This window comes from Steroidobacter cummioxidans (assembly GCF_003104955.1).
Genome location: NZ_LSRW01000019.1, coordinates 1 through 88,762, shown reverse-complemented (window position 1 = coordinate 88,762; position 88,762 = coordinate 1). Strand labels below are relative to the sequence as shown.

General features: G+C 62.3%; 75 protein-coding genes and 1 pseudogene. 33 read left to right on the top strand and 43 right to left on the bottom strand.

The genetic code is table 11. The annotated features are described in order from the left end of the window. Positions 1-24 precede the first annotated feature (24 nt). Positions 25-1,356, top strand: coding sequence for an MFS transporter (locus D0550_RS12430; protein WP_116809510.1), 1,332 nt, complete (start codon positions 25-27; stop codon positions 1,354-1,356). Continuing rightward, on the top strand, positions 1,349-2,590 hold the full coding sequence (locus D0550_RS12425; protein WP_116809509.1) for an MFS transporter: 1,242 nt from the start codon (positions 1,349-1,351) through the stop codon (positions 2,588-2,590). Before D0550_RS12430 ends, D0550_RS12425 begins: the two co-directional genes overlap by 8 nt. A 24-nt stretch (positions 2,591-2,614) precedes the next feature. Here D0550_RS12425 and D0550_RS12420 read toward each other — a convergent pair whose 3' ends face one another. The 4 genes from D0550_RS12420 to D0550_RS12405 all read right to left on the bottom strand — a co-directional run bounded on the left by D0550_RS12420 (position 2,615) and on the right by D0550_RS12405 (position 6,102). Then, positions 2,615-2,842 (bottom strand): DUF6496 domain-containing protein, encoded by a 228-nt coding sequence (locus tag D0550_RS12420; RefSeq protein ID WP_116809508.1) that lies wholly within the window; start codon positions 2,840-2,842, stop codon positions 2,615-2,617. Between the two features lie 75 nt (positions 2,843-2,917). Then, on the bottom strand, positions 2,918-4,120 hold the full coding sequence (locus D0550_RS12415; protein ID WP_116809507.1) for an exo-beta-N-acetylmuramidase NamZ family protein: 1,203 nt from the start codon (positions 4,118-4,120) through the stop codon (positions 2,918-2,920). Then, positions 4,117-4,683 (bottom strand): DOMON-like domain-containing protein, encoded by a 567-nt coding sequence (locus D0550_RS12410; protein WP_116809506.1) that lies wholly within the window; start codon positions 4,681-4,683, stop codon positions 4,117-4,119. Before D0550_RS12410 ends, D0550_RS12415 begins: the two co-directional genes overlap by 4 nt. Positions 4,684-4,719: 36 nt before the next feature. Continuing rightward, the gene (locus D0550_RS12405) at positions 4,720-6,102 is read right to left on the bottom strand and encodes a spinster family MFS transporter (RefSeq protein ID WP_116809505.1); all 1,383 of its coding nucleotides are present in this window, start codon (positions 6,100-6,102) and stop codon (positions 4,720-4,722) included. A gap of 178 nt (positions 6,103-6,280) precedes the next feature. On the opposite strand from D0550_RS12405, the gene D0550_RS12400 reads away from it, so the two are divergent. Beyond that, a complete protein-coding gene (locus D0550_RS12400; RefSeq protein ID WP_206606232.1) occupies positions 6,281-7,576 on the top strand; it encodes an MFS transporter in 1,296 nt (431 codons plus the stop codon). A gap of 7 nt (positions 7,577-7,583) precedes the next feature. On the opposite strand, the gene D0550_RS12395 is transcribed toward D0550_RS12400, so the two are convergent. The 3 genes from D0550_RS12395 to D0550_RS12385 all read right to left on the bottom strand — a co-directional run bounded on the left by D0550_RS12395 (position 7,584) and on the right by D0550_RS12385 (position 12,787). Then, entirely contained in the window at positions 7,584-10,298 is a 2,715-nt protein-coding gene (locus D0550_RS12395; RefSeq protein WP_116809504.1) for a serine/threonine-protein kinase, read from the bottom strand. Between the two features lie 3 nt (positions 10,299-10,301). After that, entirely contained in the window at positions 10,302-10,856 is a 555-nt protein-coding gene (locus D0550_RS12390) for an ECF-type sigma factor (protein ID WP_116809503.1), read from the bottom strand. A gap of 122 nt (positions 10,857-10,978) precedes the next feature. After that, positions 10,979-12,787, bottom strand: coding sequence for an ATP-binding cassette domain-containing protein (locus D0550_RS12385; protein ID WP_116809502.1), 1,809 nt, complete (start codon positions 12,785-12,787; stop codon positions 10,979-10,981). 90 nt (positions 12,788-12,877) lie between these two features. On the opposite strand from D0550_RS12385, the gene D0550_RS12380 reads away from it, so the two are divergent. Next, entirely contained in the window at positions 12,878-13,114 is a 237-nt protein-coding gene (locus D0550_RS12380; RefSeq protein ID WP_116809501.1) for a hypothetical protein, read from the top strand. A 4-nt stretch (positions 13,115-13,118) separates the two neighbouring features. Here the strand turns inward: D0550_RS12380 and D0550_RS12375 are convergent, their stop codons facing one another. Next, the gene (locus tag D0550_RS12375) at positions 13,119-13,901 is read right to left on the bottom strand and encodes a thioesterase family protein (RefSeq protein WP_116809500.1); all 783 of its coding nucleotides are present in this window, start codon (positions 13,899-13,901) and stop codon (positions 13,119-13,121) included. Next, entirely contained in the window at positions 13,898-14,695 is a 798-nt protein-coding gene (locus D0550_RS12370; RefSeq protein ID WP_116809518.1) for a helix-turn-helix domain-containing protein, read from the bottom strand. The genes D0550_RS12375 and D0550_RS12370 overlap by 4 nt, the downstream gene beginning before the upstream one ends. 123 nt (positions 14,696-14,818) lie before the next feature. On the opposite strand from D0550_RS12370, the gene D0550_RS12365 reads away from it, so the two are divergent. Both D0550_RS12365 and D0550_RS12360 read left to right on the top strand, forming a co-directional pair. After that, on the top strand, positions 14,819-15,229 hold the full coding sequence (locus D0550_RS12365) for a hypothetical protein (RefSeq protein ID WP_116809499.1): 411 nt from the start codon (positions 14,819-14,821) through the stop codon (positions 15,227-15,229). 215 nt (positions 15,230-15,444) lie between these two features. Beyond that, positions 15,445-16,146, top strand: coding sequence for an outer membrane beta-barrel protein (locus tag D0550_RS12360; protein WP_116809498.1), 702 nt, complete (start codon positions 15,445-15,447; stop codon positions 16,144-16,146). Between the two features lie 3 nt (positions 16,147-16,149). Here the strand turns inward: D0550_RS12360 and hutI are convergent, their stop codons facing one another. After that, entirely contained in the window at positions 16,150-17,415 is a 1,266-nt protein-coding gene (gene hutI, locus D0550_RS12355) for an imidazolonepropionase (RefSeq protein WP_116809497.1), read from the bottom strand. Positions 17,416-17,442: 27 nt separating this feature from the next. Between hutI and D0550_RS12350 the strand changes: the two genes are divergently transcribed. The 3 genes from D0550_RS12350 to hutG are packed head-to-tail and all read left to right on the top strand — an operon-like array spanning position 17,443 to position 21,310. Beyond that, positions 17,443-18,834: a formimidoylglutamate deiminase gene (locus D0550_RS12350; protein WP_206606230.1), complete on the top strand. Its 1,392-nt coding sequence runs from the start codon at positions 17,443-17,445 to the stop codon at positions 18,832-18,834. Then, the gene (gene hutU, locus D0550_RS12345) at positions 18,831-20,525 is read left to right on the top strand and encodes a urocanate hydratase (protein WP_116809496.1); all 1,695 of its coding nucleotides are present in this window, start codon (positions 18,831-18,833) and stop codon (positions 20,523-20,525) included. Before D0550_RS12350 ends, hutU begins: the two co-directional genes overlap by 4 nt. After that, positions 20,522-21,310: an N-formylglutamate deformylase gene (hutG, locus tag D0550_RS12340; protein ID WP_116809495.1), complete on the top strand. Its 789-nt coding sequence runs from the start codon at positions 20,522-20,524 to the stop codon at positions 21,308-21,310. The genes hutU and hutG overlap by 4 nt, the downstream gene beginning before the upstream one ends. On the opposite strand, the gene D0550_RS12335 is transcribed toward hutG, so the two are convergent. The 16 genes from D0550_RS12335 to D0550_RS12260 all read right to left on the bottom strand — a co-directional run bounded on the left by D0550_RS12335 (position 21,307) and on the right by D0550_RS12260 (position 39,922). Beyond that, positions 21,307-21,690, bottom strand: coding sequence for a response regulator (locus D0550_RS12335; protein ID WP_116809494.1), 384 nt, complete (start codon positions 21,688-21,690; stop codon positions 21,307-21,309). The two genes, hutG and D0550_RS12335, sit on opposite strands and share 4 nt — an antisense overlap. Further along, complete coding sequence (locus tag D0550_RS12330; protein WP_116809493.1) at positions 21,672-22,727, bottom strand: histidine kinase dimerization/phosphoacceptor domain -containing protein; 1,056 nt, start codon at positions 22,725-22,727, stop codon at positions 21,672-21,674. Before D0550_RS12330 ends, D0550_RS12335 begins: the two co-directional genes overlap by 19 nt. Beyond that, entirely contained in the window at positions 22,711-24,504 is a 1,794-nt protein-coding gene (locus D0550_RS12325) for an ATP-binding protein (RefSeq protein WP_116809492.1), read from the bottom strand. The genes D0550_RS12330 and D0550_RS12325 overlap by 17 nt, the downstream gene beginning before the upstream one ends. Further along, the gene (locus D0550_RS12320) at positions 24,501-25,496 is read right to left on the bottom strand and encodes an ATP-binding SpoIIE family protein phosphatase (RefSeq protein ID WP_116809491.1); all 996 of its coding nucleotides are present in this window, start codon (positions 25,494-25,496) and stop codon (positions 24,501-24,503) included. Before D0550_RS12320 ends, D0550_RS12325 begins: the two co-directional genes overlap by 4 nt. Next, positions 25,497-25,901 carry an anti-sigma regulatory factor gene (locus tag D0550_RS12315; protein WP_116809490.1) on the bottom strand — a complete coding sequence of 135 codons (405 nt, stop codon included), beginning with the start codon at positions 25,899-25,901 and terminating at the stop codon, positions 25,497-25,499. Further along, positions 25,891-26,274, bottom strand: a complete 384-nt coding sequence (locus tag D0550_RS12310; protein WP_116809489.1) for an STAS domain-containing protein — start codon at positions 26,272-26,274, stop codon at positions 25,891-25,893. Before D0550_RS12310 ends, D0550_RS12315 begins: the two co-directional genes overlap by 11 nt. Positions 26,275-26,278: 4 nt before the next feature. Next, positions 26,279-27,145: an STAS domain-containing protein gene (locus D0550_RS12305; RefSeq protein ID WP_116809488.1), complete on the bottom strand. Its 867-nt coding sequence runs from the start codon at positions 27,143-27,145 to the stop codon at positions 26,279-26,281. 189 nt (positions 27,146-27,334) lie between these two features. Then, positions 27,335-28,912: a putative bifunctional diguanylate cyclase/phosphodiesterase gene (locus tag D0550_RS36360; protein ID WP_116809487.1), complete on the bottom strand. Its 1,578-nt coding sequence runs from the start codon at positions 28,910-28,912 to the stop codon at positions 27,335-27,337. 228 nt (positions 28,913-29,140) lie between these two features. Next, entirely contained in the window at positions 29,141-29,776 is a 636-nt protein-coding gene (locus tag D0550_RS12295; protein WP_161965795.1) for a biliverdin-producing heme oxygenase, read from the bottom strand. Then, on the bottom strand, positions 29,766-32,168 hold the full coding sequence (locus D0550_RS12290) for a response regulator (RefSeq protein WP_116809485.1): 2,403 nt from the start codon (positions 32,166-32,168) through the stop codon (positions 29,766-29,768). Before D0550_RS12290 ends, D0550_RS12295 begins: the two co-directional genes overlap by 11 nt. Before the next feature lie 2 nt (positions 32,169-32,170). Further along, the gene (locus D0550_RS12285) at positions 32,171-32,638 is read right to left on the bottom strand and encodes a response regulator (protein WP_116809484.1); all 468 of its coding nucleotides are present in this window, start codon (positions 32,636-32,638) and stop codon (positions 32,171-32,173) included. Beyond that, on the bottom strand, positions 32,631-34,859 hold the full coding sequence (locus D0550_RS12280; RefSeq protein ID WP_116809483.1) for an ATP-binding protein: 2,229 nt from the start codon (positions 34,857-34,859) through the stop codon (positions 32,631-32,633). Before D0550_RS12280 ends, D0550_RS12285 begins: the two co-directional genes overlap by 8 nt. Before the next feature lie 121 nt (positions 34,860-34,980). Then, complete coding sequence (locus tag D0550_RS12275; RefSeq protein ID WP_116809482.1) at positions 34,981-35,331, bottom strand: DUF2934 domain-containing protein; 351 nt, start codon at positions 35,329-35,331, stop codon at positions 34,981-34,983. 190 nt (positions 35,332-35,521) lie between these two features. Continuing rightward, a complete protein-coding gene (locus D0550_RS12270) occupies positions 35,522-36,142 on the bottom strand; it encodes a hemerythrin domain-containing protein (RefSeq protein ID WP_116809481.1) in 621 nt (206 codons plus the stop codon). Positions 36,143-36,284: 142 nt separating this feature from the next. Beyond that, positions 36,285-38,417, bottom strand: coding sequence for a glucans biosynthesis glucosyltransferase MdoH (gene mdoH, locus D0550_RS12265; protein ID WP_116809480.1), 2,133 nt, complete (start codon positions 38,415-38,417; stop codon positions 36,285-36,287). Next, positions 38,402-39,922: an OpgD/OpgG family glucan biosynthesis protein gene (locus D0550_RS12260; RefSeq protein WP_161965794.1), complete on the bottom strand. Its 1,521-nt coding sequence runs from the start codon at positions 39,920-39,922 to the stop codon at positions 38,402-38,404. The genes mdoH and D0550_RS12260 overlap by 16 nt, the downstream gene beginning before the upstream one ends. A 311-nt stretch (positions 39,923-40,233) precedes the next feature. Between D0550_RS12260 and D0550_RS12255 the strand changes: the two genes are divergently transcribed. The 5 genes from D0550_RS12255 to D0550_RS12235 all read left to right on the top strand — a co-directional run bounded on the left by D0550_RS12255 (position 40,234) and on the right by D0550_RS12235 (position 46,995). Further along, positions 40,234-41,256 (top strand): sugar phosphate nucleotidyltransferase, encoded by a 1,023-nt coding sequence (locus D0550_RS12255; protein ID WP_161965793.1) that lies wholly within the window; start codon positions 40,234-40,236, stop codon positions 41,254-41,256. 53 nt (positions 41,257-41,309) lie between these two features. Then, positions 41,310-43,106, top strand: coding sequence for a malto-oligosyltrehalose trehalohydrolase (treZ, locus tag D0550_RS12250; RefSeq protein WP_206606229.1), 1,797 nt, complete (start codon positions 41,310-41,312; stop codon positions 43,104-43,106). Beyond that, positions 43,103-45,976, top strand: coding sequence for a malto-oligosyltrehalose synthase (gene treY, locus D0550_RS12245; protein WP_116809476.1), 2,874 nt, complete (start codon positions 43,103-43,105; stop codon positions 45,974-45,976). Before treZ ends, treY begins: the two co-directional genes overlap by 4 nt. A 144-nt stretch (positions 45,977-46,120) precedes the next feature. Continuing rightward, the gene (locus D0550_RS12240; protein ID WP_116809475.1) at positions 46,121-46,549 is read left to right on the top strand and encodes a hypothetical protein; all 429 of its coding nucleotides are present in this window, start codon (positions 46,121-46,123) and stop codon (positions 46,547-46,549) included. After that, entirely contained in the window at positions 46,516-46,995 is a 480-nt protein-coding gene (locus D0550_RS12235) for a pyridoxamine 5'-phosphate oxidase family protein (RefSeq protein ID WP_116809474.1), read from the top strand. Before D0550_RS12240 ends, D0550_RS12235 begins: the two co-directional genes overlap by 34 nt. A 12-nt stretch (positions 46,996-47,007) precedes the next feature. On the opposite strand, the gene D0550_RS12230 is transcribed toward D0550_RS12235, so the two are convergent. Further along, positions 47,008-47,337, bottom strand: coding sequence for a hypothetical protein (locus tag D0550_RS12230; protein WP_174842491.1), 330 nt, complete (start codon positions 47,335-47,337; stop codon positions 47,008-47,010). 38 nt (positions 47,338-47,375) lie between these two features. Beyond that, positions 47,376-48,260 carry a DUF4382 domain-containing protein gene (locus tag D0550_RS34895; RefSeq protein ID WP_161965792.1) on the bottom strand — a complete coding sequence of 295 codons (885 nt, stop codon included), beginning with the start codon at positions 48,258-48,260 and terminating at the stop codon, positions 47,376-47,378. A gap of 252 nt (positions 48,261-48,512) precedes the next feature. Between D0550_RS34895 and D0550_RS34890 the strand changes: the two genes are divergently transcribed. From D0550_RS34890 to D0550_RS12215, 3 genes are all read left to right on the top strand, one after another. Continuing rightward, positions 48,513-48,797 (top strand): hypothetical protein, encoded by a 285-nt coding sequence (locus tag D0550_RS34890; RefSeq protein WP_161965791.1) that lies wholly within the window; start codon positions 48,513-48,515, stop codon positions 48,795-48,797. 151 nt (positions 48,798-48,948) lie between these two features. Then, positions 48,949-49,995, top strand: a complete 1,047-nt coding sequence (locus tag D0550_RS12220) for an FAD:protein FMN transferase (RefSeq protein ID WP_153067137.1) — start codon at positions 48,949-48,951, stop codon at positions 49,993-49,995. A gap of 2 nt (positions 49,996-49,997) precedes the next feature. Next, positions 49,998-51,305: an amidohydrolase gene (locus D0550_RS12215; RefSeq protein WP_170134670.1), complete on the top strand. Its 1,308-nt coding sequence runs from the start codon at positions 49,998-50,000 to the stop codon at positions 51,303-51,305. Here the strand turns inward: D0550_RS12215 and D0550_RS12210 are convergent, their stop codons facing one another. From D0550_RS12210 to D0550_RS12195, 4 genes are all read right to left on the bottom strand, one after another. After that, entirely contained in the window at positions 51,306-52,046 is a 741-nt protein-coding gene (locus tag D0550_RS12210) for an SIR2 family NAD-dependent protein deacylase (RefSeq protein ID WP_116809471.1), read from the bottom strand. Positions 52,047-52,212: 166 nt separating this feature from the next. After that, a complete protein-coding gene (locus D0550_RS12205; protein WP_116809514.1) occupies positions 52,213-52,746 on the bottom strand; it encodes a glycine zipper 2TM domain-containing protein in 534 nt (177 codons plus the stop codon). 180 nt (positions 52,747-52,926) lie between these two features. Further along, positions 52,927-53,880 (bottom strand): S1 family serine peptidase, encoded by a 954-nt coding sequence (locus D0550_RS12200; RefSeq protein ID WP_116809470.1) that lies wholly within the window; start codon positions 53,878-53,880, stop codon positions 52,927-52,929. Positions 53,881-54,131: 251 nt separating this feature from the next. Continuing rightward, on the bottom strand, positions 54,132-54,749 hold the full coding sequence (locus tag D0550_RS12195) for an energy transducer TonB (RefSeq protein ID WP_161965790.1): 618 nt from the start codon (positions 54,747-54,749) through the stop codon (positions 54,132-54,134). A gap of 138 nt (positions 54,750-54,887) precedes the next feature. On the opposite strand from D0550_RS12195, the gene glnE reads away from it, so the two are divergent. The 4 genes from glnE to pap all read left to right on the top strand — a co-directional run bounded on the left by glnE (position 54,888) and on the right by pap (position 60,695). Beyond that, positions 54,888-57,779 (top strand): bifunctional [glutamate--ammonia ligase]-adenylyl-L-tyrosine phosphorylase/[glutamate--ammonia-ligase] adenylyltransferase, encoded by a 2,892-nt coding sequence (gene glnE / locus D0550_RS12190; protein ID WP_116809468.1) that lies wholly within the window; start codon positions 54,888-54,890, stop codon positions 57,777-57,779. A gap of 33 nt (positions 57,780-57,812) precedes the next feature. Then, positions 57,813-58,013: a zinc-finger domain-containing protein gene (locus D0550_RS12185; RefSeq protein WP_116809467.1), complete on the top strand. Its 201-nt coding sequence runs from the start codon at positions 57,813-57,815 to the stop codon at positions 58,011-58,013. 99 nt (positions 58,014-58,112) lie between these two features. Further along, on the top strand, positions 58,113-59,243 hold the full coding sequence (gene aguA, locus D0550_RS12180) for an agmatine deiminase (RefSeq protein ID WP_116809466.1): 1,131 nt from the start codon (positions 58,113-58,115) through the stop codon (positions 59,241-59,243). A gap of 3 nt (positions 59,244-59,246) precedes the next feature. Next, positions 59,247-60,695 (top strand): polyphosphate:AMP phosphotransferase, encoded by a 1,449-nt coding sequence (gene pap, locus D0550_RS12175; RefSeq protein ID WP_116809465.1) that lies wholly within the window; start codon positions 59,247-59,249, stop codon positions 60,693-60,695. 4 nt (positions 60,696-60,699) lie between these two features. On the opposite strand, the gene D0550_RS12170 is transcribed toward pap, so the two are convergent. From D0550_RS12170 to D0550_RS12140, 7 genes are read right to left on the bottom strand one after another with little or no spacing between them, the layout of a single operon-like run. Next, on the bottom strand, positions 60,700-61,701 hold the full coding sequence (locus D0550_RS12170; protein ID WP_116809464.1) for a DUF3187 family protein: 1,002 nt from the start codon (positions 61,699-61,701) through the stop codon (positions 60,700-60,702). Between the two features lie 7 nt (positions 61,702-61,708). Next, positions 61,709-62,896 (bottom strand): DUF3570 domain-containing protein, encoded by a 1,188-nt coding sequence (locus D0550_RS12165; protein ID WP_206606228.1) that lies wholly within the window; start codon positions 62,894-62,896, stop codon positions 61,709-61,711. An 8-nt stretch (positions 62,897-62,904) separates the two neighbouring features. Next, the gene (locus tag D0550_RS12160; RefSeq protein WP_116809513.1) at positions 62,905-63,138 is read right to left on the bottom strand and encodes a DUF4266 domain-containing protein; all 234 of its coding nucleotides are present in this window, start codon (positions 63,136-63,138) and stop codon (positions 62,905-62,907) included. A gap of 13 nt (positions 63,139-63,151) precedes the next feature. Beyond that, on the bottom strand, positions 63,152-63,646 hold the full coding sequence (locus D0550_RS12155) for a TlpA family protein disulfide reductase (RefSeq protein WP_116809462.1): 495 nt from the start codon (positions 63,644-63,646) through the stop codon (positions 63,152-63,154). Positions 63,647-63,690: 44 nt separating this feature from the next. Further along, on the bottom strand, positions 63,691-64,398 hold the full coding sequence (locus D0550_RS12150; RefSeq protein WP_116809461.1) for an outer membrane beta-barrel domain-containing protein: 708 nt from the start codon (positions 64,396-64,398) through the stop codon (positions 63,691-63,693). Next, entirely contained in the window at positions 64,365-65,114 is a 750-nt protein-coding gene (locus D0550_RS12145) for an outer membrane beta-barrel protein (RefSeq protein ID WP_161965789.1), read from the bottom strand. Before D0550_RS12145 ends, D0550_RS12150 begins: the two co-directional genes overlap by 34 nt. Further along, positions 65,114-67,834 (bottom strand): HzsA-related protein, encoded by a 2,721-nt coding sequence (locus tag D0550_RS12140; protein ID WP_153067136.1) that lies wholly within the window; start codon positions 67,832-67,834, stop codon positions 65,114-65,116. The genes D0550_RS12145 and D0550_RS12140 overlap by 1 nt, the downstream gene beginning before the upstream one ends. A 552-nt stretch (positions 67,835-68,386) precedes the next feature. Between D0550_RS12140 and D0550_RS12135 the strand changes: the two genes are divergently transcribed. From D0550_RS12135 to D0550_RS12115, 5 genes and pseudogenes are all read left to right on the top strand, one after another. Next, on the top strand, positions 68,387-69,604 hold the full coding sequence (locus D0550_RS12135) for a hypothetical protein (protein WP_206606226.1): 1,218 nt from the start codon (positions 68,387-68,389) through the stop codon (positions 69,602-69,604). A gap of 14 nt (positions 69,605-69,618) precedes the next feature. After that, a complete protein-coding gene (locus tag D0550_RS12130) occupies positions 69,619-72,228 on the top strand; it encodes a LamG domain-containing protein (protein WP_161965788.1) in 2,610 nt (869 codons plus the stop codon). A 12-nt stretch (positions 72,229-72,240) separates the two neighbouring features. Beyond that, positions 72,241-73,834, top strand: a pseudogene (locus D0550_RS12125) (hypothetical protein). 172 nt (positions 73,835-74,006) lie between these two features. Beyond that, on the top strand, positions 74,007-74,579 hold the full coding sequence (locus D0550_RS12120) for a Uma2 family endonuclease (protein ID WP_116809457.1): 573 nt from the start codon (positions 74,007-74,009) through the stop codon (positions 74,577-74,579). 214 nt (positions 74,580-74,793) lie between these two features. Further along, positions 74,794-75,390: a Uma2 family endonuclease gene (locus D0550_RS12115; RefSeq protein WP_116809456.1), complete on the top strand. Its 597-nt coding sequence runs from the start codon at positions 74,794-74,796 to the stop codon at positions 75,388-75,390. On the opposite strand, the gene D0550_RS12110 is transcribed toward D0550_RS12115, so the two are convergent. Both D0550_RS12110 and D0550_RS12105 read right to left on the bottom strand, forming a co-directional pair. Then, positions 75,375-77,465: a TonB-dependent receptor gene (locus D0550_RS12110; protein ID WP_116809455.1), complete on the bottom strand. Its 2,091-nt coding sequence runs from the start codon at positions 77,463-77,465 to the stop codon at positions 75,375-75,377. The genes D0550_RS12115 and D0550_RS12110 overlap by 16 nt on opposite strands. Then, on the bottom strand, positions 77,389-79,506 hold the full coding sequence (locus D0550_RS12105; protein ID WP_116809454.1) for a pyrroloquinoline quinone-dependent dehydrogenase: 2,118 nt from the start codon (positions 79,504-79,506) through the stop codon (positions 77,389-77,391). The genes D0550_RS12110 and D0550_RS12105 overlap by 77 nt, the downstream gene beginning before the upstream one ends. A 102-nt stretch (positions 79,507-79,608) precedes the next feature. Here D0550_RS12105 and D0550_RS12100 point away from each other — a divergent pair, with 102 nt between their 5' ends. Next, positions 79,609-81,822 (top strand): patatin-like phospholipase family protein, encoded by a 2,214-nt coding sequence (locus D0550_RS12100; protein WP_161965786.1) that lies wholly within the window; start codon positions 79,609-79,611, stop codon positions 81,820-81,822. On the opposite strand, the gene D0550_RS12095 is transcribed toward D0550_RS12100, so the two are convergent. Then, positions 81,819-82,061: a hypothetical protein gene (locus tag D0550_RS12095; protein WP_116809452.1), complete on the bottom strand. Its 243-nt coding sequence runs from the start codon at positions 82,059-82,061 to the stop codon at positions 81,819-81,821. The genes D0550_RS12100 and D0550_RS12095 overlap by 4 nt on opposite strands. A 518-nt stretch (positions 82,062-82,579) precedes the next feature. Between D0550_RS12095 and D0550_RS12090 the strand changes: the two genes are divergently transcribed. The 6 genes from D0550_RS12090 (at position 82,580) to D0550_RS12065 (ending at position 88,017) form a co-directional block, all read left to right on the top strand. Next, positions 82,580-83,527: a helix-turn-helix domain-containing protein gene (locus D0550_RS12090; protein WP_116809451.1), complete on the top strand. Its 948-nt coding sequence runs from the start codon at positions 82,580-82,582 to the stop codon at positions 83,525-83,527. Between the two features lie 200 nt (positions 83,528-83,727). Continuing rightward, a complete protein-coding gene (locus D0550_RS12085; RefSeq protein WP_206606224.1) occupies positions 83,728-84,240 on the top strand; it encodes a Rid family hydrolase in 513 nt (170 codons plus the stop codon). 235 nt (positions 84,241-84,475) lie between these two features. Next, a complete protein-coding gene (locus D0550_RS12080; RefSeq protein WP_116809450.1) occupies positions 84,476-85,543 on the top strand; it encodes an HlyD family efflux transporter periplasmic adaptor subunit in 1,068 nt (355 codons plus the stop codon). Continuing rightward, positions 85,540-86,697 carry an ABC transporter permease DevC gene (gene devC / locus D0550_RS12075; protein WP_116809449.1) on the top strand — a complete coding sequence of 386 codons (1,158 nt, stop codon included), beginning with the start codon at positions 85,540-85,542 and terminating at the stop codon, positions 86,695-86,697. Before D0550_RS12080 ends, devC begins: the two co-directional genes overlap by 4 nt. After that, positions 86,694-87,440 (top strand): ATP-binding cassette domain-containing protein, encoded by a 747-nt coding sequence (locus tag D0550_RS12070; protein WP_116809448.1) that lies wholly within the window; start codon positions 86,694-86,696, stop codon positions 87,438-87,440. Before devC ends, D0550_RS12070 begins: the two co-directional genes overlap by 4 nt. After that, positions 87,433-88,017, top strand: coding sequence for a sterol desaturase family protein (locus D0550_RS12065; protein WP_153067135.1), 585 nt, complete (start codon positions 87,433-87,435; stop codon positions 88,015-88,017). The genes D0550_RS12070 and D0550_RS12065 overlap by 8 nt, the downstream gene beginning before the upstream one ends. 2 nt (positions 88,018-88,019) lie before the next feature. On the opposite strand, the gene D0550_RS12060 is transcribed toward D0550_RS12065, so the two are convergent. After that, positions 88,020-88,715 carry a serine hydrolase domain-containing protein gene (locus D0550_RS12060; protein ID WP_275129237.1) on the bottom strand — a complete coding sequence of 232 codons (696 nt, stop codon included), beginning with the start codon at positions 88,713-88,715 and terminating at the stop codon, positions 88,020-88,022. Positions 88,716-88,762 lie beyond the last annotated feature (47 nt).

Genomic DNA, 88,762 nt, shown 5'->3' with positions numbered 1-88,762 from the left:
AGCGTCAGATGTGTATAAGAGACCTTGCTGCTCGGCCTGACTTTAGGCGGCACGCACTACGCATGGGACTCGCCGCACATCCTTGGCTTGTTTGCAGTGTCAGCGGTGTCGTTGGGCATTTTCATCTGGGTCGAAGGGCGCGCTCGCGAGCCCATCCTGCCGCTGCATCTGTTCAGCATTCCTACGTTCCGCATCGCGACGCTCGGCTCGTTCGTCATGAGCATGGCGTTCCTCGGCGTCGTGATGTTCATGCCGCTGTACATGCAGGTAGTGCAGGGCGTTTCAGCGGTACAGAGCGGTGTGGCGTTGCTGCCCTTGATGCTTACATTGATCGTCAGCAGCATCGGCTCGGGTCGTATCGTGTCGCGCACCGGCAAGTACAAGGCATTGATGGTTACCGGCGGTGTGCTGCTGGTCGCAGGTGTCATGTCGTTGACTGGCATTACCGCCGACACGACCCAAGCCGATTTGACCTGGCGACTGGCGTTGACTGGCCTCGGGTTGGGTCCGGCGCAAACGCTGTTCAGCCTGGTGATCCAGAACGCCGCGCCGGCCAATCAGATCGGCGTGGCCACCAGCATGAGTCAGTTCAGCCGCCAGATCGGCTCGACGGTCGGCGTGGCCATTTTCGGAACCTTCCTTACGCATGCGCTCACGGACGAGTTGCCCAAGCATGTTCCCCAGTTGCCCGGCGCCAACGTCGCGCAACTCGATCTGGCGCATGCGCAGAGTCAGGCCATGAACGTGGACCAGATTCGCGAGCGGGTGCAGGCGGCGCTCGATGAGCGATATCGAGTGATCGAGCGCGCTTTCAATGAAGATCCGCGGGCGGTGGAAGAGGTGCTTGCCGATCCGCGACTGCCAGAAGCCGTCAAGGAGCCGCTACGCGACGGCGGCCTGCGCTCCGGCACGCATGACGAGTTGGTCGAACGCACCGATGAGCTGGTCGCTGAGCTGAAGGCGGGAGCGGCCGGTCGCGATCGATTGTTGAAAGATCCGGACCTGTCGACGGCCTTGAAACAGCAGTTGGCGAACATTCCCTCGCGCGCCTGGGACGAGCCGGGAGTGATCGCGGGTGTCGCCGCTTTGTTTCGTGACAGCATGCTCGCCACCGAGAATGCCATCGTCGCCCTGCGCACTCAGCAGGCGCTCGCGACTGTGCAAGCCGGCATGGCGATGTATGCGACCAAGCTGGTCGAGAACATCCAGCGCGGCGTGAAAGAGGCGTTCGCGGGGGCCATCGCTCACATGCTGGGGCGGGCGCTGTGGATCGTCGGTCTGGCGCTGTTCGTCGTGCTGTTCATCCCTGAGTTGCCGCTGCGCGCGAAGCCGCATTCGGACACGGCGAGTGAGTAACGCGCCTGCGTCGGCGCCAGCGCGCCGCTCGTTCGCGGCCCTGCGTCATCCCAGTTATCGCGGCTTCTTCTTCAGTTTCGCCGGCGCGATGATGGCGGACAGCGTCGAGCACGTCATCAGTTACTGGATGATGTTCCAGAAGTTCCAGTCGAACGCGCTCGGTGCGTTCGCGGTGGTGTCGCATTGGCTGCCCTTTCTGCTGCTGTCCTTGCCGGTCGGCGCGCTCGCCGATCATTTCGATCCGCGACGGCTGATTCAGATCGGCATGGTGCTGTTCATGGCCGTGTCCCTGACGTGGGGTGTGCTGTTCACCACGGACACGCTGGAGATCTGGCACGCGATGGTGCTGCTGACCCTGCATGGCATTGCCGGCGTGTTGTGGACCCCGGGTGCGCAGGTGCTGCTTCATCACGTCGTGCCATCAGAAGACTTGCAGAGTGCCGTGCGACTGAATGCAACGTCGCGCCAGCTCGGTCTGCTCGGTGGGCCGGCGATTGGCGGCGCGCTATTGATGCTGCTCGGTCCTTCGCACGGCATTTTGCTCAACGCGTTCTTCTACTTGCCGACGATTATCTGGTTGTGGAAGGCGCCATATTCGCGTGCCGCCGCCGGGCAGGGCGCGCCGCGACGAGCGTTGCTCTCTGTGAGCGATGTGATGTCGACGCTTCGTCGTATCGGCTCGCAGCGGACATTGTTGTCGATGATCCTGCTCGCGGGCGGAGCGTCGTTCTTCATCGGCAATGCTTATCTGCCACAGATGCCGGACTTCGCGCGCTCGCTCGGCCACGGCAATGCGGATCTTTCCTACAGTGTGTTGTTGGGTGCGGATGCCGTCGGTGCGTTGACAGCCGGATTCATATTGGAGAGTCGCGGCTGGCTGCAGCCGAATCCGCGCACGGCCATGATCCTGGCGATGTTCTGGTGTGTCGCGCTGGCCGGTTTCGCAATGTCGTCGGTCTACTCGCTCGCGGTGCTGTTACTGTTCATCGCCGGCTTCATGGACCTGTCGTTCAACTCGATGGCTCAGACGCTGGTGCAGTTGAATGCGCCGGCCGACATTCGCGGCCGCGTGCTGGGTGTGTTCTCGATGATGGCGCTGGGTCTGCGAACGTTCAGCGGGGTGACGGTGGGGTTGATGGGCGCCGCGATCGGCATTCACACCTCGCTGACTCTCAGCGCACTGGCGCTGATTGCACTCAGTGCGCTGTTGCTGGTGCGCAGCCCCAAGACTTGATTGGAGCTGCGCACCAGCGCGTGCTCATTTCTTCTTCGCGCTCTTCTTCGTGCTCTTTTTCTTGCTGCTCTTCTTCTTGGGAACCTTCGCTCCCGAGCGCCGCGCCTCGGACAAGCCGATCGCAACCGCCTGCTTGCGGCTCTTCACCTTCTTGCCCGAGCGGCCGCTGCGCAGCGTGCCGCTCTTGCGTTCGTGCATGGCCTTCTTCACTTTCTTCGAGGCCTTCTTGCTGTACTTACGTTTGGTCGCCATGACGGCTCCTCGTGTGTCGAACTGGATTAGTCCCGACCCACCAACGCCTCGCTACAGCACGCTGTTCCGAAACCCTTACCGATAGATCAGGAACGCCTCACGCTCTGCGGCCCATGACTTCTCATCGGGCTGCGTGATCGCATCCAGATCGGCGGGTGTCGAGCGCGCATCGTCGACCCATTCACGCAGTTGCGGGCCGCCGTTGATGATGTCGATGGCGAGGCGATCTTTCTCATATTCATAGTGAAAGTCGCGCCACAAAGCGTAGTCGGGATGCAGACGGCGGATCGCCTTGAACGCCAATGTTTGCAGGCGCCACGGCTGGAACGCGTGATGCTCGTAGCTCGGATCTTCGACGTGAATCTGCAACCCTGCGCAAAGTTTCCCGACATGTTTGTGAAACGTCGGCTCGAACCAGCAAGCGCGCAGCCGGCAACCTTGCAGCCACTGCGGCGCCAGCGAGTGCATCTGCGCCAGCACCTGATTCGCATCGATGTCGGGTGCGCCGAACAGCTCGAGCGGTCGCGTCGTGCCGCGTCCTTCGGACAGCGTCGTGCCTTCCAGCATCACGGTGCCGGCATAAGCGCGAGCCATCCAGAGATTCGGCGCGTTGGGGCTGGGATTGACCCAGGTCCGTTCGCCGAGCGGCCAGCCGTACCCCGGTGCGCTCTCAGGTTGCCAGCCTTGCATCTCGATCACTCGATACTCGACGTTGAGTCTGAGCGTGCGCACGAACCAATGCGCGAGCTCGCCGAGCGTGAGGCCGTGTCGCATCGGCAGCGGTCCCGCGCCGACGAAACTTTCCCAGCCGGCGCGCAGGCGCAGCCCTTCGATAGGTCGACCGGCCGGGTTCGGACGATCCAGCACCCACACCGTCTTGCCATGCTTCGCCGCTGCTTCGAGCACGTAGCGCAGCGTGGTGATGAACGTGTAGATGCGGCAGCCTAGATCCTGCAGATCGACCAGCAGCACATCGAACGGCTGCATCATCTCGTCGGTGGGGCGTCGCACTTCGCCATACAAACTGAAGACTGGAATGCCGTGGATGGGATCGTTGAAGGTCGGCGACTCGACCATGTTGTCCTGCTTGTCGCCGCGCAGGCCGTGTTGCGGGCCGAATGCAGCCGTGAGCTTCACGCCGGCCGCGGCGAGCGCATCGAGGGAATGTGTCAGATCCGTCGTGACGGAAGCGGGATGAGCGAGCAGCGCGACGCGCTTGCCCTGTAACTCACGGCGCAGCGACGGCTCTTCGAGCAGTCGATCGATACCGAACTTCATGCAGGATCTCCGGCCAGCCGCAGGGCAAAGCCATCGCGATGATGAAAATCGGGCTTGCCCGGCGGATGTGCCAGCGCCCAATAGGAAATGACGCCCTGGTCGCTCTGCGAGACGGCCGACACGGCGAGGCGCAGCTCGCGACCTTTGATTTCGGCCGCCGTCAGCCCAGGAATGGCGCCGAGATGGATGTCCACGTCGACGTCCAATTCGCCGTTACGGCGCCGAACGAGGACGCGCGGCGACGGCAGCGGGTTCAGCGATGTAACGTTCTGACGATAGTTCTCGAATCGATACACCGCCCATTGGCTGGACGGCGAGAAATTGAATTCGAAATACGCGTCGCTGTCGGTGAAGCCGATGAAGGCTTCCAGGCAGGTCTGTTGCCACAACAGATCCTGGAATTTGCTGGCCGCCTGCGCCGGCAGTTGCAGGCGATCGATATCACCGGTGATGCGGTAATAGAGCACCAGCAGATCGGCCGTGAGTGAATTCACTTCGACCGTGATGCTGGCGACGATGTCGTCCGGCGTCGACGGGTGGCAGAGGAGGGGCGTGGCATGCATACAGCCATTCTAGTCCACTCACGCCCGTCACGGACGTCAGTGCCAATTCGCGGTTGCCGCAATCTTCTCCCGGAACAGCGGCCTGGCCAGCCACAGCAGGATTGCGGCGATGCTGGTGGCGCCCACCACCACAATGGCCAGTGCCCAGCGAATCTGCATGGGGTCCTTCAGGATGTAGTCGCTGATGAACGGCACCAGAGCCGGGCCGACGCCCATGCCGATCAAGTTGATGGTGAACAGGTACAGCGACGAGATCTGCGCGCGCATCTGGTTCGGCGTCACCTGATTCACCGCCATCGGACCCATCGCCACGTAACCATGGAAGGGCAGGCCAGCAATGCAGATTGCGACGCACGCAATCACGAAACTCGGCATGAATGGGGTGATCGAGCTGGTCACCAGCGTTGCCACCGCCACGACCAGACAGACTTTGATGGGCGCGTCGGTTTGGCCGCGCGAGGCCCACAGATCGCACAGTCGCCCGGCGAGGAAAATGCCGGTCGTATTGATCAGTATGGTCGACAGGCCGATGACCACGCCGACCTGCGCTGGCTGCACTCCATACGTACGCGCGATCACGGTAGGCAGCCATGCGCCGACCGAGTAGCCGACCATGGCCAGCATGGCGAGCGCGATGAAGTGCAGGCTGTAGAAGTTGCCATGCTTCACCAGAAACTTCAGCACTTCGCGGAATGGGACCTTCTGCCCGAAGTCTTCGCCGCTCGCCGATTGCATTTTCATCAGTCCGCGCCGCGCCGGTTCCCGCACTCCCAACAGCAGAAGCGGTAGTAACAGTCCCGGTGCGCCGGTGACGATGAAGACGAATTGCCACGCGCGGACTTCACCAAGTAGCGGCAACGTAAACGTCTTGCCTTCTGTCGAGATCGCAGCGACGACCAGGCCGCCCACCAACATGGCGATGCCCGCGCCGATCGCGATGCCCATGTTGTAGACGCTGAAGGCACGACCTTGTTTCTCTCGCGGAAACGCGTCGCTGATCATCGAGTACGCCGCGGGTGACAGAGCGGCTTCGCCCACACCGACGCCGGCGCGCGCCAGGCACAGTTGCGTCCAGTTCTTGGCCAGACCACATAACGTCGCCATCAGCGACCACGCAACGATGCCGGCCGCGACGATGCTCTTGCGATTCATACGATCGGCGAGCCGGCCGATGGGAATGCCGAACAGCGTATAGAAGAGTGCGAACGCAAAGCCCTGCAACAGGCCGATCTGAGTATCGGTGACCTGCAGATCGCGTTTGATGGGCTCGACCAGCAGCGAGATGATCTGCCGGTCGATGAACGAGAAGATATAGAAGAGCAGCAGGACGAACACCAGGTACCAGGCTTGTGCCGATGCCGGATAGGGCAGGGCTCCAGGCAGTGCGGGCGGATTGGCCGCCGAGTGCTGCGTGTTCAATCAGGGTCCCCCGTGCTGGCGCTCGAAATGGAACTGGAGCATTCGCAAGCGAATCCCGGCCGCCGCCTGTGTTTCCTTCGCGGGGCGTGCCGGGAATTGAAACCAGTGTAGTCGCAGCCGCGGCCGGCGGCGAGTCCAGACGCTTGATTTCATTGCGCAGAACAAAGCCGCTTGTGAGATGTACGAGCTTCCGGGCATCCTGCGCGCCATGCAGTCACAAGAGCAGCCGGCCTCGGCCGCAGCTGTCGACGACAAGCCGCGCGTTGGCTGGGGATTCATCACGCTCCACGCGCTGGCCTACACAGGCACCTGGCTGGCGTTACTCACGCCGGTGCTCGTGACTATTGCCTTGAGGGTGCGGCATCTCGCGCCCGAGGCTGCCGCGTCGAGTCTGTCGCTGGTGCTGGGACTGGGCGCGTTCTTCGCTCTCGTTGGCAATCCTTTGTTCGGACGACTGAGCGATCGGACCACGTCCCGTTTCGGCATGCGCCGGCCATGGCTGATCGGCGGAGTGCTCTGCGGCGCGCTGGCGTTGTTGATGATCGCGACTGCCGACAGCATCGCGGTGCTGCTCATCGGCTGGTGTCTGGCGCAGCTCGCGTTCAACGCGGTGTTGGCGGCGATCATTGCCGTCTTGCCCGATCAGGTTCCCACTGAGCAGCGCGGCACGGTGGCTGGCGTGATGGGCGTGTGCCTGCCGCTCGGGCAGGTGAGCGGCACGTATCTCGTGCAGTCCGTGGCCACCTCGACGTTGCTCACATTCATGCTGCCCGCATCGATCTGCGTCGTGCTCGTGCTGGTGTTCGCACTCACGTTACGCGATCGGCAGCTCGCGCCAGAGGAAGTGGCGTCGCTGGGCTGGCGTGATGTGCTCGCGATCTATTGGGTCAATCCGCGGCAGCATCCGGATTTCGGCTGGACCTGGCTGAGCCGTCTGCTGCTGGTGTTGGGTACGGCGTTCCTGAACACGTATCAACCGTTTTATCTGATCGACAAGCTCGGCCACGACGCCGTGCAGATTCCCAAGCTCATCTTCCAGGGCATCCTCGCGCAGACCGTCGCGATCATTGCCGTGAGCATTCTGGGCGGGCGACTGTCGGACGCGATCGGTCGTCGCAAGATCTTCGTCGTCATCGGTGGTGTGGTGTATGCGATCGGATTGTGGGTGATCGCCGCCGCGCCGGACTTTCCGACCTTTCTGCTCGGCATGACCATCACCGGCATCGGTCACGGTATTTATTTTGCGGTCGACCTGGCGCTGGTGACCGACGTATTGCCGAATCGATGGCGCGATGCCGCCAAGGATCTGGGAATTTTCAATGTCGCAAATGCCTTGCCTCAAGCCATCGCTCCGGCCGTTGCGCCGCTGATCCTCGCGCTCACGGGGGGCGATTACACCTGGCTGTTCGCGATTGCCGGCTCGATCGCGCTGCTTGCGTCCGTCACCATCCTGCCCGTCAAGAGCGTGCGGTAAGGCTCGTTTACATCGCGATTGCGCGTTGTGCGCGTGAGGTTTGCGGATGAGCCGGTCCCAACTGAGATTGCAGCGTCGCGAGCGCTTGCTCGATCAGCTGTTTTCCGGTCGCATTGCCGGACGCGACTTGCGCTTCGCCTAGTCGTGCGCGGGCTTCGGCGAGCTCCCAACTTTCTTCCCACATCGCTTGCTCGCGCAGCTTTACTGCTTCATCGAGCGCGGGCACGGCTTGAGCGGCGCGGCCGTTCTGTAACAGCAGTTCGCCCTGCGCGATTAGCGCCTGACCTAGCGCGAGCTGCGCGGCCGGTCCGCCGGAGCGAAGTTTGGTGATGACATCAGCGAGCTCGGCGTTCGCCTGCTCGAATGGCTGTTGATTGGCGGTGAGCCTGGCTTTGGCGAGTCGTGCTCGTTGGGCAAAGAAGTGCTCGTCGCCAAACTGCTTGCGCGCCAGTGTCAGTGCTTCATCCGCGATCTGCACCGCTTTCTGGTTTCGTCCGGCCGCAGCGTGCGCTTCCGCGAGAAACGTTTGGTTCTGCACATGCAACGCGCTGCCTCGTGCCGTGAATTTTTCGGCCATCTCTGAGGCGTCTTCCAGAATGGCAATCGCTTGATCGGGACGGCCGAGCGCCGTCTGCAGCGAGCCGTACTGACCCATCGACGCGGCGACGGCCGCCGAATCTCCCGAGATCGCGCGCTGGCCCTCGAAGGCATGTTTCAACTCGCGCTCCGCATCGGCGATACGGCCAACGCGATACGAGAGCGTGCCGACGTTCGCGCGCATCACCAACGCGGGCACATCCTCGCCCGAGTCCAACGTATCGTGAATGGCCAGCGCCCTGCGATAAGCTGCGGTCGCCTCCTGCAGGCGATTGGCATTCATCAAGGCGATGCCAAGCGAGTTGTAGAGAATCGCCGTCTCGCTGTGATTCTCGCCTGAAAGCGCGACGCGCTCGGCGATGGCCTGCTCGTTGGTCGCGATGGAGCCCGCCAGATCTCCTTGCGCGCGCAGCAGCCGCGCCTTGACGGTCACCCATTCCAGATGTTGCTCGGCGTAACGCTTTCGATCGGTGTTCCAGAATTGCTCGGCGGGTTGAAGCAGTTCATCGGCGCGTTGCAGATTGCCGCGCCCCAGCTCGGCGTGGGCGAGTTTCTGCCTCACCAGCGCCACCGTCTCTGGATTCCCTTCCGGTCCCGCTTGCTTCAAATAGCCTTCGAGCAACGGTACCTGTCCAGCGACGTCTTCGAGTGCGCCATACAAATCGGCGAGCGTCTCGACCACCTTGCCCGCGAGATAAGGATCGTCGCGATACTCCTGCAGCACGCGCTCGGCGCTGCGATCGAGCATCGATTTGGCGGTCGTCGGGCTGGCGCCGTCAGCTGTCACTGAGTTGCGGAACATGCGCGTCAGATACATCCGCACCGCCTCTTCGCGAGCGGCAGCTCGGCGAGCGATGTCTCGCTCAACAGCGGTGCGCGCCGCTTGCTCGCGCGCCTCGCGAGCTTGCCAGAGGGCGACGCTGGCGCCTCCGAGAATGGCGATCAAGACAGCGGCAGCCGCGGCGGTTCCAACGCGGTTGCGACTGACGAACTTGCTGAAGCGATACCACGCGCTGTCGGGCCGGGCTTGAATGGGCCGGCCTTGCAGATGATTTTCGATATCCAATGCGAAGGCGTCGGCGCTGGCGTAGCGCTGTGCCGGGTCCTTCTTGAGCGCACGGTTCAAGATGGCGTCGATGTCACCCCGCAAGCGACGACCGCGCTGCTGATCTTGAGTCGTCGTGCTCGCCAGCGACGCGTCGATTTCCGTGATGGCGCGTTCGAGCTGCCCGCCACCAGTATGCTTCGGCGAGTAGGGCAGTGCGCCCGTCAACAATTGATAGCTCACGACACCCAGCGAATACACATCGGTCGCTGTGCTGATCGGCTCGCCTTTGATTTGTTCCGGCGCCGCGTACTCCGGCGTGAACGCGCGTGCGGCGAATTGGGTATGTTCGCCCGGCTGATTTTCCAGCAGTTTGGCGACCCCGAAATCCAGTAGACGCACCGAGCCATCGGTGGTGACCAGAATGTTGGTGGGCTTGAGGTCACGATGCACGACCAGCCGCGCGTGTGCATGAGCGACAGCGCGTGCCACTTGCAGGATCAGCTGCAATATCTGTTCGATCGAAGGTGAGTGCTGTGCACAGTAACGATCGATCGTTACGCCTTCCACATATTCCATGGCCATGAACGGCCGCCCGAGATCGTCGACGCCGGCGTCGTACAACCGCGCAATGTTGGGATGTTCGAGCGTCGCGAGAATGTCCCGCTCGCGAGCCATGCGTTCGGCCAGTCCGCCGATCCAGGTGACGTGTGGCAGCTTGAGCGCGACGTTTCTTTTGAACGTGCCGTCAGCGCGCTCGGCGAGCCATACGCTGCCCATACCGCCGCGGCCGAGTTCCCGCACCAGCCGATAGGGGCCGACGTGATTTCCTGGCGACGCTGAGCTCAGGTGAGAGGTGTTGATGCCAGTCAGACTCGTGAACTGCGGCATGTCGCGCAGGAACTCGTCGCTGTCGCGGGTTGCATGCTTCTGTAGCAACTCGCGAAGCGCGGGCTTGAGGCGTTCGTGGTCCCCGGCAAGTGAATCGAGCCAGGCATCGCGTTCGGCCGGCGGCAGGTCGAGCGCGGTATCGAGCAGCTCGAACATCTGTTTCCAGTCTTCGGGCCCGATTCTTTGCATGGCTTACTGTGCCAGAGAGGTGGCCAGGAACAATCGCGCTTTTTCCCAGTCGCGCGCCACGGATCGCACGCTGCGGTCGAGCGCGTCGGCGACTTCATCCTCGGTCATCCCGGCGAAGTAACGCATCTCGACGACCTTCACCAGGCGCGGGTCGATCTTCTCCAGCTCCTGGAGCGCTTCGTGAATCTGTATCACTTCCCGCTCGCGCGGGTCGGTGATGTGCGCAGCTGCGACGTCGATGTCGACATGGATGGCATCACCGCCACGGCGGTCTGCCGAACGACGACGCACGAAGTCAACGACGATGGATCGCATGACTTGCGCGGCATAACCCATGAAGTGGCCGCGATCGTTTGCTTCGATGGAGCCAGCCTTGAACAGCCGCAGATAGGATTCGTGGACCAGCGCCGTGGTGTCGAGCAAGGTGAACTGGCCACTGCGGCGCAGCCTGGCGTGGGCCAGCTGTCGCAAGTCGTTGTAGAGCAGATCGAATAGCTGCTCGACGGCGCGGGCATCGCCCCGCCGTGATGCATCGAGCAGTAAAGTGACTTGCGACATGAAGGTGCGTCATCCGACGATGGGCGGAATCTAGCATATGAGGCGGTCGCGGCCGTGACCGAAAGCACGCTCCTGAGCGCCCATGTGCCCGCTGCATTGGGGCGTCCTGCCCGGCACACCGTTCAGCTTTTTGCCGCCGCTTCCGCCTTGGCTTCGAGCGTCGACCAGCGCTCGAACTTTTCCGCCATGTCGCGCTCCAGGTCTTCGGCCAGCTTGCGGTCGGCCTTGAGCTGCTCGGGGCCTTGCTTGTGATAGTCGGCCGAGCTCATGCGCGCGGTCAGCTCTTGTTGGCGTTGTTCCAGCGCCTCGATTTCTGCGGGCAGCTGCGCCAGCTCGCGCGTTTCCTTGTAGCTGAGCTTCACCGGCGCGGGGGCGCGAGCAGCGGGTTTGTTTTCTTGCTTCGGCTTGGTCGGCGCGGCCGCGACCGGTGCCGGACGCTGCGCGAGCCAGTCGCTGTAACCGCCGACATATTCCTGCCAGCGGCCATTGCCTTGCGCGACCAATGTCTGCGTGACCACGTTGTCGAGGAAGGTTCGGTCGTGGCTCACGAGCAGCAGCGTACCGGGATAAGTTTGTAACGTGTCTTCCAGCAGCTCGAGCGAATCGATGTCCAGATCGTTGGTGGGCTCGTCCATCACCAGCACGTTTGCGGGGCGCGCGAACAGCCGGGCCAGCAGCAATCGATTGCGCTCGCCGCCGGACAGCGCCTTCACCGGCGAGTTGGCGCGCTGTGACGAGAACAGGAAATCGCCAAGATAGGTCATGACGTGTTTGCGCTCGGTGCCGATCTCGACCCAGTCCGAGCCCGGGCTGATGGTCTCGACCACGGATTTCTCCGGGTCGAGCTGCTCGCGCAGTTGATCGAAGTAGGCGACGGCAATGTTGGTGCCCAGACGCACGTTGCCGCTGTCCGGCTCGAGCCGGCCGAGGATGAGCTTGATTAGGGTCGACTTGCCAGCGCCGTTCGGCCCGATCAGGCCGAGGCGGTCGCCCCGCATGATGCGCATGGACAGATCGCGCACGATCGGTCGCTCAGCAAATGACTTGGCAACGTCGGTCAATTCCGCGACCAGCTTGCCCGAGCGTTCACCCGAATCGAGAGTGAGCTTGACGCTGCCCATTTGCTCGCGGCGCGCGGCACGTTGATCGCGCAGCGCTTCGAGCCTGCGCACGCGCCCTTCATTGCGAGTACGGCGGGCTTCGACACCTTTGCGAATCCAGACTTCTTCCTGCGCCCAGAACTTGTCGAACTTGCGATTCATCACCTCTTCGGCGGCGAGTTGCTCGCTCTTGCGGGTCTCGTACGCAGCGAAGTTGCCGGGATACGAGCGCAGCAGGCCACGGTCGAGCTCGATGATGCGCGTGACGACTCGATCGAGAAAGGCGCGGTCGTGGGTGACGACGATGGACGCCGGGCCTTTGATCAACAGTTCTTCGAGCGCGGTGATGCCGTCGATGTCCAGATGGTTGGTCGGCTCGTCGAGCAGCAGCAGATCGGGTTCCAGTGCCAGTGCCAGAGCGAGCGCGGCGCGTTTGCGCTCGCCGCCTGACGTCGTTTCAGGAGCGCGCTCGGCGGCCACTCCGAGGCGCTGTAAGAATTCACTGAGGCGCGCTTCGAGGCGCCAACGCTCGCGCTCATCGTGGATTTGTTCGAGCTTGCCTCGCAGGACCAGGCTGTCACGCACGGTCTGCGCCGGCGGCAACAGCGGCTCCTGCTCGACCAGCACTACATTCAGGCCGTCGAGGCGCGACACCTCGCCGTCATCCAAAGACGCATGGCCCGTGATGACTTTCAGTAGCGAGGATTTGCCGGTGCCATTGCGGCCGATCAGGCCGACCCGCTCGCGCTCGTCAATGGCGAAATTCGCCTTATCCAGCAGGGGATGCAGGCCATAGGCGAGTTCGGCATTGCGCAGCGTGAGCAGGGGCATCGGCGGTTGGCTTGAGCGTGGGGGCCCGAATGATAACGGTGCCGGCCATCCCGGGGCTGGAAATCGTCACCGCGGCCCTACAATAGGGGCATGCGCATCGCCAAACCCATGTTGCTGATCACGACCCCCGTCGGCCTGGTCCTGGGGCTCTATGAGGGCTGGCGGCTGGCCGGCGGCCTGGTTTTCATCATGGCCGCGCTGATGCTGGTGATTGCCGCGGCATTTGGCAGCGTGATCTGGACCATCCGGAAGGAGCGCCGCGAAGAAGAGGAGCGGAAGAAGGCGGCCGCAGCTGAAGCCGCGGTGCCGACCCAAACCGAGCCCTAGCTGGTTACTTCGCGCGCCGCTCGATCACCAGGCTCTGGATGGCGCGGCCGAAATAGCCACGCTCATCGCCGAGCTTCGCGAACGCCAGCCCCGCGCCGTGATCGCCCAGCCAGGTCTGCGCATCCAGCAGAATCCATTCGCCCACGGGCATGCGGGCCAGGCTGACGGTCAGATCGGCGTTGATGAAGGTCCACTCGTTGAAATCGAGTACCGACGAGACGCCATTGCAAAAATCGCCAGTCATGGCGGCGCGCATCAGCGGCGTAATCGGCTCACCCTCGATGATTGGTCGCTGTGCGCGAAACCACAGTGCGCCGGGGCCCATTTCACCGAATGTGCCTCGCACCGAGCGCAGCGTCATGCCCGCGGCGAACTGCTCATGAGAGCTGAAGCGGATCTTGGCCTCGCGGCCTTGCTCGGGGCCGGGCAAGGTCACTTGCTCATCGATGATGTGCTCGGGCAACTCCACTTCCGTGCGTCGAATCTTCAGCACCGTGGCGCGCACGCACGCCACGCCCTCGGCTGACAAAGTCACATTGCAGACCTGGATCTTGCGGCCCTCGCGCTGCACGTCGATTTTGATTTCCAGCGGCGCGACCGGGATGGGTCGTAACAAATCGAACGTCATCCGCGCTACTTGCATGGGCTCGCGCATGGGCATGCGCTCGATCGCCCAGGCAATCAGAGCTGCCGGCGCGCCGCCGTGCTGCATGCTGGGATCCCAAGGTCCTGCGGAGCAGGGCTGAGCGTGGGCGATAGAACCTTCGACTCGGTAGACGTAACTCATATCGGCAGCTGTCGGAGCGCGGCGGCGGTGGCCGCATCGGCGGGGAAAAAGGATTCCAGCGCCAATTCTGACAGAGTTACATCGATGGGAGTGCCAAAGACGGTGGTGGTGCTGATGAAGCTGAGCACCCCCATCGGTGTCGCCAGTCGCAGCGGCACGACGAACGCATTGGTGCTTTCGCTGCGCTCGTTGTGGCTAGGGTGCGCCGGCGCGGGGTAGGCAATGAGTTCCTCCAGCAATGCGCTCAGGGCCGGGTCGGCAGAGACTTCGATCTGCTGGCGCAGGCGCGCGAATATGTGTGCCCGCCACTGGCCGAGATTGACGATCCGCGGGGCCAGGCCATCGGGATGCAGGCTGGCTCGCAACACATTCATCGGCGGTGCCAGCAGCTGCGCCTTGATGTCGGCCAGCATCGGCGCCACGGCGCGATTGGCTGCCAGCAAGGTCCAATGTCGATCGACTGCGATTGCCGGATACGGCTCGTGACCTTTGAGCACCATTTCCATCGCGTCGCGCGCGGCCTGCAGTGATGGATCGTCCAGCTTGCGCTCGGCAAACACAGGCGCGAATCCCGCTGAGATCAGCAACGCATTTCGTTCCCGCAACGGCACTTCGAGCAGCTCGGCGAGCTTCAACAGCATTTCGCGACTGGGGCGTGAGCGGCCGGTTTCCAGAAAGCTCAGATGCTTGGAGGAAATTTCGGCTTCCACGGCGCAGTCGAGCTGGCTCAGGCGCCGTCGCTGACGCCATTCACGCAGCAGGTCGCCGACCGGGCGCAGGGCAGTTGTGTTCATGGAACGAGACGATAGCGCAGCCGTCGGTGGCTGCTCCATTACCTGGCGGGTAATCGACTCGCCGCCATTGCAGGCGCCATGCTCCACCCCGTCACACGTCAACAACGATATGGAGCAACCGACATGAGCTACATCCAAACAGGCAATTTTCTGCGTCGTATTCTGGTGCTGGACGCCATCAGCTGCGCCGGCATGGGAGTGTTAATGGTGGCATTCAGTGGCTGGTTGTCCGGCGTCTTGAATCTGCCGGTCGACCTGCTGCAGCAGGCGAGCGTCGTGCTGCTGCCATTCGCTTTGTTGCTGGCGTTTCTGAGCACGCGGGCGCGGCTGCCGCGAGCAGCGGTATGGGCGGTGATCGTGGCCAATGCCATCTGGGCGATCGACAGCATCGTGCTGTTGTTCTCCGGCTGGGTGCAGCCGAGCCTGCTGGGCTACCTGTTCGTCGCTGGCCAGGCGGCCTTCGTCGCGCTGATCGTGGAGCTGGAATATATCGGCCTGCGCAGGTCACCTGCCGTCGCACCATTGCATGCGTGAACCAGTGCTGAATATGTCGCCCGACGCCGACCGGTCGCCGCGAAAAAAGCATCGAACGATGCGACGGCGACCGGTCGGCGAGATCGACGAAACGTGCATCTGACCTGCTTGCGGCTGCGATATGCTGAGATACGCTGTTTCCATTCCGGGCTTGAAGCGGCGGCTCGACAATTTCGGTACAGTCTGGTCCCCAACGTCGCAGCACGGGCGTCCGCATGAATCAAAAAAGAACTTTCGCAGCCGCCCTCGCCGCGGTCGCGCTCGGTGTGACCGCTTTGTCGCCAGTCGCTCAGGCTGCGCAGCCCGGGTTTTACATTGGCGGCTTCTATGGCCAGAGCGACAAGGACAGCAACATCCAGGATTACAGCGTGCATGCGGCCACGCGGATCTTTCCCAGTCGCTTGGTGCAGCTGACGGTGGAGTCGATCGATGAGAAGCTGGAGGCCGAGGACTCCGCGTTCGGGTTCCTGGGCGGCTATCGTTTCAATACGCATTTCGCTGTCGAGGGCGGTTATGTCGATCTGGGCAATGTGTCGTACCGAGCCAAGATCCGCGGCAATATCACCGGTATTCCCACCGACGCCACGCTCAATTTCGATAGTGAGACTTCCGGTATCACCGTGGCGGGGCTCGGCGTGTGGCCACTGAGCTATCGTTGGGAAGTGTACGGGCGTGCCGGCGCACTGTTTTCGAGCAATACGTTCACTACTTATTACGTGGACGTCGAGCAGATGCCCAAGCGCGAGCGGTTTAGAAACAACGACGTCGATTTCTTCGCCGGCATCGGCACCAGCTACAACTTTCTCGAGATCTACGATCTGCGCCTGGAGTATCAGCGCTTCATCGCTGCCGGCGACAAGAATACCGATGAGGCCGATGCCAATATGATTTCGATCGGCATCTCCGTGGTGTTCTAGGCCCTAGCTGCGAGCCCGCTTGCCGGCGAGCACGATCTCGACGGGCCGGTGCACGCCGACTTCGGCGCACAATTGCTCGGGATGTCGCAAGCGCCAGATCGCCAGGTCCGCGCGCGCTCCCACCTCGAGCGTGCCGCGATCCTTCGCCAGGCCCAAGGCCCTTGCGGCGTTGACAGTCACTCCGCGTAGCGATTCGGCAGCGGTCAAACGAAACATCACGCAAGCCATGTTCATCGCCGTCAGCAAAGACGCGATGGGTGAAGTGCCGGGATTGCAATCGGTCGAGACCGCCAGGGGAATGTTCAGTTCGCGCAGTCGCGCGATGGGCGGCAGCTGGGTCTCGCGCAAATAATAGAACGCACCGGGCAGAAGTCCCGCGACGACGCCGCGCTCGGCCATGCGTTGCAGAGACCGTTCGGATGCATGTTCGAGGTGATCGGCCGACAGGGCGCCACAGTCGGCGGCGAGCTCGCCGCCACTGCCATCGCTCAGTTGGTCCGCATGCAGTCGCACGGGTAACCCCAGCTCGCGTGCGCGATCGAAGATGCGACGCGTCTGTTCTTGTGTGAATGCGATGCGCTCGCAGAAGGCATCGACGGCATCGGCAAGCTTCGCCGCTGCGACGGCGGGCAACATGTCGTTGCACACGTGCCGCACGTAATCTTCCTGTCGGCCCGCAAACTCGGGCGGCAGCGCGTGGGCGCCAAGGAATGTTTTGATCACCGTGAGTCCGGTGAGCTCGCCGATGCGTTGCGCGACTCGCAGCATCTTCATCTCGTTGTCGAGATCGAGGCCATAGCCGGATTTGATTTCCAGGGTGGTGACGCCTTCCGCGGCGAGCGCCATGGCGCGCGGCAAGGATTGATCGAGCAACCGATCTTCGCTGGCAGCGCGCGTCGCTCGCATCGTCGCGACGATGCCGCCTCCGGCGCGCGAGATTTCCTCATACGTTGCGCCTCGCAGTCTGGCTGCGAACTCATTGCTGCGGTCACCGCCATACACGAGATGGGTGTGGCATTCGATCAGTCCGGGCGTAATCCACAGGCCTTCGGCCAGGGTCACGTTGGTAGCCGCCCATTGCATGCTGTCGAGTTGCTGGCGGCTGCCGACCCAGGCGACGCGTCCATCCTTGATGGCGAGCACGGCGTCCCGCAGCTCGCCCAACCCGGCGGGGGCGTGTCGGTCATTGTATGCAGGAGCGCCGGTGGCCAGGTTTGCACCCAGCCACACCCGGTCCCAGGCGTGAGTCTTCGCGGTCACAGCTTTCATTGCCTCCGAAGTCTTATACTCGACCGCATGTCCATGCAATCCCGCTATCGCTTTACCTACGCGTGGCTGCCCGACGGTTGGCATCGCAATGTGGTGATCTCGGTCGATCCCGGCGGCGACATCGTCGATGTGTCCGCGGACGATACCGTCACGGCCGCCAGGATGATCAACGGCACGGCAATCGCCGGCATGCCAAATATCCACAGTCATGCGTTTCAGCGCGCCATGGCCGGTCTGGTGGAGCAGCGCGGCGGCGAGGGCGACAATTTCTGGTCCTGGCGAGAAACCATGTACGACGTGGCGGGCCGTATCACACCGGAGTGCCTCAACGGCGTGGCGGCCCAGTTGTATGCAGACATGGTCAAGGCCGGCTACACCTCGGTGTGCGAGTTTCACTATTTGCATAGTCCGGGAGACTCGGTCGCAGAGCATTCGCACGAGCAGCGGCTCGCCATGAGCCAGGCTTTGATGGATGCTGCGATGACGGCGGGCATCGGTCTGACGTTGCTGCCGACGCTGTATCAAACATCCGACTTTGGGGGTGCGCCGCCGACCGAGCGGCAGCGGCAGTTCTCGATGCAGACACGCGAATACCTGGATCTGCTCGACGCACTTCGGCAATCGTCGCAACGCTCGCCGCAGCTCGAAGTGGGCATGGCATTGCATAGCCTGCGCGCCGTGCCGCCGGAGTCTTTGCAGATGGTGCTCGACTCGCAGCGCGATGGTCGGGTGATTCATATTCACATCGCCGAACAGGAGCGTGAGGTGCAGGCCTGTCTGGAACGCACGGGCAAGCGGCCCATCGAATGGCTGCTCGACAACGCGCCTGTCGATCGACGCTGGTGCTTGATCCACGCGACGCACGCCACAGCTGCGGAGTTGCAAGGCGTTGCGGCGGCTGGCGCGGTGGTCGGGTTGTGTCCTACCACCGAAGCGAATCTCGGCGACGGCATTTTCCCGATGGAGGCATTGCTGGAGGCAGGCGGCGCGTTTGCCATCGGTTCGGACAGTCACATCTCATTGTCCCCCATCGAAGAGCTGCGCTGGCTGGAATATCAAGCCCGCCTGGCACGGCGGCAGCGTGGTGTGCTGACTGACGGCACGTCGTCCGGCGGTGCATTGTTGTGGCAGAAGGCGTGCACCGCTGGGGCGCGCGTCTCAGGGCGATCGATTGGCGAGCTGGCGGTGGGGAAGCGCGCCGACATTGTCGTGCTGGATACCAACTCGCCTTTGTTTGCGGCGCGCAGCGACAACTCGATCATCGATACATTTGTTTTCTCCGGCACCAGTGAAGCGGTGCGCGATGTCATGGTGGGCGGACGCTGGCTGGTTCAGGATCGACGCCACTTCGCCGAAACCGCAGTGGCCGCAGGTTACAAGCGCGCCCTGCAAAAGATGTTCAAGAGGGATCGACTATGAGTGCATTGATCCACCCGGCCCAGGATCGTCGTCAGGGAGCTCGCGCAGTACGTGCGCCGCGCGGCACGCAGTTGTCGGCGAAGAGCTGGCTCACCGAAGCGCCGCTACGCATGCTGATGAACAACCTGGATCCCGAGGTCGCCGAGAATCCCGATGAGCTGGTCGTGTACGGCGGCATCGGGCGCGCTGCCCGCAACTGGGAATGTTTCGATCGAATCGTCGAGACGTTGCGCGGGTTGAAGGCCGACGAAACATTGTTGATTCAATCGGGCAAACCGGTCGGAGTGTTTCGCACGCATGAGGATGCGCCCCGCGTCCTGATCGCCAACTCCAACCTCGTGCCCAAATGGTCCACCTGGGAGCATTTCAACGAGCTGGATCGGCGTGGGCTGATGATGTTCGGACAAATGACCGCGGGCTCGTGGATCTACATCGGCAGCCAGGGCATCGTGCAGGGCACGCACGAAACCTTCGTCGAAATGGGTCGTCGTCATTTCGGCGGGCAGCTGCAAGGCAAGTGGATTCTGACTGCCGGCCTCGGCGGCATGGGCGGCGCGCAGCCGCTGGCGGCAACCATGGCTGGGGCGAGCATTCTTTGCATCGAATGTCAGCAGAGCCGGATTCAGAAGCGACTCGACACGCGCTATGTGGATGTTCAAGCGCCATCGCTCGACGCGGGGCTGCAGATGATCGCCAATGCGACGGCTAGCGGCCGCGCGATCTCGGTAGCCGTCCTTGGTAACGCGGCAGAGATTCTGCCGGAGCTCGTCGCGCGTGGCGTGCACCCAGATGCGGTGACGGATCAAACATCCGCGCACGACCTGGTGAACGGCTATCTGCCGATTGGCTGGAGTGTCGAGAAGTGGCTCGACCTGCGCACGCGCGATCCAGCCACCGTTGTAAAGGAAGCGCAGCGATCGGCCGCGATTCATGTCGAAGCCATGCTGGCGTATCACAGCATCGGCGTGCCGGTGTTCGACTACGGCAATAACATTCGCCAGGTCGCGTTCGATGAAGGCGTGAAGAATGCCTTCGACTTCCCGGGATTCGTGCCAGCGTACATCCGGCCACTGTTCTGCCGGGGCATCGGGCCGTTCCGGTGGGTGGCGTTGTCGGGCGATCCCGAGGATATCTATCGCACCGACGCGAAGGTGAAAGAGCTCATCCCGGACGATCCGCATCTGCATCGGTGGCTGGATATGGCGCGCGAGCGCATCAGCTTTCAAGGCTTGCCGGCGCGTATCTGCTGGGTCGGGCTGGGGCAGCGGCATCGGCTCGGTCTGGCGTTCAACGAGATGGTCGCCTCGGGCGAGCTGAAAGGGCCGATCGTCATCGGTCGCGATCATCTCGACTCCGGCTCGGTCGCCAGCCCGAATCGCGAGACCGAAGCCATGCAGGACGGTTCGGATGCCGTGTCCGATTGGCCGCTGCTGAATGCGCTGCTCAACACGGCGAGCGGTGCGACCTGGGTGTCGCTACATCATGGCGGAGGCGTGGGCATGGGCTACTCGCAACACGCCGGGGTCGTGATCGTTTGCGATGGCACGGATGCGGCGGCCAAGCGAATCGCGCGCGTGTTGTGGAACGATCCGGGCAGCGGGGTGATGCGACATGCCGACGCCGGTTATCCCGAAGCCATTGAGTGCGCTCGGCAGAACAAGTTGCACCTGCCGATGCTGGAGCGGCCATGAACGTTTATGACTTTCATCAGGGCACGCTGCCGCTGCTGATCAGCATTCCGCATGCGGGTACGTTTGTGCCGGAGCCAGTCGCGCAACGGTTCACTCTGGCCGGCAGTCATCTCGCCGATACCGACTGGCACGTCGACAAGCTGTATGACTTTGCGCGCGAGCTGGGCGCTTCGATTCTGAAAGCGAACTACTCGCGCTACGTGGTCGACTTGAACCGTTCGCCGGATTCGGCATCGCTGTACGTTGGCAATCCCACTTCGCCGGTGTGTCCGCTGCTGACGTTCAATGACGAGCCGATCTACGCGCCCGGCCGGGAGGTCACTGCAACCGAGATCGATGCTCGTATCGAGCAGTACTGGCAGCCCTATCACCAGCGTCTGGTCGCCGAGTTGAAAGCCATCCGTCAGCGGCACGGCTATGCATTGCTGTGGGACGCACATTCGATCGCGAGTGAAGTGCCGTCGTTGTTCATTGGCGTGTTGCCGGAATTCAACTTTGGCACGCGCGACGATGCGAGCTGTCCGCGCGCCGTTGCCGATCGGTTGCTCGATCTCGTGACTGCCGATGGCAAGTTCGGTGCGGTGCTGAATGGGCGCTTCAAGGGCGGCTATATCACGATGAAGTATGGTCAGCCGCAGGACGGCGTTTATGCCGTGCAACTGGAGCTGTCACGTCGCGTGTATATGGATGAAGCCGCGGGCACCGGTTGGAATCCCCAGCGGGCCAAATCCGCGCAGGCACTGATTGCGCAGCTGCTGACGCGCTATCTCAAAGCGCACGACTAACGAGATTTCGATTCGAGCGCGATTGCCGCGGCCTGCAGGGCCGCAATGACTTCGGCGGCGAGAAACGGCTTGCCGATGAATCCCAGCGGCTGCAGCTCGGCCACTTGCTTGCGGACCTCATCGTCGATGTTCGCGCTGATGAACAAACAGCGGATGCCGTGCTCTTGATATAGCTGGCGTGCAACGTCGATACCGCTGGTGCCGTGTGCCAGGCGGATATCCATGATGGCAAGGCTCGGGCGCTGACTCGCCGCTGCCGCCAGTGCACTGGGGCCATCGTGCGCGATCGCGGTGACCCGGTGCCCCGCCTCTTCCACCAGATCCTGCAGGTGAATGGCGATCAGCACCTGGTCTTCGACGATTAGGACTTCGAGCTCCATGTCGCCGTGGCTTGCAGGGGGAAGGTGATGTGAGCGGCGTAGCCGTCGGTGTGCTCGATGCGCAGCTCGCCGTTCAATTGCCGCACCAGCATGTTGATGAGGCGCGAGCCCAAACCGCTGGCTGGCTTGGCGGTGTGGCCTGCCTGGTCCGGGCTCATGCCGGGCCCGTTGTCGGCAATGGTCAGCCGCGCCTGGCCGGCCTCGACCTGGTGCAAACTGACCCGAATGATCGCGGACCGGTCGGTCGGCCGGCCATGTTTCAAAGCGTTCATCACCAGCTCGTTGACGATCAGCGCCAGCGACACGCCGTTTTCGGTCGGCAGGCGCAGCGGCTCGAGGTCGGTGCGCAGATCGGCATGCCGCTCATCGCCAATGCCGGCACGCGCCAGCTCGGCGCACAGGCCGTTGAGATAGGTTTGCATGTCGATGGAGAGCGGGTCGGTGTCCTGATACAGGCGCTCGTGAATCGATGCGATGGCAGTGACGCGAGCGATAGCCTTGGCGAACAATTCCTTAGCACCTGCTTCGCGAAACTCGCCGCCTTGCAGGCTCAGCATGCTGAGCACCAGCTGCAGGCTGTTCTTCACGCGATGATTCACTTCGCGCAACAGCAGCTCGCGCTCTGCAAGCGAGCGGCGCAGCTCGGCCTCAGTGCGATGTAAGCGCAGCAGTGCGCGAGCCACCGCTTCCAGCTCTTCGGGCTCCATGGGCTCGACCAGAAAGCTGTCCGCGCCTGCCGAGAGCGAACTGACGCGGTCGAGCACGGCGATGTTGGTAGCCGAAACCTGCAGCACCATGATGCTGGCGGTCGCCGGGTCCGTCTTCAATTGCCGGCACACGTCGATGCCGCTTATATCCGGCAAATTCACATCGAGGACCACCAGCTGCGGCGAGGCGCTGCGCGCCAGGCGCAACGCTTCCTTGCCCGTGCCTGCTTCGATCACCTGAAAACCGGCGCGGTTCAGGATACGAGTGGTCGCGTACCGCCCCGGCTCGTTGTCATCGACGTTGAGAATGATTTCAGGCATGGCTGGCATTGTGGATTGCTCCGGGGCTGCTGGCGCGCCGGATCACGGCGGCGACCGACTCGCGTGACAACTCGCTTTTCAACAACAAGCCGCTGGCAGCGGCTGCCTGGTCCTCGCCGATGTCATCGGGCCGCTGCGAGGTGAACAGAATGACCGGGATGTCCCGGGTCTCGTCGATGGCTTTGAGCATCTTCAAGACTTCCAGGCCATGCACGTCGGGCATGGCCAGATCGAGGAAGATCAGATCGGGGTGCGATTGGCGCGCGAGCCGCAAACCGTCGTAGCCGCCGCTGGCCTCGATCACTTCGAATGTACTGCTCGACAGGAACTGGCGCAGCGCATAGCGCTCCACCTCGCTGTCATCGACGATCAGCACGCGCTGCGCGGCGCGTGCCTCGGGAACGGCAGGTGTTCCCAGCGGCGCCGACGATTCCAGGCGCACTGGAATGGCCAGCGAGAACACCGAGCCTTTGCCCAACTCGCTGGAAATATCGATCGTGCCGCCGAGCAGCCCTGCGAGTCGCTGCGACAGCGGCAGGCCGAGGCCGGTGCCTTTGACACTGGTCTGCAACGGGTTCTCGACTTGCGTGAACTCGTCGAAGATGTGCCGGTGGTTTTTGGCCGCGATGCCGATGCCGGTATCGGCGACCGAGAACACGATCGTGTCGGTGTCGGCTGCAAGCCTGGCGGTAACGCGCACCGAGCCCGCCTCGGTGAACTTCAGTGCGTTGGAAATGAGATTGCGCAGGATCTGCGAGACCTTGCCCTGATCGGTGTGCAACTCGGGCAGCGCGCCGATTTCCTCGAACGTCAGCGACACGGTGTCCTTGATACTGAGCGGCTTGAACATGCCGCGCAGCGCGCCGAACAGGTCGGTGACATTGAATGTTTCGACTCGCAGCTGCAGCTTGCCCGACTCGACTTTGCGCAGGTCGAGCAGATCATCCACCATGGTCGAGAGCTGCTCGGCTGCCTGGCGGATGTATGTGACTTGTTTCTCCTGCTCGGCGGTGAGCTCGCCATCGAGTCGATGCAGCAGGATTCTGGACAGCGCCAGGATGGAATTCACCGGCGTGCGGAATTCATGGCTGACCGCCGACAGGAAGCGCGTCTTGGTTTCATCGGCGAGTCGCAGATGAGCGGCTCGTTCTTCCAGCTCCGCATACAACGCCATCACGCCGCGATTGGTATCTTCGAGCTCCGAGTTGAGTCGCGCCAGTTCTTCCTTGCGCAACCGCAGCTCTTCCAGGCTGCGCAACAGCTCGCGGTTCTGTTGTTGAATCTCGGCGGTGGGATCGGCCATGCCGTAAGCCGACAGCTGATCCGCGATCGTCGCGGCACGCGCCGCCGGGACGCTTTCATTCCGGCGCGGCAAGAATTTACCCAGTGTGATGGTCGTGCCGCGACCCTTGCCGGAATAGACATCGAACGTGTCCATCAGCCGGCGCGCGGCGACCAACCCGAGCTTCAGCTCGCCATTCGCCGCTTCGCTAATGGCATCGTCCAGGTTGGCGATCCCCGGGCCGTGGTCGCTGATGACGATTTGCAGCAGCGGATTGGCTTGTAAAGCGACGCCACGTGATGGCGCCTCTGTCAGCATGAACTCGATCGCGCCGCCGCCGGCGTGGCGCATGGCATTGCGTGCCAGCTCCGACACGGCAGTGGCGATGCGAACCTGATCCTGAGAATCGAAACCGAGCAGGGCACTGACCTGGCGCGCACGCTGCCGGGCCGCGACGATGTCGCGATCCTGGGCAAGGTCCAGACGTAGCAGAGAACGGTTCATGAGGGTGTGCGTCGAATGACAACGACCAGGGAATCATCGCGGCCGCGCTTGCAGTCGCGATATAACACGCCGGCGATCAGCGCGGCATGATGTTGCATCAGGCCTGGATAGCGCGCCGCTTGCCAGCTGGTCGTTAGGCCGTCGGAATGCAGCACCAGCACGGTGTCGGGCTGGCACGCGTGTGTCAGCTCGCGCGGTCGGGAAATCACATGGCCGACGATGCCATTGTCGGTAGCGATGCGCTTGGTCTCATTGCCATTGATCAAGGCGGCCGCGACATTGCCGACGCCGACGCTGGTGATCCGGCCTGCGTCCCAATCGACTTCCAGCAGAGTGACAGCGGCGCCGCGAGTGGGGCGCAGGGCCTCGTGCAGAGTCTGCATGAGGCGCAGCGTCGGACGATGTTTCTCCACGTCGAAGATTCGGCAGGCCTCGACCGCGGCCTGCTCGGCACCGAGGCCATGGCCGAGACCATCGATGCCGGCGACCAGCGCTCCTTCGACCCGTTCGTGATAACAATAGCGGTCGCCGCACGCGATCTCGCCGGGTTTTGGTACGACCAGCGCGCCGACCTGAGTGCGGCCTGGCGGCGGTTCTCGCGAGTCTGGCCACAGCTGGGCGAGCACGGCCGTGCCATGTCCTGGCCGCGAATAGATCTCGAAGCGTTGTGACAAACGTTCCATCGCGCCAAGTCCCGTGCCCGGGCTGCCGCTGGTGGAATAACCGTCGCGCAGACATTTGGCGACATCGACTATGCCGGGTCCCTTGTCGAGACCGAGCAATTCCAGGCCGAAGTGGCCGTCACGCGAGATCTGCTGTGCGATCAGCTCGCCACCGCCGCCGTGTTTGACCAGGTTCGTACCGATCTCGGTCGCGACCAGCGCGGCGCGACCGGCATCTTCGGTATCGAAACCCAGTTCGGCGGCAAGTGTGCTGACGCCGCGCCGGGCGGGCGCGACGGCACTCGGATCGCCGATCTGAAACTGTTGCATTTATTTCCAACGAGTAATGGTCACGCGAGTGCCTACGCCGGGCTGCGACCAGATATCGAATTCGTGAGAAAGCTTCCGTGCGCCATTCAGTCCCAGGCCCAAGCCATTGCCGGTGGTGTAGCCATCGGTCAAGGCCAGGTCGATGTTGCTGATGCCGGGGCCTCGGTCCTCGAAAGTGAGGCGCAGGCCATAGCGTCTGGCGCCTTGGTTCAGGCGCTCCATGCGCACTTCGCCGCCGCCGCCGTAAGTCAGCGTGTTGCGTGCCAGCTCGCTGGCGGCGGTGATGACTTTGGTTTGATCGACCAGGCTGAAGCCGAGATCCATGGCGAGCGTGCGCACGGCTTGACGGACTTTGACTACGTCCTCGCCGGAACGCACGGGCAGCGTGGTTGGTTCAATCGACATGGCTGCCTGCACCGCTGCGATCGAGCATTCTGCGCAGCAAAGCCAGGCCAGCGTCGACGTTCAGAGCGGTGCGGACGCCCGGCAGCGACAAGCCAAGCTCGACCAGAGTGATGGCAACCGCGGGCTGCATGCCCACCACCACGGTCTGCGCATCGAGGATGCGCGACATGGCGGCGATGTTGCCGAGCATGCGGCCGATGAAGGAATCGACCATTTCCAGCGCGGAGATATCGATCAGCACGCCGCGAGCCTTGGTGGCGACGATCTTGTTGGTGAGATCATCCTGCAAGGCCATGGCCAGCTCGTCGTGCATGTCGACCTGGACGGTGACCAGCAGACAATCGCCCAGACGCAGAATCGGGACGCGGTCCACGGCGTTATCCTCGCGCGGCGGCTGATGTCACAGCCAGCCCGAGGCGTTTCAGTGCCAGGGCGAAGGCGTCGGACAGGCTGGCCTTGGTTGCAACCGCGGACAGATCGATGCCGAGGTGCACGATGGTCTGCGCGATCTGCGGACGGATGCCGCTGATGATGCAGTCCGCACCCATCAGCTGCGCGGCCGACACGGTCTTGAGCAAATGTTGGGCGACCAGGGTATCGACGGTCGGCACGCCGGTGATGTCGATGACCGCGATGCTGGAGCCAGTGGCGACCAATCGCTGCAGCAGTGTTTCCATCACGACCTGGGTGCGTTCGCTGTCGAGCGTGCCGATCAGCGGCAAGGCCAGAACGCCGGGCCACAGCTCGACCACCGGTGTCGACAGTTCGATCAACTCTTCCTGCTGACGTGAGATGACCGACTCACGCGCCTGCTGATAGACCTCGGTGGTGTACAGACCCAGCGAGTCGAGCAGCGTGGTCGCTTCCCACATGGTGTCTGCCAGCGCCTCGGGTTCATTGACCAGGCTGCCGCGCAGGCGGCTGAAGATCGGCTGCTTCAGCGAGAACACGAAGGTCGCCACTTGCGATGGCGAGAAGCCTTGAATGGCACGGCTGCGGGACAGGTCGCCGAGGAACTCACGGATGTCGGACCATTGTGAGTTGCGGGTGTCGAACTGGGCGCCGTTCTTGAGGTTGTTCACCAGCAGGTCGAGGAAGCGTTGCGACTCGTCGCGCAACTGTGTTTCCTGTAATCGTCCGGCGCGCCATGCGCCCGATTCCAACTGCAGTCTGACCCACTCGGTAAGAATTTCTTGTTGGTGCTGCTCGACAAAGGCCGGCAGTCGACTTGCCAGTCGGTTCATCCGCGACTCCTGTTGTGGCCTTCGGTGCGGCCAGGATCGTAAGGGCTATGGGGATGGCTCGCTCGCGGAGCCTTCGATTCAGTCTCGAGGATGGGCGCCCACCCCGCGAGTGACGCCCGACCGTCTGATACGCGCGACGCCGTGGCGCGGTTCCGCGTCTTTGAAATTTTTTCTAGCGGGCGGGCCGGGTCAGGCGCTGACGACTTTGAGCAGGTCGGTGTCGAGGTCGTTGAGGCCGAGCGGGCGGCCGTTCAAGAAATCGCGGCACTTATTGGCCGGTACGGGCTCGGCGAACAGGTAACCCTGCGCGTACCGGCAGCCGAGCTTGCGGAGGGTTTCCAACTGCGACCAGCCCTCGACACCCTCGGCGATCACTCGGATCTTCAGATGCTGGGCCATGGCGATGATGGCGCCGACGATCGCATGGTCGTTGGAATCGGTGACCAGGTCGCGGATGAAGCTGCGATCGATCTTCAGGTAGTCGACGCGCCAGCGCTTCAGATAGCTCAGCGACGAATAGCCGGTGCCGAAATCGTCGATGGCGATGCGCACGCCGAGCGCGCGCAGATCGTTGATGGCATCGACGCCGGCCTCGCTTGCATTCGAGCCGTGGCGCGGTTCGACCTGGTCGAACATCGCGCCCTCGGTCAGCTCGATCTGCAGCATCGCCGGGCTGAGCGCGTTGGCCTGGGTCAGCTCGGCAATGCGCTGGCGCAGATCGCAGCGGGCCAGCTGGCCGGGCGAGACATTGATTGCCACCGGCACCAGCACCGAGTGGCCGGCCTTGCGCCACTGGACCATGTCGTCGATGACCCGCTTGATCACGAAGTCGCCGAGTGCCGCGATCAACCCGGTTTCCTCGGCCACGGGGATGAAGCGCAGCGGCGCGACATACCCTTCGATCGGATGTTTCCAGCGCACCAGCGCTTCCAAGGTCACGACCCGCCGGGTTTCCAGATCGATCAGCGGCTGATAATGCACGTCGAGCTGGGTTTGGGATTCCAACGCGGCTCGCAGGCTGGTCTCGATGGCGACGCGCTCTTTGAGCTTGCGGTCCATGACCGGGCTGAACACCTGAAAGTTGTTCCGGCCACGGTCCTTGGCTTGATACATCGCCGTGTCCGAGTGGCGGAGCAGGGCGCCGACGTCTTCGCCATCGCGCGGGAACATGCTCACACCCACGCTCGCAGTCGTCACCAGCGGCTTGCCATCTATTTCCAGTGGTACCGCCAGCGCACTGGTGATGCGTGAGGCTGTCTCTTGCACCTGGTTGCTGCTCCTGACGATGTTGAGCACAACCACGAATTCATCGCCGCCCATGCGCACCACGATGTCCTCGTTACGCACGGCATCTTTGATCCGTTGCGATACCGCTTGCAGCAGCTTGTCGCCGGTCTCGTGACCGTGCGTGTCATTGACGTGCTTGAAGCGGTCGAGATCGATGAACAATACCGCCAGCGCCGCTTTCTTGCGGCGAGCCTCTTCGATGGCCGCGGGCAGATGGGCCGAGAGGAACAGGCGATTGGGCAGGCCGGTCAGCTGATCGTGATGGGCGAGGCGATCCAGTCGCTGCTGTTTCTCCAGCAACTGCGCCTCGATCTTGCGACGGACCAAGCCGCCGTGCTCCACCTGCTCGATGAACTCGCGATGTCGCGATTCGGCCTCGACGACTCGCGCGTCCAGCTTGCGCATGCGTAGGTGAAGCGTGATTGCCCAGGCTGTGACGGCGCACAGTGCGGCGATGGCACAAACGGCAAGGTAGGACATTGAGACGTGTATTCACTTCGACGACGGCAGTGTCGCCAAATGAAGTCAGTCGGCGCCGGATGTGGCGCACAGTTTTGGGCCGCGCGGTTCGCCGGCGGCCAAAATTTCGACGTAGGGCCGGTTGTGACTTAACAGTTGGCCGGTCCTGCGCATCCCTGCGCTTCCTTGTGCCCGCTGCATTGGGGCATCCCTGCCCGACACATTCGGGCATCCTGCCCAGCACGCTGTCTAGGCGGCCGGTGCAGTGCGCAATTGTAGATCGCTCGCCGCCTGGCCGAAGGAGCGAATGAACATAGTGAAGGCATACACTGCGCCGGACACAGTCTGAGTCTGATCGTCGGCGGCCTCGTGAGTCTCGAGCTGCTGCAGGAAGCTGCGCCACAAGCCACTGCCCTCACCGGGCTGTCCATGACTCAGATACGACGCAGCGTTACGAACATTCTCGTCGGTGCTGGCCAGTACCTGGTCAAGCTGTACGCGCGCGCCCAGACGGGAGCCTTCCAATACATACAAAATGCCGAACACCTCGGAGGGCGTCGGCGCAGTACGGCGCAACGCGAGCGGTTGCACCTCGGACTGCAGGCTGTGCAGGTCGGCAAGGATGGCGGCGCGACGCGAACGCTCGGGCCAGTCGGCCACCAGTTGCTCGACACCGGCGTTCTCCAGCAACTGCTCGATCGCAATCAGCGTCGCGGCGTTGGCCTGCAGGAAACGACGATAGTGAGTGGCATCGGCCAGGTTGAACCCGGCGGCGATCCGGTCCAGGTCGCGATGCAAATGATCGGTCGCGCCTCGCAGCGAGTTGCGGCGATTCAACTTGGGGTTGGCGCCGAGGTTTGGCGCGGATGCTTGTTCAATTTGCATGGCGAGCGGAATCCTGACCGTCGAGCACGCTGCGGATGCGCGCTGCCAGGTCATCGAAGGCAAAGGGTTTGGTGATCAGCTGCACGCCCGGGTCGAGCCTTCCATGATGCACGATGACATCGCGCGCGTAGCCGGTCGCGAACAATACTTTCAAGCGCGGATGAAGCAGCACCGCCTGCTGTGCCAGTTGCTGGCCGTTGATGCCTCCCGGCAGCACCACATCGCTGAACAACAGATCGATGTCGCCGGGAGTTGTCTGGCGCAGCAGGTTCAGTGCGTTGGTACCATCGCGAGCTTCGAGCACATCGTAGCCAAGCTCGCGCACGGTCTCGACGGTAAAAGCGCGTACATCGGGATCGTCTTCCACTACCAGAATGGTCTCGCGCTCGGCGGCGAGCGAAGACTCGAATTGACCGTCATCTTCGGGCAGCTGTGCGTCGGGACGAGCGGCAGGCAAGTAGATACGAATCGAGGTGCCGGCGCCGTCCGCGGAGGTGATTCGCACCTGTCCGCCGCTCTGGCGCACGAACCCGTAGACCTGCGACAACCCGAGGCCCGTGCCCTGGCCGACGCTCTTGGTCGTAAAGAAAGGTTCGAAGGCTCGCGCCAGCACTTCGGGCGCCATGCCGACGCCCGTGTCACGAACGTTGATCACGACGTATTCGCCGCGCGGCAGATTTTCCACCGTGCCGCGGAGCGCGTTGCGCAGATCCAGATTGAATGTTTCGATGCTGAGCTTGCCGCCATGAGGCATGGCATCGCGGGCGTTCACCGCCAGATTCAACAGTGCGATCTCGAGCTGGTTGCTGTCGATCTCCACGTGCCGCAAGTCGGGTGACAGCGTGTTCTCGACCAGGATCAGCTCGCCGAGCGTGCGTTGGATCATTTCCGACATGCCGGCGACGAGCCGGTTGACCGCCACAGGGCGCGGATTCAACGGCTGCTTGCGTGAGAAGGCGAGCAGATGCTGCGTGAGATTGGTCGCGCGCTGTGCGCCGGCCATCGCGTGATCGGCGGCGCGTCGCAAGCGCTCCAGGCCCGGCGGCAGCTTGCGTTGCAATGTTTCTATGTTGCCGACCACGATCTGCAACAGGTTGTTGAAGTCGTGCGCCAGACCGCCGGTGAGCTGGCCGACTGCCTCCATTTTCTGCGCCTGACGCAGAGCTTCCTGCGCCTCTTCGAGTTGAGCCTGCGCCGCTTTGTCTTCGGTGATGTCGCGGCCCACGGCATAGATGCAGCCATGGCCGAGCGCGGTCGACCACGAGACCCAGCGAGGTTCGCTGTCGCGGCACAGGAATCTGCAGACGAAAGGTCGCTGATTTTCCTGAGCGGCCTGCGCCATTGCTTGCCGCACCAGGGCCGCGTCATCGGCATGCGCAAACTTCGCGAGATGCTCGCCGACCACTTCACTCGTGCCATGCCCCAGCGAGGCTTGCCACGCGGGATTCACTTCGATGAGCGCGCCGACCGGCGTCATCACCGCCATCAGGTCTTTCGACAGCTGCCACAAGTGATCGCGCTCGGCGGTCTTGTGCGCGACCCGCAAGGTGAGCGTCTGATTCAAATCCTGCAAGGCCGTCTCGGCCTGCTTGCGCTCGGTGATGTCGTTGATGATGCCGATCAGCCGAGTGCAGGTGCCTGAGTCATGAAAGGCACGGCCCGACAATGACACCCAGCGTTCCTGCGCATCGCCCGGGCGGACGATGCGAAACTCGCTGGCGAAGTTGTTCGCCGCCGAGCCGCTCAGCGCCGCATGGAAAATGGCTTCCATCTCTTGCCGGTCGCTGCTGTGACAGCACTTGAGAAATGAGTCCTGATTGGCGACGACGCTCGGCGCCAGGCCGAACAGCTCGCGACAGCGCGTATCCAGATCGAACGTGCTGCTGGCCGGATCGTACTCCCAGCGGCCAAGACCGGCGGTCTGAATCGCCAGTTGTGCGCTGGTCTCGCTGATACGCAGTGCCTGTTCAGCTCGCACGCGATCCTGGCGCTCGCGCGCTTCCGCGACGGCACGATCGACCGCCGCCGGCAAGCGGCTCAAGCCGCGTTTCATCACATAGTCGGTCGCGCCCCGGCGCAATGCATTGATCGCGAATTCCTCACCGACCACGCCGGAGACGAAGATGAAAGGCATCTCGGGATGACGCTCGCGGACGATGTCGAGCGCCGCGAGCCCGTCGAAGTCCGGCAACGAATAATCCGCCAGCACCACGTCGTAGCCGCCGCTGCCGATCTCGCGCATGAAGTCTTCGCGAGTGGACACACGGCATACGCTGTTCTGAGTCTCTGCTTTGGCCAGATGAGTAATGGCCAGCTCGGCGTCGATCTCGCTGTCCTCCAGCAGGAGAATGCGAGTCTGCAAGTGCGGGCGAGAGGCAAGCTCGGCGGACATGACTATTTCTTCTGAACGCTCATGCCCGCCGGGGTGCGCAGCGGGGTTTCGTTGAGGACGCCCCAGAACATGCCCAGATCCTGGATGGCTTCGAAGAACGCGTTGAAATCCACCGGCTTGACGACGAAGGCATTCACGCCCAGCTCGTAACTGCGGACCAGATCGCTTTCCTCGCGCGAGGAGGTGAGCATGACCACCGGCACCGAGCGCGTCCCGCCATCGGACTTGATCTTGGCGAGCACCTCCAGGCCATCGACCTTGGGCAGCTTCAAATCCAGCAGCACCACGGCCGGATCGCCGGGCAGGCGGTCTTTGTACTGGCCGCGGCAATACAGATAGTCGAGCGCCTCGGCGCCATCCCGGGCCACGACGATGTCGTTGGCCAGTTGACACTTGGCCAGTGCGGCCAGGGTCAGCTCGATATCTTTCAGGTTGTCTTCGACCAGCAGGATGGGTCGCAGATCAGCCATCGACACTTGCTCCTTTGCGAGGTAGGCCAAAACGGAATTCCGCGCCTCGATCGAGGGCGCCACGCGCCTCGATCCAGCCGCCGTGTCGCTCGATGATCCGATGGGTCAGCGCCAGGCCGATGCCGGTACCGGCAAAATCCTCCATCCGATGCAGCCGTTGGAACACGCCAAATAACTTGTGGGCATACGCCATGTCGAAGCCGACGCCGTTGTCCCTCACTGTGTAAACGCATTCCGACGGATGTTGTTCACCGCTGATCTCGATGATCGCGGGGGTGCGGTCACGGCTGTACTTCAGGGCGTTGTCCACCAGGTTGTACAGGGCCTGGCGCAGCAGGGGTGCATCGCCATTGGTCGGTGGCAGCGGCTGAATGCGCCAGTCGATCTGCCGGCCCCGGGTATCGGGCTCGACCGAGCGCACGATTTCCTGTACGACTTTCTGCATGTCGACCGGCGACATCGACAGCGCCGTGCGGCCGAGCTGCGAAAAGCTCAGCAGGTCGTCGACCAGCTGACCGGCCGAGGCCGCAGCTTCATTGATGCTGTCCAGATAATGCAGCGATTGCTCGCTCAGCGATTGCTCGCGATCGCGCAGCAGCTGCGTGTAGCCGACGATGTGCCGGAAGGGAGCGCGCAGGTCGTGACTCACCGAATAGGAGAACGACTCCAGCTCCCGATTCGAACGTTGCAACTGACTGGTGAGCTCGGCGCGCTCCTCGGCTCGACGCAGCACGAAATTGATGATGGCGCTCCGGAAATCCACCGCGCCATCGACTTCGGCTTGCGACCACGGCAGCGAGCGACCTTTGACCAGCTCTTTCCAGCTGGCGAACGAGTTGCGTGGCGTCAGGCGTTCATTTTCGACCTGCTTGGCTTCGCGCGGATCGCCCGCCCACAACACGGTCCGTTCCACTTCGGGACGGAACCAGAGGATGTAACTCGAATGCAGCTGAGAGATTGAAATCGCCAGCACACCGCTCGCCGCATCGACGATGTCGGCGAACTCGGGCCACTGCTGGGATAGCCTGTCAGTGACGAAGGAATCGGTCCCCTCCTGATGGAGTTTCTCCGCGAGCGCGCGCAGCCGCTCGGCGGCGGGCACGGCTCCGGCGGTAAACACTGAGTCATCATGCAGAACCGCGGCGCCGGTCGCGCCGACGATCTTCAGCCAGGTGCTCGCGTGAGCGCCCAGGCCGCTCTGGAAGGAATCGCTCGACGCAATCTTGGTCAGCAGCTCGCTTTCCACCCGCTTCAGCTCGATGCGCTTGGCTGCGTACGCGCCTCGCTCACGCGCGCCGATGTGCTGGGAAAGAACTTTGCCCAGCAGATCGCACGCGGTGCGCGCTTGAGCATTCACTCGGCGAGGCGCGGCGTTGTGAGCCGATACCAGTCCCCACAAACGACCATCGACCAGCACCGAAATGGACATGGACGCGAGCGTGCCCATGTTCCGCATGTATTGGAGATGCACGGGCGAGACGCTGCGAAGCGCGGCGAAGCTCAGATCCAGCGGCGTGCCGCCTTCGTCCAGAGGCGGCTCGATCGGCACGGGCGTGTAATTCGCGTCGGGAATCACGCGCAAGCTGTTCAGGCGGTACAGCTCGCGCGCCTGAGTCGGAATATCCGACGCGGGAAAGCGCAGGCCGGCGTAGGAGGGCAGCACGCCATCGCCATCCTCGGCCAGCACTTCGCCATTCCATTGCTCGTCGAATCGATAGATCAGGATACGGTTGAAGCCGCTGATCTGCCTGAACTCGCGGGCGGCAGCCACGCACAGATCGGTGACGCTCTCATAGGCCGGCAGATCCTCCATGAAGCGGCCGACGCGCGGGTAATAGGCCTCGAGCGTTTCTCCTTCGCTCTCCGGCGGCTGTTCGAATTCGAGGATGATGCCCTGGCGGGTCTGGTGGCCCAGCACCTGCAGGCGCCGGCCATTCACATCCAGGGTTCTCAGGTAACTGCTGTCTGGATTGGCCAGCCATGCGGTGATCTGACGCTCGGCGGATTCACCGACCAGCTCGGTCAACGACAGGCCGAGCACGGCGCCGCCGCGGTCTTTGCCGAGCAGTGCCGGCGCGTTGGCACTGGCCTGCACGATCCGCCTGCTGTTGGGATCCACAACCACGAGCGTGCCGTGCGGCTGAATGCTGCCCGGAATCCGGATAGGTTCTTGCGCGCATAGGTCGAGGTTGAGATCGGATGTCGAAACCGCTGATACCATCCGTTGCTCGTCGAGCTTAATTTTCTGCGCGAAGCAATGCCTGGGCGCGGAAGAAAGTTCCGATCATTTGTAAGCGTCGTTTTTGCCGCTGAGTCCAGGCCGGCGGATTACCGACATTTGTTTACTCGCGCCGATCGTTCTGCTGGTCGATTTCCTTTTCGGCGTTCAGCCAGTCGTCGAGCTCCTGGCCGGGCGTGAAGCCGCGACGCTCGGAACGCCAGTACGCCGCTTCGGCAATCCTCGCTTCGCGACTTTCGGAGAGCGACGGCAGCTCGCGCTGCTGCAAGCTGTTTCCGGTGATCTTTACATCATGCGCGACGGATTCACCAACGACCCCATCGGCGGCCCGATTGTCGACAGCTTCGGCATCCGCAAGCTTCTGTTCCTGGTTGGTCACCGTCGTGACCGGAGGCAGAGTGCGGGTCGATGCTTTCTTGGAACGCGGATTTGAACCTGTGGGGCGGCTCGCCATGACGATCTCCGGGCGGCAGTTATGTTCAGTGCTCGATCCCAATCGTCATCGAGCGTCAAAGGTTCCAGGTTCTACATGACGGTGCGCGCTGCGCACGTTTTGCCGACCGCACTCACTCGAGAAAACGGCGGCGACTCTCGTGGAAGAGCCACCGCCTGCTGGACCATTGACGTGACTGCCACCTCAAGTGTCAGTGGCGTGCGCGGCTTGCAGAGCTGCGTGCCGACTTGCTCCGGCTTCCCGCCCGAGCCTGGCGACGCTTGGCTGCTGAAGTCCGCGTGGACCGCGAGCCGGATCGCTTGCGCTGAGGCGCTGGCGCCTCTTCGGCTTCGATGCCCATCTGTTCCATCAGCTGCATTTTCCGTTGCGCAAGCTGGCTGCCCAGCTCCTTCAGATCCAGCTCGGTTTCCTTGAGCGCGGGGAACAGCTCCTTCTCTTCCTCCTTGACGTGATGTTTGACGTACTCGCAGAGTACGGTCACCAGCGGCTTGAACTCCGGGTCCTCGGGCGTGCCGGCCTCGATCTTGGCGATCAGCTCCTTGGCGGAGCCGTGCTCGATCTCGGCCTCGTATACCATCTCGTCGTCTTCCTCGTCGAAGGCCTGCTTGGCCTGCGGGTACAGCAGCTCCTCTTCGATCTGCGTGTGCACGGTCAGCATCTGACAGATGCGTGTGGCGAGCTCGGACTGCTCGCTTTCGTCGGCGTCCATGAACTCGTCGAACAATGCTTCCACTGCGCGATGGTCCTGCTTCAGCAACGCGATCGCATCGCGCGGTGCGTCGCTCGAACTCGTGTGATTGGCTCGTGCCATGTGCTTGCTCCTCGAATGTGAATGTGCGAGTGGGCTGGCTCGCAGGAGCAATGAGCTGCACTTAGTTATAGTTCCTGCGCAGGAACCCTGAGAGCAGAGCGAGGACAGCATCACTCGCCGTCGCGAGTGATGTTGTTGGATGTTAGTTCTCGGGCAACTCGGCGAGCCGTTCGAGCATGCGCGGATCGCCTGCTACGTGCACTTTCTCGGCAGGGCCGAGCCACGTCAGCGCTTCTGTGAGCGTAGTGGCATCGTGCACTTTTTGTTCGGCGGTGAGGCGATGCGGATCCGGATGTCCGCGTGATTCGGCCGGGCGTGGCAAGTTGCCGGTGATGTGCGCGTAGCGAGCCTGACGATCGGAAGCGAGCAGACGCAGACCGTCGCGAGCTGGCTCCTTGGCCTGAGCGAGCAGCTCATCGCGACGTCTGATCACCGCCGGTGCGTGTTTCTCTTCGGGCGTGCGCAACAGGCCGAGTGAATGCATTACGCGTCCGGCGAGCACGCTGCCGCTCATCTTCGACAACGGAATGGATAGCAACAGACCGGCCAGCGTGGGTGTCAGCCACGCCACCAATGTAGGGGATATCAGATAAGCGATGATGCCGGTGAGCACGCCGATGAAGACGTGTACCCAATGAATGCCGGCCGATTCGCTCCAGGCGGTGGAATCCGTGCGCCGTCGTTGTGCATTCCAGCCCGAGTCGCGTCCCGTCAAGATTTCGATGACATGCTGAGTCTGCACCAGCATCATGATTGGCGCGTACAGCGCGGACAGCAATGTCTCTACCACCGTGCTGACGATGATGCCGAGGAAGCCGCCGCAGCCTTTGCGCACCTTGCTGTTGAACAACGAGCGCAGCATGCCCAGCACTTTGGGAACGAACAGCACGACCATGGTGAAAATGAACAGCTGGGTCATGCGCACCGCATCGAACTTCGGCCAGTCCGGGAACAGCTGGAAGCTGCGGCTGAAATATTCCGGGCGGATCAGCGTGGCCTGCAACGTCAGGGCGAAGCCGACCACCAGCAGCATCAGCCACAGCGGCGAGGACAGATAGCTCATGATGCCGATGAAGAAATGACCGCGACTGACGGTCGACAGGCCGTCGGCGCCGATGATCTTGGAGTGCTGCAGATTGCCCTGTGCCCAGCGTCGGTCGCGTACCGCCACGTCGATCAGCGACGGCGGGCTCTCTTCCCACGAGCCGTCGAGGTCCGGCGCCATGCGAACTTTCCAACCCGCCCGGCGCATCAACGCGGCTTCGACGAAGTCGTGCGACATCACATGGCCGCCGAACGGCTTGCGGCCCGGCAGCTGTGGCATGCCGCAGGCTTCAGCGAACGCGGCCACGCGAATGATGGCGTTGTGGCCCCAGTAATTGCCTTCGTTGCCCGACCAGGTCGCGACCCCGCGCGCGATGATGCCGCCATACACGCGGCCGGCGAACTGCTGGATGCGTGAAAACAAACTGTAATGACCGTGCAACATCGGCACGGTCTGCAGGATGCCGAGGTGCGCATCGCCCTGCATGCGACGAACCAGCTCGATCAATGTTTCCGCCGCCATCAGGCTGTCGGCGTCGAGCACGATCATGTAGTCGTAGCGTCCGCCCCAGCGCTTGACGAACTCTTCGACATTGCCGGCCTTGCGGCCGGTGTTGTGCCAGCGGCGGCGATACCAGACCGGCATGACATTGCGCAGCTCACGCCGCAGCCGATCGACGGCCAGCGATTCATTGATCCAGGGATCGACCTGCGTCGAGTCCGAGATGATGACGATCTCGAAGTGTTGCGCGGCCCCGGCTTGCGCGAGCGCTTCGGCCATCGCCTGCAGCGCCGAGGTCGTCGCCGTCGGATCTTCGTTATATATAGGCATCAGCAGCGCGGTCCGCGAACCGGACAGCGATGCCTGCGTCTTCGGGATATGGACCGGCACCAGCAGGCCGGCGATGGCCGAAGCGGCGGAGAACGCGATCCATGCAAACGTGACGGTGAAGAAGAAAATCATCACGCCTTGCAGCACCGTCATCTTCGAGAATTCGACGATGCTGAGCATTTCGAACAGCGCGTAGCCGGTCAGGCCGAGCGTGGCGAGAATCACGATGGCGCGTGCAAATATTGCCCGGATCGGTGCGGGTCCGAGCGCACGCACGACCTCCGGAGCGCGTCGTAGATCCTGGACCGGCATGTCGATCGGGCGCTCGAAAGGCATGCCGCCGCGCACTACGTCGCGACCTTCAGTGGCAGTCGTCGGGGATTTCAGCTGGCCGTCCATCGATAAAGCCAGGTTTCAGTAATGGGACGATTGGCGCGCAGCAGCCGCAATCGCAACTCGACCAGATTGCTGCCCGCGGGATCCAGCTCGAAGCTGGCGCGCACGCCCTTGGTCAATGGGTTCTGCTGCAACATTGGGTGCGACAGCTTGCCCGCCGAGGCGCCCACGTCAATCTTGAGATCCTCGATGTTACGCCCCGCGCCAGCGAAGTCGATGACGAAGATACGACGCTTGCCATCGATCGTCGGACCGGAGCGGGTCGCGGTCACTCGTCCCAGCGACGGGGTGACGCGCGGCGTCGCGTTCCAGCGCAGGCGATACGACACATGCCAGGGTTTGCCGGCCGGCAGTACGTAGTGCGGTCGGAAGAACGCGATGATGTTGTCGTTGCTCTCATTCTCAGTGGGGATTTCCACCAGATCGACGGAGCCTTTGCCCCAGTCTGAGGTGGGCTCGATCCAGGCGCTCGGACGGACCTCGTACTTGGCCTCGAAATCGCGATAGTCGCTGACGCGCCGGGACCGCTGCACCAGGCCGAACGCGCGCGGCGCTTCGGCCGTGAAGGCCGACACTTGCAGCTGTGTGGGATTGCGCAGCGGCCGCCACAGGCGTTCGCCCGAAGCTGTAACCACTTGCAGACCGTCCGAGTCGTGCACTTCATCGCGGAAGTCGTCAATGCGGGTGCGCTCAGATTCATCGAACAGAAACATCGATGTGAGTGGCGAGATACCGATGTTGTCCAGGTCGACGCGCGGGAACAGCGTCACGTCTACATCCATGATGGTCTCGTTGCCCGGCTGGATCGAGAACCGATACGCGCCCGTGGTAGACGGGCTGTCCAGCAAGGCGTGCACGACGATGCCAGACGAATTGGCCCCGGGGCGTTCAATCCAGAACTGCGTGAACGCTGGAAACTCTTCGCCGGCCGGATGCGCGGTGCGGATCGCCAGGCCACGAGCCGACAACCCGTACTGTCCGCCGCGCGGCACGGCGCGAAAGTAGGAGGCGCCTTGGAACACCATGAACTCATCCCACACCGAGCGGGAATTCAGCAGCGTGCGCACGCGAAAGCCCGACAGCGGCAAGGTCTGGTTGTCGAGCAGCTTGGCGACATGCGGGCCGAGCGCAAACAAGTTGGGCGTGCCGCTCAGATCGGTGGCCATGCCGCTTTCCACCATCGACACCTTCACCGGTGTTTGAAACAGGAAGCCGGCCGGCAGCAGCTCGATGCGAAACGGCACCTGCTCGTTGCGCCACAGCGCCATGTCCGGTCTGGAACGGATGTCGCGATATTGATCGTAAGAAAGCTGCTGGAGTGCCGGGTTGCCTTCCAGGCGTTTGGGCACATAGGCGGCCGCGGCAGTTCGCTTGGCCAGATCCGTCACGGTGGCCGGCGTGAACTTGTAACTCGCCGCGCGCGTGTTGTCGGCTGCCGGCTTCACCGATGCAGCACCCGCCACACAGGAGAAAGTGATGGCGAGCATCAACAACCAATAGCGGCGCATGACTTTCTGCGACGGCAGGGGAGGTCGTGTGCGCGGGGTGGGCGGGACGCCGGGGTCCCGAGAATTTGCTGACTCGCCTGAATTCATCCGAATCGATCGTTCCTGGTTCAAAGGCCGCGGGCGCGAGCAGCGTTCAATCCTCAGGTCTACGCATGTCTCGTTGTCGCAGTTCCAGATTTCATCACTGTCGCGGAACTGCGTCGCTTCGTCGCGGGTTAGACGCTGCGATGTTTGCTCGTGGCGTTACCGCCACAACAGCAACCACTTTACCAGCCTACACCGTTCGTACCGCATTCTTATCGGAGACCAGCATGACCGACGCGTCGCGAGCCGCGGATCGTGGCCACCCCAACCAATGGGCATTAGTTCTGGCGGCAGGCGAAGGCAGCCGGCTGCGCGCGTTGACCACTCAGCCTTGCGGTACGCCGGTGCCCAAGCAGTTTTGCTCCTTGAGCGGCGGTCAATCGCTGGTGGAAGACGCCATGACGCGTGCACGATCCCTGGTCGACGCGGAGCGTGTATGCGCCATCGTGGCTCAGCAGCACCATCGCTGGTGGTCCAGCATGCCGGCGCTCGCTACGCTCCCGCACCCCAATCTGATCGTTCAGCCCAGCAACCGCGGCACTGCCATCGGCATCCTCTACTCACTGGTGCATATTTTAAGCCAGGACGCGGACGCGCAGGTGTTGTTGTTGCCTTCCGATCACTACGTAGCGCAGGAGTCGACGCTGCAACGGTCGCTGCAGGCCGCGATGGAATATGTCTTGCGCTGTCCTGATCGGCCGGTGCTGCTGGGCCTGCAGCCCGATGAACCGGATGGCGAGCTGGGTTACATCGTTCCGGACCAGCTCGATCCGTTCGGTGGCCGAACTGTGGCGCGGTTCGTGGAAAAACCCGAGTTGCCTGTGGCAGCCCAGATCGTGCGCGCCGGCGGCTTATGGAACACCTTTATTATTGCGGCGTCGGCGCGTGCGCTGTTGAACCTGTTCCTGCCGCGCTTCGCACCCATCGTCATGGAGATGCAAGTCATCGTCGGCAACGCGCTCGAGCACCGTTCGGCGGGTGGCTGGCCGGCTATCGTCGATATGTATACGAGGCTGCCCGATCTGGATTTCTCACGGGATCTGCTGGAAGGCCATGAGGCGTTGCTTTCGGTGCTGCGCGTGCCGCCGTGTGGCTGGAGCGATCTGGGGACTCCGCATCGCGTCGGCGAGACCGTGCGCAAATTTACCGGTGAGCGCACCGTCGGTCCTATGACCGAGCTTTCCACTTATATCAATCTCGCCGCCCGGCACGCGCACTTCGAGCGTTCCCTGTCGGGTGCGGTGCTCTGATCTGCAGGCCGCGTATGAATGAAAAGGGCAGGTAAGCCCGCGAAGGATCTGCTGTGAGCCATTCCGTTCCATTGCATTTCGGCCCGCAGCTCAGCGCCGAAGGGACTCAATTTCGGTTTTGGGCCCCGGGTGCACGACGCGTCGATCTGGTACTGGAGGCCAGCAACGGCGCACCGTCGCTACAGCAATTCACGGCGCTGGCCGGGGGTTGGTTCGAAACATTGGCGCGCGGCGTCGGGGCCGGCGCCCGCTATCGACTGCGCATCGACGACGAGCTCGATGTCCCCGATCCCGCTTCGCGATTCCAGCCCGAGGGCGTGACCGGTCCCGGCGAGATTCTCGACCCCGATGCATTTCGATGGCGCGACCTTCGCTGGCAGGGTCGTCCCTGGTACGAAGCCGTTTTGTATGAATTGCATGTTGGCACTTTCACCCGCGAGGGCACTTACGCCGCGGCGATCGAGCATCTGGACGATCTGGCCAGGCTCGGTATTACGGCCATCGAACTGCTACCGCTGAACACGTTTGCCGGACGGCGCGGCTGGGGCTACGACGGAGTGTTGTTATATGCGCCGCAGCCGAGCTACGGTCGGCCTGAGGATTTGAAACGTTTCGTTCAGGCGGCGCACGAGCGTGGGCTGATGGTGCTCATCGATGTGGTCTACAACCACTTCGGGCCGGAAGGCAATTACCTGCATCGTTACGCCGAGGATTTCTTCACCTCGGCGCATCACACGCCGTGGGGCAGCGCTATCGATTTTGCGCATCCTGTCGTGCGTCAGTTCTTCATTCAAAATGCCTTGTACTGGTTGAACGAATATCAGTTCGACGGGTTGCGGGTCGACGCCGTGCACGCCATGTTCGACGAGGGCGACACTCATTTCATCGACGAGCTGGTGGACAGCGTACAGAGCGGCCCCGGCAGCGAGCGATATGTGCATGTGGTGCTGGAGAATCATCGCAACGAAGCGCGCCGGCTGGGCCTGAAGGGGCGTTCGATGGTGGCGCAGTGGAACGACGACTTTCATCACCCCATGCACATCCTGCTGACCGGCGAAGCCGATGGCTACTATGGCAACTACGCCGAGCGGCCAGTCGAGCATCTCGGTCGCGTGCTTACCGAAGGGTTTGCCTATCAGGGCGAGGTTTATCGGACCGACGGCCACGCCCGCGGCGAGCGCAGCGCTGGGCTGCCCCCGACCGCCTTCGTGAGTTTCCTCCAGAATCACGATCAGATCGGCAATCGTGCCTGCGGTGAGCGGCTGGTTCAGCTGGCGCCGCCGGAGAAATTGCGCGTCGGTCTGGCTGTACTCTTGCTGGCTCCCCAGATCCCGATGTTGTTCATGGGCGAGGAATACGGCGCCCTGCAGCCGTTCCTGTACTTCTGCGACTATCAGGGCGAGCTGGCCAGGTCGATTCGCGAAGGCCGGCGCAACGAGTTCGCGTCCTTCGGAGCGTTCGCCGACGAGCAGCGGCGCGAGCAGATTCCCGATCCCAATGCTGAGCAAACCTATCGCGCCAGCCAGCTCGACCTGGATGAGCGTGCGCGTGCGCCGCATCGCCAATGGCTCGCGTACACACAAGAACTGTTGAGAGTGCGCGCCGAGAAGTTGGCGCCGTTGATTCCCGAGATCATTCCAGGTGCTGCGCGCTATACAACCGACGGTTGCACGCTCACCGTGACGTGGCCGTTGAAGGATGGTCGCGCGTTGCTGATGCAAGCGAATTTCGGCGATCAGGCGAAACCCGTGCCCCGCCCGGGTGAGCTCTGGTACTCAATCGCCGGCGCACCGGCGCACAGCGAAGAGCTCGGTCCCTGGGAAGTCAGGCTGTCGCTGGCAGCGTCATGAATGCTCTGGTGCCAACCGAGCCGGGTGCGAGATTCAAGATTCCTCGCGCCACGTATCGACTGCAGTTCAATCACCAGTTCACATTCAACGACGCGTCGCGCATCGTGCCGTACCTGGCGCGGCTCGGGATCAGTCACGTTTATGCATCGCCCATTCTCAGGGCTCGGCCGGGCAGCATGCATGGCTACGACGTGGTCGATCACTCGCAGCTCAATCCGGAGCTCGGCACGCGCGAGGACTTCGATCGGTTCGTGCAGACGCTGCACGAGCATGGGCTGGGCCTGATCGTCGACATCGTGCCCAATCATCTGGGCGTGATGGGCGACGACAACATCTGGTGGCTGGACGTGCTGGAAAATGGGCCCGCCGCGCGTTATGCACATCACTTCGACATCGATTGGCGGCCAAACCGGGGCTCGATGCGAGACCGCATCCTCGTGCCGATACTGGGCGACTCCTATGGGCTGGTGATCGAGCGCGGCGAATTGCAGGTCGAGTTCGATGCCACTGACGGCAGCTTTTCGGTGCGCTATCACGATCATCGTTTGCCGATCGATCCGCGTGAGTATCCGCGCATTTTCTCGCAACCGATCTCGGCGGAACTGCTGCCGCAGGACAACGCGCATCGAGCCGACTTCGACAGCTTGCTCACCAGTTTCAGCAGTCTGCCGCCGCGTGACGATACCTCGACTGAAGCAGTGGCTGTGCGCTATCGGGACAAGGAAGCACACAAACGTCGCCTGGCGCGTTTGATCGAGCGCAGCCCCGAAGTCCTGCGCCACATCGACGAGAGTGTCACCCGCATCAATGGCACGCCCGGGCAGACGGAGAGCTTCGATGCACTCGACGCGTTGCTGGAAGCGCAGGCCTATCGCCTGTCGTACTGGCGCGTTGCCGTCGACGAGATCAACTACCGCCGTTTCTTCGATGTGAACGATCTGGCGGCGCTGCGCATGAACGAGCGCAGCGTGTTCGACGCGACTCATCAGCTGATCTTCGAATTGATCGACGCCGGCAGCATCGATGGCCTGCGCATCGACCACTCCGATGGCCTGTACGATCCTGAGGAATATTTCCTGCGGCTGCAGGAACGCTTTGGCGGCGAGCCTGGGCGGCGACCGCTGTATGTGGTGACAGAGAAGATCCTGGCCGCTCATGAGCGCCTGCCCGAGACGTGGGCCGTCCATGGCACGACCGGCTATGACTACGCGGCGTTGCAGACCACCTGGCTGGTGTGCGGAGACGAAGAGTCGCGCATGACTCGCCGCTACCGCAACTTCACCGAGAACGAGGCGTCCTTCGAAGCGATCGCATACGAAAGCAAGCAACTGGTGATGCGTTCATCGCTGGGTGCCGAGGTCGAAGTGCTGGCGACTCAACTGGACCGCATTGCTCACTTGGATCGGCACACGGCTGATTTCACCCGAGGCGCACTGCGCGAGGCGATCCGAGAGGTGATCGCGTGCTTCCCGGTGTATCGCACCTATATCTCTCCGCGCGGCATCGGTGATGAGGATCGCAGGATCATTCATTGGGCGGCGGCGCTGGCGCGGCGGCGAAGCACGGGCTTGGAAGTGAGCGTCTTCGATTTTCTGAGCGATGTGCTGTTGAGTACCGCCGCGCAAGGGCGCTTGCCGTCGCATAGTAACGCCATGCTCGAGTTCGCCATGAAGTTCCAGCAGGTGACTGCGCCGGTGACCGCCAAGGGCGTGGAGGACACGGCGTTCTACCGTTTCAATCGCCTGATCTGTCTGAATGAAGTGGGCGGCGATCCGAGTCGCTTCGGCGTGTCGTCGACGGCCTTGCACCAGGCCAATCTCGAGCGCGCCAGGCTGTGGCCGCATGCCATGCTGTCGACTTCGACGCATGACACGAAACGCAGCGAGGATGTGCGGGCTCGCATCGCGGTGCTGAGCGAGTTGCCGGATCTGTGGAAGCAGCACCTGTCGCGCTGGTCGCAGCTGAATCGAAACAAGCGGCGCCAGGTGGAAGATGGGCCGGCGCCGGATCGCGAGGATGAGTACCTGCTGTATCAGACGCTGGCTGGACTGTGGTCGCCGGAGCTGCCCACCGAACGACTGATCGAGCGATTGCAGGCGTACATGACCAAGGCCGGGCGCGAGGCCAAGCGCTCGACGTCCTGGATCAATCCGAATGCCGACTACGAACGGGCGGTGAGCGAGTTCATCGTGCAGCTGCTGAGCAATCCCGAGCGGAATGCTTTCCTGCGCGATCTGAGCTCGTTCGTAGCCACGATTGCCTTCTTTGGCCGGATCAATTCGCTGGTGACGACAGCCTTGAAGATCACTTCGCCCGGCGTACCTGATTTTTATCAAGGCACCGAGTTGCCGGTGTTCACGTTGGTGGATCCAGACAATCGCGCGCCCGTCGACTTCGAGGCGGCCGCCACGCAGTTGGAATCGCTCTCCAATGTTTCAGATGCTCAAGCGCTGCTCGAGGAATCCGACGGTGCACGAGCCAAACTGTATGTAACCACAAAGCTCCTGCAACTCCGCGCTGCCGACGCAGCGCTGTTCGCTCTGGGCAACTATCAGCCATTGCAGGTGGAAGGCGAGAAGAAAGATCACGTATTCGCTTTCATGCGCACGCATGAGGAGCGGAGCTGCGTGGTCATCGTTCCGCGGTGGGCGGCGCGGCTGATGGATGGCGAGATCCGCCTGCCATTGGGCGAGAGCTGGGGTGATACCAGAGTGCTGCTCGGAACTGACATAGGTGGCGAATTGCGCGACGTGCTCACGTCACGGTCCGCGCGCGCAGATGCTCAGGATGGCGCGCTTCGTCTCGCGGAAGTTCTGTCCGTGTTCCCGCTTGCCGTGCTGACGTCCGCGGCAACGTCTCTTTCCACGTAACGCGCGCGCCGACGCGCGATGCTCCAGAAAAATCAAGACGAAATAGACAGGTGCAATCGTGGCTGTTTGTATATACAGCTGCGAAGTGCCTGCGTATGATTTCGCCAACTCGACTCGAGCCCCGACCCGCCGCAGGAGGAACTCATGTCTGAAACAGGCTTGTCCGAACTGATCGAGCACGAGCGCAGCGAGCTCATGCAGATCCATGCCATGGTCCGATGTTTGAATGACGTGCTGCTGTACGCGGACGACGATGACTCGTCGTTGCACGCGGACGTGGCGCTGGTGATTGCGCGTCTGTTGAATGAGTGCGTCGGGCGGCTGGAGAAGGTCCGAGCGCGTGTGGCGGAGTTGGAGCGGGTCGCGCAAGCGTTGCCGCCGCCGAATCAGGTGCGAGAGTCGCTCGGCTCGTATCGAGTCAGTCCGCGACGGAGCGACTGTGGTCAACTCGATGACGGGTCCGCACCGCAGCGGGCGATTTCGGAACCTTGGCTGATGGTGCGCGATTGCTCGGGTGTTGTGCGCACAGGAGACTATTCATGCAAGCCGAGTTCGAGAAGTTGGGTGAGCTGATCAAGGATATTCGCGTTGCCATGGTCACGACCGTGGAGCCGGATGGAACATTGCACACGCGGCCGCTGGCCTCGCTGGCCTATGAGAATGACGGTCAGTTGTGGTTCTACACCGCGATCGATTCGGCGAAGGTCTATGAAGTCGTGAACGATGTGCGCACCAGTGTGGCATTCGCCGATAGCGGCAAGGATGCCTACGTTGCCGTATCGGGTACAGCGGACGTCGTCACCGATCGTCGACGCATTCACGAGTTGTGGACGCCGTTCGCCAAGCCCTGGTTTCCGAATGGACCGGAGGATCCGAGCCTGGCGTTGTTACGCGTCCACGTAGAGCGCGCCGAGTATTGGACATCGCCTGGCAAGGCGGCTTATCTGTTCGGCGTTGCCAAGGCTGCGGTTACTGGCCAGCGCACTCAGCTCGGCGACAATCGCAAGCTGACCATGTAACTTCGGTTGGGATCAAACGCGCCCCGGCGCGGCATCACCATGGCATTCGTAGTGCTGCACCGTCCGGGGCCGTTCCAATAAGTACTTGTCATCCAGTGGGTAGTAACGAGCGAGCTCGATATCGTCTCCGGCGAATGCGCGGATCGACTCGAGCGAGTCCCACCAGCTCAGCGTAATCACTTCCGTTCGCCTGTCATCCAGATCGCGCACGGCGATGGCCGCGCCCCGATTGCCGGGAGTTGCGCGATAGTCGTCCAGGCCTGTGCCTTTTATATAGGTCACATATTCGTCGCGGTGCTCGCGTCGGATCACGCCGCGCCATTCACGCAAGATACTGCTCATTGCTGTGCTCCCATCCAAAGAAGAGCAGCCCGGCGCGATCAGGGCAGATTGCGCGTGAGTGTTTCGCTCTCACCGAGCCGCACGTTGACGACATTGCGGAATTGCAAGTCCTCATCAGTCGTCGGATTGTCGTCGTTGCCGATGCATGTGACCGCGAGCGTGTAATCGCCCGCCGGCAGAAAACTCAATGTGTAGAAGAACGAGTTGCCAGAGGTGAAGACAGGCGAGGTCGCGAAGGGCTCGACGCCGGTGCCGTCGATATCGTCGGGTGTGACGTCCCGACCCTGGAATAGATAAACGGCGCCGCGGGCCAGCGACTGACCCGCCGGGCAGGTGCCGCTCACGGTGCCTTCGATGCTGCTCGCCCTCGCGGTCTCCACGGTATGCATCGATGGTGTCAGCGTGTATTGGGCGGAGCCGATGTCGAAGCTGAGCGACTTGCGCAGGTCCAGTACCAGGGTGAAGGAGTCGGTGCTCCTTTCGTTGTCCTCGACGTTGAAGCGCAACGCTGCAAAGTCGCCGTTGGCCAGATTCAACGGGAACCGCGTGCCGGCAGCGGTGCTGACGAAAGTCTCGTTGGGCCGATTCTCATCGAACAGCAAGCGCACCCCCGTGTAGTTGCCCTCGGACAGCTGTTCGTCCGTGAACAGCCGGAGCACGCCGTTGTTTTCGGCGAGGATGATGAGGTTCACCTGTTCGCTGCTGCTGAACTCCAGCGTCTTGCTGCCGCTGCCGGTGCTGAATTCCAACCCGCGGATGTTGGCGACCACCTCAGTGATGTTCGGATTGGCGGGCAGTGCGGTGGCCAGGTCCATGGTGACGGAGCCTTCGCAGCCGGCGAGCAGGGCAAGCAGTGCGATAACGCTCAGACGACTGATGCCGCCGCGCCCGAAGCTGAACCGCGACCAAGCTGAACGTTGCATAAAAGCCATGAAGCGCACCATCGAGTTCCCTTGCCTTAGCATCCCTGATTCTGATGCAGGAGTCCCGCTTTGGTCAGGGGGGTACGGCAGAAAGTTCCCCCGCCTGTCGTTGACCAACAACGCCGGCCAGCGACGCTGACTGTGGCTTCCCGCAATCGTCCCAGCCAGGCGCTCCGGCTGCCCGAAAGGACACATCACAGTCACTGCACCCGCCCCTACTCTGCGCGACGGACGTGTGGGGTTCATGACAGCGTGAGCGCCGCCGGCCATCAAGGGGAAATCATCGTGGAACGTGGTGTCGTGGTCGGCGGGCTGATGATCTGCGGCAGTTTTCTGCTCGCGGCGCTGCTCAACCGTTCCGCAATGAAAGAGGTGCCGGTGCCGGTCGCGCCGCCTGTCGTTCAGCCGGTAGCGGCGCCGACCCTGCCAGCTTGCGCCGAAGTGAACGCGCGCATCGGCGCGAATCAACCGGTCAGCGACGCCGAACCGCCCGCCGCTGACCTTATGGTCAATGGGCCCGAGGCCTGCCGACGCTGAGAATCGATGCGCCGCGGCTGGTTGCATGCACCCGCTTTAGCGCGCGATCCGTTCTCCTCCCGCTCGGACGCACGTTGCAGCCAGTCGCGGCGTCTCCTCATCTAGTTTGCTTCAGCTACCATTCACCGCATGTGCATCATTGGGGCGGCGTGTGATTGGAGCGAATCGGGCGTTCATAGGTTGGTTGGCGCTGGCGCTCGCGCAGGGCATGAGTGGCTGCGCACGCGCGCCCCAGGAACTGGCCATCTCCGGGCCGACCATGGGGACGACTTATTCGATCAAGGTCGCGTCCGCGCCGGAGGGTGTCGATGCCCATGCGTTGCGGGTCGCGGCCGATCAAGTGCTCGATCGCATCGATCGCAGCATGTCCGGCTATCGCGCCGACTCCGAGATCTCCCGCTTCAACGCCTCGTCCTCGACCGATTGGTTCGAGGTGTCCGCCGATCTGGCCACCGTGGTCGATTATGCGTTCCATGTCAGCCGCGAGTCGGGCGGCGCCTTCGACATTACTGTCGGGCCGCTGGTCGCCGCGTGGGGCTTTGGAGCGCGGGGCGAGCCCATCGACTTGCCTGACGAAGCACAGCTCGCGGAGCTGCGCTCGCAAGTCGGCTATCAAAAACTCGAGGCGCGAGTGCAGTCACCCGCGCTACGGAAGTCCGCGGCGAGCGTGCAAGTCGATCTCAATGCCATCGCGCCCGGATACGCCGTCGATCTCATGGCCGAACGCTTTCGAGCCATGCGCCTGAAGCACTTCATGATCGACATCGGCGGTGAAATTCGTGCGCAGGGCCGCAACGCCCGGGGTGAAGCGTGGCGAATCGCAGTGGAGCGGCCGATCGACGCTGAGCCCGAGCCCTATGCCATCTTGAGTCTGGATGATGCATCGGTGACGACTTCGGGCGAGTATCGTCACTATTTCGACCGCAACGGGCAGCGCTACTCGCACACCATCGATCCACGCACCGGACGCCCCGTCGAGCACAGTCTCGCGTCGGTGGTCGTTGTCGGCTCGACAGCGATGGAGGTGGATGCGTGGACGACGGCGTTCAACGTGCTCGGCACGCAAGCCGGGCATGAGCTGGCGCTGAAGCGAGGCATGCCCGTGATGTTCATCGACGTACAGGACGGCGAGTTGCATTCGGTGACGACGCCGCAGCTCGATCGCTATTTGTCATCGACTCAACCCAGCAGGAAATAAACATGAAGTGGATGATTCCGACCAGCCTGGCCATGACGGCGATGTTTGGCGCAGGCACTGCCAGCGCGCAGGTTTCCGGAGCGCAGATCGACGCCGCCGCGGGCAAGGTGGCAGCGAAGGTCATCAGTTGGCGTCGGGACATTCATCAACATCCCGAGTTAAGCAATCGCGAGACGCGCACGTCGAAGCTGGTTGCCGATCATCTGAAGAAGTTGGGTTTGCCGGTGCGCACTGGCATTGCTCACACCGGTGTTACCGCGGTGCTGAAGGGTGGCAAGCCGGGGCCGGTGATTGCGCTACGCGCCGATATGGATGCGTTGCCGGTGTCGGAACAGGTCGATGTGCCGTTCAAGTCGACGGTGACCACTGAATATCTCGGCAAGAAAGTCGGTGTCATGCATGCCTGCGGCCATGACTCGCATGTGGCGAATCTGATGGGCGTCGCCGAGATGCTGGTGAGCATGAAACAGGAGTTGCCCGGCACGGTGCTGTTTATTTTCCAGCCGGCAGAGGAAGGCGCGCCGGAAGGCGAGCAGGGCGGTGCGTCGTTGATGATCAAGGAAGGCGTGTTCAGCGAAGTGAAGCCCGAGGCGGTGTTCGGCCTGCATGTCACCTCGACGCTCAACAGCGGCACGCTCGGTTATCGCTCCGGGCCGTTCATGGCGGCGTCGGATTCGTTCCGGATCGAGGTGCAGGGGCGGCAGTCGCACGGCTCTCGGCCGTGGTCGGGCGTCGATCCCATCGTCGCGAGCTCGCAGATCGTGATGGGCTTGCAGACCATCGTGAGCCGTCAAATCGACATCACCGAGCTGCCCGCGGTCGTGACCATTGGTAAGTTCGACGGCGGCGTTCGTCACAACATCATTCCGGACAAGGTCGAGATGTTCGGCACGCTGCGCACGTTCGACAAGGACATGCGCGCGGACATCATGAAACGCATCGACCACACGGCCAGCAACATCGCGCAAGCCACTGGCGCGCAGGCAAAGGTCGTGTTCAATCCGGGCAACAATCCGGTCGTCATGAACAATGCTCAGCTCACTCAGCGGGCGCTGCCGTCGCTCAAGCGTGTGGCCGGTGACGATAAGGTGGTGAATCTGCCCTTGATTACAGGCTCCGAAGATTTTGCCTACTACGCGGACTTGATTCCGAGCCTGTTCTTCTACGTTGGTGTGACGCCTCCGGGTCAGGACGCGAATGCAGCTCCGAGCAACCACTCGCCGCTGTTCTATATCGACGAGCCCGGCATCGCCTTTGCGACCCGCGCGCTGGCATCCGTGGCGATCGATTACTTGCAGGGCTCGAAGTAACTATCGCAGTCCCGCCAACGCTGCCTCCATCGTATCGCCGATCCCGTCATGGATGACGAGATCGGCGATCTCGTCCAGGGGGGTAGGGTCGCGGTTCACGATGACGAGTTTTGCGCCATTTTGTTTGGCGCGAACTGGAAAGTCCGCGGCAGGAAACACTGAAAGAGACGAGCCGAGCACCAGAAACAAATCGCACGCAAGGGTTTCTTGCTGGGCGCGACGCATGGGCAGCTCGGGCATTTGCTGGCCGAAAGAAACGGTCGCGGTTTTGATGATGCCGCCGCAGCGTTTGCAGGGGCCGACGCTGTTGGTCTGCTGAAACTCGAGTTCCAATTCGGCCAGCTCGACGCGCGTCTGGCACTTGAGGCATTTGGCGTAGGTCGAGTTACCGTGCAGCTCGATGACCTGCTCTTCGGGGACGCCGGAGACCTGATGCAGATTGTCGACGTTCTGCGTGACCACGGCGTTGGCGCGCCCGGAGCGAACCAACTCCGCGACGGCGTAATGACCGCGGTTCGGCTTCGCGCCCACCCAACCGTCGGCATTGCTGAACCGACGTCGCCAGGCCTCGCGACGGGTATGCTCCGAGGCGACGAACTCCTGGAAATAGATGGGCTGAATCTTGCTCCACAGGCCGCCGGGGCTGCGGAAATCGGGGATGCCGGACTCGGTGCTGATGCCGGCGCCACTGAATACCAAAACGCGCCGGCTGGCGCCGAGCAGATGGCTAAGGTCAGTCATAAGAGTCAGCGGTGGACGGTGGACAACGAGTTAAGAGGTAGGAGGAAAAAGTCTCCTCTTTATACTCTCACGCGCCGCCCGGCCCGCCTACCGCCAACTTACCGAGGCTTTTGTAAGCTTCGGCACACCTTAAACGGTTGAGCGCTGCTGCCCGTTCCGTCGATTTTCAGGGGTGAGCCAGCTGCAACTCACCGTTGACGACTGGAATCTGCGGCCCCGGATCACGGTCCATGCGCACCGTCTCTTCCTTGTCGCCGAGCCGATAGCGCACGTCGTAACCGACGATCTTCTCGTTGCTGTCGTACACCGTCTCGCAACGCTTTTCCGTCGTCGTATAGGTATTGCCGTTCTGCATGCGCTGTTGAACTTTGTTTCCAGCATAGCCCCCGGCAGCTGCGCCAGCTGCGGTCGCGACTTTCTGGCCGCGGCCATCGCCGATTTGATTGCCCAGCACACCGCCCACTACTGCGCCGATCACGGTGCCGGCGATACGCTTTTCGTCTTTCACAGGCGCTTGATGGGTGACGACGTGGTCGCTGCAAACCTCCCGAGGTGTGCGGGTCGTTTGCTTGACGGCATCGACATTCAGCACTTGAGCGAATTTAGGGCTGCGATCGAAGATATCAAAATTGGCGACGGCCGCACCCGCTGTCACCACGGCTGCGCCGATAACCAGACCGGTCACCAACGACTTGTTCATGAATGGCTCCTTCAGAAACTTGCGCGCCGACAATTACGCGCAGCATGTAGGACAAAGATTAAACGAAACCGCCCCAAGGACGGTTCCCGTCGCCATCCGGCGTCAGTAAGCGCCGCACAAACAAAAAGGCGCCGGAAAAACTTCGCGGCGCCCAAGAAAAAGGATGTCCTGACAGAGTCGTTAGTTCGCGCGTGCTTCGCGGTGCTCCTGTTGCATCTCGCTCTTGATCGTCGTTTCCAGCCAATCATCCATCGTGATCATGGTGTTGCGCGTCGACTGCGCGTGCATGCCGATGATGACGCCGGTTGTCTCATCGATTACCGGCGCACCCGGCGCGATGTCACGGGAGTCCAGATCGTGCGTGAAGCCGCCAGCGCTGGAATGAACGATGCTGTTCGCGCGACGCTCGTACACCGTGCCGCGTGCTTTGCGCTTGATGCTGTCCGCGTCGATATCGGTCTTGTAGCCAACCATCACGACGGACGCAGCGGCGCCGGAGAAACGGCCGAGCGGCATGGTCCGCTGGGCATATCGCGACGGCTGGCTCAGGCGCACGACGGCGAAATCTTTGCTGATCTGACCGGCGGCGCCGGCTTCATCCCACTGCGATTTCACATACGAGACCGGAATGCGCTCGCGCACCTGGCCGAGCGAATCGATGCTGTTGTAAGTGCAGTCGGCAGGCTCCGCCCCGGAAGCGCTCTTCTGGAACGTATGAGCAACGGTGACGCCGATGTCGAATGCGCCGACCAGGAATGCCGTGGACGTGCGCTGCCTGCCATCGACCATGCAGGAAATCACACCGACACCGCTGAAGGACGCGTAATCCTTGGAGGTCACTTCACTGCGACGCAAGGAGGTTTCGTGCGGAGTGGCCAGGTCATGCGCCATGGAGAAGCGGAAAAAATGCTGACTCTCGGCCGGCGAGGACAGATCCGGCGCGCACCGGTTGCCTTTACCGCACAGAGCCAGATCGGCATGCGCGCGCTCAGTGCCCATCAATGCCAGCGCTGCCAACGCACCTGTGACCAGCGCGAGCTTCACAGCGCTCGAGCCGGAGTTGCTGGCAGAGGGCAGAGAGGCAAGTTTCACGCGCATGGTCACCACCGGCTCGGATGCTTGAGAAGTTCGCATGCCAGGGCGGGGGTTTGCTTTAGGGCGAAACCTGAAGCACCCGATCGCCTTGGCCTGTCCGTTGTCTGCGGACGGGGACAGTTGCGGCTCCACTATCCCTTGCGACCGAGCCTAGGGCGCCAAGTTCGATGCAGGTGTGATTCGCCTCAAACTCTCGCGTCCGAAAGTGAGAAGTGCTCTGAAAAAAAGCCACAAAAAAACGGCCGGGACGGGGCCCGGCCTGAAATGGGATCTGCTGAATGGATGGACGCTTACGCGCTGGTCAGGCGGAAGGTGATGGCGACCTGAGTCCATGCGCTAATCGGATTGGCGCCGTCGGTGGCAGCCACGAAGCGCCACTTACGAACGGCTTCCATGGCAGCCTGGTCGAGCCGCGCGAAGCCGCTGCTGGTCGCGACCGCGACATCCTTCGGGCGACCCTTCTCGTCCACCAGTACTTTCAAGCGCACCGTGCCTTCCTCCCCCGCGCGTCTTGAAGCGGAAGGATAGGTCGGCTCGACCCGATTGCTGGTCTTGAGATCCTGCGCCACTGCGCCGGCAGTCGTCGCAGCGATCGCATTCTCGGAAGGCGGCGTAGCGACTTCCGCAGGCGGTACCACAGGCTCGTCGAACTGGATCTCGGGCATCGGCGCCTCGGTCGGCATCACTTGATCGATCTCGGGCTTCACCGGTGCCGGCGGATCGGGCTCGACCTGGGTCTGCTCCGGAATGAACACGGCTTCGAGCGGCGCTGCGAATTGCGGCACCCTCACCACGCCCATGGTCGCGGCCAACCCATAGATGACGAGGATGTGAATACCGATCACGGCCATCGCCGTGCCGCTGCGAGACAGAAAACCCTCGTTGCTCGGAGTACCTGGTGCGTACATTCTTACCTCCATTGCTACGCAGGCATGACCTGCGCTCCTGCTTATAAACGGATGGAATGACGGCAGGGTTCAAAACCGGGTCGGGCAGAAGTGTCGCGAGTTGGCGGCAACCCGAAAAAGTTCCGTACACTTGGCGTTATGACGGCAACAATTTCCGACACCGCACGCACCTTGCTTGCCGACAGCGAGCAACGACTGGCCAGTGCGTGCGAAGAGAATCCAGACGCCTGGCGGACGATTCTCGAAGACGCGCGCGTCGCTGAATCGTTGCCGCGAGTGTGGGCGTGCAGCGAGTTCGTCGCGACCAGTTGTCTGCGCTCGCCTGCGTTGCTGTCCGATCTCATTACCGACGGAAATCTGCTTTCGCTCGCGCCCGATGGTTGGTTGGCGCGGGAAGCAGAAGCGCGCGTGCGTGGTGAGTCAGAGGCCGATCTGATGGAGTCGCTGCGGCGCTTTCGCAAGCGCCACATGGTGCGAATCGCGTGGCGTGACATAGCTGGCTGGGCGTCGCTCGATGAAACGTTGCGAGATTTATCGACGCTCGCCGATGTTTGTATCGATCTCGTCTGCCGGCGCATGTATGCGGCATTGGTCGCGCGCTACGGCACACCCCGAGGCGCCGAAAGCGGTGAGCCTCAGCCGCTGATGATCCTCGGCATGGGTAAGCTGGGTGGCGGCGAGCTGAATTTTTCTTCCGACATCGATCTGATTCTGCTGTATCCGGAAGACGGCGAGACCGATGGGGCGCGTCCCATCGATAACGCCGAGTTCTTTCTGCGCCTGGGTCAGAAGATCGTCCAGCAATTGGCGACGCCCACGGTGGACGGCTTCGTGTATCGAGTCGATCTGCGCTTACGGCCGTTCGGCGACAGCGGCCGCCTGGCGCTGAGCTTCGCGTCGTTCGAACACTATCTGCAGCAGCATGGCCGCGATTGGGAACGCTACGCGTACGTCAAAGCGCGTGCGTTGACGGCGAAAGAGCAATTCCCATCGCTCTACGACGAGGTGCTCCGTCCGTTCGTCTATCGGCGCTATCTCGACTTCAGCGTGTTCGAGTCGCTGCGGGATATGAAGGCGATGATTGCGCGCGAAGTCGAACGGCGTGAGCTGAAGGACAACGTCAAGCTCGGGCCCGGCGGCATCCGCGAAATCGAATTCATCGTGCAGGCATTCCAGCTGATCCGCGGTGGCAGCGATCGCCGTCTGCAGGGCAAGGAACTGCGCGTCATCCTGCCGCAACTCATCGGCCAACGCTTGCTGCGCGAAGACGCGGTCCGGGATCTGGAAAGCGCGTATGCCTATCTGCGGGTGCTGGAGAATCGACTGCAACAATGGAATGACGAGCAGACCCATCAGCTGCCTGATGAGCCACGCGCCCAGGAGCGCTTGGCGTTTGCGATGAACGCTGCCAGCTGGGACGAGCTTGCCGCTCAAACCAACGCGCACCGACAACGCGTCGAGCGCTACTTCACGCAGACCGTGTTCGGTCCGCAGGAGCGCACCGATGGCATCGCTTCGATGGAAGCGACCTTCGATCTGGAAGCCGATGCGTCCGAGCGTGCGCGCATGATGGTCAGCTGCGGTGTGACGAATCCCGAGCCGATCAATGTCCGGCTGGAAGAGCTGCTCAACAGCACTTACTACCGTCGGCTCGATGAAACCGGCCGTCGCCGGCTGCGCGATCTGTTGGCGCGGATCCTGCGGATGCTCGCGCCCGATGCTGCGCCGACCACGACGCTCGCCAGAATTCTGCGCATTTTCGAGATGATTGGCGGCCGCACGGTGTATCTCGCGCTGTTGACCGAAAACGCCGCGGCGCTACGGCGGCTCGTCGAGTTGTGCGCGCGCAGCCAGTTCCTGGCGGATCAAATTGCCGCGCAGCCGCTGTTGTTGGATGAGCTGATCGATGAGCGATTCATTGAAGAGGCGCCATCACGAGCGCAATTCGCTGCCGACTTGGCCTCTTCTCGCGGCCGCATGCAGCACGAAGATCCCGAGCGTCAGGTCGAGCTCCTGCGTCAGTTCCAAAGCGCGGCGATGTTCCGAGTGGCCGTCGCCGATCTCACCGCAGGTTTGCCGTTGATGAAGGTCAGCGACCGCTTGACCGACATCGCCGAGCTCATCGTGCATGAGGCGTTGTCGCTGGCGTGGTCTCAGATTACCGCCAAGCACGGCGTGCCTCGTTACGTCGATGAGCAAGGCGAGTCGCACATGGCGCACATGATCGTCGTGGCGTACGGCAAGCTCGGCGGTCTGGAGCTGGGTTATGGCTCCGACCTGGATCTGGTGTTCCTGCATGACTCGAGCGGCGAGTCGCAGCGGACCGATGGCGAGCAGTCGGTGGAAAACACGGTGTTCTTCCAACGGCTCGGACAGCGGCTGGTGCATCTGTTGACCGTGCATACCGCGTCGGGGCGGTTATATGAAGTCGACACCCGCTTGCGACCCAGCGGCAATCGCGGCTTGCTGGTGCAGTCCCTGGCCGCGTTCCGCGAGTACGAGTTTCAAGAAGCGTGGACGTGGGAGCATCAATCGTTGCTGCGAGCCCGGGCGATCGCGGGCGATCCGCAGGTGTGCGAGCAGTTCGAGCTGGCCCGTATCGAAGTGCTGCGCAACGCTGTCCGGCGCGATGGCTTGAAGCACGAGGTGCGCAAGATGCGTGAGCGAATGCGCGAAAACCTGTCCAAGGCGCGGCCAGGGCAGTTCGACATGAAGCAGGATGCGGGCGGCGTCGCCGACCTGGAATTCCTGGTGCAGTTCTGGATGCTCGAATGGGCGGACCGCTATCCGGAGATCGTCACGTTCTCGGACAACATCCGGCAGCTGGAAAGCCTGGGCTCGGGCAATCTGGTGCCGCAGTCGCGGGTGGACTTCCTGGTCGATACCTACCGCAAATACCGCCAGCGCATGCACCGGCTGGCCCTGGACGGCGTTAAAAACGTGGTGAGTGACGCGGAATTCGTGGCCGAGCGCCGGGGCGTCGTGGAAGTTTGGCAAGAGGTCATGCGCGAGGCGGGCGATCTGCGATAATCCGCCCTTTCGGAAAGAGCATGACCGACCGTTATGACGACTGAACCTGCCGCCAAGCTGATCCAGCCAAACGCCCAGAACCAGTACACCGTGACCGCGGCCGACTTGCCCCTGTCGTGCCCGATGCCCGGCATGCACCTGTGGAATTCGCACCCGAAGGTGTTCCTGCCCATCGAAAAGACCGGCTGGGCCAAGTGCCCCTACTGCAGCGCTGAGTACACGCTCAGTCGGTGATTTTTTTATGCTGAGGCTCGGCCACTTGCGGGTCCGTGCGGCGCCCCGATCGAAAACTGGCTCACGCTCCCCGGTGAGCGATTTGGTTACCATGGTCGGATGACCAAAACACTGGACACTACGCCGGCGGCCGACGGCTTTTATATGCCGGCCGAATTCGACGCGCACGACGGTTGCTGGATGCTGTGGCCGGAGCGGCCGAGCAACTGGCGGCTCGGCGCCAAGCCGGCGCAAAAGGCCTTCTCGGCCGTTGCCACCGCAATTGCCACGGGCGAGCCGGTTACTGTCGGTGTCTCCCGTGCGCAGTTCCTGCAAGCCCGGACCATGCTGCCCGATGCGATCCGCGTCGTGGAGCTGTCGAGCGACGACGCCTGGACGCGCGATGTCGGCCCGACCTTCGTAGTCAACAAGCGCCGCGAGCTGCGTGGCGTCGACTGGGTGTTCAATGCCTGGGGCGGCATCGGCGGCGGCCTGTATTTCCCCTGGGATCAGGATGACCTGGTCGCCCGCAAAGTCCTGGAGATCGAAGGCTGCGATCGTTATCGCGCGCCGTTCGTGCTGGAGGGTGGCGCCATCCACGTCGATGGTGAAGGCACGCTGCTCACCACCGAGGAGTGTCTGCTCAGTCCGCATCGCAATCCGCATCTGGACAAGGGGCAGCTGGAAATCCTGCTGCACGAGTATCTGGGCATCACCAGCGTGATCTGGCTGGGCAAGGGCGTCATCGACGACGAGACCACCGGTCACGTCGACAACCTCTGTTGTTTCGCACGGCCCGGCGAAGTCGTTCTCACCTGGACCGACAACAAGCGCGATCCGCAGTATCAGGTCTCGAAGGATGCCTATGAGCGGCTGATGGATGCGAGAGATGCGCAGGGCCGGCGCTTGAAGGTGCACAAGCTGCAGCAGCCGGGGCCGTTGAAGCGCACGCATCAAGAGTCTCTCGACGTCGATGTCGCCGATAGCGGCGCAGCCTCGCGCAAGGTTGGGGAACGATTGGCGGCGTCATACGTCAACTTCTACATGGGCAATTCCACCATCGTGATGCCGCTGCTCGATCCGAAGCAGGACGGCGTCGCGACGCGCGCGTTACAGAAGATTTTTCCGGAGCGCCGGATCATCGGCGTGCAGGCGCGCGAAATCCTGCTTGGCGGCGGCAACATTCATTGCATTACTCAACAGGTGCCGGCACGCAAGCCGATGCGCGGCGGGGCCACGAAGAGGAAGTAATCAATGGCAGCAGCTCCAAGCATCAGCAAGGCGGCGTTCCAACGAAATCTGCCGACGCTGCGCGATGAGCTGCTAGACCTGCAAACGAAGCTGCACACGTCGAAGTCGTGCGCAGTCGCCGTGATCATCGCCGGTACGCCGGCCGCGGGGCGCAGCGAGACCGTCAATGCGCTGCTCGAATGGCTCGATCCCAAGCACATCGGCGTGCATGCGCTCGGTGTTCCTTCTGCTGAAGATAAGAAGTTTCCGCCGCTGTGGCGGTATTGGCAGAAGCTGCCGGCGCGCGGTCGCATGACTTTCTTTTTCGCCGGCTGGTACAGCGAATATCTCGGCGGCGTCATCAAGGGCGACAGATCCAAGCATCGCGACCGGCGTGCGGTCGAGCGCATCGTTCAGTTGGAAAACATGCTGATGCGCGACGGCGTGCGTGTAGTGAAGATCTATCTGCACACCGATCATGTGACGCAGCAGCGCCGGCTGAAGGAGCTTTGTGCCAACAAGCTCACCAGCTGGCGCGTCTCCAAGGAGGATCGCTGGCAAGCCAAAAATTACAAGCGCGTCAATCGCGTTGTACATATGTGTTTGCAAGCGACCGAACATGACGCCGCGCCGTGGCATCGAGTCGACGGCACCGATGAGGATTATCGATTGCTGACGGTCGGCAAGATCCTGCGCAACGAGATCGCAGCGGGATTGAAGGCGGCCGAGCAAAAGCAGCGGAACCGGCCCAGCGAGAAGACAGGCAAAGTGGTGCCGCTCGCCGTGTCGCAGTCGAAGCAGCCGCTCGATGATGATGAATACGAGCGGCAGCTCGCAACATTGCAGGGGCGCCTGGCGCGCCTCGTGCGCAAGTCGCGCTTTGCCAAGCACGGTCTGGTGCTGGCGTTCGAAGGTATGGACGCGGCAGGTAAGGGCGGGGCGATCCGGCGCATCACCCACGCATTGGATGCGCGTCAATATCAGGTCGTGCCGGTATCGGCGCCGACGCCGGACGAGTTGTCATACCCGTATTTGTGGCGATTCTGGCGTCACATTCCGGCGCAGGGATCGATCACGATTTTCGATCGGTCGTGGTACGGGCGGGTACTGGTGGAGCGAGTGCGCGAGTTCACGCCGGCGCCGGATTGGCAACGAGCCTACGAAGAAATCGTGGAGTTCGAGCGCCAGCTGACCGAGCACGGACTGTTCGTGGCGAAGTTCTGGCTGCAGGTGAGCAAGGATGAGCAGCTGAAGCGGTTCAAGGCGCGGGATGAGGATCCGCTGAAGCGCTTCAAAGTGGATCCCGAAGATTGGGCGAACCGGCGCTACTACGATGCGTATCAGACCGCCGCTGCAGAGATGATCCGACGTACCGATGCTGACGATGCGAAGTGGCACATCGTTGCCGCGGACGATAAGAAACAAGCGCGCCTGACGGTGCTGAAAGCGGTGTGCCAGACGCTGGAGCGCTGAGCAACTACCAGTCCTGTTTGATTCCCAGAACAAAGACGACGTCCGGCGAGTGCTCGACCGCAAGGTCTTCACTCACGCCGAGGTCCAGACGCCAGCCGGATTCGAAACGGTAGTCGCCGCCGACAGTCAGCACGATGGCATCGCTGAGGAAACCCAGGTCGCTGTCGTAAGCCGCAGTGCGTGCGTCGATCTGCGCTTTCAACGACAGGTTGCGCCAGGTTTCGACACTGACGCCCGCCATGCCGCTCCATACGAGGCTGCGCTGCTGATCGGGCAGCAGATCGCCCTCGCCAAGATAAGTTGCCGCCGCTTGTCCGAAGACCGACCAGCGGGTGCTGAGATGGCGCTGTCCCGCCAGCAGTAAAGAAACATCCGTCGCACCGCTGCCAGTGAGTTTGTCCGCGTCGCCGGTTGGAAGCTCGATCGTGAGCCAGGCCGTAAGTGTCGTTTCGGTTGGGATCTCATATCCGATCGCGACCTGGATGTCGGCGAGGCCGCTGGCGGATGAGCCGATGTTCAGTCGGCGAGTGCCCGCGCGGGTGTAGGAGATGCCGATCTGATCGCGCGGTAATGCCGAGCGCGCGCCGTCTGGCAGGCCAAAGACGTCATGCCAGCCATCGATGAAGCTATCGAGAGTGCCGCCGCCCGTGTAGCGATAAGGAAGCTGAATCTGCCAACCGATGCCGGTGTCCATGAAAGAGCCCTGCAGCGTCAGCCGGGCTTCGCGGGTTTCGGCATCGACGAAGAGAGCTTCGTTGCCGCGCTCCTGCACGAGGGCGGTGCTGCCCCAGAACAAATCGATGCGACCTGACAGGCCATACGGGACGCTGGTCGGCATGGTCATGGGCAGCCCGAAGCCGGACAGCAGAGGGTTTTGATCGCGAACGACAAACGCGTGGTCGAAATCGCACCTCAGGCACGCGTCCAGGGCCTCATCCTCATCCGACGCGGCATCGGCGAGCACGCCGCCCGGGATCAGTAGCAGCGTGAGGAGGGCAGCCCGCACTGAACCGCTAGAACCAGATCGACACGAATGCCTGGATCACGTTCGCGCCGAACTCGTACAACGGCTCGCTGCCGGCAGGGCGGAAGTTCGGATCGGTGGGGGCCAGCTTCGAGACGCGCGCATCGCGGAAGTCGTCGTAGCGGAACTCGATGCGGTCGTAGAACAGATTCACCGAGGCCTTCTTTACGAAGCCCCACCCGGTGACCGGAGCGAACTCGTAGCTTGCGCCGATGCGGAAGGCGATGCTGTTGAAGGTCGACAGCTCCTTGTCGCGGGCCATGAAGTTCTGCTGGTTCACACGGCTGAACAGGTCCTCGTAGAACTCGGCGTTGTCCTGCTGGTAGTAACGCACGCGCGCTTCCAGCGTCCATTGCTGCTTGATGGGATGGATATAACCCAGCTCGAAGGTATCCGCGCGGATGTCCCAGGTATCCGTGAAGAATCGATAGCCGCCATAGATGGCCGCCCGATAGGGCAGGAAATAGCGGGCGTTGACCGCTACGGCATTGCTTGTGCGAGTGCGAGGATAGATTTCCTGCGCGAGAATGAACCGACGGGTGTCGTTCGGATCGATGTATCGGTACGAGCGATACGGATTGTTGAGGAAGCCTTCGTCCGTGATCACTTCGAGATTCAGCGACGCGATCAACGACTTGGTCAGAATCTGCGACACCCCGACGCGGTAGCTCCAGCGGTCGATGTCGCGCTCGAAGCTGGGATCGGTGGAGTTGCGCACCTTATCCGCGCCGCGCGAGAAGCCCATGCTGATCGTAGTCAGGTCGCCGAACAGATCCTGGCTCAACCCAAAGCTCGCAGTTTGCGCTTCGTAGTCGTTCTCTTCGCTATTGGTATAGCTGAGGTTGTACGTGGTCTTGCCGCGCAGGTACTCGAAGCCCAGGGTGTATTGGTCGCGCTCTTCCTTGTATTCGCTCGCGCCGCTCACCTGGACGTCGATGGAGGCGCTGGTGATCATGTCCTGGTAGTAATTGGCGCTGACGGCGTACTTTTCCGCCATCTTCTTCCGCACCAGCACCGACGGACCTTGAATGGTGACGCCGTCGCCTTCGTAATAGTGATAGAGCGCGTCGACGCGATCATCCGGCAGCACGCCGGCCGAACTCACCTGCGGCAGTGCACATGCGGCGACTGCCACCATCGAGCAGAGAATTCGTGCTTTGTTGAAGCCTGAGCTCATGCGTGGTCTCAGTTGCAGCCGCAGCCACCGCCGCCGCCGCCGAGCGCGCCACGCGCGCCCTCACGAGCTTCCCACACGTGGTCCATATAAGCGGAAGAAACGGGATGGCGATTCGTGTCCATGATGGGATCGGCCAGTTGCTGGCGCTCGTAAGGCTTCACCCACGGCTCGATGTTGCCGCAGGCGGAAAGGCCGGAGGCCAGCGCGACAGCCGCTAATACCTTGACCGCGATTCCCTTGATCACGTCGGACCTCTTACTCTTTCAGCAAGGCGCGAATCTGATTCAGATACTCGCCTTCATCGCCGGCCTTGTAGCCGCGGTGCAGATAACGGATGTTGCCTTTGCGATCGATGAACACCGTGCTCGGCATGGCATTCACGTCGTACAACTTACTCACCTTGCTGTCGCGGTCGAACAGCACTGGGAACGACACCGGCGTGTCTTTCAACCAGCGTTCAGCATCCGCGGTGTTCGCTTCTACGTTCACGCCGACCAGGGTGAAGCCGAGCGAACTGTAGCGCTTGTGCATCTGTTCGAGAAGCGGCATTTCCGTGCGGCACGGGCCGCACCAGCTCGCCCAGAAATTCAGCATCACCACTTTGCCCTTGAGCTGCTCGAGCGACACGTTGTCGCCAGCCCGCGACGGCAGGGTGAAGGTGGGCGCCTGGGTGGAGCTGGCGCTCACCAGCGAACAAACAACCAGCGCACTGCCCAACAGCGCGGCGCGAATCCATTTGCTCATCGACATGGCAGACGCCCTCTATGACACACCAGTCCAGCAGGTATCGTCGCTCAGAAGAAAATCGATAAACCGAGATGCGCCTCTAGGTTATTGACGATCTTTTTCTCGCCCACCAGGTCGCTGTCGAAGATGTGGTCGCGCACGTCGAAGTGCACCGCCATCCAGTCCGCCGGCAGGACGCGATAGCCGAAGCCGCCGCTGACGGTGAAGCGATCGTCGCCGGCGAAGCGGGTGTTGCCGATGCCCGCCACCAGATAAAACGCACTGTTGTACGCACGGTTCTTGCCGATGAAAACTTCACCCGGCAGCGCGTTCCAGCCGAGCGACAGCGCGTAGTACGAATAGTCGCGCTCCTTGTCGCTGAGCAGATCGGCGGCGCCGGCGAGATTCTCGTAGCTGGTACGGCCGGCGCGTGACTTGCCGTAAGTGCCTTCGAGGAAGAAATCCTCGGTGAGGTGATACGCCAGGCGTGCGCCATAAACGGCGTTGCTCTCGAAATCCTCGATGTTCAGGACGCCGACGTAGGCGCCGAGCTCGAAATCTTCCGTATCGATGCGCGCGCGCCGGATCTCGCGGCGCTCGACCCGCGGATCGATGATGGGCTGCTGGTCCGGCTCGCCCGTCAACGGCTGGGCATCGGCGGCGGGCGCGAGCGGCGTGGGCCGGTCATTGTCGCGGCCACCCAGCATGGAGCAGCCGGGCAACACCGTGACGGCGAGCAGGCTCAGAAAAAGAATGCGAAACCGAGATACTTCCATTCGTCCACTTCCTCGTTGTCGTTGCGGCTGGTGAATACGATGTTGTGTCGATATTCGGTGCGCAACATGAAACGACGGGTCAGATAAAATTGCAGGCCGCCACCGACGTAACCGATCTGATCGTCGCGGTCGATGGAGTCCACCAGGTTCGACTTCGGATCGGTGTAGATCACACCGGTGCCGAGCGTGAAATAGGGCGACAGCCGCCACTCGGGCGCAAACACGTGCAGCAGGCCGACGGTGTAGCTGTAGCTGTTGGAGAACTCGCCGAGGATGTGATTGACGGTCAGCTCGATGGACAGGTTGTCGCTGAACGCGTACCCGCCGAACGCCGAGATCAAGCTGGCACCCTCGAAGTCGCCACCACTGACGCCGGCCTGCCAGCGGCGGCTCATGTAATTCTCGCGCGCCGGCTCTTGCAGATCGAGCGGCTCGCCGGTCGGCTCCAGCGTCGCAATCATCTGTTCGCGCGATGCCCAGCCTTCGACGCCCTGATCGGTCCGTAACTGGAACCAGTCGGTACGGCGCTTCACCAGCTCCACTTCACGGCCGCGCTCCACCACATGAAATACCGGATAGCCGCGTCCCGGGCCGGAGTGCAGCTCGATGAACGGATCGGCGATCAGGATCTTGTGCGCCGGTTCTTTAGCCTGCGCTCCCGCCGCGAACAGCAACAGTAAGCATAGGAGCGTTAACGGCGTGAGCGACCGAGACATCAATTCTCCGGAGCGGTGAACGGGTCGTTGAAGTACTGCGCGCCGATATCCAACCATTCGGACAACAAGCGTAACTCACTTGGTGACATAAAGTCGCTATGGTTGATCGTGCCGGCAGTCGTGCCCGATATCTTATTGAAGAAGCGGGCCGAGGCGGCCGCGCCGTTCGAACTCATGGAGGCTGGCACGTTACGGAAGGCCACACAGGTCACGACGTTGGTCACCGGGTCAGTCTGGAATTCCAGACACTCATCTTCCAGCTGACCCATGTTGTTCACGATCTGGCCGCGGCGGCCGAACAGCAGCGCGCGATAGGATTTGAATTGCAGCGCTTGTGCCTCGGAAGGCCCGTCGGTCAGGTCCAGATCGCCGGCCGGCACTTGCGCCGCATTGGCCGCATCCACCGGCGTATGGCAGCTGCTGCACTTGTTGTTGATGACCACGCCGCCGCCGTCCACGTCGGGGATGCCGTCCATGTCGGCATCGACGAACCGGTCCAAGCCCCACAACGGATGAATGTGCTGCTCGTAATGAATGGTGATCCGGCAGAGGGTCGTCGGATTGGTGCGGCATGCCGGCGCGACCGGCGCCAGGGAGCCGGCGGGCAATGAGTTCGTGCAGGCGAAACGGGCAGTCGGATCGGCCGCATCGGTCAGCACGTTGTTGATGCCAGCGGCATAGCAGGCATCGACCTGATTGTTCGCCGGCGCAGCCGACAACCAGTAGTCCTTGAATGCCAGATCGACGCTCATCGAACAAGCGCCGCCGCACATGATGCGGCTGCGAGTTTCGGCCATGGTCTCGCCCGTGCTGTTGGCGAACAAGGCAGCGTTGGTGTTCGGGAAGGGCACGCCCGCGGTCGGTGCGCCGGGATTCGCCGAGTTCGTCATGCCTTTGCGACCATGCGCCAGCGGCGTGGTGGCATTGCCGTTGTGACAGCCATTGCAGGTCAGCTGCTCGCCGGGTTGCACCTGCAACCAGTTGGTGTGGCGGCCGCCCAAGGCACCACCGAGACGGCGGCCGTTCGCGTCGATCACGCTGATCGAGAACGCGACGTTGGCGGGCACTTTCACCTTGACCGAACCGTCCGGCTCGACCGGCGCATAACCCAGGATTTCTCGCATGCCGAGCGCGCGGTTCGGGCCGAACGCGGTGTTCGAGAAGTTGCGGGTGGCATTGTCCGGAATGGAAACGGCCTTCTCGACCCGCAGGAACCGAGCAGGGCGGGTCGCATAACCGGGGTTGACGGGGTTACGAACCGTGGCGATGCCGCCGGGCGCGGTGTCCACTCCATCGATGTCATACACGCTGCGAATGCTCAGCACGCCGACGCCCTCATCCTGCAGCTGCTGCGGATAGTCGATACCCGCAACGCGATTCGGAATGACGACGGGCAGCGCGCGCTGCGAGCCGGAGACCACTTCGGTGTAAATGAAGCCTTCCTGTGGAACGACGATGGGACGCTGCGTATTTTCGCGCACGTCGTACACATAGATGCCATACAGCGGCGGGGCTTCCACCGCGTTCGGATTCTGCAAGCGCTCGCTGGTGCAGGGGACGATGCGGTTGTTCTCGACCAGACGACACTGCGACCAGCTCACCAGCAGCCGGCCGGTGCCGTCATACAACGGTTGCGCCGTTCGATATCGGCCGCCGGGCGACGGGCCAGGAATCGTGCGCACATCGGTCGGCAGCGCCCGGGTCTGCGCCGGGCCGGTCATGCCGATATTGGCAGCCAACGCCGCGCGAGTGTTGTCGACGTAGGTATCGGTGTCGATCAGCACCAGATCGCCGCCTTCGCCGGTGCCTTGAAAGGGCCGGATCAGCGACAGAGTGCGGCCATCCTGCAGCGGCTTCGGGTTCAGGAACTGAATGGTGCTCAGCGTGTTGGCGGGTGGCCGATTCGGCGTGCCGGTCTGATGGCTGTTGGCGCCGTACAGGAGCTGCAGATCGGAGCCGTCGGGATTGATGGAATACAGATCGAACTGGTTGTCATCGATGTGATGCTCCCAGCGCGTGAACACGATGCGGCCGTTGGGCAGCACTTCCGGAGCCAGGTCGTGGCTCTGATTGAACGAGATCTGATGGATGTTGGTGCCGTCGGCATCCATCACGTGCAGCACGAAGGCCGGCTCGTTGTCGTTCTCGTCCTGCGCCGCGAACTGCGGTTTGTTCTCGTCGAGCAGAATGGCGCGCGAGGTCTGCTGGCGGCTCGAGCTGAACACGATGCGGCCGTCCGGCAGGTAGTTCGCCATGATGTCGTGGCCGGTCTCTGCCACGATGTCCGAGCGGATGATGCGGCGAAGCTGACGGCTCGCCACGTCGTATTCCCAGATGTTCCAGGTCGGCTGATCTTCCTCGTCCGCACCTTCGATGAAGCGCGCCCGCATCGAGAACAGCACCTTGCTGCCATCGTAGTTGACGCTCACGTCGCGGATATCGCCGAGGCTCTGGGTCTGCTGCGCGGTTAGGTTCACTTCCGGTGCGGAAGTCGAAGCGCGATCGCGCATATACAGGTCGGCACCGATCTCGAACCGCAACAGCTCGCGCGCATCGGCGTTTGCCAGTTCGTCGTCTTCCGGATCGGGCACCGGCCGCTTCACATAGAACACCGGGAAGTCCAAGGTCACCGGATCCATGTTCTGGCCGCTGCCAATGGTCACATCGGTGCCGCCGCTGCCGCTGTCACAGCCGCCCAGCAGGAACGCAATGGCGCTCATGAGCAGCACCGCTGCGCCATGGCGCACGGGGGCTCGATTCGACGCGGCTGGCTGCGCCTGATGACTCATTGAAGCGTTACTCCGAAAGATTTCGCATCGATTAACAAAGTTGTCTGCCAGGTATCGCCAGTTATTCGATGTGGGAGGGCGCTTTGTTCGGGGGGCGCCATCTTCGACGCGACATATTTCGCGATCCGTTAAGCGAGTCACAAGCGGACGCGATATTCCCTGAATCTTCCGCCTGCCTCGCCGGGCTTCGGGGCAATGCGTGAAGCACCTCACATTCCAACCGTGATCCCGTCGATATCAATGGCGGGTGCGCCGGCGGACTGCGCATCGTGGCGGCGAGACTACACGCGCGCGCGAAGCCCCCGGCACTGTCTCCCGCGCGCGACGTGTGTCGATTGAGACAGTTAACGGCCTGAAAACCCGACCGTATAGTCGGCCCCGAAAGTCGGGGGACAACTGACTTTGTATCAAGAGCGCGGGTGACCCTTAAGAGTTTACCGGAGTCTGCCGAGAGTAGATCGACCGGCCTTGGGAAAGAGCTGCATGAGCAACATGAAACGAAGCAATGGAACGTCGCCACTCGCGAAGGCAGCCGCACTGGGAGTGGCATTACTGGCCTTTGCGTCAGGGCAACAAGCTGGGGCGACTCCGACCGGCCGCGCACAAGCGCTTCGCATGTACGAGCGGCTCACGGGGACGCCACCGTCCGAGGCGCTGCTCACCACGCTCGAAGGCATGGTCGGTGCCGGGTCGATCCCGGAGCTCGAGTCGACCGCGGCGTTCATCATCAATCCCAACAACGAGTCTTCGAAGAACTTCTATTCGGTCACGCTGAAAAACTTCGCGTCGCCGTGGACCAATCGCGACCAATCGATCTTCGCGCCGCTGAACGACTACACGGCGACCGTCATCGGCCTGGTGAAAGACGACGCGGATTTCCGCCAGGTGCTGTTCGATGACGTGGTGTACATCGGCAATGGCTCCGGCGTGCCGCCGTACTCGCCGACCAGCAACGCGCATTACGATGCGCTGGAAAGCAACAGCGTCGATCTGCGCGGCTTGACGCGCACGACGCAGTCTTCGCTGAATGGCCTGCCGCCGGCGGCGACCGCGGGTGTCATTACTTCTCGCGCGGGCGCCGAAGCGTTCTTCATCGACGGCACCAACCGCGCGATGTTCCGCTTCACGTTGATGAATCACATGTGCCGCGACCTGGAACAGGTGCAGGACACATCGCGTCCGCCGGATCGCATTCGTCAGGACGTGACTCGCAGCCCTGGCGGCGACAGCAGTGTCTTCAATAACAACTGCATCGGCTGCCATTCCGTCATGGACTCGATGGCGCAGGCTTTCGCCTATTACGACTACGACAAGACCGCCGGCCGGCTGGTCTACACGCCCGGTCAGGTGCAGCCGAAGTACCTGATCAACTCCGATAACTTCAAGCCTGGCTATGTCACGCCGAACGACGCGTGGGAAAACCGCATGCGTCTGCCTGGCCGTAACGATGAGCGCGTGCTGGGCTGGTCGCCGAGCCTGCCGGGCAGCGGTAGCGGTGCCAAGAGCCTGGGCCAGGAGCTGGCATACAGCGGCGCGTTCGCGCAGTGCCAGGCGGAAAAAGCGTACCGCAAAGTTTGTTTCCGGGCGCCGGCCACCCTGGCCGAACACAACGCCGTGAGGAGCATCGGTGACAACTTCCAGACCAACGGCAGCATGCGCCAAGTGTTCGCGCAGGTGGCTGCGCAATGCGCTGGCCAGTGAGGCGCGGTGATCCCATGAGCATCAGAAGCATCAAGAAACAAATGCGCGCTCATCACGTCAGCATGGCTACGAGACTGGCCCGCTTTGCGGCGCTGGCCGCGCTCGGCGCATTGACGCTGGCCGGTTGTAGCGGCGGCTCGACCACCGAGCCAAACCCGATCCCTCCCGGATCCGCGATGCCCGATTCGAACTACAGCGGCCCGGGCGCCGCCGACGACGAGATTCGGGCATTCCAGAACGGGTTCTGGACCAACATTCGCGGCACCGATCGTTGCGGCGGCTGCCATAACGCTACGGGTCAGGCGCCTTCGTTCGCTCGTTCCGATGACGTGAACCAGGCGTATCAACAAGCGATCGGTATCGTGAATCGCGAGAACCCTTCGCTGTCTGCGCTCGTCACCAAGGTGGCGGGTGGCCACAACTGCTGGCGTGGCGATACCGGCGCCTGCACTGCCGACCTCATCACCTGGATCAATGCCTGGGTCGGCGCCGAAGACACCAGCGGCAAGCAGATCCAGCTGATCGAGCCACAGCCGATCGAACCGGGCGCGAGCAAGCGCTTCCCGGCGCTGCCGCCGGCGGCCTTCAAGCCGGTCTATGATCTGCTCGATCAATATTGCTCGAGCTGCCACCAGCCCAACTCCGCGACCGCACAGTCGCCGTTCTTTGCGGCGGGCGATCGCAACGACCCCAACATTCTCACCTCCGACGAGTACCTCGAGGCGTATCACGCGTCGCAGGCGAAGATCAATCTCAACGAGCCGGCGTTGTCCCGGTTCGTGGTCCGACTGGGCAAAGAAAGTCACAACTGTTGGACCGACTGCTCTGCCAATGCCGCAGCGCTGCTGGCTCGTATCCAGGCGCTGGCCAATGCCATCCCTGTCGATCCGACGCCGCCGGGCACGCTCAGCAAGGCGCTGACGCTCTATGACGGTACGATCGCGAGCGGCGGCAGCCGCTACGAAAGGAACATCGTCGCGCTGTATGAATTCAAGACCGGCAGCGGCAACATCGCCTACGACACCAGCGGTGTGGCACCGGCGGCCGACCTGGAATTGACGATGCCCAGTGCCGCGGGGCCTGGCATCGAATGGGTCGGCGGCTACGGCATCAACATTCGTAGCGGCCGCGCCAAGACCTTCGGCGCGCCGAGCCGCAAGTTCTACGACAAGATCTCCGCCACCGGCGAGTACACCGTCGAAGCGTGGGTCGTGCCCGGCAACGTTACCCAGGAAGACGCTCGCATCGTGAGCTACTCCGGCAGCGCGACGACGCGCAATTTCACGCTGGGGCAGCAGCTGTACAACTACGAGTTCGCGGGTCGCAGCTCGGCCACCAACGCCGATGGCGCTCCGAGGCTGTCGACCGATCCCGATAAGGAAGTCCTGCAGTCATCGTTACAACATGTGGTCCTGACGTTCGATCCGGTCAACGGGCGCCGCATTTACGTAAACGGCCAGTTCACCGGCGACGTGGACCGTTCGGGCGGCGGCACGCTCGAGGCGTGGGACAACAGCTTTGCCCTGTTCCTCGGCAACGAGGCCAGCGGCAATCGTCAGTGGCAGGGCGTGGTCCGTCTGGCCGCCGTTTACAGCCGTGCGTTGACCTTGCAGCAGATCAACCAGAACTTCGAGGCCGGTGTCGGCCAGAAATTCTTCCTGCTGTTCGGCGTGTCGCACATCATCAATGTGCCGCAGGCGTACATCCTTTTCGAAGCCACGCAGTACGACTCGTACGGCTATCTATTCACCAATCCGAAGTTCATCAGTCTCGATGAGACGGCTACGCCGGGCAGCATTCGTCTGAAGGGCATGCGCATCGGTGTGAACGGCGCCGAGTCGCAGGTTGGACAGGCTTATCGGTTGCTGGATATGAACATCAGCAGCGAGATGTACTCGGCGGCAACCGGCCAGCTACTGTCCTCGGTGGGCACCATCATTCCGGTGGAGCAGGGGCCGGAAGCGGATCAGTTCTTCCTGTGCTTCGATGCGCTGGGCACGGAAACCAACGCTTGCACTCAGTACGCCGTGGGTGTCGCACCGACTCCGGTGCTGGCCGAGGCGAGCTCGGACATCGGCGTGAAGCTGTTCGATGCGATCAACGCGACGATGTCGACGATCACGGGCGTGCCGCAGAACAACGCAAAGGTGAAGGCGACGTACGCCAGCGTGCGTCAATCGCTGCCGGCGGTGAACGATATCCAGGGTTATCTCTCGTCGCACCAGACCTCGCTGGCGCAGCTGGCGCTGCAGTACTGCAACGTGATGATGGATACGCCGAGCCTGCGTGATGTGTTCTTCTCGGGCATCAACTACTCGTCGCCGCTCACGGAGGCCGACTACAGCGCCGTCAATGCGAACGGTCAGGCGGTGATCGATCAGCTTCATTCAAAGATGATCGGCGCCTCGATCTCGCAGCCGAATCTCACCGAGTTCCGCACCGACATGGGCGATCTCATGGAATCGCTGTGCAATCCGAACCTGCCGACCGTCGTGATTGCGCCCGCGACCAGGAATCGGGCGTGCGGCACGGTCAATCCGCAGACCAACGTCAACCGCACCGTGGAAGTCATCAAGGCTGCCTGTGGTGCGGCGCTCGGCAATGCCGCGACTCTGGTTCAGTAAGGGGCAATTCGCATGTTGATCATCAAATCGAACCGCAAGCGTGCCCTCGGCCTGGACGAGCCGTTGAAGCACGAGTCGCACAAGAAGCCGGTGACCCGTCGCGATTTCCTGGCGCAAGGCTTTACGACCGGTGCAGCCACCGTGGTGGTGCCCGCTGCGATGAGCATGCTGGCTCCGCGGCGTGCTGCAGCGCTGACCGGCACGTTGGAGACGGTCGATCGGGCGGCGTGCAACATCACCGATGGCCGCGGCAAGATTCCTTTCATCTGTTTCGATCTCGCCGGTGGCGCGAACATTGCCGGCTCGAACGTGCTGGTGGGCCAGCAGGGCGGCCAGATGGATTTCCTGAGCACTCAGGGGTATTCCAAGCTGGGCTTGCCGGGCAACATGCTGCCGAACAATTCCACCACCAACTTCGTCAATACCGAATTCGGTCTGGCGTTTCATTCCGACAGCGCGTTCCTGCGCGGCATGCTGGAGAAAACTTCGCCGACCACGCGTGCCATGGTGAGCGGCGCAGTCATCGCCGCGCGCTCCGAGAACGACACCAGCAACAATCCTCACAACCCGATGTATGGCATTGCCAAGGCGGGCCCTGCGGGCGAAGGCGCGAAAGGTCAGCTGCTGACGTTGATCGGCTCGCAGAACTCCGAATCGGGCGGCAACTCCATGGCACCCGCCGCGATGATCGATCCGGCCAACCGTCCCACCAAGATCGATCGCGTCAGCGACGTGACGGGCCTGGTCGACACCGGCGAAGTGGCGACCATTCTCAGTGTCAGCGATACCGTGCAGACGCTCGAGGCCATGTACAAGCTGAGCGGCCGCAAACTCGCGCACGTCGACACTCGTCTCGGCGCGGACGATGCCCCGGTAAAGAAACAATTTCAGTGCGCCTACCTCAAGACGGCCGACACGGTGGAGACCTTCAGCAATCCTGCGTCGCTGAATCCCTCGCTGGATCCGCGCATTCAAGGCTTGTTTGGCGGTGCCAACTTCGGCGGCGACGGTGAATTCCAGAAGACCGCTGCAGTGATGAAGCTGGTCGTCGACGGTAACGCCGGCGCGGGTACCATCACCATGGGCGGCTTCGATTATCACACTGGCGAGCGCGCCACTGGCGAGGCTCGCGATCTGCGCGCTGGCCGTTGTATCGGCGCGTGTTTGGAATACGCGGCGTTGGTCGGCAAGCCGGTGATGATCTATGTGTTCAGCGACGGCTCGCTGTCCTCGAACGGCATGGTCGACAATTCGGTGGGAGGTCGCGGCAAAGGCCAATGGACCGGCGACAACCAGCAGACCGCGGCTTCGTTCTTTTTTTTGGGTGTACAGCCCGATGGGACGTCCAACGTTGATCGGCGAGGGCACGCCGGCGGCGGCCCGCCATCAGCAGATTGGTTACTACAGCGCCGGTGGCGACGTGGTGACCAGCAGCAGCCCGGCTGCGAACAACGTCAACTTGCTGGTGCAGACGGTGATCCTGAACTACATGGCGCTGCACGGCGAGCAGGGCGCATTCAATGGTCTGTTCGGTAGCGGCCTCGGCAGCGGTGCCTCGCTCGACGGTTTGATCGCCTTCAATCCCATCGTCACCGGCCCGGTCTGATTTTCTTTTCGCGCTGTCGACTTCAGGCCCGGCTCGCGCCGGGCCTTTTTATTTGCGCTTGCGCCCCTAGCACATTCCGTTTGCCGATCGGCTTGCATTTCTACGGCGCTCGCCGAAATATGGCCTCCGAGCGGCGGGCTGCAGCCCGGTACCTTCTCCATCAGGACCAACCATGAACGCCATGACCGACAGCGGAGTGATGAAACATCGGCTCACCGTCGATGAGTACTACCGCATGGCTGAAGTGGGCTTGCTCGCGCCGGATGCGCGGGTGGAATTGATCGATGGAGAGATCATTGACATGCCGCCCATGGGAAGCCTTCACGGGGGAACCGGAGATCTGCTGATCTATCTCTTCTCGAAAGCCGTTGGCGACGCGGCACTCGTTTCATCGCAGAGGACTCTGGTGCTTGGCAAGTACGATGCCCCCGAGCCGGATCTCATGCTGCTGCACCCGCGTGCTGATTTCTATCGCCGCTCGCATCCAACGCCCGCGGAAATTCGACTGGTAGTCGAGATCAGTGACAGCACGTGGCGGTACGACCGTGAGATCAAAGCACCCCTCTACGCGCGGCACGATATCTCCGACTTCTGGATCGTAAATCTGCGGAAGCAGGAGCTGGTTTGTTTCCGCGAGCCTCGCCGCGGTGAGTTTGCCGAGGTTGTTACCATTACAAATCCTGGCTTAGTTGCCGTGCAATCGCTCGGCAATGTGCCAGTCGATTTGACGGGCTTGTTCGACTAGCTCATTTGCACGGTTGCGCAGAGAACGCTCAGGCCCGGCTCACGCCGGGCCTTTTTGTTTGTGCGCGATCTTCCGCGCGCAAACGCGCGGGAATCCCGCGGAACAAAAAATATCTCCTACCTCATCCCAGTCGAAATTTGTGTTGATTTTCATGCCGAATCCCGATGAGCTGGTGTCATTGCTCACGGGGTCACGCTGTTAAGGTCTCTTCTACATGGCTACCAACTCAATCAGCGACAGGAATTACCTTCCGTACCGCTTTTCGGTCGAGCAGTACTACCGCATGGCCGAAGTGGGCGTGCTCGCGCCGGATGTGAGGACGGAGCTGATCGAAGGAGAGATCTGCGATATGCCTCCGATAGGATGTCGGCACTCGGCCACGGTCTCCTGGCTGCATCGGCAGCTGGCAAAGGCGGTCGGCGATCGGGCCTGGGTGTTCGAACAATCCCCGCTGCGGCTGAGTCGTCACTCCGAGCCACAGCCCGATCTCATGTTGCTCCGGCCGCGTCGTGATCAATACAGCGAGGCGCATCCGACCGCGCGCGATACGCTGCTGGTCATCGAGGTGAGCGATAGCAGCTGGCTCTATGATCTGGAAGTCAAAATGCCGCTGTATGCGTCCTACGGTGTGCGCGAGGCGTGGTTGATCGATATCGGCGTAAAGACACTCAACTGCTTCGGCGCGCCGCATGGCGGAGCGTTCGTGGAACAGACGTCGATGCAGGTGCCCGGGCCGTTAGTCGTGCCATCGCTGGATATCGCTGTCGATCTGACCGAGCTGTTCGACTTCGGTCGTTACTCCGTCTCGTAACGAACTTCAACGAAGAGCGTGCGACCGCGGCCGGGGAAATAACGATAGTTGCCGAAGGCAAAGTCGGCGCGATCGGCGTAGGCGCGGTCGGTGACGTTGTTGAGACGAACGAGGGTTCGCAAGTTCTCGGTAGCACGCCAGCTCATGCGCAGGTTCAACAGGTTGTGGCCGCCGTATTCATGCTGGTTTGCGGCATCGACGAAGTACTTGCCCACGGAGACCCATTCCAATTCGGCCGCGGCCGAAGGCAGGAAGCTCCAGTTCAAGCGGGCCGTGTTGATGTGACGAGGCGCGGTGTCGATGTCGCGTCCGGCGACGATGGTTTCGCCTTGCTCGATCACGCGATTGAAGTCGTAGGTATGTTTCGCGTAGGTGCCGGCGAGCGCCAGTGACAGCGTCTCGAGAGGAGCCCACGAGAACTCATATTCCACGCCTTCGTGCTTGGTGCGCCCATCGCTGACGTTGAATCCGTTCGAGTCGCGGAAGATCACATTGTCCTTGTCCATCGTGAACGCGGCGAGCGAGTAGCTCAGCGGTCCAAAGAAGCCGCGAGCGCCGAGCTCGATGCTGTCGAGCTGCTCCGATTCGAGATCCGCGATCGACTGCTGGCGTTGCAGTCGATACAGCTCGCTGGTATCCGGTGCACGATAACCACGCGTGGCGGTGGCATACAGAGTGTGATCGTCGGCGATTGCGTAAGTGAGCCCCAGCTTGGAAGTCACATTGCTGAAATCATCGCTGCGATCCGCTGGACGATTGAACAGACAGCCGCCCGGGCAGGTTGCGCCATTCTCGGCGGTGTTGCCGGAGATCATGCGGTTGTCATAGTCGTATTCGACATACTCGTAGCGCGCGCCGGCGATCGCTTTCCAGCGCTCGGCGAACGGTTGCTCGATCTGTCCATAAATAGCGGCAACCCGACTGTCCACCTGGTAGTCGTAATGCTTGCCAGCGGGGCGAATCGCGTTCGCCGCGGGCGCGCCGTCCGTCGCCGGGCCCGGCTGGGTTTCCTTCAGGAAGCCTTGGGCGAACTCGACGTCGAGGCCAGTCAGGAAGCGCGTGTTGTTGAACGCAGTGAAATCGAGGGACGTCACCACCCCGACCGACTCCTGACCGTTCTCCTCGAGCGGTTTGCCGACGAGGAAGTGCTGCAGGAAGTCCATGCGGGAGTAACGAACGTATGGACGCACCGCCAGTTGCATGTTGTCGCTCAGCGGCCGCTCATAGCGGCCCGTGAGCCGCACGGCATACGCGTCCCGATAGGCTTCCGGATTCGCGTTCGACTTCGCGATGGCGTCGTTGCGATAAGCGTTGAACCCTTGAATGAAGCCGGCCGTTTCCTGATTCAGATTGGTGGCAGCGAGATCCAGGCCCATCTGTGCCTCGCCGCTGCGATGCGTGAGCCCAATGTTCAACTTCTGTTCTTTGAGCCCCGAGTTGTCACGCCAGCCACCGTCGTGCGAAGCGATCAGGACCCCGCCGATGTCGGTGGCATCGCTCTTCTGGCTCAAGCCGAGCTTGCCGCGGTAGTACTCATTCGGCCCGCCTTCGAGCGCAAGACTGCGTCCGGGCATTTCGCCAGGCTGAGCTGGAATTACATTGATCGCCCCGTGCATCGCGCCGGAGCCGTAAATCACGCCTGCGGGTCCCCGCAGCACTTCGATCGAGCTGGCCTGTTCGCTGTTGACCTCGAACAGCTCATTCACGTTGCAGAATCCGGTGGGACGGATCGGCACGCTGTTTTCGAGAAACAAAAACGTGCCGCACGAGCCCGGACCGCTGAGCACCGGTGAGCGGATTGCGGTCAGGCTTTCCTGGCCGCTATTGCGCTGGATCATCGCGCCGGGCACGCGATTGATGATCTCGCTGTGATGCGTCGAGCCGACGACTGCAATGTCGTCGCTTTTCACCAGCGAGATGCTGCCAGCGAAATCGCGCAATTGTTCCGCCTCACGCGTGCCGGTGACGACGACTTCTTCCACCCGGCCGTTATTGCGCTCAGCCGCCTGAACCGTAGAGACGAGCAGCGCCGTGCAACCCAGCAGAGCCGTGGAACCGAAGCGCGAAGCACGCATGATGATGACCTGTTCGTTGAAACGTCAGCGCGCCGGCGGCAGCGCAAAGGCGATCACGTAATCGCCGCGTTTGGTTTTCAGCCCGCCATGTCCGCCGGCTGCAATGACTACATACTGGCGCCCGCCGACCTCGTAGCTCATGGGAGTCGCCTGGCCACCCGCGGGTAGACGGCCCTTCCACAGTTCGCGACCCGTCTTCGATTGTTCGAAAGGCGCGCAGGTAAATATTGTCAGTGGCCGCGCCGATAAACACCAGTCCGCCCGCGGTCACCAGCGGCCCGCCCATGTTCGGCATGCCTATGGTCCGGGATGGCACGAACCAGGGCGTGCGATCGCGGGTCGAGCCGAGCACCACCTGCCAGAGGATGGCATTGCGCCGCAGATCGACCGCGGCCAGTGATCCCCAAGGCGGGGCCGTGCAAGGCAGCCCGAGTGGCGACGCCAGCATTTCGCGGCGCATGCCGTAGGGCGTGCCGGCCTGCTGTGCGAACTCCGAGTCGGGATATTTCCCGGAGTCGCGCATGGCTTTGAGTTGATCGCGCGGCACCAGGGTCGCAACCATGGGCACGTGATTGACGGCCGCGAAGATCAACTGGCGCTGCGGGTCGAACGCGAGACTGCCCCAATTCACGCCGCCGACGAAGCTGGGCGACAGAATGGTTCCTTGCAAACTGGGCGGCGTGAACAATCCCTCCGAGCGATATTTGCTAATGAGGTCGCGGCACCTGGCACGATCGATCACGGTCAGACCCCAGGCATCCTGCGGAGTGATTGCGGCATGCGAGACGAGTGCGGGCGTGGCGGGAAACGGTTGGGTCGGCGAAGCAAGCTCGCCGGGCACAGTCGACGGCGGCACCGGTCGCTCGACGATCTCGAACACCGGCTCGCCGGTTTCGCGATCGAACACGAACAGCATGCCGGTCTTGGTGGCCTGCACGACTGCGGCGATGGCTTTGCCCTCGCGCTCGAAGTCGATGAGCATGGGCTGGGCGGCGAGGTCGTAATCCCACAGGTCGTGATGGACGAGCTGTCGATACCACACCAGCTCGCCGGTCTCGGCGCGCAACGCGACCAGCGAGTTTGCGTAGTTGTTCATGCCGGGGCGTTCGCCGCCATAGAAATCCGGGCTGGCCGAGCCCGTTGGCACGAAGATCAAGCCGCGGCCCGCATCGACCGAAATCGTCGACCAGGCATTCGCAGCGCCGGTGCGTCGAGCGGAATCATCCGTCCAGCCGCGTTTCGTCGCCTCCGCAGCCGTATCGGGAACGGGGTCCCAGGACCAGCGTTGCGCGCCGGTGCGGGCGTCGAAGGCACGAACGATGCCTCGTTCCAACTCGACGCCGCGATTGTCACCAATGGCTGAGCCCGTGATGATCAAGTCGCGATAGACCGCTGGTGGCGATGTCACTAAATACTGACCGCGCTCAGTGGGTCTTGCGCCGGCCGCGAGATCGACGCTGCCATTGTTGCCAAAATCGGCGCACGGCGTGCCGTCGCGAGCGTCGAGCGCGATCAGTCTCGCGTCCAAGGTGCCGATGAAAATACGTTGTGAGCAGCGTGCGTTGCTGTCCGCCGATTCATCGGTCCACCAGGAAACGCCGCGCGATGTCGCCTCAGCGTAATGCAGGTGGCGCGGAATCTTTGGGTCGTGACGCCAGCGAAATTTGCCGGTGGTGGCCTGGAGCGCGATCACGATGTCGGTGGGCGTGCTCAGGTACAGCGTGTCATCGACCAGAATGGGCGTCGCCTCGAATGACAACTTATCGGCGCGTAGAAAGCCCCCGCCGAGCTCGCCGGTGCGATGGGTCCACGCGATTTCCAACTGATCGACGTTATCGCGCGTGATTTGCCTCGAGGCCGCGTGACGACTGCCACCGGCATCGCCGCCGTAGTACTGCCATTGGGCATCGCTATCGTTGAGCCGCCTATGCGGAGGTGCAGCGAGCGCCTGGCCGGCAAGAACTGCGCCCCACAGAACGATCAGGGCGGCGAGCGGGGCGATCGGCAGCGGTGTGGCTGGCCGGCGACAGGCGAGTGACATGCAAAAAGCCTAGCGAGCAAGGTTCGGGGTCACAAGCTCTGTCCTATAATTTCGACGATGAAGGCCCACCTCGCATGCCGCGCCCGGCGCTTCCGAGCGTCGTTGTCCGCGATATTCATGGCGCTGGTCCTCGGCGCGTCGTTGATATCACCAGTGTTGGCGGTCGCCGCGGAGCAGTCGCGCCCGCGTGTCGGTCTGGTGCTAAGTGGTGGCGGCGCACGCGGAGCGGCGCATGTCGGTGTGCTCAAAGTGCTCGATGAGATGCGCATTCCCATCGATGCGATTGCCGGCACCAGCATGGGCGCGGTGGTCGGCGGCCTGTATGCGTCGGGCATGCCGGTTGCGGACATCGAGAAACTGTTGCGCTCGGTGAATTGGGAAGACGCGCTCAAAGACCGTCCGCCGCGCGAGGAGCTCGGATTCCGCCGCAAGCAGGACGATCGCGAATTCCTGGTGCGCTACGCGCTCGGCGTGACCAAGGAGGGTTTCGTATTGCCGCGGGGTCTGGTTCAGGGTCAGAAGCTCGAGCAGGTGTTGCGAGGCGCCTCGCTGCCGGTGGCCGGGATTCAAAGCTTCGATCGTTTGCCGATTCCGTTTCGAGCGGTGGCCACCGATCTGGAGACGGGCGATTCCATCGTGATGGACTCCGGCGATCTGGTTACGGCGATGCGCGCCAGCATGTCGGCGCCAGGCGTATTTGCGCCGGTCGAGCGCGATGGCAAATTGCTGGTCGATGGCGGGCTCACAGACAACCTGCCGGTTGCGATTGCGCGTGCGATGAATGTCGACGTGTTGATCGCCGTCGATGTGAGTTTTCCTTTATATGCCAGCGAAGACCTGAAGTCGCCGCTCGAGATTACCAACCAGGCGTTCGCGATTCTGATTCGCGGGCGCACTCGGGAGCAGCGCGCTTTGCTCGGGCCGAACGACATCTTGATCGAGCCGCCGCTCGGTCGTTTCACCGCGGCAGATTTCGCTCGCGTTCCGCAGGCGTTGCGTGCCGGCGAGATCGGGGCGCGGGAGCTGACCGCGCCGCTGCAGAAGCTCGCGCTCAGTCCAGACGCTTATGTGGGTTATCTGGCTACTCGCAATCCGCGTGACACCAGCTTGCCGACCATCGAATTCGTGCGCGCCGATCCGCGTTCGATGGAATACGACCCCCTGGTGAAGGCGACCATGAGCAACCTGATCGGCAAACCCTTGGATGCCGATCGCGTGCGCCGGCAGCTGTCGTCGCTGTATGCGTTGGATCGTTTCGAGTCCATCGACTACAACCTGGTCGAAGAGGGTGGGCGCGCCGGACTCGAGCTCGACTTGAGGCGCAAGAGCTGGGGGCCGAATTACGTGCGCTTCGGCTTGAACCTGGAAGACAACTTCGAAGGCATCAGCCGCTACAACGCGGCCGTGCGCTTCATCGCTACCGAGCTCAATCCGCTGGGCGCCGAATGGCTCACCGATGTTCAGATCGGCAACAACCCGCGGCTGTTCACCGAGTTCTATCAGCCGCTGTCATTGGCCAGCCGCTACTTCATTGCGCCCAGTATCGATTTCGAGGAGCGCAGCGTCTTCCAACTCGGCGCCGATGGGCGGGATCTGCTCGCTGAGTACCGCGTGCGTAGCTTGCAGGGCGGGCTCGATGTCGGGCGCGAGATATCGAATTGGGGCGAGATCCGGTTCGGCATGCGACGAGGTGCCGGTCGTTCGCGGGTGCTGATCGGCGATCAGACGCTACCGCTCGATAACTTCAACCGCGGTGGTTACTTCGCGCGCTTCTCGTACGATCGACTCGACAGCATTTTCTTCCCACGTCATGGCCAGCAGTTCGAGTTCCAGTGGCGTGGCGAACGCGAAAACATCGGCTCGGACCAGAACCTGAATGCGTTCGAGTCCTCGTGGCTGGTGGCGCGCTCGTTCGATCGTCACACGCTGATCTTCTGGGTGAATGGCGGCACGATCGCCAACGCCGAGGTCACGCGGCCGGAGAATTTTTTCTCGCTCGGAGGCTTCTTGAACCTGTCCGGCCTGTCGCCGGGGGCTCTGGCCGGGGAGCATTTTGGCATCGGCCGACTCATCTATCAGCGCCGCATTGGTCGCGGCGGCTCAGGCGTGCTCGACTTTCCGGCCTATGCGGGGATGTCGTTCGAAGCTGGCAACGCCTGGCTGGAGAGCAGCGACGCCGGCTTTGGGGACCTGCGTAAAAATTTCAGCATCTTCCTCGGCCTCGACTCGCCGCTCGGGCCCGTCTATCTGGCGACGGGCTACGACACCAAGGAGTCGCAGAAGGCGTTCTACCTGTTCCTGGGCAGAACCTTCTAGCGGTCGATCTTCTCGAACTCCAGCGTCGGGCGGTCGCCCGGGCGGAAATACACATAGCGGCCGCTCATTTCCTTGAGCATGCGGTCGCGCTCGTCGCGCGTCGCGTACCAGTGCTCGCGCGTCCAATCGCCGCCGACCAGGTTCTTGAACGGATCGGTGGAGCGCAACTTGACTCGAATGCCGAACTGGCAGTCGCGTGGCAGGGGGCGCGCTAGGTTGTGTTCGTGAGCGATGGGCATGTGCGTTTGGACAAGTTCTAAACGGGCGCGATTTTACCCGGATCGGTGCAGGCTCCACCAGCTGCAATCATCCCGACCGCGGCCTCGGTTCTTTTTCGTCAAAGTGTCTTCCGCGCACCCCTCCGCCCGTCTTTAGACGAAAGCTGCCAAAAGAGGTCCCGATTCCGCCAATCGTCGTGGCGTACCTGCAACTTTTGGCGACGACGGTTATCCACTCATCCTGCGAATCGACAGCTGATTGTGCGCGGTGCTGTCTCATTCATTGCGTAATTCGCGCCGTGCCGGACTGAAGTGAGTACAGCACTGCAACCTTTCGCCGCATGCGGCAATCAGATCATCGTAAAGCGCTTGTAGCCGGCGCGATTTGACGTGGAAATGGTAACAACTCAGCCGATTTCCAGGATGTGTCAGCTTTTAGGGTGGAGTTGCGGCCCGCGCCTGTAAGGGTGGGACGCAGCTCCAGTAAGGCCGGTGTTGCGGCCGGTGTTGACTGCTAAGCAACGGGGAGGGGTAACGGGATGATTCTCCGTCGAACCCATGAGATGGTGAGTGGTGATCTGAGTGCGGCGTTGGCGCGACAGTCCAGCTCCGAAAATACCGTGGTGAGCCTGCACACGCAGGTCGCCGATTACACGCTGGATGGTGAGCGCTTCGCGCTATTGAGCGCATGGGGCGGGCGGCAGGACGTTACGCTGGACAACCGGCGCATCGCAGTTGACGACGATACGTGGTTGCCGATACCCGCGGGTCCGGCCGCGGTACGCATTCGTGGCTCCGAGCCCGTGAATGTGTTGACGGTACTGTTCCGCAAGGGCATGCCGGAAGAGGTGCTCGGCACGATGCTCACTCCCGAGGATCGGCTGCTGGACGACGGTGAGGCGCAGGCGTCAGCGACCCTGCCTTTCATTCCCCACCTGCAGACGCATGACCGGGGCGTCACGCCGGTGCTGCTGTTCATTCGTCGGCACTGCGAGATGGGCTTGAACGATCCGTTGTGGTTCGAAGAGCAGTTCGCGTTCCTGCTCGAGCGCATGCTGGCTCGGCATCGGGATGTGTTGCAGCGGGCGAGGGGCGTGCCGGTACGTCGCGCGGCCACGCGTCGCGAGATCCTGCGTCGAGTGTCGCTGGCGACCGATTTCATCCACTCCAATTTCGACAAGCCGTTGATGCTGGGTGACATGGCTCGCGCCGCGTTCCTGTCGCGACATCACTTCCTGCGACTGTTCAAGCACATCCACGACGTGACGCCGCACGAGTACTTGCAGCGCAAGCGCACGACGGTGGCTGGCCGGCTGCTGCGTGGCAGTGAGTTGGCGGTGGAAGACATCGTCAAGGTGGTCGGCTTCGACTCCCGCTCGACGTTGTTCCGCGCGTTACGACGCTTCCATGGCGTGACCCCGCGTGAATGTCGTCGCGCTGCCGACTCGCTGACCTTCATGGGTGGCATGGGGGCAGCGGCGGCGTGATGCGGAATGTTTGAAGCTCCAGCAGGGATGCCTGCTGGAGCTTTTTTCTTTTAGGGGGGCGATTTCAACTACTGACAACGGGACGTTTGTTTCCTCTGCGACGAAACGTTGGCTCTGCGCGACGAGCGGCGCAATGAATGTCACGACCTGCCGGTCTTCAAGCAGGACCAGACATTCAACGATTTCAGAGGAGACCTTTCATGTTCCGAACCGTCGTCGCGATGGCCTTGTTTGCCGCCAGCACCGCCCAGGCATCCGAAACCCAATGGCCCATGGTGATTCCTGCGCCCAATGGCGCGGTGGTGCTGCCCTCAGCCGTCGATAAGGAAGGCTACGACGAATATCGATACGCTGCGGTCCGTCGCGTCGACAACATGCTTTATTTGTCTGGCGTGGTCATGGGGCCTCGCGAGAAGGAGGCCACGGACGTTGCGGCTTTCAAGGCGCAGGTTCGTCGTGGCTTCGAGCGAATCAAAGCGAGCCTCGAGGCGTCAGGCGCCAGCCTCGCCGACGTGGTCATGGTCAACAGCTTCCATGTCTGGGATAGCCCGAGCTTCTCCGGCACGCGCGATCAGCATTGGGACGCGTTCTACGAAGTCGTTGCCGATTACGTCAAAGCGCCCTATCCGGCATGGACGGCAGTCGGCACGAACGGCTTGCTGGCCAAGCGAGGTGTGGTCGAAGTGCAGGTGATCGCGCGTCTGCCCAAATGATACGAATAACCCAGGTCAATCCGAGGGCTGCGGCACCAGCGTGGTGCGTCCACGCTGGTGTGTTTTTTAGTCAACGGCTCTAAAGTTTTGCCCGGCTGCGGTCGCTCTATGTCCTGACGACGCTTTGACCGGTGATCACGCGGGCTCGCGAGTATCAGACGGAACTCGAGCGCCCTGATCCACGGATTGCCGGAATGAGCATTGGAGCAAGAACAGTCTGCCCTGGGGTGAGCCCGTGAGGCTCGCTGCCGATTTGCAGCGCAATCGACAATTGCGCTGGCTGGTGAGCACACTGCTGCTGGCGATCGTCATCCTTACCGGCATCGTTCGCATCGTCTCCTATTCCGATGCGACTGGCATGAGCTCGACCCGCGCCGCTGCCGGGTCATATCAAGCTTCGATTACCGCACCCGGTCGCGTTCAACCTCGCGATGGTGTGATCCACATCGCGGCGCCTTCCTTTGAGGCCGGCCAGGCCATCGTCACCGAGGTGCGGGTTCGTCAGGGCGCTTGGGTCAAGCAAGGTCAGGTGTTGGCGACGCTGCGAGGTCGCGCGGAACTCGAAGCGGCGCTTGCCGTACGCGAGCAAAAGCTCGCGGTCGCGAATGCCAGGTTCGCCGCGTTGAAAGCTGGCGGCAAGGCAGACGATATCGAAGCGCTGAGTGCCGAAGTGCGCAGCGACGAAAGCTCGCTGGCCTACGTCGAAGCCGAGACCAGCCGCACCAGGAAATTGCAGCAGGAGCGCATGGTGTCGCTCACGACATTGGAGGCGCAGGAATCCAAGCTGGCCGTCGCGACTCAGGCATTGCAAGCGAAGCGAGCCCGACTCAGCAGTCTCTCCACCGTTCGTCCCGCGGATCTCCTCGTTGCTGAAGCAGAGTGCCGGGCGGCGCGAGCAGAAGTGGAAGAGATCCGCTCGCGACTCGAGGCGACATTGGTTCGCGCCCCCGCCGACGGGCGCATTCTCCAGATTCATGCACAGCCCGGGCAAAGCGTCGGCGATGCTGGACTGCTGTCCTTCGGCAATACCTCGGAAATGTTCGTCGAGGCGGAAGTCCTCGAAGAGGATATCGGCCGCGCTCGCGTGGGCCAGAAGGCGACGATCACGGGCGACGCGCTGGGGACCGAAGTGAGCGGCACGGTGGATGACATCGGCTATCTGGTCGGAGCGCGAGAAACATTTCGCAACGATCCCACCGCGTTCATCGACTCGCGCGTCGTGCAGGTCAAGATTCGAGCGGATCATCCGGAGCAGCTCGAGCGCTTCATCAATGCGCGCGTCACTGTGGCGATTCAGCAATGAATCCCGGAGTGCCCGTCGCGTTCCTGCAGTTGATGAAGCAGCCGCGGCGGTTGCTGATCGCGGTGGCCGGCATCGCCATGTCGTCGCTGGGCATCCTTGGGCAGATGGGCTTCGAGGACTCGCTGTTTCGCAGCGCGACGCGTCTGTTCCAGGAGTTCGATGCGGACATCGCGCTGCTCAGTCCGCAGTATCAGTTCATGGTGCTGCCTGCGCAGTTCAGCGAGCGGCGCCTGTATCAGGCGCTGTCGGTGCCAGGAGTGAAGTCGTTTTCTTCCGTGCGTCTCGGCGTCGCGCCGTTCAAAAATCCGCTGACGCGCTCAAATCGCAATGTCTACGTCGTCGGCGTCAGCCGGGCGGGCGACGGCGTCGTATTCGCGAATGACGGCTGGCAGCGCAAGACCAGCGCCTTGCGGGAGCCAGACGAGATCGTGTTCGACGCGCGCTCGCGCCCGGAGTTCGGTCCCATCGCTGCGCTGTTTCGCGAAGGCGAGGTGCACACCGAGATCGCCAACCAACGCGTTCGCATCGTCGAGCTGTTTGCGATGGGTGCCTCCTTCAGCGCTGACGGCACGGCGATTACCACCGAAGAAGGCTTCGAGCGATTGTTTCCATCGCGGCGCCCGGGGCTGGTCGATATCGGGTTGATCAAGATCTCGCGTGGCGAGGATGTGAACGAGGTGCTCGCGCGGCTGCAAGCTGCGCTGCCAGCCGATGTCGTCGCAATGACTCACGCGCAGTTGAACGCGCAAGAACAGAAGTACTGGCGGAGCACGACGCCGGCAGGATTCATTTTCAAAACCGTGCTCATTCTGAGCCTGCTGGTTGGCTGCGTCAGCGCGTACCAGATTCTGTACTCCGACATCTCCGAGAATTTGCGTCAGTACGCGACGCTGAAGGCGATCGGCTACCCCGACAGCTTCTTTCACCGCTTGACGTTCGAGAAAGCCTGGCTGCTGTCGTCGCTTGCGTATCCGGTGGGTTTCGCGATGGCCGCGGCTGTGTACATCGGAGCGACGCAACTGACGCTCGTGCCGCTCGTCATGACGGTCGAGCGCGCGGTCGGTGTGTACATCATTATTCTGAGCGCGTGCGTGGTGGCTGGTTTGCTGGCTATTCGGCGCCTGCGTCGCAGTGATCTCTCGGAGCTGTTTTGAGCGCCGCGCCTGTCATCTCGATCCGCGATCTGTCGCATGGCTACGGCGAGGGGCAGCATCGCCGACAGATCCTGCACTCGGTAGCTTTGAACGTCGAGCCGGGCGAAATCGTTGTCATCGGCGGCCCCTCCGGCGCGGGCAAGACGACGCTACTCACGCTGTGTGGCGCACTTCGCTCGGTGCAGGAAGGCGAGGTGAGAATCGCGGGTCGCTGTTTGAATGGCCTCACTGAAGATCAGCAGCGCGAGTTGCGCGGCACCGTCGGCTTCATCTTTCAGTCGCACAATCTGATCGACGCGCTGACGGCGGGCCAGAATGTGGTGATGTCGCTGCTGGGACGATTTCCGCCAGCTCAAGCCGAGTCCATGGCGGAAGCGGCGCTGGAATCGTTGAGTCTGCTGTCACGGGTCGACGCGTTTCCGGAAGAGTTGTCCGGTGGTGAAAGACAGCGTGTCGCCGTCGCTCGCGCGCTGGTTCGCAATCCGGAGTTGATTCTTGCCGACGAGCCAACGGCTTCGCTCGACAACGCATCGGCGACTGCAGTGATCGATGCGATCAAGGAAGCTGCGCGCCGCACGTCCTGCGCGGTGATGCTGGTGACGCACGATCCGCGCGTTCTGCACATTGCGGATCGAACCTTACAACTCGATGCCGGTAGGTTGCTCGAGCAGTCCGAAGATCCGTTGATCGCCGATTTCCTCGCCACTTGCCGCCTCGATCTGGGGAGTGCGTCCGGTGAGTAAGTTGCTGTCAGCCATCGGGCGCGGGATGCAGTGGCTGTCGGCGAGCCGCACCAATTACTGGCTTTCTTATGTCATCGATGCGGCGATGCCGTTTGCATTTCTTTATCTAGGCAGCCGATATGAGAGTGCGATGCCCATGGCGATGGCGAGCGTGGGCGCCGGAATGTTCGCATTCACGCTGATCGAGTACGCCGTGCATCGGTGGCTGTTCCATTGGAAGATCGGCTTCATGGTGCGCATCCACGATGCTCATCATTGCGCGCCGACTGAACCCGCGGCGCTACCGTTTTTCTGTGCGCCCGGGGCACTGATCGTGCTGTGGGTCGTGTTCGCATTGTTGCTAGGCGTGCCCGCTGGTAGCTACTTTGTCGCGGGCATTTCAGCGGGGTACTTCTGGTACGCGCTGCTCCATCACATGGATCACAGCGCCTGGATCCATTACCCGGCGCTGCGCTGGCTTCGCAAGCGTTACGGAATGCACGTCATTCATCATAAACGTGACAATCGCAACTATGGCGTGACGACGTCGCTGTGGGATCACGTGTTCGGCACGCACTATTTGTCCAGCAAGCGGTGAGGCTATTCCGCTGCCGCGTACGCCTGCGTCCAGAAATCGGTGAAGATTCTTGGCGGCTCGGGCGAGTCCATCAAGCGCTGAGTCATCAGGATTCCAATCAGTCCCTCGACGGGGTCCGCATAAGCGGAGGTGCCGGTGCCGCCGTCCCAGCCGAAGCGGCCTGGTGTTTGATAGACCTCCCCACGATGAATGCACACGCCCAGGCCGAGCCCCCAGCTCGAGTGTGTGCCGAAGAAGAACTCTGCGCCTTCGCGTTGCTGCGGCGTGAGCTGATCCGAAGTCATCATCTCGACGTTGGCGCGCGAGAGGATCTGCTTGGGACCAAGCCGACCTTTGTTGAGCATCATGCGTAAGAAGGCAAAGTAGTCGTCGACGGTCGAGACCAGCCCGCCGGCGCCGGACTCGAATGGTGGCGGCAGCGCCCACGAACTGTCGCGTCCCGCAGGATCGTAGACCTCCAGCTTGTTTGTAGCGTGATTAAATGAGTAGCTGGTCGGCATGCGATAGAACTGGCTCGCGGGCACGTTGAACGCCGTGTCTTTCATGCCGAGCGGCTCGAAGATGCGCTCGCGCAGGAACGTGCCCAACGATTTTCCAGTGACGCGTTCGATCAATATGCCGAGCACGTCGCCGCTGTGGTTGTACAGCCATTTCTCGCCCGGCTGGGCCATTAATGGCAACGAGCCCAGGTGCTGAATCCACTCAGCCGTTGTTGGTGCTGTCTCTTATACACATCTGACGCTGC

Coding starts and splice junctions, on each gene's coding strand:
- D0550_RS12120 (WP_116809457.1), top strand. CDS start 74,007: ATGAACGCCATGACCGACAGCGGAGTGATGAAACATCGGCTCACCGTC.
- hutU (WP_116809496.1), top strand. CDS start 18,831: ATGAGTGCATTGATCCACCCGGCCCAGGATCGTCGTCAGGGAGCTCGC.
- D0550_RS12230 (WP_174842491.1), bottom strand. CDS start 47,337: ATGAGCAGTATCTTGCGTGAATGGCGCGGCGTGATCCGACGCGAGCAC.
- D0550_RS12255 (WP_161965793.1), top strand. CDS start 40,234: ATGACCGACGCGTCGCGAGCCGCGGATCGTGGCCACCCCAACCAATGG.
- D0550_RS12410 (WP_116809506.1), bottom strand. CDS start 4,683: ATGCATGCCACGCCCCTCCTCTGCCACCCGTCGACGCCGGACGACATC.
- D0550_RS12115 (WP_116809456.1), top strand. CDS start 74,794: ATGGCTACCAACTCAATCAGCGACAGGAATTACCTTCCGTACCGCTTT.
- aguA (WP_116809466.1), top strand. CDS start 58,113: ATGACCAAAACACTGGACACTACGCCGGCGGCCGACGGCTTTTATATG.
- D0550_RS12315 (WP_116809490.1), bottom strand. CDS start 25,901: ATGTCGATTGAACCAACCACGCTGCCCGTGCGTTCCGGCGAGGACGTA.
- D0550_RS12165 (WP_206606228.1), bottom strand. CDS start 62,896: ATGAGCTCAGGCTTCAACAAAGCACGAATTCTCTGCTCGATGGTGGCA.
- D0550_RS12145 (WP_161965789.1), bottom strand. CDS start 65,114: ATGTCTCGGTCGCTCACGCCGTTAACGCTCCTATGCTTACTGTTGCTG.
- D0550_RS12105 (WP_116809454.1), bottom strand. CDS start 79,506: ATGTCACTCGCCTGTCGCCGGCCAGCCACACCGCTGCCGATCGCCCCG.
- pap (WP_116809465.1), top strand. CDS start 59,247: ATGGCAGCAGCTCCAAGCATCAGCAAGGCGGCGTTCCAACGAAATCTG.
- D0550_RS12270 (WP_116809481.1), bottom strand. CDS start 36,142: ATGGCACGAGCCAATCACACGAGTTCGAGCGACGCACCGCGCGATGCG.
- D0550_RS34895 (WP_161965792.1), bottom strand. CDS start 48,260: ATGCAACGTTCAGCTTGGTCGCGGTTCAGCTTCGGGCGCGGCGGCATC.
- D0550_RS12335 (WP_116809494.1), bottom strand. CDS start 21,690: ATGGAGCTCGAAGTCCTAATCGTCGAAGACCAGGTGCTGATCGCCATT.
- D0550_RS12135 (WP_206606226.1), top strand. CDS start 68,387: ATGAGCAACATGAAACGAAGCAATGGAACGTCGCCACTCGCGAAGGCA.
- D0550_RS12290 (WP_116809485.1), bottom strand. CDS start 32,168: ATGTCCGCCGAGCTTGCCTCTCGCCCGCACTTGCAGACTCGCATTCTC.
- D0550_RS12350 (WP_206606230.1), top strand. CDS start 17,443: ATGTCCATGCAATCCCGCTATCGCTTTACCTACGCGTGGCTGCCCGAC.
- D0550_RS12140 (WP_153067136.1), bottom strand. CDS start 67,834: ATGAGCGCCATTGCGTTCCTGCTGGGCGGCTGTGACAGCGGCAGCGGC.
- D0550_RS12150 (WP_116809461.1), bottom strand. CDS start 64,398: ATGGAAGTATCTCGGTTTCGCATTCTTTTTCTGAGCCTGCTCGCCGTC.
- D0550_RS12385 (WP_116809502.1), bottom strand. CDS start 12,787: ATGCCCCTGCTCACGCTGCGCAATGCCGAACTCGCCTATGGCCTGCAT.
- mdoH (WP_116809480.1), bottom strand. CDS start 38,417: ATGGACGGCCAGCTGAAATCCCCGACGACTGCCACTGAAGGTCGCGAC.
- D0550_RS12395 (WP_116809504.1), bottom strand. CDS start 10,298: ATGCAAAGAATCGGGCCCGAAGACTGGAAACAGATGTTCGAGCTGCTC.
- D0550_RS12365 (WP_116809499.1), top strand. CDS start 14,819: ATGAGCTACATCCAAACAGGCAATTTTCTGCGTCGTATTCTGGTGCTG.
- hutG (WP_116809495.1), top strand. CDS start 20,522: ATGAACGTTTATGACTTTCATCAGGGCACGCTGCCGCTGCTGATCAGC.
- D0550_RS12280 (WP_116809483.1), bottom strand. CDS start 34,859: ATGGTATCAGCGGTTTCGACATCCGATCTCAACCTCGACCTATGCGCG.
- D0550_RS12305 (WP_116809488.1), bottom strand. CDS start 27,145: ATGAACCGACTGGCAAGTCGACTGCCGGCCTTTGTCGAGCAGCACCAA.
- D0550_RS12260 (WP_161965794.1), bottom strand. CDS start 39,922: ATGCGCCGCTATTGGTTGTTGATGCTCGCCATCACTTTCTCCTGTGTG.
- D0550_RS12330 (WP_116809493.1), bottom strand. CDS start 22,727: ATGCCAGCCATGCCTGAAATCATTCTCAACGTCGATGACAACGAGCCG.
- D0550_RS12085 (WP_206606224.1), top strand. CDS start 83,728: ATGTTCCGAACCGTCGTCGCGATGGCCTTGTTTGCCGCCAGCACCGCC.
- D0550_RS12215 (WP_170134670.1), top strand. CDS start 49,998: ATGAAGTGGATGATTCCGACCAGCCTGGCCATGACGGCGATGTTTGGC.
- D0550_RS12195 (WP_161965790.1), bottom strand. CDS start 54,749: ATGTACGCACCAGGTACTCCGAGCAACGAGGGTTTTCTGTCTCGCAGC.
- treY (WP_116809476.1), top strand. CDS start 43,103: ATGAATGCTCTGGTGCCAACCGAGCCGGGTGCGAGATTCAAGATTCCT.
- D0550_RS12390 (WP_116809503.1), bottom strand. CDS start 10,856: ATGTCGCAAGTCACTTTACTGCTCGATGCATCACGGCGGGGCGATGCC.
- D0550_RS12210 (WP_116809471.1), bottom strand. CDS start 52,046: ATGACTGACCTTAGCCATCTGCTCGGCGCCAGCCGGCGCGTTTTGGTA.
- D0550_RS12375 (WP_116809500.1), bottom strand. CDS start 13,901: ATGAGTTACGTCTACCGAGTCGAAGGTTCTATCGCCCACGCTCAGCCC.
- D0550_RS12320 (WP_116809491.1), bottom strand. CDS start 25,496: ATGCAACAGTTTCAGATCGGCGATCCGAGTGCCGTCGCGCCCGCCCGG.
- D0550_RS12360 (WP_116809498.1), top strand. CDS start 15,445: ATGAATCAAAAAAGAACTTTCGCAGCCGCCCTCGCCGCGGTCGCGCTC.
- D0550_RS12415 (WP_116809507.1), bottom strand. CDS start 4,120: ATGAAGTTCGGTATCGATCGACTGCTCGAAGAGCCGTCGCTGCGCCGT.
- hutI (WP_116809497.1), bottom strand. CDS start 17,415: ATGAAAGCTGTGACCGCGAAGACTCACGCCTGGGACCGGGTGTGGCTG.
- D0550_RS12240 (WP_116809475.1), top strand. CDS start 46,121: ATGTCTGAAACAGGCTTGTCCGAACTGATCGAGCACGAGCGCAGCGAG.
- D0550_RS12205 (WP_116809514.1), bottom strand. CDS start 52,746: ATGAACAAGTCGTTGGTGACCGGTCTGGTTATCGGCGCAGCCGTGGTG.
- D0550_RS12090 (WP_116809451.1), top strand. CDS start 82,580: ATGATTCTCCGTCGAACCCATGAGATGGTGAGTGGTGATCTGAGTGCG.
- D0550_RS12370 (WP_116809518.1), bottom strand. CDS start 14,695: ATGAACACAACTGCCCTGCGCCCGGTCGGCGACCTGCTGCGTGAATGG.
- devC (WP_116809449.1), top strand. CDS start 85,540: ATGAATCCCGGAGTGCCCGTCGCGTTCCTGCAGTTGATGAAGCAGCCG.
- D0550_RS12285 (WP_116809484.1), bottom strand. CDS start 32,638: ATGGCTGATCTGCGACCCATCCTGCTGGTCGAAGACAACCTGAAAGAT.
- D0550_RS12235 (WP_116809474.1), top strand. CDS start 46,516: ATGCAAGCCGAGTTCGAGAAGTTGGGTGAGCTGATCAAGGATATTCGC.
- D0550_RS12275 (WP_116809482.1), bottom strand. CDS start 35,331: ATGGCGAGCCGCCCCACAGGTTCAAATCCGCGTTCCAAGAAAGCATCG.
- D0550_RS12185 (WP_116809467.1), top strand. CDS start 57,813: ATGACGACTGAACCTGCCGCCAAGCTGATCCAGCCAAACGCCCAGAAC.
- D0550_RS12200 (WP_116809470.1), bottom strand. CDS start 53,880: ATGCGAACTTCTCAAGCATCCGAGCCGGTGGTGACCATGCGCGTGAAA.
- D0550_RS12325 (WP_116809492.1), bottom strand. CDS start 24,504: ATGAACCGTTCTCTGCTACGTCTGGACCTTGCCCAGGATCGCGACATC.
- D0550_RS12110 (WP_116809455.1), bottom strand. CDS start 77,465: ATGCGTGCTTCGCGCTTCGGTTCCACGGCTCTGCTGGGTTGCACGGCG.
- D0550_RS12400 (WP_206606232.1), top strand. CDS start 6,281: ATGTACGAGCTTCCGGGCATCCTGCGCGCCATGCAGTCACAAGAGCAG.
- D0550_RS12420 (WP_116809508.1), bottom strand. CDS start 2,842: ATGGCGACCAAACGTAAGTACAGCAAGAAGGCCTCGAAGAAAGTGAAG.
- glnE (WP_116809468.1), top strand. CDS start 54,888: ATGACGGCAACAATTTCCGACACCGCACGCACCTTGCTTGCCGACAGC.
- D0550_RS12380 (WP_116809501.1), top strand. CDS start 12,878: ATGCGCATCGCCAAACCCATGTTGCTGATCACGACCCCCGTCGGCCTG.
- D0550_RS36360 (WP_116809487.1), bottom strand. CDS start 28,912: ATGTCCTACCTTGCCGTTTGTGCCATCGCCGCACTGTGCGCCGTCACA.
- D0550_RS12295 (WP_161965795.1), bottom strand. CDS start 29,776: ATGCAAATTGAACAAGCATCCGCGCCAAACCTCGGCGCCAACCCCAAG.
- D0550_RS12095 (WP_116809452.1), bottom strand. CDS start 82,061: ATGCCCATCGCTCACGAACACAACCTAGCGCGCCCCCTGCCACGCGAC.
- D0550_RS12130 (WP_161965788.1), top strand. CDS start 69,619: ATGAGCATCAGAAGCATCAAGAAACAAATGCGCGCTCATCACGTCAGC.
- D0550_RS12155 (WP_116809462.1), bottom strand. CDS start 63,646: ATGTCGATGAGCAAATGGATTCGCGCCGCGCTGTTGGGCAGTGCGCTG.